The organism is Leptolyngbya sp. CCNP1308, from assembly GCF_034932455.1.
Lineage (GTDB): Bacteria > Cyanobacteriota > Cyanobacteriia > Phormidesmidales > Phormidesmidaceae > Nodosilinea.
This window is the reverse complement of sequence record NZ_JAYGIH010000076.1, coordinates 1-115343: the sequence shown is the minus strand read 5'-3', so window position 1 is coordinate 115343 and position 115343 is coordinate 1. Positions and strand designations below refer to the sequence as shown.

At 57.6% G+C, this 115343-nt stretch carries 106 protein-coding genes (1 of these 106 running past the window's edge); 50 read left to right on the top strand and 56 right to left on the bottom strand.

All coding sequences use genetic code 11. From position 1 onward, the window contains the following. The 5 genes from VB780_RS22335 to VB780_RS22315 all read right to left on the bottom strand — a co-directional run. On the bottom strand, positions 1-550 hold the 5' portion of the coding sequence (locus VB780_RS22335; protein ID WP_323353396.1) for a lysophospholipid acyltransferase family protein. It extends 203 nt beyond the left edge of the window; only the first 550 of its 753 coding nucleotides appear in the window; the start codon lies at positions 548-550; its stop codon lies off the left edge, out of view. Between the two features lie 142 nt (positions 551-692). After that, positions 693-1784 (bottom strand): 23S rRNA (adenine(2503)-C(2))-methyltransferase RlmN, encoded by a 1092-nt coding sequence (gene rlmN, locus VB780_RS22330; protein WP_323353395.1) that lies wholly within the window; start codon positions 1782-1784, stop codon positions 693-695. A 52-nt stretch (positions 1785-1836) separates the two neighbouring features. Continuing rightward, a complete protein-coding gene (locus VB780_RS22325) occupies positions 1837-2688 on the bottom strand; it encodes a stomatin-like protein (protein WP_323353394.1) in 852 nt (283 codons plus the stop codon). Positions 2689-2881: 193 nt separating this feature from the next. Then, entirely contained in the window at positions 2882-3787 is a 906-nt protein-coding gene (locus VB780_RS22320) for an ATP adenylyltransferase family protein (RefSeq protein WP_323353393.1), read from the bottom strand. 604 nt (positions 3788-4391) lie between these two features. Next, a complete protein-coding gene (locus tag VB780_RS22315) occupies positions 4392-5444 on the bottom strand; it encodes a hemolysin family protein (protein ID WP_323353392.1) in 1053 nt (350 codons plus the stop codon). A 169-nt stretch (positions 5445-5613) separates the two neighbouring features. Here VB780_RS22315 and VB780_RS22310 point away from each other — a divergent pair, with 169 nt between their 5' ends. Further along, positions 5614-7527, top strand: a complete 1914-nt coding sequence (locus VB780_RS22310) for an ABC transporter ATP-binding protein (RefSeq protein ID WP_323353391.1) — start codon at positions 5614-5616, stop codon at positions 7525-7527. Between the two features lie 22 nt (positions 7528-7549). On the opposite strand, the gene VB780_RS22305 is transcribed toward VB780_RS22310, so the two are convergent. The 3 genes from VB780_RS22305 to VB780_RS22295 all read right to left on the bottom strand — a co-directional run bounded on the left by VB780_RS22305 (position 7550) and on the right by VB780_RS22295 (position 9174). Then, positions 7550-7945, bottom strand: coding sequence for a type II toxin-antitoxin system VapC family toxin (locus VB780_RS22305; RefSeq protein WP_323353390.1), 396 nt, complete (start codon positions 7943-7945; stop codon positions 7550-7552). Next, positions 7942-8163, bottom strand: coding sequence for a hypothetical protein (locus VB780_RS22300; RefSeq protein ID WP_323353389.1), 222 nt, complete (start codon positions 8161-8163; stop codon positions 7942-7944). The genes VB780_RS22305 and VB780_RS22300 overlap by 4 nt, the downstream gene beginning before the upstream one ends. A gap of 84 nt (positions 8164-8247) precedes the next feature. Beyond that, positions 8248-9174: a cation diffusion facilitator family transporter gene (locus VB780_RS22295; protein ID WP_323353388.1), complete on the bottom strand. Its 927-nt coding sequence runs from the start codon at positions 9172-9174 to the stop codon at positions 8248-8250. A 255-nt stretch (positions 9175-9429) separates the two neighbouring features. Here VB780_RS22295 and VB780_RS22290 point away from each other — a divergent pair, with 255 nt between their 5' ends. Next, on the top strand, positions 9430-11664 hold the full coding sequence (locus VB780_RS22290; protein WP_323353387.1) for an NACHT domain-containing protein: 2235 nt from the start codon (positions 9430-9432) through the stop codon (positions 11662-11664). Between the two features lie 95 nt (positions 11665-11759). On the opposite strand, the gene VB780_RS22285 is transcribed toward VB780_RS22290, so the two are convergent. Beyond that, positions 11760-12434, bottom strand: a complete 675-nt coding sequence (locus VB780_RS22285; RefSeq protein ID WP_323353386.1) for a transposase — start codon at positions 12432-12434, stop codon at positions 11760-11762. A gap of 764 nt (positions 12435-13198) precedes the next feature. Here VB780_RS22285 and VB780_RS22280 point away from each other — a divergent pair. Both VB780_RS22280 and VB780_RS22275 read left to right on the top strand, forming a co-directional pair. Continuing rightward, positions 13199-14584 carry a hypothetical protein gene (locus tag VB780_RS22280; protein WP_323353385.1) on the top strand — a complete coding sequence of 462 codons (1386 nt, stop codon included), beginning with the start codon at positions 13199-13201 and terminating at the stop codon, positions 14582-14584. Positions 14585-14835: 251 nt separating this feature from the next. Then, entirely contained in the window at positions 14836-17022 is a 2187-nt protein-coding gene (locus VB780_RS22275) for an amylo-alpha-1,6-glucosidase (RefSeq protein WP_323353384.1), read from the top strand. 70 nt (positions 17023-17092) lie between these two features. On the opposite strand, the gene VB780_RS22270 is transcribed toward VB780_RS22275, so the two are convergent. Continuing rightward, entirely contained in the window at positions 17093-18208 is a 1116-nt protein-coding gene (locus tag VB780_RS22270; RefSeq protein WP_323353383.1) for a metal ABC transporter substrate-binding protein, read from the bottom strand. Positions 18209-18280: 72 nt separating this feature from the next. On the opposite strand from VB780_RS22270, the gene VB780_RS22265 reads away from it, so the two are divergent. Further along, positions 18281-19024 (top strand): ABC transporter ATP-binding protein, encoded by a 744-nt coding sequence (locus VB780_RS22265; protein WP_323353382.1) that lies wholly within the window; start codon positions 18281-18283, stop codon positions 19022-19024. 23 nt (positions 19025-19047) lie between these two features. On the opposite strand, the gene VB780_RS22260 is transcribed toward VB780_RS22265, so the two are convergent. Continuing rightward, positions 19048-20055, bottom strand: a complete 1008-nt coding sequence (locus VB780_RS22260) for an endonuclease/exonuclease/phosphatase family protein (protein ID WP_323353381.1) — start codon at positions 20053-20055, stop codon at positions 19048-19050. 230 nt (positions 20056-20285) lie between these two features. Here VB780_RS22260 and VB780_RS22255 point away from each other — a divergent pair, with 230 nt between their 5' ends. Next, on the top strand, positions 20286-20912 hold the full coding sequence (locus tag VB780_RS22255; RefSeq protein ID WP_323353380.1) for a glutathione S-transferase family protein: 627 nt from the start codon (positions 20286-20288) through the stop codon (positions 20910-20912). Positions 20913-20980: 68 nt separating this feature from the next. Here VB780_RS22255 and argB read toward each other — a convergent pair whose 3' ends face one another. The 6 genes from argB to phoU all read right to left on the bottom strand — a co-directional run bounded on the left by argB (position 20981) and on the right by phoU (position 28054). Then, entirely contained in the window at positions 20981-21886 is a 906-nt protein-coding gene (gene argB, locus VB780_RS22250; protein ID WP_323353379.1) for an acetylglutamate kinase, read from the bottom strand. 45 nt (positions 21887-21931) lie between these two features. Beyond that, positions 21932-22507 (bottom strand): shikimate kinase, encoded by a 576-nt coding sequence (locus VB780_RS22245; RefSeq protein ID WP_323353378.1) that lies wholly within the window; start codon positions 22505-22507, stop codon positions 21932-21934. A 19-nt stretch (positions 22508-22526) separates the two neighbouring features. Beyond that, positions 22527-23714: a hypothetical protein gene (locus VB780_RS22240; protein WP_323353377.1), complete on the bottom strand. Its 1188-nt coding sequence runs from the start codon at positions 23712-23714 to the stop codon at positions 22527-22529. A gap of 50 nt (positions 23715-23764) precedes the next feature. Next, positions 23765-24409: a flavin prenyltransferase UbiX gene (locus VB780_RS22235; RefSeq protein ID WP_323353376.1), complete on the bottom strand. Its 645-nt coding sequence runs from the start codon at positions 24407-24409 to the stop codon at positions 23765-23767. 139 nt (positions 24410-24548) lie between these two features. Then, positions 24549-26933: a ribonuclease R family protein gene (locus VB780_RS22230; protein ID WP_323353375.1), complete on the bottom strand. Its 2385-nt coding sequence runs from the start codon at positions 26931-26933 to the stop codon at positions 24549-24551. Between the two features lie 467 nt (positions 26934-27400). Continuing rightward, positions 27401-28054, bottom strand: a complete 654-nt coding sequence (phoU, locus tag VB780_RS22225; RefSeq protein ID WP_323353374.1) for a phosphate signaling complex protein PhoU — start codon at positions 28052-28054, stop codon at positions 27401-27403. A gap of 246 nt (positions 28055-28300) precedes the next feature. Between phoU and psaM the strand changes: the two genes are divergently transcribed. Then, positions 28301-28396, top strand: a complete 96-nt coding sequence (gene psaM / locus VB780_RS22220; RefSeq protein WP_275337355.1) for a photosystem I reaction center subunit XII — start codon at positions 28301-28303, stop codon at positions 28394-28396. Positions 28397-28528: 132 nt separating this feature from the next. Here the strand turns inward: psaM and pyk are convergent, their stop codons facing one another. Further along, complete coding sequence (gene pyk, locus VB780_RS22215) at positions 28529-30319, bottom strand: pyruvate kinase (protein WP_323353373.1); 1791 nt, start codon at positions 30317-30319, stop codon at positions 28529-28531. Between the two features lie 327 nt (positions 30320-30646). Here pyk and crtR point away from each other — a divergent pair, with 327 nt between their 5' ends. Further along, complete coding sequence (gene crtR / locus VB780_RS22210) at positions 30647-31534, top strand: beta-carotene hydroxylase (protein WP_323353372.1); 888 nt, start codon at positions 30647-30649, stop codon at positions 31532-31534. 124 nt (positions 31535-31658) lie between these two features. On the opposite strand, the gene aroH is transcribed toward crtR, so the two are convergent. Next, complete coding sequence (aroH, locus tag VB780_RS22205) at positions 31659-32024, bottom strand: chorismate mutase (RefSeq protein WP_323353371.1); 366 nt, start codon at positions 32022-32024, stop codon at positions 31659-31661. Between the two features lie 132 nt (positions 32025-32156). Then, positions 32157-33023, bottom strand: coding sequence for a signal peptide peptidase SppA (gene sppA / locus VB780_RS22200; protein ID WP_323353370.1), 867 nt, complete (start codon positions 33021-33023; stop codon positions 32157-32159). A 397-nt stretch (positions 33024-33420) separates the two neighbouring features. Between sppA and VB780_RS22195 the strand changes: the two genes are divergently transcribed. The 3 genes from VB780_RS22195 to VB780_RS22185 all read left to right on the top strand — a co-directional run bounded on the left by VB780_RS22195 (position 33421) and on the right by VB780_RS22185 (position 37172). Further along, complete coding sequence (locus tag VB780_RS22195) at positions 33421-34440, top strand: DMT family transporter (RefSeq protein WP_323353369.1); 1020 nt, start codon at positions 33421-33423, stop codon at positions 34438-34440. Positions 34441-34684: 244 nt separating this feature from the next. Continuing rightward, on the top strand, positions 34685-36028 hold the full coding sequence (locus VB780_RS22190; RefSeq protein ID WP_323353368.1) for a HEAT repeat domain-containing protein: 1344 nt from the start codon (positions 34685-34687) through the stop codon (positions 36026-36028). Positions 36029-36095: 67 nt separating this feature from the next. After that, positions 36096-37172 (top strand): glycosyltransferase family 4 protein, encoded by a 1077-nt coding sequence (locus VB780_RS22185; RefSeq protein ID WP_323353367.1) that lies wholly within the window; start codon positions 36096-36098, stop codon positions 37170-37172. Here the strand turns inward: VB780_RS22185 and VB780_RS22180 are convergent. The 3 genes from VB780_RS22180 to VB780_RS22170 all read right to left on the bottom strand — a co-directional run bounded on the left by VB780_RS22180 (position 37166) and on the right by VB780_RS22170 (position 39348). Then, complete coding sequence (locus tag VB780_RS22180) at positions 37166-37837, bottom strand: DnaJ domain-containing protein (protein ID WP_323353366.1); 672 nt, start codon at positions 37835-37837, stop codon at positions 37166-37168. The genes VB780_RS22185 and VB780_RS22180 overlap by 7 nt on opposite strands. Before the next feature lie 76 nt (positions 37838-37913). Further along, positions 37914-38549: an ATP-dependent Clp protease proteolytic subunit gene (locus tag VB780_RS22175; protein ID WP_323353365.1), complete on the bottom strand. Its 636-nt coding sequence runs from the start codon at positions 38547-38549 to the stop codon at positions 37914-37916. A gap of 115 nt (positions 38550-38664) precedes the next feature. Continuing rightward, on the bottom strand, positions 38665-39348 hold the full coding sequence (locus tag VB780_RS22170; RefSeq protein ID WP_323353364.1) for an ATP-dependent Clp protease proteolytic subunit: 684 nt from the start codon (positions 39346-39348) through the stop codon (positions 38665-38667). A 196-nt stretch (positions 39349-39544) separates the two neighbouring features. On the opposite strand from VB780_RS22170, the gene VB780_RS22165 reads away from it, so the two are divergent. The 5 genes from VB780_RS22165 to VB780_RS22145 all read left to right on the top strand — a co-directional run bounded on the left by VB780_RS22165 (position 39545) and on the right by VB780_RS22145 (position 46166). After that, positions 39545-39727, top strand: a complete 183-nt coding sequence (locus VB780_RS22165) for a CsbD family protein (RefSeq protein ID WP_323353363.1) — start codon at positions 39545-39547, stop codon at positions 39725-39727. A gap of 230 nt (positions 39728-39957) precedes the next feature. Continuing rightward, positions 39958-40887, top strand: a complete 930-nt coding sequence (locus VB780_RS22160) for a glycosyltransferase family 2 protein (RefSeq protein ID WP_323353362.1) — start codon at positions 39958-39960, stop codon at positions 40885-40887. A 72-nt stretch (positions 40888-40959) separates the two neighbouring features. Next, the gene (locus VB780_RS22155; protein ID WP_323353361.1) at positions 40960-42813 is read left to right on the top strand and encodes an ABC transporter ATP-binding protein; all 1854 of its coding nucleotides are present in this window, start codon (positions 40960-40962) and stop codon (positions 42811-42813) included. A gap of 122 nt (positions 42814-42935) precedes the next feature. Then, positions 42936-43481 (top strand): EF-hand domain-containing protein, encoded by a 546-nt coding sequence (locus VB780_RS22150; RefSeq protein ID WP_323353360.1) that lies wholly within the window; start codon positions 42936-42938, stop codon positions 43479-43481. Positions 43482-44042: 561 nt separating this feature from the next. Continuing rightward, positions 44043-46166 carry a pentapeptide repeat-containing protein gene (locus VB780_RS22145; RefSeq protein ID WP_323353359.1) on the top strand — a complete coding sequence of 708 codons (2124 nt, stop codon included), beginning with the start codon at positions 44043-44045 and terminating at the stop codon, positions 46164-46166. A gap of 17 nt (positions 46167-46183) precedes the next feature. On the opposite strand, the gene VB780_RS22140 is transcribed toward VB780_RS22145, so the two are convergent. From VB780_RS22140 to VB780_RS22125, 4 genes are all read right to left on the bottom strand, one after another. Then, positions 46184-46522 carry a DUF5615 family PIN-like protein gene (locus tag VB780_RS22140; protein WP_323353358.1) on the bottom strand — a complete coding sequence of 113 codons (339 nt, stop codon included), beginning with the start codon at positions 46520-46522 and terminating at the stop codon, positions 46184-46186. A 7-nt stretch (positions 46523-46529) separates the two neighbouring features. Further along, the gene (locus tag VB780_RS22135) at positions 46530-46859 is read right to left on the bottom strand and encodes a DUF433 domain-containing protein (protein ID WP_323353357.1); all 330 of its coding nucleotides are present in this window, start codon (positions 46857-46859) and stop codon (positions 46530-46532) included. 147 nt (positions 46860-47006) lie between these two features. Further along, positions 47007-48905, bottom strand: a complete 1899-nt coding sequence (locus VB780_RS22130) for an AAA family ATPase (protein WP_323353356.1) — start codon at positions 48903-48905, stop codon at positions 47007-47009. A gap of 145 nt (positions 48906-49050) precedes the next feature. Beyond that, on the bottom strand, positions 49051-49611 hold the full coding sequence (locus tag VB780_RS22125) for a type II CAAX prenyl endopeptidase Rce1 family protein (RefSeq protein ID WP_323353355.1): 561 nt from the start codon (positions 49609-49611) through the stop codon (positions 49051-49053). A 408-nt stretch (positions 49612-50019) separates the two neighbouring features. On the opposite strand from VB780_RS22125, the gene VB780_RS22120 reads away from it, so the two are divergent. From VB780_RS22120 to VB780_RS22090, 7 genes are all read left to right on the top strand, one after another. Beyond that, positions 50020-51888, top strand: a complete 1869-nt coding sequence (locus VB780_RS22120) for a diguanylate cyclase domain-containing protein (RefSeq protein WP_323353354.1) — start codon at positions 50020-50022, stop codon at positions 51886-51888. Between the two features lie 118 nt (positions 51889-52006). Next, on the top strand, positions 52007-53248 hold the full coding sequence (gene xseA, locus VB780_RS22115; RefSeq protein ID WP_323353353.1) for an exodeoxyribonuclease VII large subunit: 1242 nt from the start codon (positions 52007-52009) through the stop codon (positions 53246-53248). A 115-nt stretch (positions 53249-53363) separates the two neighbouring features. After that, a complete protein-coding gene (gene xseB / locus VB780_RS22110; RefSeq protein ID WP_323353352.1) occupies positions 53364-53582 on the top strand; it encodes an exodeoxyribonuclease VII small subunit in 219 nt (72 codons plus the stop codon). A 212-nt stretch (positions 53583-53794) separates the two neighbouring features. Then, entirely contained in the window at positions 53795-56344 is a 2550-nt protein-coding gene (locus VB780_RS22105) for an EAL domain-containing protein (protein WP_323353351.1), read from the top strand. Positions 56345-56558: 214 nt separating this feature from the next. After that, the gene (locus VB780_RS22100) at positions 56559-59282 is read left to right on the top strand and encodes an MGH1-like glycoside hydrolase domain-containing protein (protein ID WP_323353350.1); all 2724 of its coding nucleotides are present in this window, start codon (positions 56559-56561) and stop codon (positions 59280-59282) included. A 94-nt stretch (positions 59283-59376) separates the two neighbouring features. Next, a complete protein-coding gene (locus tag VB780_RS22095) occupies positions 59377-59664 on the top strand; it encodes a DUF433 domain-containing protein (protein ID WP_323353349.1) in 288 nt (95 codons plus the stop codon). Between the two features lie 2 nt (positions 59665-59666). Then, positions 59667-60011, top strand: a complete 345-nt coding sequence (locus VB780_RS22090) for a DUF5615 family PIN-like protein (RefSeq protein ID WP_323353348.1) — start codon at positions 59667-59669, stop codon at positions 60009-60011. A gap of 180 nt (positions 60012-60191) precedes the next feature. On the opposite strand, the gene VB780_RS22085 is transcribed toward VB780_RS22090, so the two are convergent. The 4 genes from VB780_RS22085 to VB780_RS22070 form a co-directional block, all read right to left on the bottom strand. After that, a complete protein-coding gene (locus tag VB780_RS22085) occupies positions 60192-60797 on the bottom strand; it encodes a hypothetical protein (RefSeq protein WP_323353347.1) in 606 nt (201 codons plus the stop codon). 193 nt (positions 60798-60990) lie between these two features. Beyond that, positions 60991-61623 carry an ABC transporter permease gene (locus VB780_RS22080; protein ID WP_323353346.1) on the bottom strand — a complete coding sequence of 211 codons (633 nt, stop codon included), beginning with the start codon at positions 61621-61623 and terminating at the stop codon, positions 60991-60993. Then, complete coding sequence (locus tag VB780_RS22075; protein ID WP_323353345.1) at positions 61620-62579, bottom strand: ABC transporter ATP-binding protein; 960 nt, start codon at positions 62577-62579, stop codon at positions 61620-61622. The genes VB780_RS22080 and VB780_RS22075 overlap by 4 nt, the downstream gene beginning before the upstream one ends. 32 nt (positions 62580-62611) lie before the next feature. Beyond that, a complete protein-coding gene (locus tag VB780_RS22070) occupies positions 62612-63517 on the bottom strand; it encodes a glycine betaine ABC transporter substrate-binding protein (RefSeq protein WP_323353344.1) in 906 nt (301 codons plus the stop codon). Positions 63518-63753: 236 nt separating this feature from the next. On the opposite strand from VB780_RS22070, the gene VB780_RS22065 reads away from it, so the two are divergent. From VB780_RS22065 to VB780_RS22055, 3 genes are all read left to right on the top strand, one after another. Next, positions 63754-64470, top strand: a complete 717-nt coding sequence (locus tag VB780_RS22065) for a hypothetical protein (protein WP_323353343.1) — start codon at positions 63754-63756, stop codon at positions 64468-64470. Positions 64471-64703: 233 nt separating this feature from the next. Further along, positions 64704-64919: a hypothetical protein gene (locus tag VB780_RS22060; protein WP_323353342.1), complete on the top strand. Its 216-nt coding sequence runs from the start codon at positions 64704-64706 to the stop codon at positions 64917-64919. A gap of 19 nt (positions 64920-64938) precedes the next feature. Beyond that, a complete protein-coding gene (locus tag VB780_RS22055; RefSeq protein WP_323353341.1) occupies positions 64939-65274 on the top strand; it encodes a cupin domain-containing protein in 336 nt (111 codons plus the stop codon). Between the two features lie 22 nt (positions 65275-65296). Here VB780_RS22055 and VB780_RS22050 read toward each other — a convergent pair whose 3' ends face one another. Then, positions 65297-66559 (bottom strand): S-layer homology domain-containing protein, encoded by a 1263-nt coding sequence (locus tag VB780_RS22050; protein WP_323353340.1) that lies wholly within the window; start codon positions 66557-66559, stop codon positions 65297-65299. A 709-nt stretch (positions 66560-67268) separates the two neighbouring features. On the opposite strand from VB780_RS22050, the gene VB780_RS22045 reads away from it, so the two are divergent. The 6 genes from VB780_RS22045 (at position 67269) to VB780_RS22020 (ending at position 71694) form a co-directional block, all read left to right on the top strand. Beyond that, positions 67269-67529 (top strand): hypothetical protein, encoded by a 261-nt coding sequence (locus tag VB780_RS22045; RefSeq protein WP_323353339.1) that lies wholly within the window; start codon positions 67269-67271, stop codon positions 67527-67529. Positions 67530-67725: 196 nt separating this feature from the next. Further along, positions 67726-68334: a thioredoxin family protein gene (locus tag VB780_RS22040; protein WP_323353338.1), complete on the top strand. Its 609-nt coding sequence runs from the start codon at positions 67726-67728 to the stop codon at positions 68332-68334. A gap of 5 nt (positions 68335-68339) precedes the next feature. Next, complete coding sequence (locus VB780_RS22035; RefSeq protein ID WP_323353337.1) at positions 68340-69032, top strand: cytochrome c biogenesis CcdA family protein; 693 nt, start codon at positions 68340-68342, stop codon at positions 69030-69032. A gap of 48 nt (positions 69033-69080) precedes the next feature. Beyond that, a complete protein-coding gene (locus VB780_RS22030; protein WP_323353336.1) occupies positions 69081-69680 on the top strand; it encodes a cytochrome b/b6 domain-containing protein in 600 nt (199 codons plus the stop codon). A 21-nt stretch (positions 69681-69701) separates the two neighbouring features. Next, positions 69702-70415 (top strand): molybdopterin-dependent oxidoreductase, encoded by a 714-nt coding sequence (locus VB780_RS22025; protein WP_323353335.1) that lies wholly within the window; start codon positions 69702-69704, stop codon positions 70413-70415. A 262-nt stretch (positions 70416-70677) separates the two neighbouring features. Further along, positions 70678-71694: a zinc-binding alcohol dehydrogenase family protein gene (locus VB780_RS22020; protein ID WP_323353334.1), complete on the top strand. Its 1017-nt coding sequence runs from the start codon at positions 70678-70680 to the stop codon at positions 71692-71694. A gap of 60 nt (positions 71695-71754) precedes the next feature. Here the strand turns inward: VB780_RS22020 and VB780_RS22015 are convergent, their stop codons facing one another. Next, positions 71755-72189 (bottom strand): hypothetical protein, encoded by a 435-nt coding sequence (locus tag VB780_RS22015; protein WP_323353333.1) that lies wholly within the window; start codon positions 72187-72189, stop codon positions 71755-71757. A gap of 413 nt (positions 72190-72602) precedes the next feature. Here VB780_RS22015 and VB780_RS22010 point away from each other — a divergent pair, with 413 nt between their 5' ends. The 4 genes from VB780_RS22010 to VB780_RS21995 all read left to right on the top strand — a co-directional run bounded on the left by VB780_RS22010 (position 72603) and on the right by VB780_RS21995 (position 75892). Further along, a complete protein-coding gene (locus tag VB780_RS22010; protein WP_323353332.1) occupies positions 72603-73811 on the top strand; it encodes a 4-hydroxy-3-methylbut-2-enyl diphosphate reductase in 1209 nt (402 codons plus the stop codon). A 123-nt stretch (positions 73812-73934) separates the two neighbouring features. After that, positions 73935-74138 carry a hypothetical protein gene (locus tag VB780_RS22005; RefSeq protein WP_323353331.1) on the top strand — a complete coding sequence of 68 codons (204 nt, stop codon included), beginning with the start codon at positions 73935-73937 and terminating at the stop codon, positions 74136-74138. Continuing rightward, the gene (locus VB780_RS22000; protein ID WP_323353330.1) at positions 74125-74520 is read left to right on the top strand and encodes a type II toxin-antitoxin system death-on-curing family toxin; all 396 of its coding nucleotides are present in this window, start codon (positions 74125-74127) and stop codon (positions 74518-74520) included. The genes VB780_RS22005 and VB780_RS22000 overlap by 14 nt, the downstream gene beginning before the upstream one ends. Positions 74521-74587: 67 nt before the next feature. Further along, entirely contained in the window at positions 74588-75892 is a 1305-nt protein-coding gene (locus tag VB780_RS21995) for an ATP-dependent DNA helicase (RefSeq protein ID WP_323353329.1), read from the top strand. 88 nt (positions 75893-75980) lie between these two features. Here VB780_RS21995 and VB780_RS21990 read toward each other — a convergent pair whose 3' ends face one another. Continuing rightward, positions 75981-76382 (bottom strand): DUF192 domain-containing protein, encoded by a 402-nt coding sequence (locus VB780_RS21990; RefSeq protein WP_323353328.1) that lies wholly within the window; start codon positions 76380-76382, stop codon positions 75981-75983. A 292-nt stretch (positions 76383-76674) separates the two neighbouring features. Further along, positions 76675-77370: a response regulator transcription factor NblR gene (nblR, locus tag VB780_RS21985; RefSeq protein ID WP_323353327.1), complete on the bottom strand. Its 696-nt coding sequence runs from the start codon at positions 77368-77370 to the stop codon at positions 76675-76677. 317 nt (positions 77371-77687) lie between these two features. On the opposite strand from nblR, the gene ctpC reads away from it, so the two are divergent. Next, entirely contained in the window at positions 77688-79001 is a 1314-nt protein-coding gene (gene ctpC / locus VB780_RS21980) for a carboxyl-terminal processing protease CtpC (RefSeq protein ID WP_323353326.1), read from the top strand. 49 nt (positions 79002-79050) lie between these two features. On the opposite strand, the gene VB780_RS21975 is transcribed toward ctpC, so the two are convergent. Beyond that, positions 79051-79296, bottom strand: coding sequence for a hypothetical protein (locus VB780_RS21975; RefSeq protein WP_323353325.1), 246 nt, complete (start codon positions 79294-79296; stop codon positions 79051-79053). Between the two features lie 92 nt (positions 79297-79388). On the opposite strand from VB780_RS21975, the gene rplI reads away from it, so the two are divergent. Beyond that, on the top strand, positions 79389-79847 hold the full coding sequence (gene rplI / locus VB780_RS21970) for a 50S ribosomal protein L9 (protein ID WP_323353324.1): 459 nt from the start codon (positions 79389-79391) through the stop codon (positions 79845-79847). Between the two features lie 154 nt (positions 79848-80001). Here the strand turns inward: rplI and VB780_RS21965 are convergent, their stop codons facing one another. Continuing rightward, complete coding sequence (locus VB780_RS21965; RefSeq protein WP_323353323.1) at positions 80002-81039, bottom strand: AI-2E family transporter; 1038 nt, start codon at positions 81037-81039, stop codon at positions 80002-80004. Positions 81040-81259: 220 nt separating this feature from the next. Between VB780_RS21965 and dnaG the strand changes: the two genes are divergently transcribed. The 3 genes from dnaG to VB780_RS21950 all read left to right on the top strand — a co-directional run bounded on the left by dnaG (position 81260) and on the right by VB780_RS21950 (position 84742). Continuing rightward, positions 81260-83203 (top strand): DNA primase, encoded by a 1944-nt coding sequence (gene dnaG / locus VB780_RS21960; protein ID WP_323353322.1) that lies wholly within the window; start codon positions 81260-81262, stop codon positions 83201-83203. 105 nt (positions 83204-83308) lie between these two features. Continuing rightward, positions 83309-83452, top strand: coding sequence for a hypothetical protein (locus VB780_RS21955; protein WP_323353321.1), 144 nt, complete (start codon positions 83309-83311; stop codon positions 83450-83452). An 84-nt stretch (positions 83453-83536) separates the two neighbouring features. Continuing rightward, complete coding sequence (locus VB780_RS21950; protein WP_323353320.1) at positions 83537-84742, top strand: FAD-dependent oxidoreductase; 1206 nt, start codon at positions 83537-83539, stop codon at positions 84740-84742. A gap of 123 nt (positions 84743-84865) precedes the next feature. Here the strand turns inward: VB780_RS21950 and VB780_RS21945 are convergent, their stop codons facing one another. The 6 genes from VB780_RS21945 to VB780_RS21920 form a co-directional block, all read right to left on the bottom strand. Next, positions 84866-86281: an Nramp family divalent metal transporter gene (locus VB780_RS21945; protein ID WP_323353319.1), complete on the bottom strand. Its 1416-nt coding sequence runs from the start codon at positions 86279-86281 to the stop codon at positions 84866-84868. A gap of 106 nt (positions 86282-86387) precedes the next feature. Beyond that, positions 86388-87317: a hypothetical protein gene (locus tag VB780_RS21940; protein WP_323353318.1), complete on the bottom strand. Its 930-nt coding sequence runs from the start codon at positions 87315-87317 to the stop codon at positions 86388-86390. A gap of 209 nt (positions 87318-87526) precedes the next feature. Then, positions 87527-88876 (bottom strand): DUF2254 domain-containing protein, encoded by a 1350-nt coding sequence (locus VB780_RS21935; protein ID WP_323353317.1) that lies wholly within the window; start codon positions 88874-88876, stop codon positions 87527-87529. 195 nt (positions 88877-89071) lie between these two features. Continuing rightward, positions 89072-90355, bottom strand: a complete 1284-nt coding sequence (locus VB780_RS21930; protein WP_323353316.1) for a DUF389 domain-containing protein — start codon at positions 90353-90355, stop codon at positions 89072-89074. Positions 90356-90906: 551 nt separating this feature from the next. Then, positions 90907-91422 carry an HPP family protein gene (locus VB780_RS21925; protein ID WP_323353315.1) on the bottom strand — a complete coding sequence of 172 codons (516 nt, stop codon included), beginning with the start codon at positions 91420-91422 and terminating at the stop codon, positions 90907-90909. Between the two features lie 59 nt (positions 91423-91481). Continuing rightward, the gene (locus VB780_RS21920; RefSeq protein WP_323353314.1) at positions 91482-92468 is read right to left on the bottom strand and encodes a GntR family transcriptional regulator; all 987 of its coding nucleotides are present in this window, start codon (positions 92466-92468) and stop codon (positions 91482-91484) included. A 208-nt stretch (positions 92469-92676) separates the two neighbouring features. Between VB780_RS21920 and VB780_RS21915 the strand changes: the two genes are divergently transcribed. Next, positions 92677-93426 (top strand): dienelactone hydrolase family protein, encoded by a 750-nt coding sequence (locus VB780_RS21915; RefSeq protein ID WP_323353313.1) that lies wholly within the window; start codon positions 92677-92679, stop codon positions 93424-93426. Between the two features lie 278 nt (positions 93427-93704). On the opposite strand, the gene VB780_RS21910 is transcribed toward VB780_RS21915, so the two are convergent. The 5 genes from VB780_RS21910 to carB all read right to left on the bottom strand — a co-directional run bounded on the left by VB780_RS21910 (position 93705) and on the right by carB (position 98875). Continuing rightward, on the bottom strand, positions 93705-94124 hold the full coding sequence (locus VB780_RS21910) for a putative toxin-antitoxin system toxin component, PIN family (RefSeq protein WP_323353312.1): 420 nt from the start codon (positions 94122-94124) through the stop codon (positions 93705-93707). Then, complete coding sequence (locus VB780_RS21905) at positions 94124-94363, bottom strand: hypothetical protein (RefSeq protein ID WP_323353311.1); 240 nt, start codon at positions 94361-94363, stop codon at positions 94124-94126. Before VB780_RS21905 ends, VB780_RS21910 begins: the two co-directional genes overlap by 1 nt. A 126-nt stretch (positions 94364-94489) precedes the next feature. Further along, complete coding sequence (locus VB780_RS21900; RefSeq protein WP_323353310.1) at positions 94490-94702, bottom strand: hypothetical protein; 213 nt, start codon at positions 94700-94702, stop codon at positions 94490-94492. A gap of 51 nt (positions 94703-94753) precedes the next feature. Beyond that, entirely contained in the window at positions 94754-95473 is a 720-nt protein-coding gene (locus VB780_RS21895) for a DUF4145 domain-containing protein (RefSeq protein ID WP_323353309.1), read from the bottom strand. Positions 95474-95605: 132 nt separating this feature from the next. After that, complete coding sequence (gene carB, locus VB780_RS21890; protein WP_323353308.1) at positions 95606-98875, bottom strand: carbamoyl-phosphate synthase large subunit; 3270 nt, start codon at positions 98873-98875, stop codon at positions 95606-95608. A gap of 256 nt (positions 98876-99131) precedes the next feature. On the opposite strand from carB, the gene VB780_RS21885 reads away from it, so the two are divergent. Beyond that, the gene (locus VB780_RS21885; RefSeq protein WP_323353307.1) at positions 99132-100595 is read left to right on the top strand and encodes a heme peroxidase family protein; all 1464 of its coding nucleotides are present in this window, start codon (positions 99132-99134) and stop codon (positions 100593-100595) included. 48 nt (positions 100596-100643) lie between these two features. On the opposite strand, the gene VB780_RS21880 is transcribed toward VB780_RS21885, so the two are convergent. Then, positions 100644-100979: a metalloregulator ArsR/SmtB family transcription factor gene (locus VB780_RS21880; protein WP_323353306.1), complete on the bottom strand. Its 336-nt coding sequence runs from the start codon at positions 100977-100979 to the stop codon at positions 100644-100646. Positions 100980-101466: 487 nt separating this feature from the next. Here VB780_RS21880 and VB780_RS21875 point away from each other — a divergent pair, with 487 nt between their 5' ends. The 3 genes from VB780_RS21875 to VB780_RS21865 all read left to right on the top strand — a co-directional run bounded on the left by VB780_RS21875 (position 101467) and on the right by VB780_RS21865 (position 104190). Continuing rightward, the gene (locus VB780_RS21875) at positions 101467-102465 is read left to right on the top strand and encodes a hypothetical protein (protein WP_323353305.1); all 999 of its coding nucleotides are present in this window, start codon (positions 101467-101469) and stop codon (positions 102463-102465) included. Between the two features lie 333 nt (positions 102466-102798). Beyond that, positions 102799-103941, top strand: a complete 1143-nt coding sequence (gene tgt, locus VB780_RS21870) for a tRNA guanosine(34) transglycosylase Tgt (protein ID WP_323353304.1) — start codon at positions 102799-102801, stop codon at positions 103939-103941. A 111-nt stretch (positions 103942-104052) separates the two neighbouring features. Continuing rightward, positions 104053-104190, top strand: coding sequence for a photosystem II reaction center protein K (locus VB780_RS21865; RefSeq protein ID WP_017299971.1), 138 nt, complete (start codon positions 104053-104055; stop codon positions 104188-104190). A gap of 64 nt (positions 104191-104254) precedes the next feature. Here VB780_RS21865 and VB780_RS21860 read toward each other — a convergent pair whose 3' ends face one another. Next, positions 104255-105184: a toll/interleukin-1 receptor domain-containing protein gene (locus tag VB780_RS21860; protein ID WP_323353303.1), complete on the bottom strand. Its 930-nt coding sequence runs from the start codon at positions 105182-105184 to the stop codon at positions 104255-104257. A gap of 134 nt (positions 105185-105318) precedes the next feature. Between VB780_RS21860 and VB780_RS21855 the strand changes: the two genes are divergently transcribed. The 3 genes from VB780_RS21855 to VB780_RS21845 are packed head-to-tail and all read left to right on the top strand — an operon-like array spanning position 105319 to position 108633. Further along, a complete protein-coding gene (locus VB780_RS21855; protein ID WP_323353302.1) occupies positions 105319-106413 on the top strand; it encodes a hypothetical protein in 1095 nt (364 codons plus the stop codon). 26 nt (positions 106414-106439) lie between these two features. Beyond that, a complete protein-coding gene (locus tag VB780_RS21850; RefSeq protein WP_323353301.1) occupies positions 106440-108005 on the top strand; it encodes a GUN4 domain-containing protein in 1566 nt (521 codons plus the stop codon). Next, positions 107995-108633: a GUN4 domain-containing protein gene (locus VB780_RS21845; RefSeq protein WP_323353300.1), complete on the top strand. Its 639-nt coding sequence runs from the start codon at positions 107995-107997 to the stop codon at positions 108631-108633. The genes VB780_RS21850 and VB780_RS21845 overlap by 11 nt, the downstream gene beginning before the upstream one ends. Before the next feature lie 141 nt (positions 108634-108774). Here VB780_RS21845 and VB780_RS21840 read toward each other — a convergent pair whose 3' ends face one another. The 4 genes from VB780_RS21840 to VB780_RS21825 form a co-directional block, all read right to left on the bottom strand. Continuing rightward, positions 108775-109848 carry a cation diffusion facilitator family transporter gene (locus tag VB780_RS21840; RefSeq protein ID WP_323353299.1) on the bottom strand — a complete coding sequence of 358 codons (1074 nt, stop codon included), beginning with the start codon at positions 109846-109848 and terminating at the stop codon, positions 108775-108777. Between the two features lie 180 nt (positions 109849-110028). Next, positions 110029-110559 (bottom strand): DNA starvation/stationary phase protection protein Dps, encoded by a 531-nt coding sequence (gene dps, locus VB780_RS21835; RefSeq protein WP_323353298.1) that lies wholly within the window; start codon positions 110557-110559, stop codon positions 110029-110031. Positions 110560-110888: 329 nt separating this feature from the next. After that, positions 110889-111059, bottom strand: coding sequence for a PCP reductase family protein (locus VB780_RS21830; protein WP_073608637.1), 171 nt, complete (start codon positions 111057-111059; stop codon positions 110889-110891). Positions 111060-111158: 99 nt separating this feature from the next. Beyond that, positions 111159-111320, bottom strand: coding sequence for a hypothetical protein (locus VB780_RS21825; RefSeq protein WP_323353297.1), 162 nt, complete (start codon positions 111318-111320; stop codon positions 111159-111161). A gap of 44 nt (positions 111321-111364) precedes the next feature. On the opposite strand from VB780_RS21825, the gene sigC reads away from it, so the two are divergent. Further along, positions 111365-112621 carry an RNA polymerase sigma factor SigC gene (sigC, locus tag VB780_RS21820; RefSeq protein WP_323353296.1) on the top strand — a complete coding sequence of 419 codons (1257 nt, stop codon included), beginning with the start codon at positions 111365-111367 and terminating at the stop codon, positions 112619-112621. Between the two features lie 81 nt (positions 112622-112702). Here the strand turns inward: sigC and VB780_RS21815 are convergent, their stop codons facing one another. Continuing rightward, the gene (locus VB780_RS21815) at positions 112703-113347 is read right to left on the bottom strand and encodes a Uma2 family endonuclease (protein ID WP_323353295.1); all 645 of its coding nucleotides are present in this window, start codon (positions 113345-113347) and stop codon (positions 112703-112705) included. A gap of 370 nt (positions 113348-113717) precedes the next feature. Beyond that, complete coding sequence (locus VB780_RS21810; protein WP_323353294.1) at positions 113718-114779, bottom strand: CHAT domain-containing protein; 1062 nt, start codon at positions 114777-114779, stop codon at positions 113718-113720. Between the last annotated feature and the right edge of the window lie 564 nt (positions 114780-115343).

The window sequence follows — 115343 nt, the reverse complement described above, 5'->3', positions numbered from 1 at the left end:
CGTCGAACAGACTGAGCAGCCGCAGGGGCACCACCGAGTTGCTGGTCTCGCGGCGGGCGGCGATCGCCACCGGCACAATCGCCAATTCATCCACCGGAGCCCGCAGGGCCAGATGGGCAAACCCGCGATGAAACGCATTGAGATTGTCTGGGGCAGTTTTGCTCACCATCGGAGCGGCCCCCTCCGGGAAGATGCCCACCGCTTCCCCGTCCCCCAGCGCCTTCCTGGCCCGGCGAAAGAAGGCAGTCTGCCCCTTGTCAGGCGCATCCAGCGGCAGACAGCCTAGGGCGTTGATGACATTGCGCAATCCGGGCACCTGGCTCATGTAGTGGTGGCAGGCAAACCGCACTGGGCGACCCACCGCACTCATCAGCAAAGGCGCATCCATAATGCTGCGGTGGTTGCTCACCACCACCATAGATTGGTGAGGCGGCAGGCGATCGCGCCCGTGCACAGACATCCGCACCCGCGACAGGGTCAGCAACCCGTTAGACATATCCAACGGATTAGCTCTCAGCGACGTTAGCGGCAATACAGGAGCGAGGGCCATTCAAACCTTCAAAGCTAAGGATGGCTGAGCCTCCCCTAGCCAGGGGCTGCAAAGCCTTGTGTTTCATAACTTAACAAAATACCAAGCTTTCAGAAACGTAGAAACCCACCGATTTAGACGAGATCTCCCCACCGGCATAGCTCTAGCGTTGGGAGGCCCGCAGCTGCCCGCAGGCGGCGTTTTCTTCTAGCCCGCGCGAATAGCGTACGGTAACGGCGATCCGGCGGTCTTCTAATTCGGCGACAAAGTTGCGAATGCTGGCTTCGCTGGGGCGCTGGTAATCGGCCTCGTCAATGGGGTTGTAGGGAATCAGGTTGACGTGGCTTTGAAAGCCGCGCAGGTGCTGGGCTAGCTCAGCGGCGTTGGCGGGCTGGTCGTTGAGCCCCGCCAGCAGAATGTACTCGAAAGTCACCCGGCGGCCCGTCAGCTGCACGTACTCGCGGCACTCGTCCAGCAGCACCTCCAGGGGATAGGCTCCGGCGCTGGGGATGAGCTGGAGCCGCTGGGCCTGGTTTGAGGCGTGCAGACTCACCGCTAGAGTTACCTGGAGCTGTTCTGCCGCCAGGGCGCGGATGCGGCCCGGCACCCCCACCGTAGAAAGGGTTATGGCCCGCTGGCCAATGCCCACATCGCCATTGAGGCAGCGGATGGCGGCCACGGTGTTGGCGACATTCAGCAGGGGTTCACCCATGCCCATGAACACAATATTGCTCACCCGCTGACCAAAGTCTTCCTGTACCGTCAGCACCTGGTCAACAATTTCGTGGGTGGCCAGGTTGCGCACAAAGCCGCCCTTGCCCGTGGCGCAAAAGTCGCAGGCCATGGGGCACCCCACCTGCGACGACACGCACACCGTCAGCCGCTTGGCCGAGGGAATGCCCACGGTTTCAATAATTTGGCCGTCGGCGAGCCTGAGTAAATACTTCACGGTGCCGTCGCTGGCTACCACCCGATGGTGCAGGGTGGAGCGTCCCAGATCCACGTGCTCCATGGCCTGCCGCCAGGCTTTGGGGAAGACGGTGATCTCTTGGAGCGATCGCGCCCCCTGCTGATAGATCCACTGGTAGAGCTGCTTGCCCCGATAGCTCGGCTGCCCCTGGGCCTGCACCCAATCGGTCAGCTCCTCCAGGGATTTTCCCAGCAAGGGCGCTGGCGCAATCCCCGCTGCCGGACTGTGCTCGACGACAATGTCTGCAAAAGGTGAGTCAGGGGAAGACAGGGGAGAAACAGCCATGGCCACAGGGAATGCACAATCCCCTATGGTAGCGATTTTTGACATTAGAGGGCTACCGACGGCGACTGGGGAAGTCGTCTGAGTCTGTCTTCTTGGGGGTGGCAGTGTCCGTATGCATCAGCTCGACTAGCCCCTCTGTCAGCATTTTAGGATCCATAAAGACCACTTTGGAGTTGTCGCTCTCCCCCAGCCTTTGGTTGGCTTCCACGTAGCGCTGGGCCAGCAAGTAGTTGAGAATTTCGGAGGTATCTCCCTGGTTTTGCAGCGCCTGGGAAAGCATTTGAATCGATCGCACCGTAGCTTCGGCCCGCTTAATGGCGGCCTCCTGTTCCCCCTGGGCTTCAAGCACCATGGCCCGGCTTTTCAGCTCCGCCGCCTGCTGCAACTGCATCGAGCGCCTCACCTCTTCAGGGGGAATAATTTCCTGTACCTCGACCCGCGTGACCTTTACCCCCCAGGGCTCAGTAGCTTCATCGAGCTGAGAGAGTAACGCCCGGTTGAGCTCATCGCGAGAGGAAAACGTCTTTTCAAACTCCATCTTGCCGATTTCCGATCGCAGGGTCGTTGTGACCAGTTCTTGAATGGCCTGCTCGACGTTTTCGATGGCATAAAAGGTCAGCTCTAGCTCCAGAATGCGCCAGTACACCACCGCGTCAACTTCCAGCGACACGTTGTCTCGGGTGATCGCCCCCTGTTTGGCCACATCGAGAATCTGCTCGCGCACGCTGTCGCGTAGCACAATGTAGTCGAGCACCGGCACAATAAAGTTTAGCCCCGGCTTAAGCTTGCGGTTGTAGCGCCCCAGCCGCTCTACCAGCGCCTCGGTACCCTGATTGATGATGCGCACCGAGCCAACGGTGTAGCCGATAATAATTAACGCCAGAATCCCAATGATTGACGGCACGGCCAGCTCCCGGAGCTAAAGAGTTGAGTAAGCCTGTTCTACTGACCAGTGTACCGATTTCTCGCTAAAGTGAGCGATTTCTGCCCCTAAGCCGCTGCACAACTCAGGGGTTAACATTCAACGCCTCAACCCACTCCTGCCCCTCTAAGAACAGGCGTTACCAACGCGCCCAGAATAGACCCAGTCGTCCCCATCAGTTTGGACAGGCCACCCGTTTGAGAACGGTCATCGGGCCAAGGGTTTTGAGCAAGTCAAACTGCTCTAGATTTTTAACCAGCAGCGACCCCGCGAACCCCAGGGAATTCACCGGAATCGACTGGTAGTGATCCTGCTGGCGGGCCACCATCATCATCCACTCGCGGGTGATTAACAGGTTGTAGGGAAACGCCTGGGGCGGCTCGCTGCCATCGATACCCAAGTGGGCCAACAGGGTTTGGTAGGCCTTCAATAGCGCTTTCCCCTGGGGAGACGGGGCGCTGCCTAGGGGCACAATGGCGTGGCGAAAGGGTAGCAGCGGAGAGGCCACCGGGTCAGGGGAATCGGGTTTGAGGTCTAGATCAGCAATTACGGTGGCCAGGGGCAGCGGGCGGCGATCGGGGCAGAGGGGCGGCGGCACGAGTTGGAGGTGCTTGTGGTGCTGGCTGGCCCCGGCCAGGCGACCGCCGTTGTAAAACGCCAGCCCGTCAATGTCAGCCATACAGCGGGCCAGGGCATCAAAGTCGCTCAGGGTCAGCCAGCTGTCTTGATCTTCATAGGCGCGGGTGACGATCAAGATGTGGTGATCGACCACGTTGTATTTATTGAGCAGGCACAGGTGGGTGGCCGAAAGGTTGGCCACAAACAGGTCTGGGTCGTAGGGCAAAAAGGGATTGGCGGGCTGGCCGGCCCGCTGCTGCCGCTGCTGAGCCAAGTCTGCCTTTTCTTTGCGGGTCAGGTTGGCCAAAATTCTGACTAAAAAGCGCATGCCCCCCTGCTCTAAAAATTCGTGACGGGTGTCGATGGGTTGCAGGGCACCACAGCCCTGGGCGTGACGCGTCTGCCGCTGAATTTTGCTCCAGAGAACACCAGGCGCTAGCTCAGCCTCGGGAAATTGCTCCATAGGGAAGGGAATGGGGAGAGGGTTGCCTTCCCGACTTTAGCAAACCGTCGCTGGTGACGGCACCACGGCCAGCATACAAACATGAACCGAAAAACTTCGAAAAATTAGTTTTATTTAAACCAACAACACCCAGACTTTTTACCAAAGAACTTCCTACATTTGATTGAGCCTACGTGGAGATAAGAAACAACATGCACGTTCTATTTGCGCTCTCGCGGAGAATGTAATGTTGTTCTTAAAAACTCCCATTTGCTACTTCAGGAAGGGTTGGCCTAAGTGCTGGGTGCTGCCGTTTAGACGAGACAGATGTATAGCTAACAGCGTTTTCACTCCTTTTTTATGTGGACTTTTGGCTGTTTTATCTGCCAGGGGAGCCTTATCAGCTCCACATTCAATATAGTCTCTGGGTCGGCTGATTTCCACCGATGAAACGATAGTTAACAGTGGGCTAATGGCGAGCTTTTTTAGCAAAAACCCCCTTGACAAAGACCGTTATTTGCTAAGGGGTTAAAACAGTCTTTTTGTCTCGCCAAAAAATATAGGTGCGACGTTCTGACGCCAATTGCGCTAGGGAAACAGCGGGTAGCCCTAGCGGGTAGTGGCTTTAGCTTTCGGTGGGGCGGTCGAAGCCACGGCTGCTGAGGATTTGTCGCCCGCGCTGACGGGCCAGTTTTTGCAGGTCAATGCTGCGATCGGTCTCATCGACGATTTCGCCGGTCAGTACCTCCAGCACGTCTTCGAGGGTGACTACCCCCGAGACGCCGCCGTACTCATCGACCACCACCGCCAGGTGCTCGCGGGCGGTTTGAAAGTCTTGCAGCAGCTTGTCGGCCCGTTCGGCCTCGGCCACGAAGCGCACCGGGCGGGCCACCTGGCTGAGCAGCTGGTGCCCTTGGCCGCGAATCAGGGCGGTGAGCAGCTCATTTTTGAGCACTAGCCCCATAATTCGATCAATGTCGTTGTCGCTGATTAGAATGCGGCTGTGCTGCGAGTTGAGAATTTGGGCTTCGGCTTCGGCGATGGTGAGGTCACCGGGCAGGTGGGTGACGGCGACCCGAGGGGTCATGATATTGACCGACTTCATATCGTTGAGGCGAAACACTCGCAGAATCATCTCGGCTTCGTCGGCCTCGATGATGCCTTCCTGGTGGCCGATGGTGGCCAAAAGTTTGATCTCGGCCTCGTTGGTGCTGGGGCGCTTGCCATCGCCGAGCAGGGGAGCGGTGGCTTTCTCTAGCAGCAGCACGACGGGAAGAAACAGCCAGGTTGTCCACCGCACAGGGGCGGCGACGGTCAGAGCGATGGGAATGGCGTAGCGTTCTCCCAAAATTTTGGGGAAAATTTCGCCAAACAAAATTACCAGCAGCGTGAGCACGCCGGTAAACACCCCCAGTAGGGCATCGTTAAAAATCGTGGCGGCGATTCCCCCGATTAAAACACTGCCCACAATATTGAACAGGTTGTTGAGGATCACGATGGTGGCAATGGGCCGATTGATTTTTTGGCGAATGGCCAAAAGCGTAATGGCGGCAGGTTTTTTAGACTCGGCTAGCTGCTGGGCCTTGAGCGTGGGCACCGACAGCAGTGCCGCTTCGCTACCCGAGCACAGGGCAGAGCCCAAAAGCATGATCAAAATCGCGATCGCAAGGGTGAGCATAGGAGGGTTGGGGACGAACGAAACCGGCAGAGGGGAGGCTGTTATGATTCATCTACTATGATCCATTAACGGGATTAATCAACCCCTCTCTTTCCCGGTATATTGGCCATCAAGGGCCGAGGGTGAGCGGGGGCTGTCTCACCCTGGTCGTTCGCCAGCAAGCAACCCAATGAGTGATACCATTCTCGACGTTCAGCACCTCACCGTTCACTTTGAGGTGGATGAGCAACTGATCCAGGCCGTGAACGACATTTCGTTTCAGGTGCAGCGGGGGCAGACCCTGGGCATTGTGGGCGAGTCGGGGTCGGGGAAGTCGGTGACGTCGCTGGCGGTGATGGGGCTGGTGCCCAATCCACCGGGCAAAGTGGTCAACGGCGAAATCTGGTTTAACCCCGGCACCGGCACCCCGGTAGATCTCGCTACGCTGAGCGAGACCCAGCTCCAGGGCTACCGGGGCGGGCAGGTGTCGATGATTTTTCAGGAGCCGATGAGCTCGCTGAATCCGGTGTACACCGTCGGGTTTCAAATGGTGGAGGCGATTCGCCAGCACCAAAATATTTCTAAGGAAGAGGCTCGTCAGCAGGCGATCGCCCGTCTGCAAGAGGTCAAACTGCTCCCCGCCGACGCGGCTTTAATGACCACCGTCAAAGCCGAAAAGCCCAGCCTTGACGACCAATCGCTCAAGGAAGAGGTTGATCGCCGTCAGCAGGCCATTCTCGATCGCTATCCCCACGAGCTGTCGGGGGGTCAGATTCAGCGGGTGATGATCGCCATGGCGATCTCCTGCAATCCCGACCTGCTGATTGCCGACGAACCCACCACGGCGCTGGATGTGACGGTGCAGGCGACGATTCTCGACCTGCTGCGCGAACTGCGCGATCGCCGCGGCATGTCGCTAATCTTCATCACCCACGACCTGGGCATCATCGCCGAGATTGCCGACCAGGTGGCGGTGATGTACCAGGGCAACATTGTCGAAGCTGGGCCGGTGTGGGATATTTTTGCTCAGCCCCAGCATCCCTACACCAAGGGGCTGCTGGCCTGCCGCCCCCAGCCCAACAAGCGGCTGCGCCTGCTGCCCACCGTGACCGACTTTATGTCTACTGACGCGATCGCTGGAGCCAGCTCGCCCAACGGTGGACAACCCGGTACCGCCCTGCGCGAGCAGACGCTCGATGCCGAGGCCCAGGCCCGCTTTGCGCCCCTAACAGACGAGGAGCTGACGACGCGGGCCGCAACGCTGGCCGCCAACGGCCCCCTGCTGGCGGTGGAGAATTTGCAGGTGGGCTACCCGGTGCGGGGCGTGTTTGGCAAAACCCGCAGCCACGTTATGGCCGTGCAGGATGTGTCGTTTCAAATTCAAAAGGGCGAGACCTTTGGCCTGGTGGGCGAGTCGGGCTGCGGCAAAACCACCCTGGGCCGCGCCCTGCTGCGGCTGGTGCCCGCCATGGGCGGCAAGGTTTGGTTTGAGGGGCGCGATGTGCTGAGCTTAGGCTCCTCACAGCTCAGGCAGCTGCGGCGAGATATGCAGATTGTCTTTCAAGACCCCTATAGTTCTTTAGATCCAAGGATGAGCATTGGGGCGGCGATCGCCGAACCGCTCAAAATCCACGGCGTGATTAAGAGCAGGCGCAACCAGCAGGAGCGCGTCGCCTACCTGCTCGATCGCGTCGGGCTGCCCACCACCTGCATGAACCGCTACCCCCACGAGTTTTCGGGCGGGCAGCGCCAGCGGGTCTGCATTGCCCGCGCCCTGGCCCTCAACCCCAAGTTCATCATCTGCGATGAGTCGGTGTCGGCGCTGGATGTGTCGGTGCAGGCCCAGGTGCTCAACCTGCTGAAAGAACTTCAGGCGGAGTTTGACCTCACCTATATCTTTATTTCCCACGATTTGGCGGTGGTGAAGTTTATGAGCGATCGCATTATGGTGATGAACCAGGGCCGAGTCGAAGAAATTGGCCCCGCCGAGCAGGTCTACCGCCAGCCCCAGAAGCCTTACACCCAGGCGCTAATCAACGCTATTCCCGTGGGCAGCCTCGATCGCATTCAGGAGTTGCAGCGCGATCGGGCCTCGGTAGCTTAGATCAATTGTCGGTGGGCTTTAGTTATGGCCTCATGAGATAGCCCTTAAGCTCTGGGTATTGAGGAAACAAACTGTCAATGCTCGCAAGCTGCCCCTCGAACAATAGCGCCGTCGCAATAATCATGCGATCAAAAGGATCTTTGTGCACAGGGGATAGACCAACGGCGCAGCAAGCTATTTCAGCCGTGAGAGGCAGCAGAGTAATACCTGATGGAGCTAATGCTTCTTCAAACCATTGATCTGCGGGACAAGGTAGTTCTAATCGTCCTCGCTGCTCTGCAAGCGCGATTTCATAGCAGGAGACAGGCGAAACACCCACCTGGGTAGAGGTTTCGATCTGAGTTCTCCAATGAGCCGGAAATCGCTCAAATTCTTGATTGATGAACCAAAACCAAATGTGCGTATCCAGCACAATCACTTCAGGCCTTCCCAGTCTTCTTCTGCAACGATGGGGCTAACGATGTCCCCTAGAGTTTTACCTTTGCCAGCGATCGCGCTGGAAGCCACACGCTGAGTCAGATCAGCCGTAGTGTCTTCTAGAATGGTGATAATAACTCGCGCAGAGCCGATCTGAGGCGGCTCTGAGAGCCACTGCAACTGTCCGTCTTTGTAGATGGCTTCATAGCTTCGTAGCATGGCATTTGTCTTTAGAGAAGCAATGCTACGAAGCTAGCACGATTTACGAGCTACCCTGCAAGACGTATGACTTACGGTGTTGTTTTAGTTAGCTTTATCAAGCGAGGCCGCTTCAATAAAGATGCGGTTCACGTCTTGATGGGTGGTGCGAATGCTCTGCTCAATTCGGCGTACCGCTGCTTCAATCTCGTCGGCAGAGAGATGATCGCGAAATTCGATATTCATCGCCAGCATGATATCCCTAGGGCCTAGGTGCAGGGTAATCGGTGGCCCCATTTTAGAGACAGCCTGGTCAGCCTTGACAAGGGTTTTGATGCTATCTCGCACTGCTAGAGAAGCGCTTTCCCCCATCAGTAAACTCTTAGTTTCGATCACTAACAAAATGGCGACTACGATGAGCAATAGCCCAATCAAGATGGAAGCAACGCCGTCATAGACAGCATTGTTAAACGTCTGGGTGAGCACAATCCCGGCAAAGGCAATGGAAAGGCCGACCAGCGCAGCGGCATCTTCCACAATGACAATAAATGAGCTGGGATCTTTACTGTCGCGAATGGCTTGCCACAAGCTAACCTCAGCTTTGCGGGGATAGTTTTTGTTAAACTCCCGAATAGACACGGCTAGGGCCAAGCTTTCAAACACGGCAGCGGCGGCCAGCACGATATAGCTAACTAAGGCATGGTCGCCGACCTCAGGGTGTTGAAAACTATGCCACCCCTCGTACATCGACACGCCACCCCCCAGGGCAAAAATCAGCACCGCGACCATCAGCGACCAAAAATACAGCTCTTGCCCATGACCCAGGGGAAATTGCTCGTCTGGCGGAGCCTCGCTTTGCTTGAGGCCATAGAGCAGCAGCAGCTCATTGACAGAATCGACTACGGAGTGGATGCCCTCTGACAACATGGCCGAGCTGCCGCTGATGGCAGCACCGACAAATTTGGCAATGCCAATGGCGATATTGGCCCCTAATGCGGCATAGATTGAAACTTTGGATTCACCACCAGCCATGGTCGTCTTCTCATATACTCTCGACCCATTGTAGGGGGCCTACCCAGCTCAGCCAGAGGCTGTGATGAATTTTGGTGGAGATGACCTTGACCAAAAAGCACTCGCTTTAGAACCGATAGCTACACTACTCGGTGGCAAAGACGAACTCTACAATGCTGCATCGGTAATGCTGCATCGGTTTTCGTTGGGGTAGGCCAAAATAAGAGGCAACTCGCCCCGTGCCTTCATTTACCAACCATGTAGCTGTGAGAGCCCATGCTAAAGCAGATTGGACAGAGCATTGTGCGCTGGTCGCCTTTAGGAGGTAGCGCCCTGGCTTTCGCATCGTTTTTGATTCAGCAAGACTGGCTAGTGGCAATAGTCTTGTTTCCGGCGACAGTAATCTCGGCGGTTTGGGCTAGCTACAGTAAAGGCTTCATTGAGCGCCTAACAGAAATCTACAGCGAAAGAGCTGGAAACCATGCCAACGTTGTTGCCCGATGGATAGATAGTTTGCTGGAAGCCTTGCGGTGGCAGTTTTCGGGTTTTGAGGGCAAATACTTAAAGCTTCAGGCTAAGCCCTGCCAAGAGTATGACACTGAGGGGTTTCAGCCCGATAAAACCGCTATCCCCATGCTGGAGGAGGTGTTTGTACCCCTAGAGCTAAGCGGTTACGGTGCAGAACGCACCTTGCTCGCTGATGGCGATCAGCCAGCATCGGAAGGGCTACACATTTGGAGTTTGATTCGCCGCTCGCGCCAAGACCGCACCTTTAAGCAGATGGTGATTCAGGCGCAGGGGGGCTTTGGCAAAACGACACTCATGCGGCACATTGCCCTCATGTATGGCGAAGGCAAACACAAGCGCTACAAAGCCCCAAAGCTAGTGCCGTTTTCGCTGTTTTTACGCGACTGGCGCGACCTGATAGATGAAAAGGCACTGCCCCCGCTGCCCGATTTAATTACTCAACACTATCTACCGACCTTATCGCAAAGCTCACCCCTACAGCCGTCGCCTAAGTGGGCGCAAAACCTGCTCAAGCGGGGAGAGGCACTGGTTATGCTTGACGGTTTTGATGAACTCGCTGAAGGGCAGCGCCCAGCCGTTAGCCACTGGATTAGTCAGCAAATGCGGGAGTATAGCGAGTCAACCTTCATCTTGACCTCTCGCCCTGCCGGGTTCAAAGATTACCAGGCCAAACCGCCAACAGCCCCGCTATTTGTCAAAAAGTTTAGCCCCAGCCAGCAACAACGCTTTGTAGAACGCTGGTACCTCTGCCAAGAGCGCTGCGCCCGCAGCGACAATCAACAGGCCCAAGCTAGAGCTGCCGCAGAGCGCAAATCGCATAACTTGTTAACTCAGATTGCTAATCCCAATCGGCCAGAACTGCAAGAGATGGCTCAAAACCCGCTGCTGCTGAACATGCTGGCCACTTATCACAGATTTGACCCAGGCACCGAGCTACCCCGTCGCCGTATTGAGCTGTACGAGGGCATCTGCAAACTACAGCTTGATGATCGCCCGAGAGCACGGGGAATATCTATGCTGTTGCCTTACACCAAAAGCCCAAAGGTGCTGCAAGACCTGGCTCTAGCTATGGTGAAAGAAAATCGTCCTACCCTAACCGAAACTCAGACTCTCAATTTCTTCAGCAAACACCCAATTTTGCACCAAGAGCAAATTGCCTCTGTTGACTTTCTCAAGCAGATGGTACAGGTCAGTGAACTGTTAGTAGAACGCGAAAAAGGACACTATGAGTTTCCTCACCTAAGTTTTCAAGGCTATTTTGCAGCGGGCAAGCTAGATACCGCAGGTGCGAAAGGACTAGACCTGTTGCTAGAGAACTGGTCAAATGCCTGGTGGCGAGAAACTATTTTGCTCTACACTGCCCAGCTTTCACCGGGGCAGTTAACTAAAGTCATTCGTCATGCCCGTGACCTTGGCAGAGATGCTGCCCAGCTCGCCTATGATTGCCTACGTGAATATCGCAACCTCGATAAGCTCGACCCTGCTCTAGAGAAAAACTTAAAGATACTTACTACCGACGTGCAAAACCTGCGCTACCAGCAGTTAGAGCAGTATTTGCAAAACGGCCAGTGGAGAGAATCAGACAACGAAACCTATCGCCTGATGATTACCGCCGTAGGCAAAGAGGAGGGACAGTATTTTGAGCCTGATGAGTTGTTAAACTTTCCCTGTGAGGAGCTTTTATCGATCGATGGGCTGTGGGTGCAGTACAGCCAGGGTAGGTTTGGCTTTAGCGTGCAAAAAGAGATCTACCTCTCAAAGGAGGTTGGTGGCATTGCCGATGGCAAGTACTATAAAGAGGCTTTCGAAAGATTTGGAGACCGTGTGGACTGGCGAGAAAACGGCGAATGGGAGTTCCGTATAAAATATGACACCTCTGCTCCAAAAGGGCACCTCCCGTGTTGTCTGTGGGGGGTCGGGTTTGGTTATCTCTCTGCTGTTGTGGGTATTCTCTTCTCTCGCATCGAGACTTGTAAACTGTAGCAGATAAGCGCTTCAGCCCGATCAAAAGAATTATTGTAGACCTCCTCTACACGGAGAATTGGGTGTTTCGGAGATCGCTTACCTGGCACCTATAGTCACGTCGAATCGGTAAATTGCACGGCGGCAATGTGGGGGTTTAGACAGTTCGCTAGCACAAATTTTTTTGCGGTTTTAACAATTTCATCCATTGGGGCGTTCCAGTTGTCCCACAGGCTCTTTTGGCCGGGGCTTACCTTCTTAGCTTTCATCTTCAGACGCAGCCCAGCCAGCTTTTTGCTGCCCCAGTGGTTGCGTTTTTCGGGTTTGGGCTTGGGTTTGTAGCGCTGGCAAAACCGCCGATACGCTTTCACACATAAATCTAGCGATGCCCCCAGGGCCAAAAATGCTGGATGCCATTGGGTCAGGCCGTCGTTGGTTAAGCGATCATAAGTGCCGTAGTTGCTGTAGTCATAGAAGAACCCCGACTGCATGTTCGCTGCTTTAGGATTGGCATGTATGTACCGCAGGGTATTCAGCGCCCGTCGATGGTCGGTATTGGCAAAGCTGGTGCTGTGGTAGCGTTTTTCCCAAAAGTGGCCGGTGCGGTTGAGCATCCGATTGAAACACATCGCTGTATACCAGTTCAGCCAGTGCATAATGCGAGGTAAATCTTCTGGCTGTGAGGGTTCTAACAAGTAGTGTATGTGGTTGCTCATTACGCATAGGCCATACAACTTAAAGCCAAACTTGGCTTTGCACTGGTCGATGGCATACAGCAATACCGGCGGCACTCTACTCGCGTAAGGCGAAACTCTCGGTTATTACACCGCACGGTAACGTGATGACAGCGGCCAGAGATTAATTCTCGAAGTTGACGCGGCATTGATGTATAAGGGCTACCTGCCCCACAGACTTCTTCTACTCTCGCGCTGGTTGACTGACCGAACTCGTTCCAAAGCAGAGCCACTGCAAGGGCATTTTCAGGTAGAACCTGGAAACGAGTACTGCTTACAAAGAGAGGAAATCGAGTTTCCCTCGAACGTTACTTGATTAGCAAGCCCCATTCATAAGTAACGCTATGACAAAATCAAGTTTCGCTTAGGCGTTACTTAACTATGAGACCCCATAGATAAGTAACGTTGCCAGAAAATCAAGTTTTCTTCGAGCGTCACTTATCTATCGCCTGTCGCAATCAAGTAACGCAGCTCGGTAATCAAGTTTTGTGCCGGGGTTATTCGATGCACCCCCTAATTTTGTCAATTCTCTAGGGCGCTAATCGCCTATCTATAACGTGAGGCCTTGAAATGTTAATGCATGGCTTCGCAATGCTAATGCAGCGGCTTGATATTTGATGCCGTCAATTGACAACGCCGTTGTCATGCAGCAATTCGTCGTGTTGCACGCTCTAACCATTTGATGCAGGGTTTAACCGGCTCAGCCAGTTGCAGCTGTTTGAATGCAGGGCAACTGACCATAAATTCTGGCACATCGATCGCACCATCAAAGCGTGCCCGTGGCTACCCTGGGGTAGCTTTGCACACCGAGAAAACCCACCATGAAACGCGCCCTTGCCGTCGCCCTGGTCCCGCTCTGCCTAGGACTTGCAACCACCCTGCCGCTGCCGGGGTTAGACGGCTGCTCAATGCTGGCCTGGGCCCAAGACACCCGCACCTACGGCAGTCAGGGCAGCAATGGCCGCACCGGGCGATCGGGGCGCGATGGCACTGCTGGGGCTAGCCAGACGACCGTGGCCGACGGTACCCCCGCCAGCTTTACCCTCACCGGCAGCGACGGCGAAGACGGTGAGAATGGCGAAAACGGCTACCGACCCCGCTGTGGTGGCCAACCCCGCAACGTGGCCTATCACCTGCGCGCCCCCGACGGCGGCTCGGGGGGCAGCGGCGGCAGCGGCGGCAACGGCGGCAGCGGCGGCGATTTGACGGTGTATTTTGGCGATCGCACCGCCCTGCAACGGCTCTCGGTCGATGCTCGCGGCGGGCGCTTTGGCCGGGGCGGGCGGGGCGGCAGCGGTGCCCTGGGCTGCCGCTGCGACTGGCGCGATTGGCAGATTCAAACCTGCACCGGCACCCCCGGCCAGGCCGACTATAGCTGCCAAAACAACCGCTACACCTGCCGCGATGGCCGCAGCGGCAGCAACGGTGCCTTTGGCCGCGACGGTGCCCCCGGGGCCGACGGTCAGCTACAAATTGTCAACCAGCTAGAGCCCTTGCAGCCCGAAACCCCGGCGATCGCGGTGGGGCTGCAAACTCTGGTCAACCAGCCCGTGCGCCTCTCGCGAAATTTGTGGGTTGAGAAATCTGGAGCCAATGCCCTGCTGGCACCAGGATCGCGGGTCAACGACATCTACCGCGAGTACACCGGGCGCGTGGAAGGCAACGTCAGCCTCGACTGGCAGGCCCCTCGGCCCTTGGGAGCCTTTGCCGGAGGCGATGTGCGCACCGAAATTCAGCCCGATGGGTCGCTGACCGCCACCTTCCCCGACAACCTCTGGGCCGACTACACCACCAGCCGCGAAGCTGACCAACTCACCATTACCGTCACCAATGCGGTGCGGGCTAGCGATGTCATCCGCCTGGCCTCGGGGGGTGTGCAGGGCAGCGACGCTGACCTCAAGGCCGTGGTGCTCGACCTGGCGGGCGAGTCGGCCTACCTCAATACCCAGTTTCGCCTGACGCTGAGAACCACTGACGGCGACCCCCGCGACAATCGCCGCCCGCGCTACGTCACCGCCTACGACGATGTAGTGCCAGCAGAACTGGTAAGCCTAGAGGGCAACCGCTTTGAGCTAGCCCTGGGCCGCTTGCCCATCGATCGCGGCCCCTTAACCCGTGGCAGGTACGCCCAGATTGAGATTACAGCGGTGCGATCGCTGGGCACCAACAGCGCTGAGCAGGCGATTTCGTGGCAGGGGCAGTTTTAGGAGATGGGGGAGTGGAGGAGATGGAAGAGTGGGGAAGATGAGGGAGGTGAGGAGGTGAGGAGGTGAGGAGGTGAGGAGGTGAGGAGGTGAGGAGGTGGGCGGATGAGTTCAGGGGATGGGAAGACATAATCTTTGTAAAGCTTGTCAGGACGGGACACGATCGCCCTTTAGGTAGCAGTGCAATCCGCCGCAGGTTGGTTATAGTAGCGGCGAGTGCACATCCTGGCGAGCAAAACACGGGTGAATAACGTATGACTATTTCCTTGGGGCGGCACCTGTGTGGCAATGCAGCGATCGCCACCCAGCAGGAATGGCTGGTCACCAACGGCATTGGCGGCTACGGCAGTGGCACAGTAGCGGGTGTGCTCACTCGCCACTATCATGGGCTGCTGCTGGCCGCGCTCAAGCCGCCGCTGGAGCGCACCCTGCTGGTGACTAAGGTTGACGAAACCGCGACCTATTTAGATCAGTCCCACGCGCTGTACTGCGATCGCTGGACCGATGACACGCTGCAACCCGAGGGCTATCTCTACCTAGAATCGTTTCGGCTGGAGGGCACCATCCCGATCTGGGTCTATGCGATCGCCGATGCCCGGCTCGAAAAGCGCGTCTGGATGGAACCCGGCGCCAACACCACCTACGTGCGCTACACCGTCAGCCGCGCCAGCGCCCCCGTGGAACTCACGCTGAAAGTGCTGGTCAACCACCGCCATCACCACCACAGCACCCAGGGCGAGGGTTGGCAAATGGCGATCGCCGACTGCCCCCAGGGTTTGCGCATTCAGGCTAAAGAAAACGTTCAGCCCTTCTACTTGCTCAGCGAAACCGCCCCAGCTATACCCGCTCACACCTGGTACAACGGCTACAGCCTCGCCGTAGAAACCTACCGGGGTATTCACCCCTACGACGACCATCTGCACGCGGCCACCTTTGCCCCCACCCTGGGTCAGGGTCAGTCGTTTACCCTAGTGGCCACCACCGAGGCCGAGGCCGATCGCTCAGGGCAGAGTGCCCTGCTCCGCCGCCTAGCCTACGAGCAGCACCTGACTACGATGGGTCAGGCAGCCCAACCCGACGAGTCACCACCCGCCTGGGTAAGCCAGCTAGTACTGGCCGCCGATCAGTTTGTCGTCAACCGTCCTATCACAGTCCTAGGAGCCAACGCCTCTCTCACCGCAGCGGATCTCGAAGGCACCCCAAATCCCTTAGCGCTGGGGAACGTCGAATCCTCAACCAATTCGCAAGATGGGGTGAGCCAGCGAACCTCTAACTCTGCTCAGATTGCCAACATTGGGGAGGCAGACTGGTCTGATCCAACGCCTCTTACCCCTACTAGCCTGGGCAAAACCGTGATTGCGGGCTACCCCTGGTTTGGCGACTGGGGCCGCGACACCATGATTGCCCTGCCGGGGCTCACCCTAGCCACCGGGCGTCCGGCCCTGGCCCGGCTGATTTTGCAGACCTTTGCCCGCTTTCTTGACCGGGGCATGTTGCCCAACGCCTTCCCTGAAAACGGCCAGGCACCTCACTACAACACCGTAGACGCAACCCTTTGGTACTTTGAGGCCCTGCGCGCCTACCACCAGGCCACCGCCAACACGGCATTAATCGAAGAGCTTTTTCCCCAGCTCCAGGAGGTGATTACCTGGCACTGCAAAGGGACTCGCCACGGCATTCAGGTCGATGCCACCGATGGGCTGCTCGCCGCTGGGGAGTCGGGGGTGCAGCTCACCTGGATGGATGCCAAGGTGGGCGACTGGGTGGTTACCCCCCGCATGGGCAAACCCGTTGAGGTCAACGCCCTGTGGTACAACGCCCTGCTGGTGATGGCCGATTTTGCCGGAATTTTGGGTCAGCCCGTCGGCCTGTTTCAGGAATTGGCCTCTCAAACTCGCCAGGGGTTTCAGCGGTTTTGGAACGACGATCTGGGCTACTGCTACGACCTGCTGGATGGCCCCAACGGTGCCGATGCAGCCCTGCGGCCTAACCAAATTTTTGCCGTCTCCCTACCCGATGCCGCCCTGGGGGAACCGTGCCTGAATGCCGAGCAGCAGCGGGCGGTGGTGGATGTGGTGGCCCAGCGGCTGCTGACTTCCCACGGCTTGCGATCGCTCGATCCCGCCCATCCCAAATACCAGGGCCACTACGGCGGCGACCTGGTGCAGCGCGACGGAGCCTACCACCAGGGCACTGTCTGGAGCTGGCTGATCGGGCCTTTTGTGCAGGCCCACTGGCGGGTCTACCAGGATGCCGACCTGGCCCACAGCTTTCTCGACCCGCTGATTCACCACCTGCACGGCGGGGGCTGCCTGGGCACCATCAGCGAAATCTTTGACGGCGACGCCCCCATGGAGCCGCGCGGAGCCTTTGCTCAAGCCTGGTCGGTAGCCGAGGTGCTGCGGGTGAGCGCTCTGCTCAGACCCCTAATGAAAGAGTAGGGGCGTAGGCGAAGCCAGGCCAAAGGCTTTACGGCGTTCGCCCTGCCCAACTGTGGGGAACTCGCAATCGTTAAAGCGGGGCACTGGCGCGATCGCAGCTGCCCCCCAGAGCCTCCACCACCACGCAGGTATTTCCTACCAGCACCTCCTGCATGGTTTCGGCACCACTACCGGGGCCGCCTGGCCCTTCCACAAAGAGGGGTTGCTCCGCTACGGTGACGTTCGCATCCTTGGCGACGGCTTCAATCAGCTGGGGGTTGGTAGTAGTTTCGGCAAAAATGGCGGGCACCTGGGCGGCCTTAACCTGCTCCACCAGTGCCGTGAGCGCACCGGGCGTCGGCTTTTCATCAGTGCTGAGGCCGCTGAGTGCCCCCTTGACTTCAAAGCCGTAGGCATCGGCAAAGTAGCCAAAGGAATCGTGGGTGGTGACGAGCTGGCGCTGGTCGGCGGGTACGGTAGCCACCTGGGTCTGAATCCAGCGATCGATTTCTTCAAACTGGGTCGCCAGGCGGCTGGCATTCTCGGCATAGAGGTCGGCTTGGTCGGGGTTGACCTCAGCCAGGCGATCGGCAATCACCGAGGCCATAGCGGCATTGTGGTTGGCGCTGTGCCAGATGTGCGGATCGGGCACTAAATCGGCATCGGCAGTGGCGCTGTGGTCGTGCCCATCGCCGTGATCGGCGTGATCATCACCGTGGTCGTGGTCATGCTCATCGGCCTCCGCATGAACCGCTTCATCGCCGTGGTCGTGGTCGTGGGCTTCGCCCATGAGCGGGTTTGGCACGGCCTGCTCATAAACAGCCACCCGCACGGCCCCCGTGGTGCTGCTTTCCACCAAACTGATCAAGCTGGGCGCAAAGCCGTAGCCATCGTAGAAAATCAGGTCGGCCTGCTCTAGGGCCTGGCGATCGGAGGGTTTGACCTGGTAGGTGTGAGGGTCGGTGCCGGGATCGAGCAAGCAGGTGATGGCGACGGTGGTTTCGGCAATCTGCTGGGTGAGGTCGCAGAGCACGCTGGTGGTGGCGACAACCACTGGACTCTCCGCCTCTGCTGGGGCGTCAGCCTCAGATTCTGCCACAGGGCTGCCGTTGCCGCTGCACCCGACTAGCCCGACTGCCAGGGCGATCGCAGCACCCCACCGCCCCGCCTTCAGAGGCGCTAGCGGGTTAACCCGGTGTAAAAACATGGCCTACCTTCTCCCAGAAACAGATAACTGCTTTAATATGATAGTGATAATGGTTATCATTTCATGGGTGCCATGCTAGAGGTTCAAAACCTGTCTGTCAACTACCGGGGTATGCCGGCCCTGGAGAATGTTTCTCTGTCCTTAGCGGCGGGGGAACTGGTCGGGCTAATTGGCCCCAACGGCGCAGGCAAAAGCACCCTAATTCAAGCGCTGCTGGGGTTGGTGCCCTGTCGGGGGCAGGTGCTCTTTCAGGGCGCACCGCTGCGGCGACAGCGGCGGTCGGTGGCCTACGTGCCCCAGCGATCGCGCATCGATTGGGACTACCCCATCACCGCCGGGCAGGTGGCGATGATGACCCAGTCGGCCCTGGCGGGGTGGTTTCGGCGGCCCAGCCAGCGGGCACGGCAGCGGGTCACGGTGGCTCTCGAACGGGTGGATATGCTGCATCTGTGCGATCGCCCCATCGGTCAGCTCTCGGGTGGTCAGCAGCAGCGCGTGTTCCTCGCCCGCGCCCTGGCCCAGAATGCCGACCTACTGCTGCTCGATGAACCCTTCACCGGCATCGACAAAAAGACCGAAGCTCTAATGCTGGCGATCTTTGCCGAACTCCAGGCCGAGGGCAAGACTCTAGTGGTGTGCAGCCACGAGTGGGGCGATGCCCTACACCGCTACGATCGCCTGCTGCTACTCAATCGGCAGCTGCTAGCCGATGACACCCCGCAAGCTGTGATGACCTTCGACAACATTCAGCGGGCCTACGGTCAGGGGCCAGAACCTAGCGGGGCGAGCGCCTCCTACGCCGATTTCTTTTGCTGATGGTGCGGCCTTGGGTGAATCGCTCAAGATGACTGCGGTCTTAGGGTGGCAATCACAGGGTAATGGTCAGACCCGCCACGATCGCCGACCTCGGCGCTCACCGATTGCAGGTCGGCGGTGTGCCATACGTAGTCAACCCGCTGAAGGGGCCAAGGGATGCTCCCCAACCGCAGGGTATGGCCTAGCCCCCACCCAGTCTGCTGAAAGCTGTCGGTCAGCACCGATTTCAGCTGGGCGTGGGTTTGAGAGGTGTCGGTCATGTTGCAGTCGCAGAGGATCACCGTGGGGCGATCGCGGGTCTGTACCACCTGCTTCAGCTGTTCTACCTCATTGGCCCGGCGGGTGTAGCGATCTTGGGTTTGCCCGACAAATTCGCACAGCGGAAACAGCGGCATATTGTTGGGGGCCAGATGGGCCACAATCACAGTCAGCGGCGTTCCATCCAGGTCAATAACAGTTTGCAGGCCGCGTTCAACTGGTGGATCGGGTAACTGCTCAGAGGCGACTATGGGAAACCGGCTCATCAGGCCGACGGTATGGTAGTTGTCCGACTGATGAAAGAGGGTGTACGGGTAGTCGGGCAAAGCCGCTGTTAACGCTTCGATATTCGGCGGGCGAACTTCTTGAAAACCGACAATATCGGGGGCAGCCGCTCGAATGGACTGAGCTATCTGGGCATAGTTCTCGTTGCTCCACAATAGGTTGAAGCTCATCACCTTGAAGTTCTGGGAGTCGGGCGCTGGCGCTGCCCAAGACGGCAAGAACAGGGGGCCAAATAGCCCAACAAAAATGGCGATCGGCAAAGCCAGTCCCAGCAGCAACCCGCGCAGCCGCAGCCAAATACTCAGAGGCAGTAGTAGAACAACAGGCACAAATAGATAGAACGCGATCGTATTCAGCAGCGCTAGCCACCAAAAACGGTCGAAGAATACAAGTCGCAGCCCAAACCAAAGGGCGATCGCACCGATATACAGCCAGCCTAAAAGCTGGGTTAAATACTGCAACTTAGCCCGAAACCGATGGCGAAACATACCGTTGTTTGGTCTGAGATTGAACTGCGACAGTCAGCAGGGAAAGGCTGGATTCAGGGCAGGGTCAGGTCACGCTGCATACCCATTCTGGTCAAGGGTTTTGCGCCTTGGCAATAGCCTCCAAATGATTCCAAGAGCGTAGGCAGCCTTGAGAAGGCCAACATAGGGCAGGGATCTCACGGTAGGTTGAAGAGGCCGCTTGTGGCACTGATACTTATTCGCTAACTCAAATGACGCAATATACGCTTTACGGGCCAACCCTCAGCACCTACGTCCGCACTGTCCGCATGGTTTTGGCGGAGACCAACACGCCCTACGATCTCAAAGCGGTCGATATCTTTAGCGATCGCGACCCCGCCTACCTGGCCAAGCATCCCTTCGGCAAGGTGCCTACCCTGGAGGTCGATGGGGAAGCCCTCTACGAAACCTGCGCCATTGTGGAATATCTCGATACGGTGGTGGGCAATCGCGCCTTTACCCCTGCCGACCCCATGGGCCAGGCCCGCATGCGTCAGATCATGGCGATCGTCGATAGCTACCTCTACGCTCCGGCCATCGGCACCATCACCATTCAGCGGCTGATTGTGCCGAGTAAAGGGGGTCAACCCGATGAGGATGCCGTGGCCGATGCGACCCCCAAGGCGAAGACCGCACTGGAGGCGATCGAGGCGATCGCCTCCTGTAGCCCCTATCTGCTCGGCCCCACCATTACCCTGGCCGACTTCTACCTCATGCCGGTGATGCTCTATCTGTCGAAGACACCAGAATTTGCCGCCGTCACCGACCAAATTCCCAAACTCAACGCCTGGTGGGCTGAGGTCAGCCATCGTCCCAGCTTCTTAGCGGTAATTTCCTAGGGCGGCATTCCTTTAGAACATACCTGTAGGGGCGCAGCATGCTGCGCCCCTACAAAAATTCGTTGGGCCTACCCCCGAAACTCGGAAGCTACAATCATCGAGCCAATGCCCAGATCGCTAAAGATCTCCAGCAGTAGGGCGTGGGGCACGCGGCCATCGAGAATGTGGGCGGCACCGACTCCTTGGGCGAGCGATCGCACGCAGCAGTTCACCTTTGGAATCATCCCCCCAGCTACCACGCCGGTCTCAATTAGCTGCCGCGCCTGCTGAATATCGAGCTTGGGCAGCAGGGTGGAGGGGTCTTTGTAGTCTTCTAAAATGCCCTTAGTATCGGTGAGCAAAATTAGCTTTTCAGCCCCCAGGGCGGCGGCAATTTCCCCTGCTACGGTGTCGGCGTTGATGTTGTAAGCCTGGCCCGTTTCGTCGCTGGCCACGCTCGACACAATGGGAATGTAGCCCGACTCCACCAGCGTTTTGATGATGCCTGAGTCAATGCCGCTCACCTCGCCCACAAAGCCCACGTCTGCCGCACCCTGGGGTCGAGCGGTGATCAGGTTACCGTCTTTGCCGCAGAGGCCCACCGCCTTACCCCCCTCCTGGTTAATTAGCGACACCAGTTCTTTGTTGACCCGGCCCACCAGCACCATTTCCACCACATCCATGGTGGGGGCATCGGTGACTCGCAGGCCGTCTTTGAACTGGGGCTCAATGCCCAGCTTGCCCAACCAAATATTGATTTCGGGGCCGCCGCCGTGCACCACCACCGGGCGAATGCCCACACAGGACATAAACACAATGTCACGGATGACGCCCGCCTTCAGGCTGCCGTCTTTCATCGCCGCGCCGCCGTACTTCACCACCACCGTGCGGCCCCGAAACTGCTGAATGTAGGGCAACGCCTCGCTGAGAATGCGAACTCGAGCGGCCTCGGCCTCGTTGACGCTGCCCGTTTGCGAAGAAGGAGACTGAACCATGGCGCTACCGATAGGGTTGGCAGAAATTAAGCTGCCAGTAGTGTATCAATTGAGCACGGCAGAATCGGTCTCAGAATTAGCCTCAGCACGAATTCTTTCGGCCACCAGGTCGAGGATGCGGGCGGCGATCGCCCCCACCGCGTCCCCCGCGCCCACCGTCACCCGCACATCGGCCTGGGCGTAGAGGGGCTGCCGCTGCTCTAAAACCGTCGTCAGCTTAGTTTCCCAGTCTGGCCCCTGCAAAAGCGGGCGGCCCGCCTCCCCCGCCAGTCGCCCTTGCAGCACCGCAGTTGGCACATCCAGCCACACCACAATGCCGTGGTGCAGGTAGCTCCAGTTTTGCTGCTGGGTGACAATGCCGCCGCCCGTTGCGATCACCAGGCGACGATAGGCCGAAAGCTCCGCCAGCACCTTGGTTTCAATCTGACGAAAGGCGGTTTCTCCCTGGCTGGCAAAGAGATCGGGAATGGACTGCCCCGCGGCGGCTTCTACCACGACATCGGTATCAAAGAACTGGTAGCCGAGCATTTGAGCTAGGGCCGCGCCCGTGCTGCTTTTGCCAGCGCCCATCATGCCGATGAGGTAGAGGTTAATGCCGTTGAGGCGATCGGTTAGGGTCATGGAGGGGAGAGGTGAGGGGTTAGGGGGTGAGGGCATCGTCGGCGTCGTCCCATTCATCGCCAGGGGGGCGGTCTGGGGTAGGTTCGCTGCGATTCCGGGACGGATCGCTTCGCGAATCGCTCCAGGTTTCAGCGGTAGCGGCGGCTTCGGCGGCGGCGGTGTAGGGGGGCACAATCACCCGATAGTCGGCATCGACGACACCATCTTCAGCAATTTCGGGTTCGCCTAGGTCGTCAGCTTCTGCCTCATCGCTACTGTAGGCGCTGTCATCAACGGCGTAGACCGAGCCTCTGGCGTAGGCAGTGTCAGCATACCTGGGGTCTGGGTCATTGCCGTAGATGACGTCATCAGGAGGCGCGTAGATGTTGTCAACTTGGCCACTCTGGGGTGCCGGGTCACTCTCATCGCGGTAGCTGTAGGAATATAGCGAACCGTCTCGGTACACCCGGCGCGGGGCCTGGGAGGATTCAAAGTCACGGTTGGGGTCGCTGGTTGACTCCCAGCCCTGGGTGATGTCATCCAGGTGATCTTCTACTGGGCTAACTCCAGGGGCGCGGTAGGGGCGATTTTCTAGCTCATCCCAGTCGGTGTCGAGTTCGCGCAGCGACTCATTGACCCGCTGCTGCTGCTTGGCCTGCTGCTTGCTGCTGCTAAACCAGGTGGTGACGCTATCGACTATCCCCGAAGCTGAAGAGGATGACGGGGTAGCTTCGGGTTTTGAGGCCTGGCTGAGAGATTCCCAATCGCTCCACTGGCTAGGTGATTTGAGGTTAGTCCAGGCTCGCCAACTGGGGTCGTCATCAGCGGGATTATCCCCACTGGTGCCAGGAGAGGCGGGCTGTCGTCCCGCCCTGCCACTCCTCGATCCTGGTGCGGTGTAGGGCGGTGGCGCGTTGCGCCCGGCCTGGCTAGCCGTCGAGGCTGTCCCAGAAGATGAACCAGTGGGTTCGTAGAAGGACTGAGGCCGATATTTGTAGGCCTTGGAGCGATCGCCGCCGCTAGAGCCAATCGATCCCAGTAGAGCAGTGAGGACCAGAGTTGTCAGCGCCCCCAATCCCACCGCCCCCGTCAGCCAAATACCAAGGGGCAAAGCCTGGGTGGTGCCACCAAAAAAGACCAGGGGTAGAGCCGGAGCCAAGTTTTGCACCCCCAGCAGCAGCACTGCCCCCAACACCAGCAAAACCACAATTAGACGTACGGTAGCCATGATTAGCCCTATAGCGTCGTCCTGCCCATCCTATCGTGACTCGTGGAGGGTTAGACGTTAGATAGGTGCCCCTGCCAGCGGTTGAGGGGCACACAGTCGAGGTCGAGCTGGTCGAGGGCGCGGGCCACCACAAAATCTACCAGGTCGTCGATGGTCTGGGGCTGGTGGTACCAGGCCGGAATCGCGGGCACAATTCTCGCGCCAGCTTCGGCCAGGGTGGTCAGGTTACGCAGGTGAATCAGGCTAAAGGGAGTTTCACGCGGCACCACCACCAGCTTTCGGCCTTCCTTGAGCTGCACATCGGCGGCTCGCTCTAGCAGATCGGAACTCAGCCCCGCCGCCAGTCGTCCTACGGTGCTCATGCTGCACGGTATTACAACCATGCCCGCTGCCCGGTAGGAACCACTGGCAATGGTTGCTCCCACATCCCCCCAGGGATGGCAGCGCAGCTTGCCTGCGGTGGGCACCCCCGCTTGATCGCGCCAAAACTGCTCCTGCTTCTCAGGGTCGAGGGGCATGTGAATACCCAATTCGGCCTGCCACACCATCTGCGACGCCTTAGAGGCCACCAGATCCACTACACCATCAGCGGTCAGTACGTGTTTGAGAGTACGCACGGCATAGATCAAGCCCGACGCTCCGGTGACACCCACGATCAGGGGACGGGCGGCGGCGAGGGTGTCGGATGGGAGCATGGGGATAGCTGGTGAGGGGATGAGGGGAAGTTCTTTGGCGATTTAGACGCTGACGCGCTCTTCCCTCATTATCCTAACGAGCCTCTGATCCCAAGGCCAATTTCGCCTCATCTCCTCACTTCCTCATCCCCTCATCTCTCTATTCGCTCTCATCCCGTCCGCCGTCATCGCCATTGATGGGATCGCCGTTGTCATCTTCGCTGTAGTTGTTGTCTTCGTCTTCGGGGGCCTGGCTGCCGCCGCCGACGGCGACGAGGTCGATCTGCTGGCGGTAGTAGTCAACGCTCTTGACCTGCACGTCAACTTTGTCGCCGAGGCGATACTGCTGGCGGTTTTTGCGGCCGACGAGTTTCTGCTGGCGGGCGCGGTATTCGTACCAGTCGTCTTTGAGGGAGCTGACGTGGACAAGCCCTTCAACCAGCAGCTCTTCGATTTCGACGAAAAAGCCGTAGGACTGCACGCCAGTAATCAGGCCGTGGAAGACCTCACCCGTGTGCGATCGCATAAACTCCGCTTTTTTGAGCCCCTCCAGGTCTGACTCGGCCTCCTGGGCCAGCCGCTCGCGTTCGGTCAGGTGGATGGCGATGCGGGGCAGGTCGTCCTCTAGCTCATGCTGAATTTCGGGGGGCAGCACGTTCCAGTTGACCTGGCCGTGGCAGGAGCTGTGGCGTAGGTTGGCCGGGTCTTTGGAGCGGGTGGAGCGGCGATCGCGGCCCGACTCAAATACCGCATGGAGAATGCGGTGCACCAGTAAGTCGGCGTAGCGGCGGGAGGGGGAGGTGAAGTGGGTATACCCCTCGGTGAGGGCCAGCCCAAAGTGCAGGTCGGCGTGGGTGCTGTAGAACGCGGGCTGAATCGTCTCTAGCAGCAGGTAGGTGAGAATTTTCTCGGCCCCCGAGGCGGCAAACTGTTCCACAAACCGCTGGTAGTCTTTAGGCTGGGGGGCCGCTTCGTCATTTAAGGTGAGCTGAATCTCCATGTTTTCGGCCAGCTTGACTAGCTCCTGCACGTCGCTAGCGTCGGGGGCGCGGTGCAGGCGATAGATAGCGGGTATCCCCAGGGCTATGAGCTGCTGGGCAATTAGCTGGTTGGCCAGCAGCATAGACTCGGTGACAATCTGCCGGGAGGGCAGGCTAGGGGCCGTTACCATCACCCCGAGCAGCCCCTCGTCGTCGTACTGAAACTTGGGCGATCGATAGTGGGCCAGGGGCTCACCCGCATCGGCAGGGAAGTCGTATTCGGGCAAATTTAGCTCAAAGGAACCTCGGTGAAGGCGCTGCCGTTTGATCGCCTGGCTCAGGTAGAGCAGGTTATCCATCAGGTCATAGACCGGCTCTAGAGCTTTGAGAACCTTGGGCTTAATGCCGAGGCTCTCAATCAGGTCTGAGTTATCGCGCTCCAGCACCGCCTGGGCTTCTTGGTAAGAAATTTGATGATCCACGGCGACCACCGTGGGCTGCACCTCGTATTCCTTGACGGCACCGGTGTCGTCGAGGGTGACCAGCACCGAGATCGCCAGCCGGTCTTTGCCCGCCAGCAGCGACCCCAGGGGGCCAGATAGCGGCGGCGGCAGCATGGGAATCACCTCATCGCCCAGATACACCGAGGTGCCGCGCTTACAGGCCTCCTGGTCAATGGGGGAATGGGCGGGCACATAGTGGGAGATATCGGCGATGTGGATGCCCAGCCGCCACTGGCCAGCGGCGGTGCGCTCCAGGCTGAGGGCATCGTCAATTACCTGGGCGTTGGGGCCGTCAATGGCCACGGTGAGGGCTTCGCGCAGGTCAAGGCGGTCTTTGATATCGGCCTTGAGCACGCGGGTGGGCAGATCTTGGGCGGCAGTCAGCACCGCGTCAGAAAACTTGCGGGGCAGGTCGTGCTTGCAGTAGACGATATCGATGTCGGCGGCGGCTTCGGCATCGCTGCCGAGAATTTGGGCGACCCGGCCCTGGGGCGGGTGCTGCCCCAGGGGGTAGCGCACAATTTCGACATGGGCCAGCTGATCGACGGCCTCGGCCAGATCGCCGCCATTGGCCACCAGGGCTAGCTCAAACAGCAGGCGATCGTCGAGGGGCACGGCGCGGTAGTCGTCGGCCTCTTGCTTGACCCGGGCCAGCACCGAGGCATTGGCCCGCTCTAAAATGAGCTGCACTTCGCCTTCGGGGCTGCGGCGACGGCTGCCCTCCTTGGTGACTTTGACCAGCACGCGATCGCCGTTCCAGGCCGTATTCAGCTGGCTCTCGCGCACGTAGATATCGTCGGCCCCCTCTTCGTCCTGAATGGCAAAGCAAAAGCCTTTGCTGGAGCAGCGCAGCTTGCCCTCGATCACGTCTTCGGCCAAATCGCGACGGTACTTGCCCCGCTCTTTGACCAGCACCCCAATCCGCTCTAGGGCGTCAACGGCAATTTGCAAGTCGCGCTGGCTGGCATCGTCGTTGCAGTGCAGTTTTTTCTCTAGGCCCTTGAGGGTGTGGGTTTTATCTTTGGCAAAACTTGCCAGTAAGGCCGCGATCGAGAGTTCCATGTAGCGACTGATTCCTAAAACTATTCATGACTGGGGTGCCTGGGCTACGACGGGTCGTCACTCCCGGTGAGCAACCGGGATGCGGTCTCAGTACGCTGCCTGTGGCAACGAGGCGACGCCGAAACCAGTGGGGTGGGGTGAAGCCGTAGCGACAACCAGCCTTGATTCGTCTTCCTCAAGGTTAAGGTTGCAGGCAAGAGCTCTGGCCTCCCTCCTCTAGCTATGACCGAGAGGACAACCGACAGACTGGGTTAGCCAACGCCCAAGTGTAACCGCTACCGCCGCAGATGAACCCGCGAGAGGAGTAACCCTCACCCCAGACTCAGCTCCCAAAGGAAACTAAACCCCTTGAACGATGGGGAGCCGGTTACCCACTACAGTTTCTCAGGAAATGGACCGCTGTCAAATCTTTTTGTCAATGGAAGGCAACGTTTTGTAAAGGAGGTGCGAGGCTCAAGGTCAGCCCATCATGTCCGTTCGCCCGTGACGATGTAGGCCACCCGCTTGCCAATATTGGTGGCGTGGTCGGCGATGCGCTCCATATAGCGAATGGCCAGCACCAGCAGTACCGTCGGCTCGACCGAGCCCACCAGGTTGTGCTGGTGGGCCAGCAGGGCGTACAGCTCGTCGTAGTCGGCGTCGATGGCGTCGTCTTTTTGCTTAATTTCTAGGCCGCTTTCGGCGTCGAGATCTGAGAGGGCCAGTAGGCACATGGCCACCATCGATCGGCAGCGATCGAGCATCGTCTGCACGCGCCCCATCAGCGGGTGTACGGGGTAAGGGAAGAGTTTGATCGCTACTTCGCCCAGGTCTTCGGCGTAGTCGCCGATGCGCTCCAGGTCGCGCACCAGCTGCATAAACGCTCCAATTCGCCGCAGGTCTTCGGCCTCTGGCTGCGCCTGGAGGGTGAAAAGGTGCATGCAATCTACCTCGATCTGACGGTAGAACTTGTCGATCTGCTTATCGTGGCGATGGAGTCGCTGGGCGGCATCGAGGTTGCGATCGCACAATGCCTCCCGAGCCAACACGCAGGAGTTCTCCACCAGCGCCCCCATGCGCAGCAGGTCGCGCTGCACCCGCAGCAATTGCCGATCGAAGTCACCGCGTACGGGTTGAGTCATATCCATATCAAGCATCACGAGGCACACCGAAGAAAAAGAGACCGCAGCGATTGTGGCTCTTCAGCCTAACAGCCCATCGGGGCTAATTCCACCTCAGGAACCCTAGCGCTGCCCGGTTGGGTTCCCGTTAAGCTCTGTAACAGTTAGGCTGGCCGACCTCGCGAAGACTCCCATCTTAGTTAACAATCGGTCTAGACCCAGCGTCTTTGTTTAAGCGTTATTCACTCAGCCTTGAGGAGTATTTTTATGCCCCTTTCAGACACTCAGATTTTCATTGCCCTAGCCCTAGCTCTATTGCCCGGTATTCTGGCATTTCGCCTATCCACTGAGCTTTATAAATAGGTTAAATCGGGGCCTTATTTTAACGTCCCCTAGGCATAGTTCACGATAACGAAAGACTCCGGCACCGTGGTGCCGGAGTCTTTCGTTATAAAAAGACAACAATTAGACCAAAACTAGAGCGATCGGTGGGCGCTACAGGCTCATGGCGGGCTCGTTCTTAACCGGCCCCAGGGCACCAGAGTAGATCAGCCCCCGGCGGGTATCGAGGGTGAGAATGCTGCCGTCACGGATGATCTCGGTGGCGTTTTTGACCCCAACAATCACCGGCACCCCCAGCCGCAGGCCAATCACCGCCGCGTGGCTGGTGAGGCTGTCGTCCTCGGTGACAATGCCCCCCGCCCGCCGAATGGCCTCTACAAAGTCGGCGCTGGTGTGGGGCACCACCAAAATCTCACCGTCGTTAAAGTCGTTAACGTCCAGACTGTTGTGAGCCACCCGCGCTCGCCCGCTCACCGAGGCCTCGCCCACGCCCACGCCGCGCCCCAGCACCGCCGTCACCACGTCTACCTTGATCAAATCGGTGGATCCTGACACCCCTTGCAGCGTACCTGCGGTTAGCACCACCAGGTCGCCGTCGTCGAGCAAGGCCTTTTCTTGGGCCACGCCCATGGCCGCCTGAAAGGTCTGGGTGCTAGAGGGCAGGTCGAGCACCAGCAGCGGCCGCACTCCCCACACCAGCTGTAGCTGCCGGGCCACATGGACGTGGGGTGTCACCGCCAAAATTGGCGTCTGAGGGCGATACTTCGACACGTTGCGGGCGGTGGCCCCCGACTTGGTCAGGGTCATGATCGCCGCCGCGTTGAGCTGTGTCGCAATACGCCCCACCGCCTGGCTGATGGCGTTTGGAATAGACCGTGCACCGCCGCTGTCTTTGCGATCGCCCAGGGTCAGCCCCTCCTGCTCGGTGCACACCGCCACCTTGGCCATAGTCGCCACCGCCTCCACCGGAAACTTGCCCACGGCGGTTTCGTTGGAGAGCATCACCGCATCGGTGCCGTCGAGAATCGCGTTGGCAATGTCAGACACCTCCGCTCGGGTGGGGCGGGGGTTCGACACCATGCTGTCGAGCATCTGGGTAGCGGTAATCACCGGAATACCCAGGGAGTTAGACATGGCGATCAGCCGCTTTTGCAGGATCGGCACCTCCTCGGCGGGCAGCTCGACCCCCAGATCGCCTCGGGCCACCATCACCCCGTCAGATAGCGACAAAATCGCCTCCATCTGCTCGATCGCCTCGTGCTTTTCGATCTTGACGATCACCGGCACATTCTTGCCAGCAGCATGGATGATTTCCTTGATCTCCAGCACATCCTGGGGGTTGCGCACAAAGCTCAGGGCCACCCAGTCCACCCCCTGATTGAGGCCAAACATCAGGTCTTCGCGGTCTTTGTCGGTGAGCGCCTTGACCGAGAGATACACCCCCGGAAAGTTGACCCCCTTATTGTTTGACAGCGTGCCGCCCACCACCACCCGACAGTGCAGCTCCTGGGCCTCGAGATCGACCGACTCCACCTGCATCTCGACCTTGCCGTCATCCAGCAAAATAGTGGAGCCTGACGGCACCTCCTGGGCCAGCTTGTCGTAGGTGACGCAGGCGCGCTCCTGGGTGCCCGGAATAATCTCGCTGGTGAGCACAAAGGGGTCGCCCTTGGCCAGCTGGATGGAGCCGTGCTCGAACTTGCCCAGGCGAATTTTAGGGCCTTGCAGATCTTGCAGAATGCCCACGGGCTGGTTGAGCTCGAAGGAGATTTGCCGAATCAGGCGAATGCTGCGCTGGTGGTCGTCGTGGCTGCCGTGGGAAAAGTTGAGCCGCAGGGTGGTGGCCCCGGCTTCAATTAGCTCCCGCAGCACGTCGGCGTTTTGGGTCGCAGGGCCGATGGTGGCCACAATTTTGGTGCGGCGAACAGAGTTGCGCAGGCGCATAAACGACCTCTACTGAGAGTAAAACGCTACCGCATCGGGCCGACAATCAGGCCCGTAGACTAGCAGCCATAAAGCACAGGGATAGTAGCACGAATGCCGATGGGCTTTACGCTTCACCCCAAAACCAGCAAGAATTTCAGCGTTTTTACGGACGATGGGCAGTAGACCCCAGGCGAGGACAGCTTGCTCTCGTCCAGCCCTCCCTAGGGCGCGCTATCGGAGGTCGGCGACCCAGGCCGGTCGTAGCGTTAGGCTATGTCACAAAACTTTATTAATACTGCGTCGTAACGTATACTACCGAAGGCACTGGTGTAGGAGCGATGCATCATGTCGGTGGCAGCTGAAGCCCTGACGGTTCGAAGAACGGTTCCCCCCGAATTACTCAAAACTGAGGGCGGGTTGAGCCTCAATTTTCTCATGTTTATGACTTCCGTGGGGCTAATTAGCCTGTCTACGGTGGGCTATTTTTGCTGGCACTGGGCCGGCTGGTGCGTGTTTTTGATGAACGTGCTGTCTCTGCACCTGTCAGGGACGGTGATTCACGATGCTAGCCACAACTCGGCCCACCGCAACCGGGTGGTCAATGCCCTGTTGGGCCACGGCAGCGCCCTGATCTTAGGGTTCTCGTTTCCAGTGTTTACGCGGGTGCATTTGCAGCACCACGCCCACGTCAACGACCCTGAAAATGACCCCGATCACTTTGTCTCTACAGGCGGCCCGCTGTGGCTGATTGCAGCGCGCTTTTTCTACCACGAGATCTACTTCTTCAAGCGCCGTCTCTGGCGCAACTGGGAGCTACTGGAGTGGTTCTTGGGCCGTTTTGCGGTGGGGCTGCTGGTGTTTGTTGCCTGGCGGTTCGACTTTTTGGGCTACATCTTTAACTACTGGTTTTCGCCCGCGCTGGTGGTGGGCATTGCCCTGGGGCTGTTCTTTGACTATCTGCCCCATCGGCCCTTTAAAGACCGCGATCGCTGGAAGAATGCCCGGGTCTACCCCAGCCCCATTCTCAACCTGCTGATCATGGGGCAAAACTACCATCTGGTGCACCACCTGTGGCCCTCAGTGCCCTGGTATAAGTACAAGCCCACCTACGAGGTGATGCAACCCCTGCTAGATGAAAAAGGGTCTCCCCAGTCCCTGGGGCTGCTGCAAATGAAAGACTTCTTTGGCTTTCTATACGACCTATTTCTGGGCATTCGGCTGAAGCGACATTAGCCACACAGTGCTGCAACAGACAGTGCTGCAGCAGAGACGGCTACGTAGAAACGACCCTAGATGATGGTTTTGTGTGCCCAAATCTGGGGTCGTTTTTACAGTCGAATCCGTCAATATTTGCCGTCTAGCCCGTAACCACCAGATCGGGACGCAGATTGCGGGCACCGCGCAGGTAAACGTGCTGAATTTTGCCGTGGCGAATGGGAAGCTGCACATGCAGCAGAACGCGGATGCAGTAGGGCAGGCTGCCCTCGACATGCATATGCTGCACGTCGAGCAGAGCGACGTTGTCCCACTGAGGACGCTGGCGGGCGATCGCCGCCGGAAACACCGCATCTAAGTCGCGGGTGACGGAGAAGGTGGCGCTAATGATGTAGGCAGGGTCGAGATGGTTGCACTCTTCGAGGGCATCCATCAGCTCTATGACGGCCTCCCGAATCGCCCCCTCGGTATTTTCCGGTACCGTCACCGCTCCCCGAATTGCCCACATTCGCCAGTCCACGCGTTAGCCTCCAAAGGTCATTCTTCAAAGCCCCCAAGGCACCCTTGACAACAGTGGGGACAGAGAATTGACTGCATCTTACTGTTTTAATCCTACCAGGGCACTGATCTGTGCCTGCCCCTAGGGACGGTAAAGCCACAGAGGCACACCGCTGGTAGAGCGTTCAAACTCCAGCCACTCCAGCGTTGCATTGAGGGCCGGTATCGCCAGCGCAGGGTAGGCCCAGCCTGGCGTAGAGCTGCTCGTGCTGGCGTTGCTACCGCCGGGCACCAGCCGCCGCAGGAGGGGCTTTTTCTCGTCGAAGGTGATGCACTCGGCCTTGTCGGGGTCGAGCCCGGCCAGTTCGGCGACCCAGCGGCGGGCGTCTTCTTCGCTGCCGAGGCGGTCTACGACGCCCAGCTGCAAGGCCTGTTCGCCGGTAAAGATGCGCCCGTCGGCAAAGCTGCGCACGGTCTCTTCGCTCAGGTGGCGGGCCTCGGCCACGGTTTTAACAAACTGGCCGTAGCTAACGTCGATGAGCTCTTGCAGGATGCCTTGTTCGGGATCGGTGAGTTCGCGATCGAAGGCGAGAATGTCTTTGTAGGGGCCAGATTTGATTACTTTGAACGAGACGCCCACCTTGTCGAGCAGGCGCTCTAGGTTGTTGCCCCGCAAAATTACGCCGATGCTGCCGGTGATCGTGCCGGGGTTAGCCACAATATGGTTGGCCCCCATGCCAATGTAGACCCCGCCCGAGGCGGAGATATTGCCAAAGCTGGCCACAATTTTGAGCTTGTCTTTGAGCCGTTTGAGGGCCGCGTAGATCTCCTGGGAGTCGCCCACGGTGCCACCGGGGCTATCGATGCGCAGCAGCAGCGCCGGAAAGCGCTTTTCCTCGATTTCTTTGAGGGCCTCCAGCATCCGCTTGCGGGTGGCGGCGGCGATCACGCCAGTCACCTCAATGCGGGCAATGGACTTGCGAAAACGGGGAGAAAACGGCCAGACCATAGGGGTATCAACAACTGTAGGCAAATAGGGATGAACGGTTTTCGGCCCTAGCACTAAGCGTGCTAAGGCCGAACTTTATTGTAGCCAAAACAACACTGTGGCGGGGCGTAACGCCGTGGCAGGTTAGGGGTTGAGCGATTCTGGGAAGAACAGCACCCGACCCCGAACTGCGTTAACATTCCTTAAAGAAAGCCTCAGCAACGCCTCTTAGAGTGTTCCAACTCAAGACTTATCTGGGATCTCACCGCGATCGCCCCAATGGGTGGAGTTCGCGTCCTTGAAAAGTATGTTTTTTTAGTTGGGATACTCTTAGGCCATTGCGACGGTCAAAGACCGGCCTCGAAGGGCCATTGCCCCCTAGGTCAGCCCTTACCCATCGCCCCTCGTTATCTACCCTATGGATTCAACCTCCACACCCCAGTCGGCTACCCGCAACCCCATTGTGCTGATTGCTCCCTTCTTTTTGTGGGGCACCGCCATGGTAGCGATGAAGGGAGCCATGCCCCACACCGCGCCGTTCTTTATGGCGGGTATGCGGCTGGTGCCCGCCGGGATAATTGTGCTGCTGGTGGGATTGGTTTTGGGCCGTCCCCAGGCCATTAGTCGCCAGGGCTGGCTCTGGATTGCGCTCTTCGCCCTGGTGGATGGTGCTCTCTTTCAAGGTTTTCTGGCGGCGGGCCTCCAGCGTACCGGGGCAGGCTTGGGCTCAGTCATGATCGACTCGCAACCCCTGGCGGTGGCGGTGATGGCGCGGGGGCTGTTTGGGGAGTACATTGGTGCCCTGGGCTGGCTTGGCCTGCTGTGGGGCATTGCGGGGATTAGCCTGCTGGGCCTGCCCGATGAGTGGATTTTTTCGCTCTTCCACGGCGACATGACTTGGCTGACGGGGGGCACCGCCCTGAACACGCTTTTGCAGGGCGGCGAATGGTTGATGCTGCTGGCGGCTCTGTCAATGGCTACGGGCACTATTTTGATTCGCTACGTCTGTCGCCACGTGGATCCGGTGGTGGCCACGGGCTGGCATATGGTGCTGGGGGGTCTGCCGCTGTTTGGGCTGTCGGCTCTGGGAGAAGTGCAGCCCTGGCAGGGGCTGACCGGGCTAGACTGGGGGGCGATCGCCTACTCGACCATCTTTGGCAGCGCCCTGGCCTACGGCATTTTCTTTTTCTTGGCAGCCCAGGGCAACCTCACCAGCCTCAGCGCCCTAACCTTTTTGACCCCGGTGTTTGCCCTGCTATTTGGCAACCTGTTTTTGGGCGAAACCCTAAGTTCGCTCCAGTGGGTCGGGGTCAGCTTTACCTTGGTCAGCATTTACCTGATTAACCAGCGCGATGCCCTGACCCAGAAGCTGCGCCAGCTAACCCTGGCCTACGAGACGGCAACTTCGGCAGAGAGTACCCCCGTGGAACCGGACTAATGGGCAGGTGAATCAGCGGGTAGGTGGGTAAGTGAAATAACCTGTCCACCTACCTACGCACCCACTCTAGATCGCGCCGCCCTCGGTAGGTTAAGTTACCTTAGGGGCATCTGCACTGGGGAACCGTTGCCGCCAGCTATGGGCCGATATGAGAGTTAGAAGGGCATCGCCAGGGAGAGGGTTAGGCTACCGCAGCGGTTCTGGGGTTAAGACTGCTGTCTTGGCTCTGGCTACGGGATTACTTGTGACTGGCCTACCTGGGTTAGAGTCTGCGATCGCTCCAGGAACCACAGCGCCAGCAGCGGCCCAGACAGCGGCTCCCGATCCTAACCCTGTGTTGCTGAAGCCAGGGGCTGAGGGCGACGAGGTCATGATGCTCCAGCGGCAGATGCGGCTGCTGGGCCTGTACCAAGGGCCGCTGGATGGCCGCTATGTAGGGCCGACCCAGGCGGCGATCGCGGCCTTTCAGGGCAGCGCTGGTCTGCCCGCCAACGGCATCCTAGACCAGACCACCTGGCAGCGCATGAGCACGCCCCAACTGGTCACAGAGAATGCGCCCCCCACGGCAGAAGCGCCGGTGCTGTTCCCCACCGCTGCGGTGCCAGAAATCCCTGATGTGGCAACGGCTGGCACTCCTTCCCCAGCCGCAGCCCCTACTCCAGCGCCTGTAGTCGAGACTGCTGCACCCGCCGAATCTTCAAATGCTGATGCTGAGCCTGCTGCATCGGCCACATCTCCTGAACCTGAAAATTTGGAATCGGCTGAATCCTCTGAGGCGGAAGTTCCCGATGCGGTTGAGGATACTTCCCCTGGGCGCCACTGGGGCTGGTGGGTGTTGAGCAGCTTGGCGCTGGTCGGCTGTCTGGGAGGATGGAGATTCTTGGGTCGAGGGCGATCGCGATCGGCGAAGCAATGGGAACCTGCCTCAGAACCATTGTCTGTTCCAGAATCCCAAGTTCATCACCTGGCCTCAGCGGATTCTCCAAGTGATTTTCCTGCCCCCAATAGCCCAGCAGCAACTACGACGAAGTCCTCAGCATACCCTGACTCGCTCCAGCCCCCACCCACCCCCGATACGGCTGACCTGCCCCTAGAAGCCACTACCCGCCTCAGCTCTGGAGATATTGTGGATTCGTTGGTCTATGAGCTGGCTAGCCGCGACGGTGCGGTACGCCGCCACGCCATTTGGGAGCTGGGTCAGCGGGGCCATTCTGACGCTATTCAGCCCCTAATTAACGGGCTCCTGGAAGCAGATTCTCAAGAGAAAAGCCTGATTCTTGCCGCCCTGTCCGAGATCAGCAGCCGCAGCCTCAAGCCTATGCATCGTGCCCTGGCCCTCGGCCTGCAAGACCCCAGCCCCGAGGTGCGCAAAAACGCCATTCGCGACCTCAGCCGGGTCTACGATACGGTGGTGCAGCTCAGCCACATGCTGGCCCACGCCACCCAAGACCCCGACCCTAGCGTGCAAGAAACCGCCCAGTGGGCTCTCAGCCAGCTAAACCGCATTCCCGCAGCGGCCTATCCAGCCCTGCCCCCCGATGCTAACTCTCCCTACGACAGCGATAGCCATCGCCTCCCCCCCAGCTAACTGACTTTTCCCCCACTCCCCCCCTCAATCCAAAACTCACCTACTCATCTACTCAAACCCCCTCCCCATGCCCCTCCCACGCCGCCTGCTGTTCGTCTCAACTCCCGTGGGGCCGCTGGGGTCTGGCCTTGGGGGCGGTGTCGAACTCACTCTGCTCAACCTGGCCCAGGGCCTGGGCGATCGCGGCCACCAGATCACCGTGCTGGCCCCCGAGGGGTCGAGCTTAGGGGATGCTGTCATGATGACGGTGCCAGGGCAGTTGCAGCCCACAGCCCACAGCCAGGGGCGCGGTGCGCCGGTCGTGATTCCGGCAGACAGTGCGCTGGGGGCAATGTGGCGCTATGCCCAGCAGCACCAGGGACAATTTGACCTGATCGTGAACCTAGCCTACGACTGGCTGCCCTTTTATTTGACCGAGTTTTTCGGTACCCCAGTGGCCCACTTTGTCACCATGGGCTCCCTAAACGACGCTATGGATGAGGCGATTGGCCAGGTGGCTCAGCAGTTTCCCGGTCGGCTGGGAGCCTACACCCGCACCCAGGCCGAGACCTTTGAGGTAGCCGATGCCTTTGAAATTCTCAGCAGCGCCATCGATCTAGCGCTTTACGACTTTTGCCCTAGCCCCGGCGAGGCCCTGGCCTGGATGGGGCGTATCTCTCCCGAGAAGGGGCTGGAGGATGCGCTAGAGGCCGCTGCGATCGCCCAAGCTCCTCTCAAGATTTTGGGCAAGCTGGAGGATGCGGACTACTGGGGAACGCTGTGCGATCGCTTCCCCCACGCCACCGACTGCTACTTGGGTTTCTTGCCTACCACCGAGCTTCAGCAGGTGCTGCGCCAGTGCCGTGCCTTACTCATGACCCCTCGCTGGGTCGAAGCCTTTGGCAATGTGGCCATTGAAGCCCTGGCCTGCGGCGTGCCAGTGATTGCCTACGCCCGTGGTGGCCCGGCTGAGATTGTGCAGGCGGGGAAGACTGGCTGGCTAGTGCCGCCAGATGATGTGCAGGGGTTGGTGGATGCGATCGCCAAAATCAATCAGCTCGATCGCCACGCCTGCCGCCATCAAGCCGAAACCGAGTATTCCCTAGATGCGCTGGCCGCCCGGTTTGAGCAATGGTTTGAAGCTATTATCGCCTCAGCTCACTGAGCCTGAGCCATCGGCCGCTGGCTCAGCTTCTCTAACCGCTGGAAGTCATGGTGCAGCGCCTGGCGCAGAGAGCGGTTTTGCGGGTCAACCCGATGGGCTTTCTTCAGGCAGGCTTCGGCTTTTTGGGGGTTGCCCTGGTTGAGCAGCTCATGGCCCCAGCGGTAGTAGGTAATCGCGTGCCACTGGCGAATCTCGGGGTCTTCTGGAAAACGCTGGGCCAAACCTTCCACCAGCGCCACCGCTCGGGGAAAGCGCTGCTCTTGAAAAAGCCCACGCAGCTGCTTAAAGCTGTTTACTTTCAGCTGTTGATCGGCCTCAGAGCCACCAGGAGTAGGGCTAACCGTAAGTTCCACATCTGCCGCCGCTGGGGTAGGGCAAGTTTGGGCAGGCGGTGCCTGGGTAGAGGCCGTTGGGATCGGTGTAGGAGGTTTTGCCACCCGCACTGGGGCAGTGGCCTTCTGAGCCTCGAGCACTCCTGGAGGCAATGAGTTGACCAAAGCCTGGTAAGCCTGGGTCACTTGAATAAATTTTTCCTTCGCCAGCTGGTCGCCGGGGTTGGTGTCGGGGTGGTAGAGCCGGGCCAAGTTGCGATAGGCCAGCTTGACATCGCCAAAGCCGGCCCCGGTTCTCAGCCCTAGTATGCGGTAGTAATGCGCCAGCGCCATGATTCGCAAACTCAGCAGAATGAGGTACGTGTGCTGGCCCTATTCTGCCAACTGTCGGCAAAAATGGCGCAGCCAATTACACCGTTGCGGGCACAGAAGAAGCCAACTCCTGGGTGCGCTCTTCGATCACCCGGTCGATCAGGCCGTAGGCGACCGCCTCTTCTGCCGACATAAAGTAGTCGCGATCGGTATCTTTTTGAATTTGCTCAATGGAGCGACCGGTGTGGCGGGCCATCATTTCGTTGAGTTCTTGGCGAACCCGCAGAATTTCTTTGGCCTCAATGGCGATGTCGCTGGCCTGAAGTCGCTGCCGCCCGGTGCCGCCCATGGGCTGGTGAATCATGATGCGCGAGTGGGGCAGGGCGACCCGCTTGCCCTGGCTGCCTGCGGCTAGCAAAAACGCCCCCATGGAGGCGGCTAGACCCAGACAAATAGTAACCACGTCAGACTTGATGTACTGCATGGTGTCGTAGATGGCCATCCCTGCCGTCACCGACCCGCCTGGGGAGTTGATGTAGAGGTAGATGGGCTTAGTGTTGTCGTCAGAGTCGAGGTACAGCATGGCGGCCACGATCGAATTGGCCAGGCTGTCGGTAACCTCTTGACCCAGGAAAATAATGCGCTCCTGGTTCAGTCGGGTATAGATATCGACCCACTGGGAGTACTGGCTGCCGGGCAAACGATAGGGGACCTTGGGAGTGCCGATGGGCATAGTGCTCTTTCAACCTAAAAACAAAACAACGGATGTGGGAGGTGAAAACCGGTTTTGAGGGGCGATTCCCCTCCGGGGAAGCTGCGCGATCGCCCTTCGAGTTTCAGGACGTGGCCTAAATTCCGGCACCGGCAGGCACCGGCAGCTCTTTGCGACTCGACAGCACCCGGTCGATGATGCCGTACTCCTTCGCTTCTTCGGGGTTCATGTAGAACATCCGGTCAGAGTCGTGCAGCACCTGCTCCAGGGTTTTGCCGGTGCTCTTGGCCAAAATGCTCATCATCGAGCGCTTGTTGTCGAGCACTTCTTTAGCCCGAATTTCGATGTCAGTGGCCTGGCCTTGGGCACCGCTGCGGGGCTGGTTGAGCACAATGCGGGCGTGGGGCAGGCTGGCCCGATAGCCCTTGGTGCCCGCCGCCAAAATCACCGCCGCCGACCCCATGGCCTGACCGATGCAGATGGTGTGCACCGGGGGCTTGATGTAGTTCATGGTGTCGCAGATGGCAAAGGCTTCGGTGTCGTAGCCGATCATGTTGCCGTCGTACCAGGAGGTGCCGGTGGAGTTGATGTAAAAGAAAATGGGCTTATCGGGGTCATCAAACTGCAAAAACAGCAGCTGGGCGATGATCAGCTCGGTGACATCAATGCCCACCTGCTGCTTAATGTCATCCCCTGAGAACAGGGGTAGGCCCAGATAGACAATCCGCTCCTTGAGCAGCAAGGAGGGCAAATCTGGGGGCGGCGTACGGTACGTCGCATCGCCATACGGTGCCTGCACGGCTTTAATCTCTAAACTCATAGACCGAAGACGCCCAAATACGCGTTTTTAACAGTGTAACGCGGGATAGAGCTGGGTTCTATGCCACCCCCAAGACGGATATCCCCACCTGGGTCTCTATCAAAATAAAGACCCAGATTTACGTCCTGCTGTAGATGCTGTGCCGTTGGGCTCAAGCCTAAGGTAGTGGAGGATTAGCGTTTAAGGAATTTACCGTATGTCTATTGAAGATCGCGTTAAGGCCACCGCTCAAAATATCGAAGGTAAAGTGCAGGCCGCTGCGGCTGAACTGACGGGCGACACCAGGGCTAAGGCCGAGGGTGAGACCAAGCAAGCTCAGGCCAAAGCTACCCACGCTAAAGAAGATGTCAAAGACGCGCTGAAAGACGCTATCGACTAAACGTCACAGCCTACCGTTTGAACCCTATTAGTGACCCGCCGGGGCAGCCACTGGTTGCCCCTTTTTGTTGGGCAGCTATCTAGGGCAGGCAACAGCAGTAATGGAGGCGTGAAGATGCTGGTGACCTGTGGTTAGAGGCAAAGTTGCCGGATAAATTTCAGTTTGGGAGCCAAAATGGGTTCTCTAAACCAGAGAGGATTCCCTATCTACTGTTGGGATACGCCGCGACTATGTTTTCAATTTTTATACTCACCCACAACGAAGAGCGAGATATTGCGGCCTGTATTGAGTCGGCCCTGCTGTCAGACGATGTGATTGTGGTGGACTCGTGCAGCAGCGATCGCACCCAAACCATTGCCACCCAGTACCCCATCCGCTTCATCGAGCACCCCTTTGCCAGCCACGGCCAGCAGCGTACCTGGATGCTGGAGCATGTGCCCTACCACCACGACTGGGCCTACATTCTCGAAGCCGACGAGCGCATGACGCCAGAGCTGTTTGCCGAATGTTTGGCGGTGATTTCCCAGGGAGATAGTGACACCATAGGCTACTACGCGGCCGAGCGGGTAATGTTCATGGGCCGCTGGATTCGCCGCAGCACCCAGTTTCCGCGCTACCAGCTGCGATTGCTACGTCGGGGCAAAGTCTGGTTCGACGACTACGGTCACACCGAGCGCGAGATCGTAGACGGCCCCACCGGATTCTTGAAGGAAACTTACCCCCACTACACCTGTAGCAAAGGGCTCAGCCGCTGGATTGAGAAGCACAACCGCTACTCTACCGATGAGGCCGCCGAAACCCTGCGCCAGCTACAGGAAGGCCGGGTTGACTGGCGGGCCATGGTTTGGGGCAAATCTGAAGTCGAGCGACGGCGGGCACTAAAAGATCTTTCGCTGCGACTGCCCCTGCGGCCTCTGACCCGGTGGTTCTACATGATGTTTATTCTCGGCGGCTGGCGCGATGGCCGAACCGGGCTAGCCTGGTGCACCCTCCAGGCATTTTATGAGTATTTAATTGTCCTTAAGGTGCGCGAACTCAACCACCCTGAATACCTAACTGGCGTGCAGCCTGAGGAAACAAACACTGCGTCAATAAATTCCCTATCTATAGAAGGACACGGCCCAGTTTCATCGAGTGTCGTCGCCCCACCAATGCAATAACTCCTTATCCTCCTCACCTCCCCCATCCCCCTAACCACTCACCCTGCCTAGCCGAGACGCTATCGTAGAAAAATGAGTGAATATCGGGTAAAACGAGTCTCGCCCCCCAAGAAGAAGGCTTCGTGGCGCAATTTGGGCGAATCGCTGGGGATGTATCGCTACGGGCAGCGAGCCATTCAGCTGGTGTGGCAGACCGACTGGCGACTGACGGTGGCGTTAGGGTTGCTGACATTGGTGGCAGGCTTGCTACCGGCGGCGATCGCCTACGTCGGCAAGCTAATCGTCGATGGTGTGGTCAAGGCGGCCCAGTCTGGGTTAGCGATCGATCGCCAGGCCGCACTGATGTACCTGGCTTTGGAGGCGGTACTGGTGGCAGGCCTGGCGGGGGCGCGGCAGGGTTTAACCCTGTGCCAGTCGCTGCTGCGAGTGCTGCTGGGGCAGCGGGTCAACGTGATGATTCTCGAAAAGGCCCAGACCCTGCCGCTGACCTACTTCGAAGATTCTGAGTTTTACGACAAAATGACCCAGGCCCGGCGCGAGGCCTCGGCGCGGCCCCTGAGCATGGTGAACCGCACCTTTGGCGTGGTGCAGGATGCGCTGTCGCTGCTCACCTTTGGCGGATTACTGCTGCAATTTTCGGGCTGGGCCGTGGCGTTGCTGGCTGTGGCAACTCTGCCTGCCTTCATTGCCGAAACCCAGTTTGCGGGGGAAGCCTTTCGGCTGTTTAAGTGGCGATCGCCCGAAACCCGCCAGCAAATTTACCTGGAGGCGCTGCTGGCGCGGGAGGATTTTGCCAAGGAGGTGAAGCTGTTTGGCCTAGGGCCGCTGCTGCTGGAGCGCTACCAGGATATTTTTCAGCGTCTATATAAAGAAGACCGCAGCCTGACGGTGCGCCGCAGTGGCTGGAGCTACGGCCTGGGCCTGCTGAGCACCGTATCGTTTTACCTGGCCTACTGCTGGATTGTGCTGGAGGCGATCGCAGGCCGCATTTCTTTGGGCGAGTTGACGATGTACCTGACGGTGTTTCGCCAGGGGCAGACCACCTTTGCCAGCTCCCTGACGGCGATCGGCGGCATGTACGAAGACGGGCTGTACCTGGCCAACCTCTACGAATTTCTCGAACAGCCGGTGCCTGAGGATATGGGAACCGCCGATCGCGGCATCGATCCGATGGACGGGCTGCGGTTTGAGGACGTGTCGTTTACCTATCCGGGCAGCGAGCGGCTGGCGTTAGAAGGAGTCTCCTTTCACCTGAAGCCGGGGGAAAAGATGGCGATCGTGGGCGAAAACGGCTCGGGCAAAACTACGCTGATCAAGCTGCTCACCCGGCTCTACACGCCTTCTCAAGGCCGCATTCTACTGGATGGTCGCGACCTGCAAGAGTGGGATGCCGAGGTGGTGCAGCAGCGCATCGGCGTGATTTTTCAAGACTTTGTGCGCTACCAGTTTAAGGTGGGCGAAAACATCGGCGTCGGCGATGTCACCGACTTTGAGGATGCTCAGCGATGGCAGGTCGCCGCCGCCAAGGGCACCGCTACCGAATTCATTGAGGACTTGCCGGAGGGCTTTAACACCCAGCTGGGGAAATGGTTCTTTGGTGGGCAGGAGCTGTCGGGTGGGCAGTGGCAGAAGATTGCCCTCTCCCGCGCCTTTATGCGTACCGATGCCGACATTCTGGTGCTCGACGAACCTACTTCGGCGATGGATGCCGAGGCCGAAACCCGCCTGTTTGAGCAGTTCCGCGAAGCCACCCAGGATCAGATGGCGATTTTGATTTCTCACCGCTTTTCGACCGTGCGGCGGGCCGACAACATTATTGTGCTGGCCAACGGCAAGCTAATCGAGCAGGGCAGCCACGAAGACCTGCTGCACCAGGATGGCCGCTATGCCCGCCTGTTCACCATGCAGGCGGCGGGATATCTGTAGATTGAGTACCCCGTAGAAGCGATCGCGAACAATCCCTATCGGCACGTAGCAGCAGGCAGCCCGAAAGTGCTATAGGCTAATGACTGTGATGACAACTGCCGGGGCAAAGGGACGTACAGGCCATGTTAACTGACTTGCAACAGCGCAAATTGACCAAGCTATTTAGCATGTACGACTCTGACTACACCGGGGTGTTGGTCAAAAAAGACTTCGAGCTGATGTTTAAGAAGTTGTCTACCCTGCGTAACTGGTCACTGCGATCGCCCCGCTGCCTGGTGCTGCAAGACAAGCTCATGCGCAAGTGGCAGGGGTTGGAGAAAAAAGCCGACACCGCCCACAATCACGAAGTTTGCCGAGCCGAATGGCTAGCCTACTACGACGACAGTCTATCTGATACTGAGCCTCACAACGACGATATTCTCAGCCTGATGGAAATCATCTTTGATGTCTTTGACCAGGATGAGGACGGTAAAGTCAACCAGGCCGAATGGGGGCAGCTGCTGGCGGCTTTTAATGAATCGCCGGTCTATGCGCCACTGGTGTTTCCAGCGCTAGATGCCGACCAGGATGGCTGGCTCACCAAGGCCGAGTTTTTGCAGCACTTTAGCGCGTTTTGCTGTAGCGACGAGGTCGATAACCCAGCTAATGGCATGTTTGGGCCTTACTAGACACGGCTGTGCCTCAATGTGGTGAACGTATCTGTGGCGATGACTGGCGTTGCAAATTGATGACATCGCAGAACAGGCTGGCGCATTGGTATTGCGGGCGATCGCACAACCATCACCGCCCTCTGCATTAACAAGTCACGCCCTCGCTGTGGCAAAACCACAACCCGATATTAATGATCGCGCTGTAGTTATGGCAGTGCCGCTGCCTGCATTGGCATCACCAGCGGTGGTTTTAAGATATTCATTGGGTGTATGGCAATGAGAAGGAGGGGAAGGTGCGATGCGCTCCTCACTCATCCATTGCGCCACACCGCACCACAACTCAACCATCAAGCATTTCCCCTGCCCCAGAGACCGGGTTTCTTCTGTGGGTAGACGAAAGGATAACGCTACCACTCCAGAAACCCGGTCTCTAAACCTAAATTTCGGCAATCTTTTGCCGAAGTTCTCGCTGAGCGCTTGTAGGGTTAGGTAACATCCTCTCAACGTTGCGTTGCGCAAAGCCTTACGCTGCCATCCCTGCAACTTCATCCCCCCATCCAAAATCTAAAACTGCCCCCTATGCAACGGCTCACCGCTAAAGAACTACAGCGCCGCTATCGCGCCGGAGAGCGCAACTTTGCCGGGGTAGACCTAAACGGCGAATCGCTGCGCGGCATAAACTTAAAGAGTGTTGACCTAGCCAACGCCGACCTTAGCTGCACCGACCTGCGCGGCACCAATTTTACCAAGGCAAACCTGGAAGGCACTCAATTTATAGGAGCTAAAGCAGGTACCCAACGCCGTTGGTTATTGCCTCAACTACTCATTACTGTTGCGCTGGCTACTACTGCAAGCTTGTTGGCCGATACGCTTTGGATTGTTTTTGCCTCAAGTTTTGTTAGTCCTTCCGGAGAAACCACTGGTTCTGTAACCGGAGACACTATATTTGGCGTTTTAGGAATTGTGCTTTTCCTAAGCTTTTGGGGTTTGATTTATACAAAAGGTGTTTTAGAAGCGTTAGGAGTAGCGCTAGGAGCTTTCGTTGTCACTTTCGTTACCGTTTTCGCTGGCTCTTTTGTCGGATCTGCAGACGTTGCTGGAGATTTTGCTGTCACTGTCACTGTCGATTTTGCTTTTGCTATCGCTAGTGCCATCGCCAGTGCTGTCGCTTTTGCTATTGAGGTCGTTTTTTCTGCCGTTTTTTCTGTTGCTGTTCTTGTTATCTTTGCTGTTGTGATCCGCGGCTATGAGTCCTCAGTCATCGCCATAGCATGTATTGGCAGCCTTGCAGGTATTATGGTGAGTTTTATAGTAGCTAGACGTGCTCTTCTAAGGGATCATAGAGATAGTTTTATTCGCAATATATCGATTTGGTTGAGATCCTGTGGCGGCACCAATTTTGTAGGGTCAAACTTAACTGATGCCTCCTTTCAAGAGGCCATTCTCAAGAGCACTCACCTGTATGAGGCCGATTTGACCAGAACTAATTTTCACCTTTCTAAAAAAGTCAATCTATCTCGTTTAGGTAAAACCATTCTGGCCAACTTTCCCGTGCAAAACCTGCTCGTCACGTTGCGCGGCAGTGGTCAGTCGTACGTTGGCCTCAACCTCAAAGGCGCATACTTAGTCAGAGCTGACCTTGCCGATGCCGACTTTACCGAAGCTGACCTCAGCCAGGCTACCTTAGAAGGCGCAACTCTAGAACGAGCAAACCTGACCAAGACCCAGGTCCTCGGCACCAACTTTCACCAAACCATTCTCACTGGGGTCACCCTAGAGGCGTGGAACATCGACAGCACCACGCAGCTTAAAGGAGCCACTGGCGACTACGTCTATCTACTCCGTAATCAGCAAGAGCGTCGCCCCAGCAGCGGCAGCTTTGCCCCTGGTGAGTTCAGTAAACTCTTTCAAGAAGTGCTCGACACCATCGACCTCATCTTTCAAAACGGTGTCGATTGGAAAGCCTTTGTACGCACCTTCAACAATGTTCAAGAACAGTATGACAACGCTGATTTAGGTGTGCAGGCGATCGAAAACAAAGGCGATGGCGTCGTTGTCGTCAAGCTCCACGCCGCACCAGATGCCGATAAACCCGCCATTCACCAATCGTTCACCGAAATCTATCAATTGGCGTTGCAAGAAGCCGAAGCCCGCTACAAAGCTCAGCTTGATACCAAAGACGACCAAATTGCCGACTATCGCCAGCAGAGCGCCAACATGCAAGAAGTGGTCAAGCTGCTGGCCCAGCGACCGATTAACGTAGATGTCAAAGCCACCGCAGAGAGCAAAGCCATGCAAGGAAACGACAACAGCCGCAACATCAGCATCGGCGGCAGCGCCACCGGCAACGTCTTCCAAACCGGGGATGGCAACATCGCAGCCATCGAGTTTCAGCAAGTCACCCTACCCCCGCCCGATCGCGTCAACATCCAAGCCGAGCTAGCCGCTCTGCAAGCCATTCTCGCGGGCCTCAACGACCCCGTCACCACCGGCATCGCTGCCAAACTCGACGCCGAAGCCGCCAAGCCCGCACCCGACAAAAGCATCGTCGCCACCACCCTCGAAACCGGGCTCACCTACGCCCGCAACCTGCAAGGCTTTGCCGAGGCAATCGACAAGCTGCGCCCCCACGTGCAAAACGCCGCAGGCTGGCTCGGCGAGCACGGCACCAAACTGCTGCCCCTGGTGGGTCTGGTGCTTTAACTGACCATTAGGCTACGTCAGGACGGTCTACTGACCCGCACCAACCGACCATAGAGAGACACTTCTGCAACTAAAGCCTGATGAATCCGCTCCGCCATCTGTGCTCTGTCGGGGTCATTGGAGCACACAACAATGCCGCAGTGCTGAGCCAATGAGCGATGTAACCGGGCAAAATCGTTGCGGTTGAGGGTTAAAACCGCCCGGCCATCGTCAACGGCAAATCGCAAAACCGCCTCATCGGGAATGCCCAGATTGGCGTTGCTCGCTTCCTGCACCGTTAAAACATCGTGCCCCAGCGATCGCAACCGTTCGCTCACGGCCCGAGGAAATTGCTCATCAGCGTACAGACGCGCCATACATCAGTTAGGCAATGGCTTGGTTGGCGGCAATGTCAGCCGCTATTTCAGCTGGGTAAGCCGCCGCGTAGGCCCAGGCATTGACCAAATCCACCGCTGTCAGGTGGCCATAGTCTTCTAAAAGTTGGGCCTCACTGATGCCCAGTTGTTTGGCCTCTACCAGCAACCAAACCGCAATGCGCGTCCCCGTTATACAAGCAACTCCACCGCAAACGCCCGGCGTTTTGGCAATGCCTCGACCGCTCAAACTCAGCGACTGGGTCAGACGTTGAATAACCTCAGCCTGATCGGCTAACGAGAGGGTGAGGAGCTGAGATTCAAAATCTTGATTCGTCATGGGGAAAGCCGTTAGGTAATACTCATTCTAGAAGCTCCATAACCCCATTAATCTGCTTAGCGCTGCCGATGGGCTGCTGTACCAGGCCAAATAACAGGAACGCGATCGCGCCCTTAACAGACAAGGCTAACCACAGTCTTTCTCCCCTTAGCCCCGGTTGGCCACCGAGCTGCGCTGGCTGAGCATGGCCTGGTGGGCCTGCTCCCAGTGGTGGGCCGCAATGCGAATTTGGCTGGGGTCGGCCAGGCCCTGGGCACGGTATTCGCGCACAGCTTCGAGGGCCGCCTGGTTGCTGAGCAGGGCCAGGTCGGCACCGTTCCAGCCGTCGGTGCGGGTGGCCCAGTCATTGAGATCGACGGATTCGAGGGGTCGATCGCCGTTGTGCACCTGTAAAATCGCCAGTCTGCCTGCCGCATCGGGCAGGCCAATTTCGAGCTGAAGGTCGATGCGGCCCGCCCGCAGAATGGCAGGATCGAGGGCGCTGGGGCGGTTGGTCGCGCCAATCAGCAGCACGTTGGGGCAGCCCTGGAGACCGTCTAGCTCAGTGAGTAGCTGACCGACGACGCGATCGCTCACCCCAGAATCTCCCTGGTACTGTCCCCGGGCGGGCACCAGGGTGTCAATTTCGTCGATAAACACCACGCAGGGCGCGGCCTGACGGGCCTTGGCAAAGAGTTCGCGCACCGCCTGCTCGGCGGCCCCCACCCAGCGGCTCAGCAGCTCGGGGCCGTTGACGGCGATAAAGTTAGCCCTGGCCTGGGCAGCCACAGCCTTAGCCAGCAGGGTTTTGCCGGTGCCGGGAGGCCCCCACAGCAGCAGCCCCCGAGGCGCTTTGGCCCCCGTTTGGGCGTAGAGGTCGGGGTAGAGCAGCGCCCCCTCGACGGATTCTTGCAGGGTTTGCTTGACGGAGTCTAAGCCGCCGATGTCCTCCCAGGCGATCGCGGGCGACTCCACCTCCACCGATCGCAGCACCGAGGGCTTGATCTCTTTGATGGCCTGAAGAAAGTCGTCCTGCATCAGGGTCATGGCATCGGGCACCGGGCCAGACAAATCCGGCACCTGGCGGCGCAGGGCAAAGTAGGCCGCCTTTTGGCAGAGAGCCTTGAGGTCGGCCCCCACCATGCCGACCGACAGATCGGCGATCGCCTCTAAATCCACGCCATCTAGCGGCATGGTGCGGGTTTGAATGCGCAGAATCTCGCACCGACCCTGGCGATCGGGCACCCGAAACTGCACTTCGCGATCAAAGCGACCGGGGCGGCGCAGGGCGGGGTCGATGTGGTCGGGCCGGTTGGTGGCGGCGAGCACAATCACACCCTTGGTCTGGGCAAAGCCATCCATCAGGCCCAACAGGGTGGCCACCAGACGCTTTTCGACTTCGCCCTCAACCTTGCTGCGATCGGGGGCGAGGCTGTCGATTTCGTCGATAAACACCAGGCAGGGGGCAGCTTTTTTGGCCTTTTCAAAAATGGCCCGCAGGCGCTGCTCAGCCTCACCGTAGTACTTGCCCATCACCTCGGGGCCGACGATGGCAATGTAGTTGACGCCCAGGTCTTCGGCCAGAGAGCGGGCCGTCAGGGTTTTGCCCGTGCCGGGGGGGCCGACCAGCAGCACGCCGCGCGTGGGCTCTAGCCCCAGCTTGGCCAGCACGTCGGGGCGCTTGAGCGGCATTTCCACCAGTTCGCGCAGCTCTTGCAGGGTGGCGGAGAGACCGCCGACATCGCCCATGGTGGGGTGGTGCGGGGGAGAGGGTGGAGTAGGTGAGGCGGGTGAGGTAGATGGGGAGGGTGGGGAAGCATCGCCGCGGGTGGGAGGTGGGGTGATGATGACTTCTTCGACGGCGGGGTCGGGGATGGGTGCGCTATCCCCAGGGGGGCGGTTCATGCGGCTGACGCCGATGTCAGGGATATTGCCCTGGCGAGGAATGCTGCCCATGCCCCGGGCGTTGATCTGCACGTTGGTTTTTAGCTCACCGCTTTCGGCTTTTTCCTCTAGCGTTTTAGCCAGTTCGAGCAGTTGTTCAAAGCCTTTAAAGAAGTCATTCATGGGCGTTAGTAATAACAGCTTGGGGCTGACCGCGAGGGAATGGGTACTTTTTAGCGTTCCCAGACCTAGGGTTCACTACCGGTCGGTAAAATCGCTTTACCCCGCCCCAGTCGTTATAAAAGTTGAAGAATGCTGCCGACCGGCCCTAGAGACTCAGGGCGCTGTAGCCGCCTAAAAACACCAGCCACACCATCACCACCAGCCAGTGCATGGCCGCTACCACCCACCACGAGCCCGACTTCCAGTAGACGATGGTGCAGATCAGGCCCAGCAGGGCGGCCGACAGCAAAAACACCGGGTTGCTAAAGGTGGCAAAGGCCACGGGGTAAAGGGTCATGGCGTTGAGGGGATGCATGACGACAAACAACCCCAGCATGGGCAGGCCCAACCGCCAGCGGCGGCGATCGCTCATAATCTCCGTCGGGTGGGGCAGCAGCAGCACTCGCCAAAATCCCTCTTCGAGCAGGGCGGGCACCAGCAGCACCCGCGCCGCCAGCCGCAGCCCGTCGCCCCAGGTAATATCGGCCAGGGTCGGGGCCAAAAAATGGCTGCTCAACCCCAGAGGAACGGTAACTAAGCCAAGGGCTACCGTCAGCCCGGCCGCTAGCGCCCAGTCTTGGGCCGGGGGCCAGGTGGTGGCCGCCTGCCGCAACCGATGCCGGGTGAGCCGAAAGGCAATATAGGCGTGAAGGCGAAGGTATTGCAACGGAACAATGCAGTAGCGGCAGCAAACGGTCGCGGCTCTTAGTCAATCCTAGCCAAGTCAGCAACCTGAGCAGGGTGTAGGCCTTGGGCAAAATCTAACAGGGTTAGAGCGGCCCTAGCAGCACCTGACTCCATAGTAAACAGATTGCTGGGGGGGCGATGTTGTGGAAGCTGCTATCTGTGAACCCTAAATCAGTGACCTCTGGCTTAGACTGCACTAGAAAAGTCGAAAAACTCGTCTACATTTAGCATTTAGCAAAGATTTGAGCGGAGCTAGATTTAAGCATCATCCACGATTGGGGCATGCTAACAGAGACAGTCTCCTGTTTGACTGTGGATGGTTTGACGGGTACGGCCTGATGCCCCTGGCGGGGTCTGACATTTTTAAGCTGAAGTTGCTAGCCGCGTAATGCCCTTACCCGCTGAGTCAAAGACCACCGCTAAGTTAGACGCATCCCCGCCAAGATCTGGCGGGGATGCGTCTAACATGGGCGCGGCAGGGGCTAGTTCACTGCCGGACTCGGCTCAGCTCTGGCAAAACCTGTTTGAGGCTACCCTCGATGCCATGCTGGTTGTCGATGATGCTGGATATTACCTGGCGGCCAACCCAGCGGCCTGCGCACTGCTAGAACTGCCCCAGCAGGCCCTAATCGGTCGGCGATTGGCCGATTTTTTGCCCTTGCCAACGGAGTTTGAGGCCGTTTGGCAGGAGTTTTTGGCGGCGGGGCAGCGGCGGGGAGAGCATGAGCTAAGGCTCGACAACGGCACGGTTAAAACCGTGGAATTTGCGGCGACGGCCAACGTTCACCCCAATCATCACCTGTGGAGTTTGCGGGATATTAGCGCCCGGGTAAAGCTTGAGGCTGAACGCCAGCAGGCCGAAACCGAGCGCAACACCCTGTCTCGCCAGCTAGAGCAGTGGGTGATTAGCAGCTCTGAAAAACTGGAGATTACCCAGGCCAAGCTGCGATCGCAGCAGCAGCGCATCGACAGTATTCTCAACTCGCTGGAGTGCGTGGTGTGGTCAGTTAACCCCACAACCCTAGAAACTATCTACGTCAACGCCGCCGCCACCGACCTCTACGGCCATCCCCCCGAGGCTTTTTTAGCCGATGCCAGCCTCTGGTTTAACTGCATTCACCCTGACGACTACCCCCTGCTAATGGCGGATATTGAGGCGCTGCACCACCAGGGCAAAATCGACCGAGAGTACCGGATCTTTCGCGCCGATGGCAGCCTGCGCTGGGTACGCGGGCAGGCCCGCCTGGTGCGCGATGGCGCGGGCAACCCCCTGCGCTTTGACGGCACCACCCTAGACATCAGCGATCGCAAACGGGCCGAGTTTGCTCTCCAAGACCACCAGGCCACCCAGCAGGCCATTCTCGAAGCCATCCCCGATTTGATGATGCGCATTGACGAAACCGGGGATATTCTCAACCTGATTTCGGGGGGTGAGATTCAGCTCTACGGCCCCATTGCCCCCGATCGCCGACAGTCGGTTTACGCCAGCTTTCCCAAGCAGCTGGCCGACCAGCGTATGCGCTACGTGCGGCTGGCCCTGGCCACAAACACCCAGCAGCGCTACGAGCACACCCTTGAGATCGACGGCCAGCTGCGCCATGAAGAGTCGCGGGTGGTGCCCATTAGCCAAACCGAAGTGCTGGTGATTGTGCGCGATATTACCGAGCGCAAGCAGGCTGAAGTTACCCAGGCTGAACTCAACCAAAAGCTCAAGGTGCTCAATGCCGAACTCAACCGCCTGGCCACCGTCGATGGCCTCACCGAAATTGCCAACCGCCGCAGTTTTGACCAGGCCCTCGATCTAGAGTGGCAGCGAGCCCGCCGACAGCAAAAGTTTCTCTCGCTGGTTCTCTGCGACATCGACTACTTCAAGCCCTACAACGACAACTATGGCCACCTGGCCGGCGACGATTGCCTGCGCCAGGTGGCCCAGGTGCTGAGCAACGTTGTCAATCGGCCAGGCGACCTGGTGGCTCGCTACGGCGGCGAAGAATTTGTGCTGCTGCTGCCCGACACCGCCCGCGACGGGGCCATCGAGGTGGTCGAAAAGATTCAGGCGGCGATCGCCCAGTGCCCGCTGCCCCACGATTACTCAGAGGTAAGCTCAAACTTAACCCTGAGCTTTGGCCTGGTGTGCCACTGCCCGTCGGTCAAAGAGCATTCTCCCCGAGAGCTGATTCACCAGGCCGATCTGGCCCTTTATGCCGCCAAAGCCCAGGGCCGCAACCGATACGTGGTGGGCGAAAGCTTTCCCTAGCCGTCGGCCAAGCCGTAGGGATGGGGTATGGGTGAGCATCATCCACCCACCCAGCACAACGGGTTGATGTTCATCGCTATCTGGCCCACACTGGAGTTTGGCGTAGAACAACTCGTGCATGACTAACCCTGAGTTAAATGTGGCTACAGCCCCGGCGGCGCTGAGCGTCGGCGGTTTGGTTGACTACATCAAGGCCGTTTTAGAAGACGACCCCACCCTGCGCCAGGTCTGGGTGGTGGGCGAAGTGTCTAGCGCCAACCCCCACGCCAAGGGGCTGTTTTTTACCCTCACCGACCCGGATACCGGGGCCGCCATTAACGCCGTGGCCTGGCGCAGCCAGCAGGCGCGGCTCACCACCCTGCCCACCGTTGGCGAGCAGGTGATCGCCCTGGGCACGGTGAAGGTCTACCCCCAGCGCAGCAGCTACCAGCTGACGGTGTGGCAGGTGCTGCCCAGCGGCGACGGGCTCAAGGCTCTGCGCTACCGCCAGCTGCGCCAGCGCCTCGCCGCCGAGGGCCTGTTTGACCCCGAGTTTAAGCGCCCGCTGCCCGCTCTACCCCAGACTATAGCCGTGGTGTCGTCGCCCCAGGCGGCGGCCTGGGGCGACATTCAGCGATCGCTGCGCCACCACCACCCCGGCCTGCACGTGCTCTTTTCGCCCGCCACGGTACAGGGCGACACCGCCCCCGCCTCAATTGTGGCCGCCATGGAGCGCGTTGCCGCCGATGGCCGCGCCGAGGTGCTGATTTTGGCTCGCGGCGGCGGGGCCAGCGAAGACCTGGAGTGCTTCGACGACGAGCGCGTGGTGCGGGCGATCGCCAACTGTCCCATCCCGGTGGTGACGGGCATTGGCCACCAGCGCGACGAATCGCTGGCGGATCTAGCGGCGGATCTATGTGCCCATACGCCCACTGCCGCCGCGATCGCCGCCGTCCCCGCCCTAGCCGACCTGATCGACGCCCACCACCAGCGAGTTGGCCTGCTCAAAGCCCTGACCGCTGAGCACCTGCTCAATGCCCAAAGCGATGTACACCGCCTGGGCCAGCGATTGCTGCGCACCCGCCTCGACCAGCGGGTGGCCCAGCAGCAGCTTCACCTCAAACAGCTCAAGCGTCGCCTGGTGCAGGGGGTACAGGTGGAGCTGCGCCAGGCGGGCGATCGCACCGCCGCCCTGCGCAGCCACCTCATGACCCTTGACCCTGACGCCGTGGTTAGGCGAGGCTATGCCCTGGTGCGGGACGAAGCCGATCAGCTCGTCACCCAGACTGAGGCGGTTACCGTGGGCCAAACCCTCCAGGTACAACTCGCCCAGGGGCACCTCACCGTCCGGGTCGCAGCGGTGCATCCCCCGCCAGCATGACTATGGTCAATTCCTCCTGAAACACGACCTACAATGCCGCGCTTCAGGCCCAGGCTGCCGGGCAGACAACCAGGGCTGCCCCTACCGATTTACCCCTCACCCATCCACCTGCCCTATGCCCAAAAAAGCCGCTCCCGCCGATACCTGGAACTACGAGGCCACCGTCGCCACTGTAGAAGGCATCATCGCCGACCTCGAATCGGGCAGTTTGCCCCTGGCGGCGGTGCTGAGCCAGTTTGAGCAAGCTGTGCAAGCGCTCCAGCAGTGCGAAACCTACCTGCACGAAAAGCAGCAGCAGGTCGATTTGCTGATCGAGACCCTGGCCAAAGACTAAAGGATGCCCCCAGACGGCGCTGTCTCAAAGGCGCTGGGGAGGGTTCCTCAAAAGAACTTGCCCAAGCAATGGGCAGGCAGCTTTACCGTTCTAGCCTGGCTCTAGGCCATATGGCCATATTTAAACCTGCCGAGGGTGGTTAGAAGACCACCGGGAATATTGAGCTTGGGGCTTAAACCCTATAGTTTAGTTTTGAACCAACGATAGTTTCCTTGCACCTAGACGCGGCCATTGCCCCAACCCCAATCGTGGTTTCCCCTGAGACGACGGTGCTAGCGGCGATCGCGGCCATGCAGCCGGTCGCTCGCCCATCGCGCTCGGGCGATCGCCAGCCATCGTGGGAGTCTAGCGCCAACTGCGTGATAGTGGTGGATGGGGGGCGGGTGGTGGGCATTTTGACCGCCAGCGATGTGGTGCGGCTGACCGTGGCCCAACGGCCCCTGGAGGCGATCGCGATCGCTGAGGTGATGAGTCAGCCTGCGGTGACGATGGCAAAGACCCCAACGGCGACGGTAGCCGCGGCGATCGCTCTTCTGCGGCGGCACAGCATTCGGCATTTGCCCATGGTCAATCCCCAGGGAAACCTGATGGGGTTGGTCACCCAAGACAGCCTTTTTGCCCTGCTGGAGACCGGCTCAGCCCCTGGGGAAGCAACCCAGGCCGAGATCGCCTCTGCACCCTTTGCTTGGGAGATGGAGCTGCAAACATCCCAGCACTACTTGACTGATATTCTCAACAACACGAAGGCCTGTATCTGTAGCTTTCGCCTATACCCTGACTACAGCTACGAGTATGACTACTATTCCCAGGGCAGTGAGCTGATCTATGGCTATGCGCCCCGGGTGATCAAGACCCAGGTCGAGCTGTGGCGATCGCGGGTCTTGCCCGAAGACCTAGATGCCGTGATCATGCCCGCCGTGCAGGCCATTCTGGAGGGGCAAACTCACATTGACCTAGAATTTCGATTTCGCCATCGCGATGGATCGCTGCGGTGGATTGGGGAAAGCTGCACCGCCCGCTGGGATCAGGCCCAGCGCTGCTGGATTACCACCAGTGTCGCTGTGGATATCAGCGATCGCAAAGGGGCCGAACTGGCCCTGCGACAGAGTGAGGCTAAGAGTCGGGCGATTCTAGCGGTAATGCCCGACCTGATGTTTCGTCTCGGGGCCGACGGCTGCTATCGGGAGGTGATCAACCCTCGCCCAGACCTAGAACTGTTCTTCAAGGGCCGTGACCCGGTTGGGCGGCGACTGTCAGATTTTGCCCCGCCAGACCTCGCCACTCGCAAACTGAGCATCATGCAGCAAGCCCTAGCCACTAGAAAACTGCAAAACTACGAGCAGCAGATCGAAACCCCCGCTGGCTGGCGCTATGAAGAGGTGCGGGTGGTGAAAAGCGGCGACGATGAAGTGCTGTTTATGATTCGCGACATCACCGAGAGCAAGCGGGCCCAGGTCCAGATCATTCACAATTCTCTGCACGACCCGCTGACGGGGCTGCCCAACCGCACCCTGCTGAGCGATCGCATTAACGCCGCCATTCACCGGGCCCAGCGCCATCTGCACTATCAGTATGCAGTGCTGTTTCTCGACCTCGATCGGTTCAAGGGCATTAACGATAGCCTGGGCCACAGCGTCGGCGACCAGCTGCTGATGGCGATCGCCCAAAAGCTGCGCAACCACATTCGCGCCGCCGATGTCGCCGCCCGGCTGGGGGGCGACGAATTTGTGCTGTTGTTAGAAGATATCGACGGCCCAGATAAGGCGGTGGCGGTGGTCGAGCGCATCTTGGCCGATTGCCAAACGCCCCTGAGGCTTGAGGGCCATGAGGTGTTGATCGGGGTTAGCGTTGGCATCGCCATCGGCAATGCCCGGTATCACGAAGCGGCCGATCTCATCCGCGATGCCGATATTGCTATGTATCGAGCCAAGCACCGGCAGCGGGGCACCTATCAGTTTTTTGACCCGGCTATGCATACCCAGGTGCTCGCCCAGCACACGCTGGAGTTAGAGCTATACCGGGCGATCGAACAGAGCGAACTGGCCGTGTACTACCAGCCCGTGATCGATTTAGACCAGGCTCGCCCGATGGGCTTTGAGGCTCTGGTGCGCTGGCCCCACCCCACCCAGGGGCTGCTCACCCCCGATGTATTTTTACCCTGCGCTGAGGCCACGGGGTTAATTGTGCCGCTAGACCACTGGGTGCTGCGCCAAACCTGTCAGCAACTCGGTATTTGGCAGCGGCAGTTCCCCCACCATACGCCCCTAGGCGTGAGCGTGAATCTCTCGGCCCAAAATTTTGCCACCGCCTCTCTGCTAGAGGATATTGACGCCGTTTTAGCGGAGACGGGTGTGGCTGGGAACTGCCTCAACCTAGAAATCACTGAAAATATGATGATTCAGGATATGGAAAAGGCCACCTATCTGCTCACCCAGCTGGCCGAACGCGGCATTCGCATTAGCATTGATGACTTTGGCGTGGGCCATTCTTCGCTGCAATATCTGCACCGCTTTCCCCTCAGCCATCTCAAAATTGATCGCAGCTTTGTACAACACCTCACCAGCGACAATCGCGACTACGCCATGGTGCAGATGATTTTGGGCCTCAGTCAGCAGCTGGGGCTATCGGCGATCGCCGAGGGCATCGAAACCCCGCAGCAACTGCATCTGATCAAAGAAATGGGCTGCCAGTTTGCCCAGGGCTACCTGTTCTCAAAGCCCCTGCCCGCCGATGCGATCGAGGCCTATTTAGATCAACCCTAACCCCAGGCCAAACCGGCGATCTCACCCTCGATCCCACTGAAGCCTCGCAGATGAGCAGATGAATGGTGGGCTAGAAGGTTGGTGGGTTAGAAGGTTGGCATCTCCTCACCCTTCAAGCCTCCTAACTTTCTAACCTTTTAACATCCGATTAAATTTCAAGCCGTTCTCAGAAATAAAGCTCATCCTAAAGAAGACCAATCTCTCTTCTAGCCCCATGAATCCAGAGCACCAGCGCCTAAAAGCGACCCACGCATCGCAAACACCATGGCAAAAATGGGGGCCTTACCTGAGCGATCGCCAGTGGGGCACCGTGCGCGAAGACTACAGCGCGACCGGCGCAGCGTGGGACTATTTTTCCCATCAACAATCCCACGCCCGCGCCTACCGCTGGGGGGAAGATGGCCTGGGCGGCATCTGCGACGACCAGCAGCAGCTCTGCTTTGCGCTGGCGTTGTGGAATGGAAACGATCCCGTGCTCAAAGAGCGTCTGTTTGGGTTGACGGGCAGCCAGGGCAACCACGGCGAAGATGTGAAGGAACAGTACTTCTACCTCGACAGCACCCCCACCCACAGCTATCTGAAGTTTCTCTACAAGTACCCCCAGGCCGAGTACCCCTACGCCGATTTGGTGGCCGAGAACCAGCGGCGGGGGCGCGACCAGCCCGAGTACGAACTGCTCGATACCGGCGTGTTTGACGACAACCGCTACTTTGATGTGTTTGTGGAATACGCCAAGGCCGACCCCGAGGACATGTTGATCCACATTGAGGTCGTCAACCGGGGGCCAGAGGCCGCGACGCTGCACCTGCTGCCGACCCTGTGGTTTCGCAACACCTGGGATTGGGGCGAAGGCTGCGAAAAGCCCAGGTTGTGTAGGGGCAAGCGTCCATTTGCCCCTAACGAGGGAGCCGTCGTGGAAACATCCCACCCCACCCTGGGGAACTACTGGCTCCACTGCGGGGGTAGCTCGACTGACGATGAAAACCTACCCCTCTACTTCACCGAAAACGAGACTAACTACACAGCGGTGTTTGGGGGCAAAAATTCTTCCCCCTACGTCAAAGACGGCATTCATAACGCAGTGATTCATGGGCAAACCGATGCGGTGAACCCTGACTTGGTGGGCACCAAAGTCTCGCCCCACTATCACCTTTCCCTGGAGCCAGGGGAGCGGCAGACCATGCGCCTGCGGCTGACCAATCAGCCCACCGGGGAACAGCCCCTTGGCCCCGACTTTGACCAAATCTTGAAGACTCGACGCCAGGAGGCCGATGATTTCTACGCCGCCCTCACCCCCTTTGAGCTGAGTGACGATCAGCGGCAGATTCAGCGGCAGGCGATCGCAGGCCTGCTCTGGAGCAAGCAGGTCTACCGCTACTCGGTGGAGCAGTGGCTCAGGGGCGATGCCACCATGCCAGAGCCGCCGGAGGGGCGCGATCGCAACCGCCACTGGCGACACCTCGACACCGCCGACATCATCTCCATGCCCGACAAGTGGGAATACCCCTGGTTTGCCGCCTGGGATCTGGCCTTTCACTGCATTCCCCTGGCTATGGTTGACCCCGAGTTTGCCAAGCACCAGCTCGATATGATGACGCGGGAGTGGTACATGCACCCCAACGGCCAGCTGCCCGCCTACGAGTGGGCCTTTGGCGATGTCAACCCGCCCGTCCACGCCTGGGCCACCTGGCGGGTGTACAAAATTGCCCAAAAGATGACCGGACCAAGCGTAGACCATCGCCCTTTTCTAGAGCGGGTGTTTCAAAAGCTGCTGCTCAACTTTACCTGGTGGGTCAACCGCAAAGACGCTGAGGGCAAAAACGTGTTTGAGGGCGGGTTTTTGGGCCTCGACAACATCGGTGTGTTTGACCGCAGCGCCCCGCTGCCCACGGGTGGCACCCTAGAGCAGTCTGACGGCACCAGCTGGATGGCGATGTACTGCCTCAATATGCTGGAAATGGCGCTGGAACTGGCCCTTGAGAACCCGGTCTACGAAGACATGGCCACCAAATTCTTCGAGCACTTTATCTACATTGCCGACGCCATGAACCACATCGGCGACGACCAAACCCGCCTGTGGAACGAGGAAGACGGCTTTTTCTACGATGTGCTGCACCTGCCCCACGGCGAACGGGTGCAGATGACGCTGCGATCGCTGGTCGGCTTGATTCCCCTCTGCGCGGTGATGACGCTGGAGCCCGATACCCTGGCAAAACTGCCCAACTTTACCGAACGGCTAGAGTGGTTCATTCAAAATCGCCCCAACCTCAAGCGCAATGTGGCCTGCATGGAGACCAAGGGCACCGAGGCGCGCCGCATGCTGGCCCTGTGCTACGCCACCCTGGGGCATGTGGAACCGCGCGATCGCCTGCGCCGCCTGCTCGAAAAACTGCTGGACGAGTCAGAATTCCTCAGCCCCTACGGCATTCGCGCCCTGTCGAAGTACCATGCCGAGCACCCCTACAGTTTCCACGTCGATGGCCAGGAGTACCGGGTGGACTACGAACCGGCAGAGTCGAGCAGCGGGCTATTTGGCGGCAACTCCAACTGGCGAGGGCCGATCTGGTTTCCGGTCAACTATTTGCTCATTGAGTCGCTGCAAAAGTTTCACCACTACCTGGGCGACGACTACAAAGTCGAATGCCCCACCGGCTCTGGACGCTGGATGAACCTATGGGAGGTCGCCAGCGAGCTATCGCAGCGGCTGATCGCCATTTTTGAGTCAGATTCGCAGCAAAACCGCCCGGTCAACGGCGACATTGCCCCTTTGCAGCACGACCCCCATTGGTGCGATTACGTGCTGTTTTACGAATATTTCCACGGCGACAATGGGGCGGGGCTAGGGGCGAGTCATCAAACCGGCTGGACTGGCCTGGTGGCCAAGCTGATTCAGCAGCAGGCCGAATATAGCCGCGATCGCTCTGACTCCCAGAGCTAATTGAGGCTACATTTAACCCTTCTGCTCAATTTTGAGCGGTGCTATCCATGAGGCTAAACTTGAGTATGGCTACGATCCTAGCGGTAAAAATATAATGACTATTCAAACAACATCCCGATATGTCACCCGCAACCCAGATATTTTGCAGGGAGAACCTATCATCGCGGGTACCCGTACAACTATTCGTGCAATTGTTAGCCTGTGGCGGTTAGGCACTGCTCCAGAAGAAATTCCTACCCATTTACCGCATCTGACCTTAGCTCAGATATTTGACGCTCTCAGCTTTTATCTTGACAACCAGGCCGAGATCAATGACTACATCGAACGTAACCACATTCCTGACGAAAAAGTTCATCCCTCGGTGAAAGCGGTTATCGGCTAGCTATGAGGATTTTTGCTGCCCTGTACATTGATGAAGATATGTCGGCGCTTGTTGCTACCCTTCTGCAATCCAGGGGTTTGGATATCGAAACGACTCAAGCAGCTGGTTGTATGGGGCGGTCTGATGTTGAACAATTAGCCTATGCAATTTCTGTGGGACGCTGTTTGCTTACGCACAACCGAGTTGATTTTGAACAGATTCACCTGCAAATGATTGAGCGTGGCGAACGTCACTTTGGAATTATTATTGTTCCTCAGAAAAATGCTTATGAAATTGCTCGACGGGTAGGACTTCTCCTAGATTCTCAAACAGCAGATGAGATTGCTAGACAATTGTTGTACGTGTAGACATCGTAGGTTGGGTTGAGACACGAAACCCAACTGATAGATGACTTTAGAGACTGCCACATTCAATGGAGAATTAAGCTGTAGAACGTTCCGACTGAGCGGCTGAAAGTAACCTTTGCAACACTACCCAAAAACCCTGATAGTCCGCTCCAATCGGGTTGTTATGTGGCTCTCACTGCTCTACTCTTTCAGAAACCTTAACTGCTGCTTTTGAAACTCATCCCAGAATACAGAAGCATTCTCATCTGTAGCAATCCTAAGCATCATTTGCATACAAAGCATCGTTCCGGATTGAATCTCGTCATCAGCGACTTCTTGATCATCAAAATCCGGATTTGTTGGAATCTCTACTTCTTTAATCCACCAGCGATCTATTTTCGTTAGTAATTCATAGATAGACCCCAAAAGATTGATGTTTATTTCAGCATCGGCAGTCGAAATAAATTTGGGCAAGTTATGCGCTAACTCATTGCGATGTTTGCGCATCTCGTCAACTAGCTCAATATCAGTATCATCTATAGCAGACATCTCTTTCAACCACAGCAGCGATGCTCGGAGAAGACTCTTATCTAGTGATAAAACCTTACACTTATAGTCTTCGCTGATGACTCCTCTATGTTCGTTGAATTCATAAGTAAAAAAATTACGAATACGATCAATAATTGAAGTCCGAAGCAGTTCATACGCAGTCAAGAAAATTGAAGCGGCAATTAAATTACCTCTCAAAGATTCAGGATTTAAAAACTTAGCCAAACTACGGTATGCCTGGTCTTTTGGTGTGTTCATATTCAATAACCTTACTCGTTTGCTCACCACCCTTTTGGCAACTTCAATCTTACCTGGCTTCTAAGCAGAGGACTTGAACCAACTGTCCCATCCGAAGCCACAGCAGCATAACGACTTATTATGCTGACAGTTTCCGTATAACTGCCCTTCCAGAGTGGATTATATGGATAGTAGCTAAGCCATAACTGCTGTTTTAATCATGTTTTAGCCGTCGTTGGGGTTGAGCGTAGTGCTCTAGGGCCAGCAGCAGCCCATTGATTACCAGGGCTAAGGTGGCCACAGCGATCGCACCAGCCACAATCTTGTCGTAGCGATTGGTCTGAATGCCGTCGAACAGCAGCTTGCCCAAGCCCCCTGCATTAAACTTGGCTCCGATGGTGGCGATCGCAATGGCCACGATCGCCGCAATTCTCACCCCCGCCAAAAACACCGGCAGCACCAAGGGCACCTGCACCCGCCACCAGCGCTGGCTCACGCTCATGCCCATGCCCCGCGCCGCCTCTAGCACGGCAGGGCTAATACCCGCCAGGCCCACCGTCAGGTTTCGCACCAAGATCACCTGGGTGTAGAGCACCATCGCCACAATCACCGAGGTGGCGTTGAGGCCAAACAGCGGCACCAAAAAGATAATCAGCGCCAGGCTAGGGATGGTGTAGAGCACCCCCAGCCCGCCGAGCACGGGCACCGCCAGCCAGCGTAGGCGCGAGACCAGTAGAGCGAGGGGAACGGAGAGGGCGATCGCAATCCCCAAAGAAATTCCCGTCATCCGCAGGTGTTGCAGCAGCAGGGTCAGCACATCGCCGGGGTTGCTCAGCAGGTAGCTCATCGTCCGTTCACCGCCGACTCGCGAATGTGGTCGAGGGTAAGCAGCCCCACCGGGTTGCCCTCCTCTAGCACCGTTAGGGCCGGTGCCCCGGTCTTGAGAATTAGCGATAGCGCATCCCGCAGGCTGTCTAAATGGGAGAGCGTGGGGTTATGGCCGTTGCTGTAGTTGGGGGGCAGCGCCATCATGGCACCCCCCACCCGCAGCAGCCCCAGCTGGCGCACCATGTCGTCGGCCCCCAGCAGAGTGTGCACAAACTCATCGGCGGGCTTGGTCAGCAGGTTAAAGGGGGTGTCAAACTGCACCACTTCCCCCAGCCGCATAATCAGAATGCGATCGGCCAGGCGCAGGGCCTCTTCTACATCGTGGGAAACAAACAGAATCGTCTTTTTGAGCTGGCCCTGGAGGCGTAGAATTTCGTCTTGCAGGGCCGTGCGCGTGATCGCGTCGATCGCCCCAAAAGGTTCATCCATCAGCATGATGGCGGGGTTGCCCGCCAGCGCCCGAGCAATGCCCACTCGCTGCTGCTGCCCGCCCGAGAGCTGGGCGGGGTAGCGATCGCGAAATTCCCCCGGTGACAGCTTCACCAGCTCCAGCAGTTCATCGGTGCGGGCCTGAATTTGGGGTTTGGGCCAGCCCAGCAGCCTGGGCACCACCGCCACATTGTCGGCCACTGTCATGTGGGGAAACAGCCCCGACTGCTGAATCACGTAGCCAATCTGCTGGCGCAGCTTCGTCGCCGACCGATTGCGAATATTCACCCCATCCAAAAAGATGTTGCCCCCCGTGGGTTCGTAGAGGCGGTTGACCATCTTTAGCAGCGTGGTTTTGCCGCAGCCCGATGGCCCCAAAATCACCACAATTTCGCCCGAGTTGACCTGGCAGGTCACCCGGTTTACCGCCGGGCGAGCACCCCCAGCAAACCGCAGCGAAACATCGTCAAACTGGAGGTTACTCATGGCTTTTCGTTAGGGGGCTACTCGGCAAGAGGCTATTCTGCAACCAGGCCCGCATCGACCAAAAATTCTCGCGCTACGTCTGCCGGTTCGCGCTGGTTGCCGCTGACCTCATAGTTGAGCTGGCGCATGACCTCGTCGTTGAGCAGGGGTGAAACCTGGTTGAGCGCCTCGGCGATCGCAGGGTTGGCATCCAGCGCCGCCTGGCTGACAATGGGGGCCACCTGGTAGGGCGGAAACAGCCCCTCGTCGTCTTCGAGCACCACTAGGTTGAAGGCGCTGATTTCGCCGTCGGTGCCAAAGGCCACCGCCACATCGGCCTCGCCATCCACCAGACCCCGGTAGCGCAGGCCCGCATCCACAGCCTTGTATTCTCCGACAGAAAAATTGCCGTAGGCCGCTTGCAGACCGGGCAACCCGTCTTCACGCACCTCAAACTCTGGCGGGCCAATCAGGGTCAGATCACTAGCCTGGGCGGCAAAGTCAGAGATGGTGCGAATGCCCAGGGCATCGGCCCGCTCCTCGGTCATGGCCAGAGCCTGGGTGTTGTTCATGGGCGAGGGGTCGAGCCACACCAGGTTGAACTGCTCCTGGTACTGCTGCTTGACGGTGTCGAAAACGGCCTGCTGGTCGCTGCTGACCGGCAGCTTGAGCACCGTCAGCAGCGCGGTGCCGGTGTACTCGGGGTAGAGGTCAATTTCGCCGCTCTCGATCGCCGCCTGGGCCACTGGAGTACCCCCCAAATTGAGCTTGCGCTCAACGGTCAGACCGTTCTCTTCAAGCACCAGGGCGTACATTTCGCCGATGATCAGCTGCTCGGTAAAGTCTTTCGAGCCAACGCTGACCACGTCATCGCCACCGCCACCGCCGCAGGCTGCGGCCACCAGCGCCGTCGCTACCCCCAGGCAGGCCTGGCCAAACCACCGTCGAGTTAACGTCATAGGGTTAAAAGGGCTGAAAACTAGAGATTTTTGGCATCGCGCCACCGTTCTCTGAGAATATCACAGGACTTTTAGGCACGACTTTTTGCGGGGTAACTCTCCCCCAGCAGGCAGAGATAAATGGCTTTACAGCCTCCCCCTGCTCAGGACAGCGCCTGGAGCCAGGGTTACAAACGCCGATGACAATGGTGCCTGAGTTGGGCCACCCTGGGGTAGCGTTCTAGCCATCTGCCCCCATGTCTAGCCACAACACGCCCGCGAGCAAACCTGCGGCCCAAACTCTGGATCAGCGATTCACCCGTCGCCCCAGGCGGAGTCTACTGCTGGGTTGGGCCATGCTGGCTGGGTTGGGATGGCTGGGGTATTTGCCCTTTGTCTGGGGGGCTGTACCTGGGGTGCATGGGCTGGCTTGGGTTTACAGCAAACTGTTTGCGATCGCGCTGCTGACCCTGCTGGCGGTAATTGTCTTGGGGATCGTAGGCAGCTTGGCCCTCTGTCTACTGCTGCTCCTGAGCTTTAACCTAAACTGGCGACAGAGTGCCCGACAGGGCGTAGCAAAAGTGGTCTGGCTGCTGATCACAGGCATCTTTTTGCTGGTGACTTTGCTGCCCGCTCTAATTGTCGGCTATGCCCCTCAGGCTAACCAGCCAATTGCGTCCTGGGGCATTACCTATCGCACGGTATATGTGGCCTTTCCCCTAGATGACAACTACGGCGAGCTGATGCTGCTTCGCTGCCGATCGCTGGGGCTCTGCCGTCAGGTCTATCGCAGCTCCACCGATATTATTTCGGCAGGGGAAGCGACTTTGGCGTTTGATGCTGACACCAATCAGATGGGGCTGAAGTTGGAAGGCCAGTGGGTCTATGTGCGATCGCCCGACGCAGAGCTTTGCAGCCAGCCGCCGCAACTGACCAACGGCAACGACTCCTGTAGCTTTGTGCCCAACGAGTAAGGCGTAAAACAAAAGAACGAAGAACGAAAAGTGGAAAAAACTGCCCGATAGGCTTGAATTTCGACATTTTAGGCTGTCCTAACCGGGATTTCTCCGACTACAGGTGAATTTGTAGCAACTCTGTAGGGGCAAATTTAGGAAATTCACCGCTATATGTAGAGCCGTGAAGCAAGAAGTTTTGAGATTTCCCGTCACTCTACAATTGAACCCATGACCATTACTGGATTAAACCTATGCCTGTAGAAACCGTTGGCAGCCCACCCCCCGAGGCCGATCAGGTGCGCTCTGTGCTACAGGAGCAGCTGCCAGAAATTATTGCCAGCTTTAACCAGGTGCTGCGAGAGCAGTACGGGGTGGAGGGCGTGAGTGTGGGCGGCTTTACCGTGGTGCCCGAGAGTGCGGTGGCGTCTAAGGTCACCTGCGATCAAGACAGCTGTACGATCAGCTAGGTCTTGCCTATCCGCCCCTATGCCCCCCGCGCCAAAATCCGGCAACCTGTTTGAGCTGCCCGACCCGCTGCCGGGGGCGGAAGTGTTTACCGCGCTGTTTGAAACGCCCCACCTGCGAGTCGAGCGCATTCTCTCGACCGGGCAAGCTACCCCTCCCGGCGAATGGTACGACCAGCCCCAGGATGAGTGGGTTGTGCTCTTACAAGGCAGCGCCACCCTCACCTATGAGGATGGCGCTGCCTTGGCGTTGGGGCCAGGGGACTATGTACTAATACCGGCCCACAGGCGTCATCGGGTCGATTTCACCAGCTGCGAACCGCCCTGCGTTTGGCTGGCGATTCACAGCTTTGGTTGAGCGGCCCGATTTTGAAGCCGCCCTAGTTGTTGGCGATCGCATCGACTGTGAAGTCAGAGCGCAGGGTGAGGTCGAGGTCGCTGGGGCGAATCACCACCACCGCATTGGTTGAAGTGGGCTGGTTTTCGCCGTTAATAATCGCGCCGACCACGGAACCCAGGCCGCTGTTGCCGGTAATCGAGGCCAAGATCGACTCAGCCGCGCCGGTGATCAACGCCCCTTGCAGGGTGCCGCTGTTGACGCTGTCGGTGGCTGCGATCGCACTCGACTCAGCGTTGATGTTGTAGGTGCGCCCGTTAACGGTGAGGGTGTCGGCCACAAACTTAGCCGCCGTCACCGAAGACCCACGAATCTCGACCGGCACAATCCGCCCCTGCACCGTGCTGCCCACGGGAATCAGCACCTGGCCCTGGCCGTTGAGAATGGCCTGGGTAGTTTGCAGGTTAGTGGCGACGGCCTGGCCGGGGGCCACCACAATATCCACATCGGCATTGGGGTAGCGCACGTCAAGCTGAGTGCCGTTGGGCACCAGGCGCGGCGAGCTGGTGCTAGTGCCGTTGCCAGTGCCAGTGCCGGTACCGGGGGTGTAGCCCACGATGTAGTTGCTGGCACTGAGTCCGGATTGCAGGGCAGGCATGCGGCCCTGGGCCACCAGAGCCTGGTAGATAAAGGCAGCCACATCGGCGCGGGTAGCGGTGCGCTGAGGCCCTAACACATCGACATTGGGGTAGTTGACCACCAGCTCGTTTTGGGTGGCGGCGGCGACAGGGCCCCGGCCATAGTCAGGAATTTGGCTCGCATCGCGGTAGGTACCGAGAACTTCATTCACTGAGCCACTCGTGCTGTAGTCGAGGCCGTTGGCTAGAGCTACCAGCACCTGTACCCGAGGAATCTGGGTTTCGGGCTGAAAAGCTCCGTTGGGGTAGCCGGAGAGAAAGCCCTGGCCGTAGGCATCGTCGATCGCGGCGCTGGCCCAGTAGTTGCTCGGCACATCGCTAAAGCGGGGAGCGGTGCGGTCTAGGGGCTGCTGAAAGGCATTACGCACAATGGCGGCAAACTGGGCGCGGGTTACCGGCTGGTCGGGCCGAAACGTGCCATCGGGGAACCCAGCGATAATCTCTTCTTCAGCTAGATTTTCAATAAAGGGGCGGGCCCAATAATTGGTGCCAACATCGTCGAATTCGGCGGTTTGGGCGGTGGCGGGCAGCGCTAGCCCGGCGATCGCCACAGAACCCAGCGCCACTAAGGCAGTGGTTTTGGCAGACAGGTTCGATACGGTGCTCATACTCGGTGAAATCCTAAGAATCGGGTGTTAACGAAAAAAATTAGTGGAGGGGGCCATTAGCCACAGCAAGACCGTCTCAGAACAAGCCAAAGCAAGTCAGAGATGACGGTACAAAGACCAGTCGTATTACCAGAGCATGCTTGACAAAACCGACAAAATTGGGGCAAATTCAGCGGCTAAACCCTGGGAGCGGGGTTTGGTGTCTAGCCAATCTAGGTGGTAAATGCACGGGAACCTATGGAAAAAATGCTGTGCTTTTGGTTACGTGACCATCAGCACTTAGTTATTGTTCCCTTTTTTCGGCACTCTTGGCTGAAAAGCAGAGCAAATCAGCCCTAAGAGAGACTGCGATCGCCCTTAGCTACATATTTAGTCATCCCTACGATGGAGGGATAAAGCGGCACTTTCTAGACCGATCACTGTTTAGGGCAAGCCCTCGGGGCAACACGGCGCACTGCACGCTCTGACACGCTCTGATCAGACACCGCCTTGAGGTCGCCACGCCAAAACTCTTCAGGGTAAATGAGGCTCGGTCTCAGGAAAATTTCAGGTTTACCTGGCATCGTCAACTCAGCATCTTGAATCAACTCGCTACAGCAGAGTTCCCTCAGGTGTTCCCCAGGCTGCTTTTGGCTGTGACAAAACGTCGGGACTCGGCAGGTCTTGGGACAGGTATCCACCAAAATTAATCCGAGGATAGATAACGTCAATGAAATGGAAACTTTTAGTTCTAGCGGCCAGCTTGACCCTAACCACCACCCTAACGGCCTGTGGTGGCTCTACCGGAACCACTGAGACCGCCCCGACCGGCGACGCCATGGAACAAGAAGGCAGCGCTATGGAAGGCGATGCCATGAAGGAAGAAGGCAGCGCTATGGAGGGTGATGCCATGGAGGAAGAAGGCAGCGCCATGGAAGGTGATGCCATGAAAGAAGAGGGTGGTGCCATGGAACAAGAGGGTTCCAACTAGCTCACCGTCCGGATTGGGTATATTGACCGACCCGGTTGAACCACCCAATCCTGTAGGGGCAAACGGTTGTTTGCCCCACTGATCATCTGAATCCAAATCAGCTTTTTTGACAAATGGCTTGGCTATTACTGCCAGTCACCGACCCCAAAAACAAGTTTTAAGGCAACAACCGACTTAGCACGGGGACGAAATGCCCATGGATAGACCGCTATGGCAAAGGCGTCAGCTGCTTTACGCTGGGCTGGCCGGGGCCTCAGCCGCGATCGCCTACAGGCTGGGTTCTCCGCGATCGCCCGTCACCACCAGCGCTGAGGCTGGCACTGAGTCGGCTGTGGACAGCGATCGCCCAGCCGCCGCATCCCTAGAACCCAGCGGCGACCCCATGCCGGAGCTGCGCGGCATTAGCCAGTGGCTCAACTCAGAGCCGCTGACGATCGCCAGTCTCAAGGGCAGCGTAGTCTTGCTTCAGTTTTGGACCTTTGGCTGCATCAACTGTCAGCGCACCCTGCCCTCACTGGTGGGCTGGCATCGGCGCTATGCTGATCGGGGGTTGAAAATTATTGGTGTCCACACCCCTGAGTTTGCCTACGAGCGCGATGTCAACAACATTCGGCGGGCGCTATCGCAGCACGACATCACCTACCCGGTGCCGCTGGACAACGACTTTCAAACCTGGCGGGCCTACAGCAATCGGTACTGGCCCCACCTGTTTTTGGCCGATCGCGACGGGTTCCTACGCTATGACCACATTGGCGAAGGGGCCTACGACACCACCGAGCAAACCATTCGTGCGCTGCTGGGGTAGAGGTCATGGCCACGACTAGTGCATCTTTGGGGTTGGCGTGGCTGGGCGGGGTGCTGACCGTGCTGTCGCCCTGCATTCTGCCGGTATTGCCGATTGTGGTGGGGCGATCGCTGCAATCGCACCGCTATGGCCCGGTGGCGCTGGTAGCAGGTCTGGTGGGGGGCTTTGCCGCTGCGGGGAGTCTGCTGGGCATGACCGCTGGCTGGTTTACGGGCCTAGCCAACGGGCTGCGCTATGGCGCGATCGCCCTTCTCCTCGGCCTGGGCCTGGCCGCTCTGTTTCCCCAGGTGAGCTACCGCCTGGCAAGCTACCTACCTCTGGGCCAAAGGCTTAAGGAACCCGTCCGATTGGGACTCCAAGGCGAGTTTTGGTTGGGCACCCAGCTCGGCCTGCTCTGGACGCCCTGCGCCGGGCCGGTCTTAGGCAGTATTTTGGTGCTGGCGGCGGTAGACCGTCAGGTAGCGGGTGCCTTTGGGCTGCTGGTGGCCTACGGCTTGGGGGCGGCCCTGCCCCTGCTGGCGATCGCCTACGGCGGCAGACGGGTGAGCCAGCGGCTGCTGAGGCTGCGCCGCTACAGCACTAAACTACAGCGGATCGGCGGCGGGCTGATTGTGAGTACTGCGATCGCCATTCTGTTGGGGTGGGATATCCGCGTTCAGCTCTGGCTAGCACCGCTGTTTCCCCGCCTGCCCCTGTAAGTGCTCCTTGACGTGCCCCTTGAAGTGAGATTCATTCTGAGTACACCTATGACCGCATCTGTGGCAAAACGCAAACCCAAGCTCCCTAGCCAGGCCCTGCTGGCCAAAACCTTTCACTGGATGAATATCATCGCCCTGCTGTTGATGATGGCCAGCGGCTTGCAGATCTACAACGCCAACCCCGTGTTTGGGGGGCGGGCCGGATGGGATTTTCCCGATGCGGTGCTGCTGGGCGGCTGGCTGGGCGGGGGGCGCGCCTGGCACTTCGCCATCATGTGGATATACTCGCTCAACCTGCTGGCCTATGGGGTTTATATTGCCATTACCCGCCGCTGGCAGCACCGCTTTGCCAGCAGTGGCGACCTCAAAGCCCTGCGGGCCAGCCAAAACGAAAAGCGCAAAAACTTCGCCAAGCACCGGCTGATCTACACCGCCATCGTGCCGGTGCTGCTGCTGGCGATCGCTAGCGGCCTGGCCATGTACAAACCCGCCCAGCTCCACTGGCTGGCCGCCCTCTTTGGCGATTGGCAGACCCTGCGCACCGTCCACTTTATGACCGTCCCCCTGGTGCTGGCGTTTTCTCTGGTGCACTCTCTGCTGGCCCTCAAGGTGGGACAGCTGCGCCTGGTCAAGTCGATGTTCTTTTAGCCGTTACCCCAACCTAATCCTATGGGTCTCATTCTTCCTCGCCCCGTTACCCGCCGCCAGCTGCTGATTGGGGCCGGGCTCTCGGGAGCCGGTTTACTGCTCAACGGCTGCGGCACCAGCCTGGGGGTTCGCCAAGTCAGGCAGGCGACTGAACCGCTTAACCAGGCGATCGAGACGCTGCTGCTGTCGCAAAGCCCGGTGCCTGAGTTTCCGATTAGCGCGATCGAACCCGACAAACTGCTGATCAACTCCTTCGACACCACGCCCCAGCTCGACCCCGAGCAGTTTCGCCTGGTGGTCGGGGGCGAAGTCAATCAACCTATGCAGCTCTCCCTGGCCGATATTCAGGCATTGCCGCTGACGGAGATGGTGATTCGCCATGTTTGCGTGGAGGGCTGGGCGGCGATCGTGCAGTGGGGCGGGGTGCAGCTCCAGACCCTGGCCAAGTTGGTGCAGCCCAAGCCAGGGGCGCGCTACGTCTACTTCACCTCCGCCGACGGCTACTACGAAAGTTGGGATCTGGCCTCGTCCCTGCATCCCCAAACCCTGATGGTCTACCAAAAGAATGGCCAGCCCCTCTCGGTGGAGAACGGTGCCCCCCTGCGGCTGGCCTCCCCCATTAAGCTGGGCTACAAGCAGAGCAAGTGGGTCACGCAAATCAGCTTTGAGAATGACCTGAGGCCCGAGCAAGGCTACTGGGTCGATCGAGGTTATGAGTGGTTTGCCGGGCTTTAGAGTACCCCAACTAAAAAACCATCCTTTCACTGCAATGGAGCATCTTGCCATGGGTGAGCGGTGGGTTACGGCGGAGCGCCAGGTTCACGGCTGGCGGCAGAAGAGCTTGGCCACCTAACCCACCCTACAAATGCTCCGGTTGCTTGGGGTGAAGGCACTGTGGCAGAGAGTATGGAGGAGAGGACGCGCTAGCTCCTAGGATTGATACTCCCGCTGCGTCCTCTAGCAAGGCACACTGAGGATGTTGATCTGCCATTGGTGTATGAAAGCTGTTGCCCTGACCCACTACTTGCCCATCAGCGACCCAGAATCCCTCTTCGACGCTCGCCTGCCCAAGCCCAGCCCTGCGGGGCGGGATATTCTGGTGCGGGTAGAAGCGGTCTCGGTCAACCCGGTTGACACCAAGGTGCGCGCTCCCAAGGACAAAGTCGAAGACATTCCCAAGGTGCTGGGCTACGATGCCGCTGGGGTGGTCGAGAGTGTCGGCGATGCAGTGACGCGCTTCAAGCCCGGCGATGCGGTCTACTACGCAGGCGACATCACCCGCCCTGGCTCCAACGCCGAGTTTCAGCTAGTGGATGAGCGTATTGTGGGCCACAGGCCCCAAACCCTCTCATTTGCGGAGGCCGCCGCCCTGCCCCTGACCACCATCACTGCATGGGAAGCTCTGTTTACCCGCCTGGGCATTGATCGAGACGGGGGCCACCGAGGCCAGTCGATTTTGCTCATTGGCGGAGCCGGGGGTGTGGGGTCGATCGCCATTCAGCTAGCCAAGCTGGCCGGGTTGGTGGTGATCGCTACCGCGTCGCGGCCCCAATCCCAAGCTTGGGTACGAGAACTGGGAGCTGACCACACTGTAGACTACAGCAACGCCCTGATCGAAGAAATGACCCAGCTGGGCCACCGCGAAGTCGATTTTATTGCCAACTTCAACAACACCGATGATTACTGGGGCGTGATGGCCGAGTTGATTCGGCCCCAGGGCAAAATTGTCGGCATTGTCGAAAACACTGACCCGCTCGACCTAAATCTGCTCAAGAGCAAAAGCGTCACCTTTGCCTGGGAGTTTATGTTCACCCGCTCGATGTACCAAACCGCCGATATGGCCGACCAGGGCCACCTGCTCGACGAGGTGGCGGCGTTGATCGATGCCAAGACCATCCGTACTTCCCTGGGGCAAACGCTGTCGCCGATCAATGCCGCCAACCTGCGCCAGGCCCATGCGCAGATTGAGTCGGGGAGGACGATTGGGAAGCTGGTGTTGGCGGGTTGGGGGTAGAAGAGTAGGTGGGTGGGTGAGTAGGTGGGTGGGCTGGCACGGCCCACTGAATCCATCCTGCTATTTCACCGAGACGCGGCCATCGGGTTCGATGGTGATGCTGCGATCGCTCGGTTCACTGAGCGAGTTGTAGATTTCTACCCGCAGGGTATTGGGGCTAGGGCGACCGAGGCGAGCCCGCACGGGCAGCCGCTCTTGCGACCAAAAGAAGAAGGATGGCTTGGGCTGCCCGGCCCAGTTGAGCTGGGTTTCGAAGCTGTTGCCGGTGTAGAGCAGACGGGGGCCGAGCAGGGGCGGCTGCTCTAGGCTGAGGGGGCGGCTGCCCACGTTGACGACTTGCACGGTGATGCGATCGCCCGGCGTAAACTGAATCTGCCCTGAGCGACAGTTGACGGTACAGGGGTCGGCTACCGCCGCGGGCACGCTCCACAGCCAGGCCGCCAGGCCAAGCAAACATCCCCCAATTAAAAAACCAGACGGCAAACGCTTCTTCACAGCAACGATCCTCACAGGAACACGGATCTTTTGTTGTAATTGCTACCGGGGTGCCTTGGAACCCTGTCTACACATCTCGTAGGAATTGGGCTGCCTTCAACGACCACTGGCCTTACGTGCCCCACCAGCATCTTGAGGTGCAGCTAGAGTGGGTACAACGAGTGGCTGAATGAGAACCTAATTATCGACTTAGATAACGAGGCCCGTCCGGTGGGTATTACTCTGGATCACTACAGTCAGACCGTAACTACCCCTGCCATAGAAATGAGCCTGCCAGGGGAATTGCTACCGACATCGGCAGTTAACTAGACCGTCGCTATGGGCAACGATTGAAATTTACTGGGCGATCGCACCCCAAACCCCCACCCACAACCCGCTATCCTAGATAACGTGCTGCACCCGGTGAAGATTCGATGGATACCAAGGCCTTTAAGCGCTCCCTCAACCACTCCGACAAGTACTTCCGCCAGGGGTTTGGCCACGGGGAAGAGGTCGCCGGGCAAATGCAGACCGAGTACAACAGCGGGCTGATTCAGGAAATCCGCGATCATAGCTATACCCTCACACGCGGCAGCGTCACCATCAAGCTGGCCGAGTCCTTTGGCTTTTGCTGGGGGGTCGAGCGAGCCGTGGCCATGGCCTACGAAACCCGCCAGCACTTCCCCACCGAGCGCATCTGGATTACCAACGAAATCATCCACAATCCCAGCGTCAACCAGCGCCTCAAAGACATGGCGGTGGAGTTCATTGAAGTGGTAGACGGCGAAAAAGATTTCTCGATTGTGGGTCAGGGCGACGTGGTAATTCTGCCCGCCTTTGGGGCCAGCGTGCAGGAAATGCAGCTGCTCAACGACAAGGGCTGCACCATTGTCGATACCACCTGTCCCTGGGTCTCCAAGGTGTGGAACACGGTCGAAAAGCATAAGAAACGCGACCACACCTCTATCATTCACGGCAAGTACAACCACGAAGAAACCGTGGCCACCAGCTCCTTTGCGGGCAAGTACCTGGTGGTGCTGAATCTAGACCAGGCCAACTATGTGGCCGACTACATTCTCAACGGCGGTGACCGGGCCGAGTTTATGGCGAAATTTGCCAACGCCTGCTCCGCCGGGTTCGACCCCGACACCGACCTCGATCGCATCGGTGTCGCCAACCAAACCACCATGCTCAAGGGCGAAACCGAGCAGATCGGCAAACTCTTCGAGCACACCATCCTCAAAAAGTACGGCCCCCAGGCCCTCAACGACCACTTCCTCAGTTTCAATACCATCTGCGACGCCACCCAAGAACGCCAAGACGCCATGTTTGAGCTAGTCGATGAAAAACTCGATCTGATGGTGGTAATCGGCGGCTACAACTCATCAAACACTACCCACCTGCAAGAGATTGCGATCGATCGCAGCATCCCCTCGTACCACATTGACAGCGCCAGCCGCATTGGCCCCGGCAACCGCATCGAGCACAAGCTGCTCCACGGCGATATGACAGTGACTGAGAACTGGCTGCCCGATGGCCCTATTACCGTGGGCGTCACCTCCGGCGCGTCGACCCCCGATCGCTCGGTAGAAGACACCATCGAGCACATCTTTGCCATCAAGGCTGGTATGGCGGTGGTTTAACTGGTACTGCCCTCTGCGGCGGGTGCGGGTCGCTGCTGCCGGGCGATGGCCCTTCTGGGCTGGTCTTTGACCATCGCGGCCAGACTACAATAAAAATGCGCCGCTATAGGTGAGGCCAGAGCCATGACCACCACCGCTACCACCCTCAGAGACCAAATTTTAGAAGCGATCGACCATCTGCCCGTAGAGACACTGGCTGAAATTTTGGCCTACGTGCAAGGACTGAGAACCGACTCAAATGTGGCCTCTCAAGACGAGGTGTGGCAAGCCTATCTAGAATCTGAGAAAGAACGCGAACAGGTGTATCGTCGCCTTGCTGACTCCTAGGTTTTTAGATGTAGAAGCAGTTTTGAGACTCCACGCCAGACAGATCGAACGGTTTGGGGGTACCGCTGGTGTGCGAGATGCCGGACTGCTAGATTCAGCTCTGGCTCAGCCCCAGGCTACCTTTGGCGGCGAGCTACTACATCCGACCCTGGCGGAGCAGGCGGCAGCTTATCTATATCATTTGTCGAAAAATCATCCTTTTGTAGACGGCAACAAGCGCACCGCGTTTGCGGTAATGGATACCTTTCTGCGAGTCAATAGAAAGCGTCTGCTGCTGACAAATGACGAGGCCTACGATCTGGTGATGCAGACCGCCCAGGGGCAGATCGACAAACCGGCGTTGGCCAGCATCATTGCCGCTGCCATCCAAAGCTTGCCCTAGGATAGAGTCTCCCCTGTCTGAACCTGTGAATCAGGCTAATCTGGGATAGAACATCTGTTCCGCATCCATGGCTGCATCCCCATCTAAATCTGTTAAAGCCGACCTGGCGCTCACCGCCGAGCAAGAGGCGGCCCTGGATGCGCTGGACGCCTTTGTGCAGGGCACCGAAAAGCTGTATCTGCTGACCGGCTATGCGGGCACGGGCAAAACCACGCTGCTGCAAGTGTTTGTCAATGGGCTGCGCGATCGCGGTGACGATCGCCCCATTGTGCTCAGCGCCTTTAGCAACAAAGCCACCAAGGTGCTGGCGGCGATGGCGGCCCAGTGGCGGCTCGATATTGACGCTATGACCTGCTGCAAGCTGCTGGGCCTGCGCCCAGTCATCGACGAAGAGAACGGCAAGCAGGTATTTGCGATCGATCGCCAGCAGGCCAGCCAGATCGATCGCTACCGCCTGGTGATCATTGATGAATGCTCGATGATCAACCAGGAGCTGTGGGAGCTGCTGGTGAATGCCGTGTCGAATCTGTACCGGGGCACCCAGATTTTGTTTGTGGGCGACCCGGCTCAGCTACCGCCGGTTAACGAGCCCGAGTCGGCCTGCTTTCGGCAAATTATTCACAAGTCACAGCTCACCGAGGTGGTGCGCTACGGCGGGGCGATCGGCGTGATTGCCGAAGACATTCGCCGCAACCTGGAGCGCGATGCCCTGCCCCAGTTCGCCAACGACACCAATGCCGACAACACCGAGGGCTGCTTTGTGCTGCCCCGCAAACCCTGGCACGACCTGCTAATTCGCGCCTTTACCAGCCCCGCCTACCAAAAAAATCCTGACCAGGTGCGCGCATTGGCCTACACCAACCGGAGGGTGGCCCAGCTTAACCAGACTATTCGTGCCGCCATCTACGGCCCCAACGCCAAGCGGTTTGTGCCCGGTGAACGGCTGATTGCCATCAACCCCTGTTTAGAAGAAGAGGCGATCGTGTTGCCCACCTCCGCTGAGTGCGAGGTGCTCAACATGGCTCGAGGTCGCGAGGGCGAGTGGCCCCTGTGGCTGCTTGAAGTCGAGACCGAAACCGGCGACTACAAAACCCTGCGGGTGCTGCACGAGTCGGGCCAGGCCGAGTTTAAAACCAGGCTCGACTTTTTGGCTAAAGAAAAGCGCTGGATGGAATTTTGGGATTTGCAGCAGCGCTTCCACACCGTGGACTATGCCTACAGCCTCACCATTCACAAAAGTCAGGGGTCAACCTTTCAAGATGTGTTTGTGGATGTGCCGTCGATGGTGGCGAACCGCAATGCGATCGAGCGCAACCAGCTCTGCTATGTCGCCTTTACCCGCGCCGCCAAACGGCTGTTTTTGTATCAATAATCCCAACGTAGAGGTTCCTCAACGGTGCGTTACAGCCCGGAGTAGGGAATTCGTTGTCACCTGAAGCAATCTGTGGCCCAACGGCACCCTACTCCCCTAACTCTCTAATCACCACCTCATCCCCCTCAGCCAAGCCCAGTTCAGCGGCGCGCCCGGCCCGCAGCTCAATTACCTGATCCACTAGCTGGCTGCCGGGGCCGTAGGTGGGGCAGGGGTCGGCGGTGCAAGGGGGAGCCTCGGCGAGGCCCACGATCTGCCCCTGGTAGATAAACACCATATCCAGCGCCACGGGCACATTCTTCATCCAAAAGCTCACCGGGCGGGGCCGCCCCATCGGGAATAGCATGCCGCGATCGCTCGGTAGCGCATCCCGATACATCAGCCCCAGGGCCTGCTGCTGGGGGGTAGCCGCCACCTCTAGAAAGATCTCTTCGCCGCCCAGGGTCGTTACCGCCGTAACGGCAAGCTGTTGGCCGCGAGGGTCAGCCATAGGGGTTTCGGTGGTAGTCGGCGTCGATGCAGCACTGTCTGTTGGGGGCGATGGCGCAGTGGTCGAGGGTGTTGGTGCACACCCAGCCCCCAACACCAGAGCGCTGAGCATCAGACTCAAGACAAGACTCTGCCTCAGCCGTTGAGATGCCAAACCAGCAAAACAATAGGACATGAACAAACCAGGGAAAGTAACTACGGCTGCCCAACCAGGGCGCTAATATTCTAGTCGTTCCCCCACTGGATGTTGCCCCTCACCCATCCACTTCCTTACCTGCCCACTCACCCACTAATTAACTCTCCCGCAGTACGTACCCCACGCCCCGCACGGTCTGAATCAGGCGCTTGTCGTCTTCGCCGTCGATTTTGAGGCGCAGGTAGCGGACATAGACCTCGATTACGTTCGACTCGCCAACGAAGTCGTAGCCCCAGACATTCTCTAAAATTTGCTCGCGGGGCAGCACCTCGCGGGGGTGCTCCATCATGTATTTGAGCAGCTCAAACTCTTTCATGGTGAGGTCGATGACGCGATCGCCCCGCAGCGCGTGGCGATTCTCCAAATCTAGCGTCAGGTCGCCAAAGCGCAGGTGCTCAACCTCCCCCGGCGTCGATTGCAGATAGAGCTGCACAATTTTTAAGAAGGTGTCAGCCCGGAAGGGTTTGAGAAAATAGTCGTCGGCCCCGCACTCCAGACAGGCGACTCGATCTTCCAGGCTGTCTTTGGCCATCAGCAGCACAATCGGTGACTTAACGCCCTGGCCACGCAGGGTTTGGCACAGCGCCAGTCCCGACTCGCCTCCCAGCAGGCGATCGACCACAATCAGCGCCGGATTGCCCTCAATCGCCAGAGCCAGGCCTGCTTTAGCACTGCTGGCCACCACGGGATGGTATCCGGCCTCCTGTAGGTCAAACTCCATCTGACGAGTTTGGCCCTCGTTGGTACCCACAAGCAGAATGTGGGTGCCCTGGTCGGCGGTGGATATGCCCATAGGATTTAAACCGTCTCAACGCCTGGGGCTTGAAATTAGCGGATGATCGAGTTGGCGTTTTACAGACAATGCCTGCAAGGGGTCGCGCTTGATTATAGCGCGGCACCCTGGGGGGCAAGGCAGTCGGTTTACAATCGCCGCTGCCGGCAAAAAACTGTATTGATTATTTATTCTTGCCGAGACTTAGCGAAATCGATCTTGCTAAGTGTCTATTGTTACCGTTAGTAACGAGGGCAAAATCCCTCACAAAATCTTCCCCTTGCTTCTCAATTTCCTGTGTTAGATTGGGCGTAATTTGCTGCTAGAAGCTATATCACATGACACTTGCAAAGCGCGGACTGATCCTAGGTGCCACCGCCGTCGCTGTGGCTGCGGTAACCGTAACCGGCGCCGGGATTCACCTGTCCCAAAGCAAAGCTTTCTTTGAAGAAAGCCCCAAGGAATTGATTGATCAAGTTTGGCAGCTAATTGACCGCAATTTTGTGGATGCCACCTTCAACCAGGTCGATTGGGATGCGGTGCGTACGGAGTACCTAGGTCGAAATTACACCGACCAGGAAGAGGCCTACGGGGCCATCCGCGAGATGCTGGAGAAGCTAGAGGATCCCTACACTCGCTTCATGGATCCTGAAGAGTTCCAAAGCATGCAGATTGATACCTCCGGCGAACTCACCGGGGTCGGCATTCAGATTTCTCAGGATGAAGAGAGCAAAGAAATTGTCGTCGTGGCTCCCATTGAAGACACGCCGGCCTTTGAGGCGGGTATTCGCCCCCAGGACGTGATTTTGGCCATCGACGGCGAATCGACCGAAGCCATGGAGCTCAACGATGCCGTGAGCAAAATTCGCGGCACCGTTGGTTCTGAGGTCACCCTCACCATTCGCCGGGATGAGGAAGAACTGGACGTGTCTATGGTGCGCGCGCGCATCGAGATCCACCCAGTGCGCTACAACGTGCAGTCCGGCCCTGACGGACAGGTGGGCTACATTCGCCTCAACCAATTCAGCGCCAACGCCGCCGAAGAGATGGGCGCCGCCATTGAAGATCTCGAAGGTCAGGGGGTAACGGGCTACATTCTCGACCTGCGATCGAACCCCGGTGGGCTGCTGTACTCCAGCATTGACATTGCCCGCATGTGGATTGACAGCGGCATTATTGTGTCAACGGTGAACCGCCAGGGGGTGGTGGATGAAGAAGCCGCCAACAGCCGCGCCCTCACCGATAAGCCCCTCGTGGTGCTGGTTGACGGCGGCTCGGCCAGCGCCAGCGAAATTTTGTCGGGGGCACTGAAGGACAACGAGCGGGCGCTGCTGGTGGGTACGCGCACCTTTGGCAAGGGCTTGGTGCAGTCGGTGCGCAGTCTGGGCGATGGCTCTGGGGTGGCGATTACGGTGGCCAAGTACCTCACCCCCAGCGGCACCGACATCAACAAGCACGGCATTGACCCCGATATTGCAGTCGAGCTGACGGAAGAGCAGCAGGAAGCCCTTAGCACCAATCGCGAGGCCATTGGCACCGAGGCCGATCCTCAGTATGCTCAGGCCTTGGAAGCGTTGCGCACCGAAATTAGGGAAGCTCGTGCTGGCGATAATGTCACCACAGCACCGGGAACAACGACCCCAGGCAACTAGCCAGGCCATCGATCGGTAGATTGATAGATATCAAAAACAAAGGTCTGGGCTAAGGCTCGGGCCTTTGTTTTGGGCGACGGGTTGCCCCCAGCGGGTTGCCCCCCAACACCAGCAGCACTAGGGCGGCTGCCAGCATGCCGGCAGCCACGCAAAAGGCCAGCAGCACCCCAAAGGGTATGGCGATCGATTGCAGGGTCAGCAGCTGAATGGAAACCGGGGTGGCGTTTTGCACGGCGATAATCGCGATCGCAACCACCCAAATGGCGGGCACCAGGGCAAACACAAGTCTAATCATGGGCCGGGGTTAAATTAGGGGCGAGGGCGGAAGGGTTGCCAAGAGACAACCCCTTTGGGTAGTATAGTCAACTGGGCTATACGAGAAAAATCATGGCAAAACGGGTACAGGTAGTTCTTACAGAAGATGTTCGCAAGCTGGGCTATAACGGCGACCTGGTAGAGGTAGCCCCTGGCTATGCACGTAATTATCTTATCCCCAACGGGAAAGCGGTGCGCACTACCTCCGGCGTGCTAAAGCAGGTAGAGCGTCGGCGCGAGGCGCAAAAGCAGCGGCTGCTAGAGATTAAGCAGGAAGCCGAAGCCACCAAGACGGCGCTGACCACCATCGGCATGTTCACCATTCAAAAGCCCGTAGGCGAGAACGAGGCCATTTTTGGTACCGTCACCTCGGGCGATGTGGCCGATGTGATTAAGTCGCTGGCGAACAAAGAGGTAGATCGCCGTGATATTTCGGTACCCGATATCAATAAGCTGGGCGAATACCAGGCCGAAGTGAAGCTGCACCCCGAAGTCACGGCGGTTGTTAACCTGCGGGTGACTGCCGAGTAACGGTCTATCAGCCCTGAATCACGGCCCAGAGCAGCAGATAAAAACCTAGACGATACAAGGTTATAGCATTGAGCAACCTGCCTCAGTAATCCCTGCCCAGGGGTTTTTAAGGCGGGTTGTTTGTTCGGGCATTTTACTAGCTGTTCTACTGGGGCTAACGTTCTAGAACGTCGTGGATATAGAGTTCCTGCACCAGGATCATGATGACTAGGGCCAGGGGGGTGGCGACGAGCACCCCCAGCGGGCCAAATAGCAACCCCATGGCTACCACGGCGGTCAGCGTCAGTACTGGCGGCAAGTCGGCGGTTTTCATCTGCACGATCGGGGTCAGCACATTGCCCTCTACCTGCTGCACAACCAGGTAAAACGCCGCCACATAGAGCGCTACCATTGGCCCCACCGTGAACCCCATGAGAATGGCGGGCACCGCCGACAGTAGCGCCCCTACCACCGGAATAAACTCAAATAGCCCGGTCAGAACCCCTAGAGCCAGGGCCAGGGGCAGCCCCATCAGGTGCAGGCCCACGCCGATGACTAGGGCGATTAGCACCATTGACACGACTCGCCCCACCAGCCACATCTTGAGACCGTCAATCACCTGGTCGATGACTTGGCGGGCGCGGGGACGGCCTTTAGGAGGCACTAGCTGCACCAGGCTAGAGCGGTAACGCTGGGCATCGACGGCTAAAAACAGGGCGGTGAAAAGAATAAACAACAGGTTGGCCAAGATGCCAAAGCCTCTGCCGAAGGCTCCGGTCAGTCTATTTAGGGTGTTTTGTATGCTGGGCAGGTTGGTAGTGTCGTTTAGGTCGTCAATTACATCGGGGGGCAGGTGATCGCTCCAAGGCCCCGAGGTGAGAAAGTCTTGCAGCAAAACGATGGCCGTTTCGACCTGCTCGACTAGATCGCCAAACTGCCCAATTACCGCCGGTACTAGCAGCACCAGGCTGAGTACCAGCACCACCAAGGCGATCGCCAGCACCACTCCCAGCGACCAGGGATGGGGAATGGGGGTAAAGCGCTGTACTTGGCCCGCTGCAAACCGCAGGGCGATCGCTAGCAGCACCCCCAAAAACAGCATGAATAGCACGTCGATCAAGGCCCACATCAGCAGGCCCAGTACCCCCAGTAGAGTCAGGGCGGCTGCGATCAGCACTATCCGTTGCAGATCGGTGCTGCTGTTTTTAGCCATGGTGCCCCTGAAATGGTTGGTGGTTTCGAGGCGCAGTTAATTTCCCCTTTGTTCATAGAAGACTGTTGCGATCGCCCTGCCAACCCTCCTGGGAGAGAGGTGAGAACCCATAGATGCCGTTGCTGATTGGTGAAGAACTCCTCTACAATCAAGCCATTCCTCTATATCTGGTGGTTTGCCCCCCGCCTGCCCCCTAGCCCCGCCCCCCTCGTCCAACCCTATGGATACGCCCCGACTCCACCCCGACACCATTGAAGCGGTGCGCGATCGCGCCGACATTGTCGATGTGGTCTCCCAGCATGTGGTGCTGAAAAAGCAGGGCAAAGATTTCGTCGGCCTCTGCCCCTTCCACGAAGACAAGTCGCCCAGCTTTAGCGTCAGCCCCGGCAAGCAGTTTTACTATTGCTTTTCCTGCGGGGCGGGGGGCAACGCCTTTAAGTTTTTGATGGAGCTGAACAAACGCTCCTTCGCCGACGTGGTGCTCGATTTGGCCCAGCGCTACCAGGTGCCGGTGACGACGCTGGAACCCGCCAAACGCCAGGAACTCCAGCGACAGCTCACCCTGCGGGAGCAGCTCTACGAAATTTTGGCGCTGACGGCAAAATTTTATGAGCACGCCCTGCAGCAGATCGACGGGGCCACGGCCCTGGCCTACCTCTACGAGCGGGGTCTAAGCGACGCCACCATTCAGCAGTTTCAGCTCGGGTTTGCGCCGGGGGGCTGGCAGACCCTCTACGGCTACCTGGTCGAGCAAAAGCACTACCCGGTCAGTTTAGTCGAGCAAGCAGGGCTAATTGTGCCCCGACAAAAGGGCGACGGCTTTTACGATCGATTTCGCGATCGCCTAATGATCCCAATCCGCGACGGCCAGAGCCGGGTGATTGGCTTTGGTGGCCGCGCCCTGGGCGACGAAAAACCCAAGTACCTCAATTCGCCCGACACCGAGCTGTTTGACAAGGGCAAGACCCTGTATGGGCTCGATCTGGCGCGGGCGGCGATCGCCAAAGACGACCGCGCGATCGTCGTCGAGGGCTACTTCGATGTGATCGCCCTCCACGCCGCCGGACTCGAAAACTCCGTTGCGGCCCTGGGCACTGCCCTCAACGCCGCCCAGGTGCGCCAGCTCCTCCGCTACACCGAATCCAAACAAATCTTGCTCAACTTCGATGCCGATGCCGCCGGGGTGAAGGCGGCCCAACGGGCGATCGGCGAAGTCGAAGAGATGGCCTACCGGGGCGACGTGCAGCTGCGGGTGCTGAACATTCCCGACGGCAAAGACCCCGACGAGTTTTTGCAACACCACAGCGCCGCCGACTACCGCGCCCTGATCGAGGCCGCCCCCCTCTGGATTGACTGGCAAATCCACAACCTGATCGAGGGCAAAGACCTGCGCCAGGCCGACCAGTTTCAGCAGACCAGCCAGGCGGTGGTCAAGCTGCTCAGCGACATCGCCAACGCCGACACCCGCACCCACTACGTGCGCTACTGCGCCGAAATCTTTAGCAACGGCGACAGCCGCCTGGTGCCCCTCCTCGCCGAAAACCTCGTCACCCAGGTGCGCCGTCAGCGCCGCACCACCTCCGACGCAGCGCCCACCCGTTCCGCCCCTGCCACCACCCCCAGCGCCAGCTCCCTAGAGCAGGCCGAAGCCGCCCTGCTGCGTATCTTTCTCCACGATGCCGCCCACCGCGACGAGATTCGCCAGGTACTCGAAGACCGCGACCTGCAGTTTAGCTACTCCCACCACCGCGCCCTGTGGCGGCAGATGCAGCGCCTGCTCACCGAAACCAACGACCCCAGAGTTGATCTGGTCAACCTCCTGCGCAACCAGCTCGCCGACACCGGCCTGGCCACTACCCCCCTGCAAGCCCTGCTGCACCTCAGCGAAAAGACCAAACGCGACGTCATCCGCGCCCCCCTGATCATTCGCGCCGCCGCCGCCTGCATGGAAAAAAACCTCTGCGAAAAGCGCTACCGTCACTTTCTCGCCCTGTGGGAAAAGACCGATTGCACCGCCGCCCCTGAGCAGTTCGCCGAATACCAGCGCCAAATCTACGCCGAAAAACGCCGCATCGAAGTCCTAGAGAAGGATCGCCAGGTCAGCTTCGAGGATCTAGCCACCATGCCCTGGGTTGGGGAGCAATACGATTCTCTTGATCGCTAGCCCGAGGTTAATGGTGGGCAATGCCCACCCTACGGTGCGGTGCTTCAAAGAACGCCAGGGTTTGTGTTGCCCTCAGTCCCATTGGCAAAGTAGAGGTTTAAACCGATGATCGATCACTCCTTTCCGTGGGGTGAAGGGCGGCGGAACGCCTTTCTCGATGGGGTCTGGGGCCAGCGAAATGGCCCCGGCGGTAGATCTGGCTTTGAACCCAATTGTGCGCCGCTTCTACTGCGCGATCGCCCAAGTTAGTGGTGGGCATTGCCAACCCTACGCCTACGCTTACTCACCGCCAAACGGCTATCCTAAACGGAGTTTCTAATAGGCAGCAGACCCATGCCCAAAGTGGTCATTGTTGGCGCCGGCCCTACCGGGGCAACCCTGGCCCTATTGCTGGCCCGTCGCGGTATCTCCGTCACCCTAATCGAAGCCGCCCGCGACTTTCAGCGCCAGTTTCGCGGCGAGGGGCTGATGCCCAGCGGTCTCGATGCCCTAGCCCAAATGGGTCTAGACTCACTGCTCCAGACCGTCCCCCACCGCCCCCTCAGCGCCTGGGAATTCTGGCTCAACGATCGCCGCCTATTCCGCGCCGACGAGCCCTTGGGTTCAGCCCGCCCCTGTACCCTAGTTTCCCAACCACCGCTGCTAGAAGCCTTAGTGCAGGCCGCCCAGTCCAAACCGGGGTTCGAATGGATGGCGGGTACGGCGGTGAAGGATCTGCTGTGGAACGCCGAGCGAGTCGTGGGGGTACACCTGGCCAACGGTCGCACTGTGGAAGCCGACCTAGTAATCGGGGCCGACGGTCGCGCTTCAGTAATTCGCCAGCGGGCAGAGCTAGATCTGAAAACTCAGCCTAAAAGTATTGATGTGCTGTGGTTTAAGCTGCCTGCTCCAGAGGGGTATGAAGCCGATAATCGTTTTTGCACGGTGGTCAAAGGCGGACGAGTGTTTAGTCTGTTCCACGGGGCCGAGGAGGGCAAAATGCACCTGGCTTGGGCCATTTCACCCGACGAACCCACCGAGCAGAAAGACTGGGCAGCTACCTTCGCCACCCTGGTGCCCCCCGAGTTTGTGGCTCACTTTCGGGCGGCGGGAGACGCTATTGCCCCCCCAATACGCCTCTCGGTGCTAGTTGGGCGCTGTCCCCGCTGGCACCGCCCCGGCCTGCTATTGATAGGCGATGCCGCCCACCCCATGTCGCCCGTGCGCGCCCAGGGTATAAACCTGGCTTTAAGGGATGCGATCGCCGCCGCCAACCACCTGATACCGATCCTCAAAACCGCCAACCCATCGGCCCTAGACCCCACTGCCCTCGATCGCGCCCTAGTCCGCATTCAGGCCGAGCGCGAACCTGAGATCATCCAGGCTCAAAAACTCCAGGCCCACGAAGCCAGTCGAGGAGAGATGCTGCGCCGCTTTGGCAATTTGCGCCAGGGACTGAGCGCGTTTTCGCCCGTCGTTGGCCCTTTAGTGAAGCGGGTATGGATTCAACAACAACAGCCCCTGCGCGAAGGAATCACCCTAGCGCAGCTAGAGGTTTAGCAGGGAAAGCCCCGCCCTAGCACACTGTGGCAGAAATGACCTTACTGTTCAGAATGCTTGAAATACGCCTATTCTAAAGACTTTTAACTTTGAATTTTGCATTTTGAACCCCGCGTAGCGGTACTAAGCACCGCCGCTGCTAATCACACCGACCAGCTGAAGCAGGTAGATTGCGGCAAAGACCGCAAAGAAGACGCCCGCCAGCACCGTTGCCCAAAAGGTGAATCCAGAGGGTTTTAGGCCCTGGGGCAGCATGCGGTGGTTGAGATACAGCGTGAGCCCCGTCACGATGGGAATGTGGGCAGCTTCAATGCCTCCCGCCGTTTTGAGCAAAGCGACAGGTTCGCCAAACCACAGGTATACAGCAATGGGGAGACCGGCCAGCAGCGTGACAATATAGAACTTGCGGAGAAAGGTTTCGTTAGTCCACCGGCCGCCGCCGCCAAACCCCTGCACCAAAATTTGGGTGCCGTCGGCAAACATGCGGCCAAAGCCGTCTTGCACCGACATGGCTGTGCTGCAAAACGTAACAAAGACGATCGCCACCATAAACCAAAAGCCAAACGGTCCCCACAGGTCGCCCAGGAGGCTACCTAGAGTTTCGGCAACCTGGTTCTCTTGAGGCACTAGTCCCTGGGGCTGCAACAGCTCGGCTCCTAAAATTAAGAAGGCCAGCGCCGCCAGCAAAGCCCCAATCACAGCCAGCGTATTGGAGAACGTCATGAGCTTGAGCCAGCCCCGCAGCCGCTGTTTTTGGTCATCATTGATTTGGTCAAAGTCAACCGGGGTTTCTCGTCGGGCGGTTGCTGCGCCATAGCCCCTGGCCCCTACCCAGTAGGAATACCACATTAACCCGGCGGCCCCCGCCAGCATGAACCCCAGCCAGGGCAAGACTTCTTGGTACTCCACCCCGCTGGGAATCTGCGGCACTAGCCCGCTACTGAGGCTGCCCAGGTTGGGGAAGACAAAAATTGCGGCAGCGACAACGGCCAGCGTGCGGCCAATGCCAATATAGGAGGACACGGTTTCGACGCCGTCATACTGCCCTAAAAATACAATGGCAGCCGTGACCAGAATAATAATCACAGTCCATAGCTGAACGGTACCGCCGGTTCCTAAAATTAGAGCTGTGGCCGCTGCGCCCGCCATGCCCGCTACGGTTGAAATGGCCACTACAAACTGGGGCACCAAAATTAGCCAGATCGCCCAGTTTTTTGGGCCGGGCAGCCGTTTAAAGCCTTCTAAAATAGTGATGCCGGTGCAAACGGTGAAACGCCCAACTTCGCGGTTGATAAACCACTTGAGCACGACCGCCGCCACCAGTGCCCACAGCAAGGCATAGCCGTAGAGGGCCGCAATTCGTGGGGTAAAGAGTAGCTCTCCTGAACCCGCTGCCGACAGCATCCAGATGAAACTGGGGCCAAGCCATTTCAGCCAGTCTTTGCCTTCCGGCGGTTGGGGTATCTGCTGGGAGTAATCGGCGCTGGTTGGGTTGGCACTGGCTTGGTCACGCGATCGCAAAGGCTGAGAACCACTCATGGTGCATGTTGCTCTTGAAGAACCGAGGATGGCAGGGCAACACTAACGCGATGATCTGAGCCTGGGTGATAGCCCAAGACCATCGCGTTAGCGTTGCGGGCTGATACTAGTCGTCGGGAATGGCTGAGGGGTAGATACCCGTCGCCACTAGAACTGGCTGGTTGCTGTATTCGGCCTCTAGCTGTTGCTGTAGCTCTAGATCCCAACCGAGGTCGTAGTCGCGCTCAAAATCGGCGACCACAAAGGGACGCAGGGTGCCGGTGACAGCAACCTCTTCACCGTCGGCGATCGCAGGCAGTTGGGCCGAGGGCTGGGGCTGCTGGACGCCATCTTTGGGCGAGGCATAGATGACCAGCAAGTCTTCTGAACCCAACAGTTGGTCTTCATCCAAAGTGAAGGCGGCCCCACTTCGAATATCTTCCACTTCGCCAGTTACGGCTAGGGTTTCGCCATAGTACTGCTCAGGATTGCTGGTAATTTCGCCCGGTTCTGGAGACAGCGCAATAGACTGAGCAATAATGGCCGGTTGATCCTCATACTCTTCGTAAGTGGTTGGATCAAGGGCTAAATCGAACTCTTGGTCGATCTCCGAAATAAGAAAGTTACGAACTTCCCCGGTTACCTGCACTTCCACATCGCCTTCTGGCAGCAGTAGAGGTTCACCGGAAGCATTGATGACCAGAATAGGTTCGTTGCTAAAAAACCGCTGATCACTCACCGTGAACGAATTATCCCCCACCTTGTCTATGGGTTCGCTTCTAATGGTGACGGTTTGACCAATGTAGCCTTCAGTATTTTCAGCAACGTCTTCAGTTTGCACGTTGGCCGAACCCTCTGGGGCCGGAGTCTGAGGCGTATTTTCGGCACAAGCTCCCATCAGTCCAGCGATCAGACCGATGGCAAGGGTGCTCTGGAAAAATTTTCTTTGCCCTTTAGAAATGCCGTTATTCGTTTGCGTTTTGACTTGAAAATGCGTTTGGTTATCGTTCACTCTAGCCATAATATTGTCTAGCTCCAAATTCTTCAGTGCGGCCATCTTGCGGAACTGCTGCATAAAAGCATTTTGTCAATGCCTCAGAAAACAATAGTTTTCTAGCAGGAGCAATATTCAGAAGATAGTCATTAGTCTCAGAGAGGTTTATCTGTTTTGTATTCACAATCGTTTTAATTGCTTTTTGGGATTGCAGCCATCTGTAAAACGGTAGTAAACAATGTCTGCCTATGGGGGGAAATCAATTTGTTTTACTAGAGAATAGTTTTGATGGAGGGTTGCGGTAGCTGTAGAGCAGCTAGGGCCGCGTGATACTGTTTTTCTACAGTCTCTAAGTCTTGCTTGTGATGGATTTGCTGCTGGCTGCTAGACCAGATGGCCTCAAGGTGCTGTTGCAGGATATAGCGCTGTTTGAAGTGGCGGGTAAAGGGGGCAATGGCGGCGATCGCGGCCAGCAGCCGACCGATCACCACCGTGTCGCCGCTGCCGTACTGGCGAATTTGGCTAAAGGCCGTATCGGCTAGGATTTCGAACTTGACTGGGGCAGCAATTACCCGCAGGGTATGGGACGGGTCGTAGCGGTAGGAAGACGGCAGCTCACGACCGGCAATGCGCGCCAGCCCATCGGCCAGTCGATCAATACAGCGAATGGCCGTAAACGGGTCGTTGATGGCAGGAGACAGCGCCCGCAGCGCAATTTCGACCAGTTGCTCAATGGGAAACTCCACGTTCTGCTGCTTAGTGAGCTCGCGGCCCATGACAAAGGCTTGATTGATGCGATCGCCGATCGCTTGGGTAACGCAACTGGCGGGGTAGGCCATCACCAGGGGGCTACCCTCAATAATGAAAGCCCCCGGATAGGCTTTGACCTGAAGCAAAAGGTTTTCATCGCAGGCCACCTCCATGAGGGCGTCGTCTTCAATCCCTTGCAGGTAGCCCGTTCTTTTAGAGCGCACGGGCTGGGCGGCGACTTCAAAATCGGTCGGCATGTCTCTGGCACCCGCGTCCTGGGAGTCGATCTCACGGCCTAAGTCTTCTGGGAAAAGGCGATTGGTGACTTGCTCTAGGTCGTGGCTGACATCAGCAATCACGTGGGAGACCTGAATGATGGTGGAGGCGTGGTGAATAAAGTAGATCAGCACCCCAATGCTGGCCATGGCCAGCAAAACCCCCACCGTCACCGATAGCTGGGGCACAAACAGCTGGTAGTCTTCGCCCCGAATGGTGCGCAGCACCAGCAAACAGTAGATAAAGGTGGCAATAAAGGTGCCCAGCACGATCTGATTGCCCTGATCCTGCATAAAGTTGCGCAGCAGGCGCGGCCCAAAATGGGACGACGCCAGCTGTAGAGCGACGATAGTAATGGAAAACGCGGTGGCCGCTACGGTCACCATCGATCCCGCAATTACCGAGAGCACCGCCCGTGCCCCATCGGCCCCGCCCTGATAGATCCAGCTCAGGGCGCTGATATCGGTGACATTTGACTGATCGAGGGCCAGCAGGGTAAATGCCAGTGCGATCGCCCCGGCGGCCATCAGCGTCGGCAAAAACCAGTAGCTCGATCGCAGGCTATCCCAAAATTTGCTGAGCTTAAGATGTTTCATCGGACGGCTGCGATCGAGAAAGGGTTGAGCACGGTCGAAATCGGGTTGGCCACGGCCCAACTGGCTGATCGATGGTTGCCGGTAAGGTCTAAACAGCCCTGGGCCATCGCGTTTATTTCTTCCTTAGAAACTGGATGAGTAGCCTCTCTTTCAGCTTAAAGAGAGATGACGGGCCTAGCCTCTACCCACAGCGGGTTAATCAGCTGCGTTGGGAGCTTCTAGCACATTGATACTGACCAACGGCGTAATGTTAAACCCCTGGTCGAGCAGGTGAGTTTGAATCGCCTGGGTCAATTCAGCCTGAATCGCTGCATCGGCAGCGTCACTGCCGGGCTGGCGCTGCACATAGATCTCCGACAGCAGGGTGGTTTGGCCCGCAATGTCAGATCGCGTAAACCGCGCCGTTGACTCCACCAGCTTGACCTGGGGGAACTGTTCAATCACGGTTTGCACTTCGGCATTGGCCCGCTGGGCACGACTGGAGCGCTGGAGACTGGGCGGGTTGGTCAGCTGCCAGGTAAGCAGGGCGGCGATCGCGATCGCGCTGGCCCCCAACGACACCGGAAACACCCCTCGCTTACCGCGCCGGTAGCGCGCCCCTTTAGTTGATAGCCCAAAGGTGCGGAACAAAATTGCCGCCGACAGGTTAATACTGCTGAGCTGTAGCAGCAGCAAAAACACCCCGTTGACGACCATATCCCAGCGGCCAATGGCCATAGACATGCCGATAATACCCGCCGGGGGAGACAGCGAGGCCGCCACCAGCATGCCGGTGGCCGTGCCCGAAACCAGACTGCTGCGCTCCGACTGCACCAGGTTGATGGCCCCCGCCGCCCCCGCCGCCAGGGGCAGCAGCACCGCCACCGCTGAAATTTGGCTGTTGTCGAGCATCAGCGGCGTGGCAATCTGCTGCTGAAACACCAGGCTGAGCAGGGCCGCCACCGCAATGGTGACCAGCAGAGCACTGAAGTAGCGCAGCACGCTGCGACCAATCAGGTGGCGATCGCCCCGGGCGGAGGCGATCGCCGTATTCATGGCTGGCCCAGCAAAGGGGGCAATCAGCATCGCCGCCACCAGCAGGTAGTTGGTGTTTGTATAAAGCCCAATCCAGACAATGATGCCTGCGATCGCGGCGTAGCTCAAAAATCCCTTCCAGGAGCCGACGCTTTGCAGCCCGGCCAGAAAAATCTCGATTGGGCTGCGTTCCTCCACCTGGGTGACCTGCTCTGCCGCCTGGTCGGCGGGAGGGTGCAGGGCCATTACCCCCGTTGGCACCAGGGTAACGTTTAGCTCCGGCAGATCTTGAAGCGCCTCTAGCAGCGACTCCACCCGCTGATTGGAGACATGCACCAGCACTATGTCCTGGGGAGGGTCGTCCATGGTTTGCCACTGGGCCAGGTTGGTGCCCTGGCAGGCTTGGGCCTTTTGCAGCACGGTCTTGCCGCAGCCGCTGGGCACTTGAATCAACAGTTGGCGCATGGCAAATCCACGGATAGAAATCGTTCAATCACGCTCTCTATCCTGGGGATGATTGGCGTTCCTAGCATCGCCTGAAGGGCTAGTCGTCTGCTGAACCAAAGGGGATAGGTTGATAGGGTGCAGGGATTTGGGTGTACGGCCCGCCTTGAACCGCATACCTGAAACTCTGAACCTCGGGCCGCTAGAGCCTGTCGCAATCGGCTGATACCAAATCCAAATCACACAACCCCGATTTCCAGCAGGCAAAACCTTAGAGGGCGTTTGAAAAGTGATTTGCTGTAGTTTTAGTCACCTGCTGATCCCCCCTGCCCCCCTTAAAAAGGGGGGCAGGGGGGATCTCCACTTTTGCTACAAGAAATAGGACTTTTCAAACATCCTCTTAGGGGCAAATGGCATTTGCCCAGAGGAATTGGGGGTAGTCAAGTAGGATTTAGTCTGAGATCAGAGACTGACCCTTGGCCCGACTAATAACGGCCAGCGTTTGCCGGAGTCAACCCTATTTCTTCAACTAGAGGAAGACGGGGTTTACCGCAGGCAGAGCCTTAGCCGATTTAATGACTGTGGCGGGCCAGCACCCACAGCGACAGCTTTTCGAGCATGACCAGCGTAGCGGTAATGCCCACCGCCAGCCCAAATAGAAGCAGGTTACTTTCGTTGCCACTTCGCAGCGCAAAGCTCAGCGAAGTGGCAACCGCAGGCGGCTGAACCACATCCAGCACAATCATCAGCACGATGGTGATCACCATGGCTAGTCCGCCCGACAGGTAGCCCGACCCGACCACTGTGTAGGTGATAAAGCCCAGTCCCGCCGCCATCAGCTGCGAGATCAGCAGCGTGCGCACCGAGTTGGTGCCGTGCTGGGGGTCGAGGTAGATCAAAAAAGCGCTGGAGGCCAAAGAAGCAAACAGCAGTCGCTGCTGGCTGAGTGCTTCGACCAGGGCCAAGACCGCTAAAACCACTGCCGTTGGGGCGATCGCCAGGGCGAGTTCTCCCCGCAAATTTAGCCGACGACGCAGGGCACGGTTGGCACCCTTAATGGGCTTTAGGCTTTTGCGGTCTTGGCTCATGAACGGCTCCAGGCTGGGGACGGCAGAGAGCCATACGTCGATGGGTCAATGTACCGATCTTAGTCTAGCCCCAGCTCGCGCTTGAGCAGGTTGATCGACTTTTCGCCGATGTAGTTGTCGCAGACCACCAGCTTGGGCGGGCGAATCAAGTCTTCACGGGCTTCGGCGATCGCCTCCTTCACCGTGGGCAAGCTGGCCTCGTCAAATACCACAATGGTCTGGGCGCTGTGGATCACAGCGTTGAGCTTGTAGGGGTCATCGGTTTGGGCCGCCATCAGCAAAATCTCGTCGCCCCGCAGGCTGTAGCTAATCACTTCCGCCGCCCGCAAAATGCCGGTGCTGACGCTGACCATGCCCAGACAGGTGCCCTTGGGCAGATCCTTCAGCAGGCCCAGCTCTTTTTTGTAGTCGTAGATATCGACCGGAATCACCCGCACCGACTTGGGCGCGGCGATCGCCTCAGCTTCACTAATAAAATAGCGGCTGGTGACCACCGTGCCCGAGCGGGTCTGGGCCAAAACGGTGTCGAGTTCTTCGAGGGGCACCAGCTGCACCGGAATGTGCAGAGCACTCTCTAGCTCGCGCACCATCAGCTGCCCAGCCCCAATGTCTTGACCGGGGGCAGTGACTAACACCCGAGCACTACAGCGCAGCCGCCAGTCGATCTCCGCTAAAAATAGCTCTCTAGCCTGGTTGAGGGAGCAGCCCTGGCGCAGCAGCTCATCGAGCCCCGTCTCAACTACGTCGCGGGCCTGGGGAAACTCAGCCCACAGCACCGTTTGGGGGCGAGCGCTGTCAGTGCTGTTTTGCTCGCGCACGTAGATGCCAGAACCGGGCATAGCCTCGACCACCCCGGCGTCTTCGAGCTGGCGGTAGACCTTGCTGATGGTGTTGCGGTGTAAGCCCGTCTGCATGGCTAGCTGCCGGGTGCTGGGCAGCCGATAGCCGGGCGGATATTGCCGGGATGCGATCGCAAACCAAATCTGGTCATAGAGCTGGGTCGACGCCGGAATCTCGCTATCGGGCTGAATGTGAAACTGCACCACCAAACCACCTCCAGGTTGTCTACAGACAACACAATTTCAACAAACTCAGATTAGATACACCGGCCATACTGCTAATTTAGGACGAATCTTAGAAAAGTCGCCGGGTTCTGGTCGGCCACCCCGCCCCCCGCAATGATTTTTGACAATTGTAGATCCCCTGACTCAGGCCCAGCGCTAAGGTAGGAGTGTTCAGTATAAACAACTCGCGATGACATCCCTCGTGCGAACCGAAACCATCCCTATCTCCAGCGGCGACGCCGAGATTTTGGCCTACCTGGCCGAGCCTTCTCGACCGGGGCGATTTGCAGCCGTGGTGGTGATTCAGGAAGTGTTTGGCGTCAACAGCCACATCCGCGAGGTGGCGGAGAGGCTGGCGGGGGCGGGCTACGTGGCGATCGCCCCCCACATTTACCACCGCCAGGCCCCCGGCTTTGAGGTGGGCTACACCGCCGAAGATCTGGAGCTGGGCCGTACCTACAAGCAGGGCACCAAGGCCACAGAATTATTGGCGGATGTACAGGGGGCGATCGCCTATCTCTACAGCAAAGACAATGTCATTCCCGAAGGTGTCGGCTGCATCGGCTTTTGCTTTGGCGGCCATGTTGCCTATCTAGCCGCCACCCTGCCCGAGGTCAACGCCACCGCATCGTTCTATGGGGCGGGCATTGCCACTCTGACACCCGGCGGCGGTGCCCCCACCCTCAGCCGCACCCCAGAGATTAAAGGCAGCCTCTACGGCTTCTTCGGCGAAAAGGATACCCTGATCTCATCTGAGGAAGTGGACCAAATCAAAGCGGCGCTGGCAGAACACGGCGTACCCCACCAAATCTTTCGCTATCCCGATGCCGAGCACGGCTTTTTCTGCGATCAGCGCTACAGCTATAACCCTGAGGCCGCCCGCGATGCCTGGGATCAGGTGCTGCAACTGTTTAAGACCACGCTACCCGGTGCACCATAGAGGCACCGCTAAAAACGGCTTGTGGCAGGGCTTTAGCTCATCAGCTAGGATGCCCAGCGACAGTTTATCAGGGAGGAGTTGCACCTCCTTACTGCTTATAGTCCGCCTCTTGTTTATCTAGCGTGAGAAACAGTGCTTCCGCACTCAAGGCTAGATCGTCGTCAGTCAAGGATGGAAAGTCCCAATTGACTAGCCGCTTTAAGATTGCCTGGGCAATTTCGATTTGCTCAGTGCCTACTTAAACCTTAGCACAGGCGCTGTGCAGGCTTATTGGCTGGTTAGCCCCCATCCGTTGATACCAATGCCAAAAAATCTATGGCTTTTACAATTTCAATATCTTGGTAGTTAATTAACGACAAAAGATGTTTGTCTCCTGTAACAATATGAGTAGCGCCACTGAGTAAGGCACACTCCACAACCATGTCGTCATCTGGGTCATTGGGTACGACTCTGAGTGTCTTTGAAATCTCCACCACACGAGAAAAGCTTCTTACTTCACTCGCAGCCACTTGAGCCATTGCTTCGGAAAACTTGAATTTATTTACCAGCTTTCCCAAAAACTCATCCAGAATGTCTTGACAGGTTACCGATTCAACCTGTCCTATTTTTGCCGCTGCCAGGCATCGAAAGGGAGTGCCAGTGCTGGATAGCAAGGCAGAAATCAAAATATTGGTGTCAAAGACCGCAACGTACTGCATTACTCTTCATGCACTAAGTCATCTATAAAAGCTTCGCGCTCTTCTTCCGTCATGGCATCCCAATTAAGGCCATGCTCTTGAGCGACTATTTTGACTCTCTCAGCTCCGTAGCTAGAGAGCGAGTCCCACGTACTCCATTGCTGGAGGATTAGGTATTTGAACAATTCTGCCTGCTGCTGTTGAGGAAGTTGCTTGAAAAGTTCAATAACTTGCTCGTTGCTGAGGGTTAGGGTTGCCATTTTGTTCAGCCTACTTTGCATAGATATTGTGGTGAATTATCTGCCATACGCGGCGCAAGGTTACTATAATCTTGCCCAGTCTGCCGCTGAAGAATGCTGAGATATCAGTATCGAAAAGGTATTTCATTACTCTTCGTCTGATTCCAGCACAGACTCATCGCCCGCACGAATAGTTCTTCCATAAGCGAGAATTTTGTCAAAGGTAGGATCGTCTTTGAAGGAACCAGTAATTTGTTCAAGCCAATTAGCTGGCTCAGGAATTGCAACTTGCCTCTGCAATTCGCTAATTGCCTCCTCCACAGCTGATATACGTTCTTCTAAAGAGATATTGGTTGTCATTGGAATTTCCTTATTTCAGGAGAAAAATGTGAGAGTTTGTAAATATGTTTGTTAAGCATCTAAAGGCAATATCTTCTCTTTAAGCTTATTCAATCTTTCTACAGCCTCTTCTTGCCTACACTTGTCAACATAAAGTCGCTCAGCAACATAATGAATAAGATCTAATAAGTTTTCTGCATCTTGAGATTTTACTGTTCTGGAGAATGTGCAATGAGCTGAATGAGCCCCCTCATTCCCAAGCTCTCTAATTCCTTGGATGACAGCAAATAGGTCATCCGACATCTTTTCTTTTTTAAATAATTGAGAAAGTCTGTCTTGAAGATTTATGAAATGTTCTCTGCCTTTGCTATTTACAGACTTTTCTGGAATTCCGAAATCATTACATATTTCTTCTAGCGCTGCTCTACATAAAATAAAGCTTGCACGCGGAGATTTAAATAAAACAGCCTGAGCTTGGTTAACTACATCGGCTATAGCCTGTGGTATTGCTGGATGAAGTCGTTTAAAGGGGGCATGCAGAACAGAGCGTTTGTAGCCACGATAAAGCTTCCACTCCGGAGTGTCTTGATAATCTTCGTCTAGGTTTTCATTGCCGGGAGAATAGTAGCAAATTAGTGTTATTTCATGACACGCAGGACACTTGTATAGATTAAAAATCTCAAGGCAATATTCACCTGATTCACCATAGTCAACACGATGCTTGAAATCGGTCTCACATATCATGAGACTTCCGCAATTACAAAATTCTCTTCCAATTTCATGTTCAAACATATAGCGCTGATGCCCATTGCTGGGTATGGGCAGATAACTATATCTTAGCCTGGCTACTTGTACGTGCTGGGCTAAGCGATTGAGCCTAGTGCTGAGAATTCGCAAGCACCTCACAGTGAAGTGGTAGCAGCATTACATCCCCACGTACTCCTGGAGGGACTTCACTTGGAGGGGGTGCTGTTGCAAGGAGCCGATCGCAGCCGTAGTCGCCTTTGCCCCAGCGATGGTAGTAATAATCGGCACCTTGTACGCCAGGGCCGTGCGGCGAATCGAGCGATCGTCCTCGATCGCAGTGCTGCCAGCAGGAGTGTTGATAATTAACTGAATTTCGTTGTTTTTGATCGCGTCTTCGATGTTGGGGCGGCCCTCGTGCACCTTGAGAATCAGTCCAACGGTGAGCCCCTCGTCCATCAGGGCGGCGCGGGTGCCGGAGGTGGCGATCAGCTTCAGGCCCATGTCGGCCAGTTCCTTGGCGACGGGGATGACCGCAGCCTTGTCGCGATCGTTCATGGAGATAAACACAGTGCCCGTGAGGGGGATTTTTTGGTTGGCCCCCAGGGCGGCTTTGGCGAAGGCCTTGCCAAAGTCGGCGTCGATGCCCATGACCTCGCCAGTGGAGCGCATTTCGGGGCCGAGCAGGGCGTCGGTACCGGCAAACTTGTCAAAGGGCAGCACGGCTTCTTTAACTGAGACGTGGTGGGGAATGACTTCTTCGGTGAAGCCTAGCTCGGCCAGGGTTTTGCCCGACATCACCCGCACGGCGATCTTGGCGAGGGGATGGCCGATCGCCTTCGAGACAAAGGGCACCGTGCGCGAGGCGCGGGGGTTGGCCTCGATGATATAGACCTGGTCGCCCTTGACGGCGAACTGAATGTTCATCAGGCCGATCACCTTGAGGCGCTTGGCCAGCTTGGTTGTCCAGTCGCGGATGGTGGCGAGGGCGGCGGGGGGCAGGGTCATGGTGGGCAGCGAGCAGGCCGAGTCGCCGGAGTGAATGCCCGCCTGCTCGATGTGCTCCATAATGCCGCCGATGACGACCTGGCCGGTGTGGTCGGCGATCGCATCCACATCCACCTCGATCGCATTCTCCAAAAACTTGTCGATCAAAATTGGATGGTCGGGCTCCACATGCACCGCGTAGGTCATGTAGCGCTCTAGATCGGTGTCGGAGTAGACGATTTCCATGGCGCGGCCACCGAGCACGTAGCTGGGGCGCACCACCACGGGATAGTCGATCTGCTGGGCCACCTTGAGGGCGTCGTTGTAGCTGCGGGCCATGCCGTTGGGGGGCTGCTTGATATCTAGCTCGCGCAGAATGGCCTCAAAGCGCTCGCGGTCTTCGGCGGTGTCGATGGAGTCGGGCGAAGTACCCCAGATTTTGGTCGGCGGGTGGATGGGTGGGTGGGCGGCGGGGTCGGCGGCGGGCAGGGAGGAGAGGTACTGCTGGAGGGGAACGGCCAGCTTCAGGGGGGTTTGGCCGCCAAACTGGATGATGATACCGACCGGGTTTTCGGCTTCGATGATGTTGAGCACGTCTTCTTTGGTCAGGGGCTCAAAGTAGAGGCGATCGCTGGTGTCATAATCCGTAGACACCGTCTCGGGGTTGGAATTGACCATGATCGTCTCGTAGCCGTCGTCGCGCAGGGCGAACGAGGCGTGGCAGCAGCAGTAGTCAAACTCAATGCCCTGCCCAATGCGGTTGGGGCCGCCGCCGAGGATCATCACCTTGGGGCGATCGCTGGGCAGCACCTCGGTTTCGTCTTCGTAGGTGGAGTAGTAGTAGGGGGTAAAGGCCTCAAACTCAGCAGCGCAGGTGTCTACGGTTTTGTACACCGGAATCACGCCCAGCTCTTTGCGGTACTGGCGCACGGTGTCTTCGTGGGTGCCGGTGGCGTAGGCGATCTGGCGATCGCTAAAGCCCTGGCGCTTCACCGCCCGCATGTGGTCGTAGGTGAGTTCGGTCAGCTTGGTGCGCTTGAGAAATTTCTCGGTCTTGAGCAGGCCGCAGAGCTGGTTGAGAAACCAGGGGTCGATAGCGGTGAGGTCGTAGATATCGTTGACCGACAGGCCCAGCTGCATGGCGTGGCGCAGGTCAAAGATGCGCTCGGGGTTGGGGGTGCGCAGCTTGGGGCGAATTTCGTTAAGGCTGGGCAGCTTTTCGGCGCGATCGCAGCCCCAACCCGCTCGGCCAGTCTCCAGCGATCGCAGTGCCTTTTGAAACGACTCCTGGAAGGTGCGGCCAATCGCCATCGCCTCACCCACCGACTTCATCTGGGTGGTCAACGTGGTGGAAGTGCCGGGGAATTTCTCAAAGGCAAACCGGGGAATTTTGGTCACCACGTAGTCGATGGTGGGCTCAAAGCTAGCCGGGGTTTTTTTGGTAATGTCGTTGGAAATTTCGTTGAGGGTGTAGCCCACCGCCAGCTTGGCGGCAAATTTTGCGATCGGAAAGCCCGTCGCCTTCGACGCCAGCGCCGAGCTGCGCGACACCCGGGGGTTCATCTCGATGACGATAAACTCGCCATTGTCGGGGTTGACCGCAAACTGAATGTTGGAGCCGCCCGTCTCTACCCCAATCTCGCGGATGATCTTGACCGAGGCATCGCGCAGGCGCTGGTACTCTTTGTCAGTCAGGGTTTGGGCCGGGGCCACGGTGATCGAGTCGCCCGTGTGCACGCCCATGGGGTCGAGGTTTTCAATCGAGCAGATGATCACCACGTTGTCGGCCAGGTCGCGCATCACCTCCAGCTCGTACTCCTTCCAGCCCAGCAGCGACTGCTCGACTAGAATCTGCGACACCGGGCTGGCGTCGAGGCCCGAGCGGGCAATCATCTCAAATTCTTCTTGGTTGTAGGCGATGCCGCCGCCCGTACCGCCCATGGTGTAGGCCGGGCGAATGATCAGCGGAAAAGTGCCAATCTGCTGGGCGATCTCCTTGGCCTCATCCATGGTTTCCGCTAACCCCGAGGGGCACACGGGCACCTCAATGCGGGCCATGGCTTCTTTAAATAACTTGCGATCTTCCGCCATTTCAATGGCTTCGAGCTTGGCCCCAATCAGCTCAACCCCGTAGCGCTCTAGCACGCCGGTTTTGGCCAGAGTCACCGCCAGATTCAGCGCCGTTTGGCCGCCCATGGTGGGCAGACAGACATCGGGACGCTCCCGCTCGATCACTCGCTCTACGATCTCGGGGGTGAGCGGTTCTATATAGGTGCGGTCAGCGGTCTCCGGGTCGGTCATGATGGTGGCCGGGTTGGAGTTGATCAGCACCACCTCGTAGCCCTCTTCCCGCAGGGCTTTGCACGCCTGGGTACCCGAGTAGTCGAACTCGCAGGCCTGACCAATGACAATCGGGCCAGAGCCGATCAGCAGAATCTTTTTGATGTCATTACGGCGGGGCATAAGCTGCACGGGTGCGTAGGAAAAATCCAAATCATTCTAAGGGCTAATTGCCAGATTCGTTTGCTTAGCTTGCAGCATTCCGGCGGGATTCGTGAGGGCTGCGGGCCAATGTCAGCGTTTAGTGAATTTAAGCAAAACTTCCGCACGATTACTGAGGGATTTTGGGGGCAAAAAGTACCCGCACGGGTAATGCGATCGCCCCTACCCCCTTGCCATCATGGGGCCATCCACTGAGTTGAACTACACGAGGTAGGCCATGACACGCCACGGTCAAATGTATCTCAGAGACGCTGCTGCCCCCCGCTTTCGGGTTCCGGCTCGGGGCCGCTTCGGCAGAATGTTTCGCTGCACGCGCCCCTTTGCCCAAGACACCCCCGCTATTCGCAATGCCCTAATGGAGCTGGGCAAAGCCGAGGGAATTATGGATCCTGGCCCCGCCAGCAACCCCGATAACCCCGCGATTCCAGCCGGGTTTACCTTCTTGGGCCAGTTCATCGACCACGACCTCACCTTCGACCCCACCTCCAGCCTAGAGCGCCAGTCTGACCCCGAGGCGATCGAAAACTTCCGCACGCCGTCATTTGAGCTCGATAGCGTCTACGGCGCTGGCCCCACCGCTAGCCCCTTTCTCTACGACAGCAGCCCCGAAAACCGAGGCAAGCTGCTGATCGACGGCGATCGCCCCCACGACCTGCCCCGCAACAGCCAGGGCACCGCACTGCTGGGCGACCCCCGCAACGACGAAAACCTGATTGTGTCGCAGCTGCACCTGGCCTTCGTCAAGTTCCACAACGCCATGATCGACAAGCTCAAGGCCGAGGGCGTTAACCCCAGCCAGCTATTCGACGAGGCCCAAAAGCTGGTGCGCTGGCACTACCAGTGGATTGTGCTGCACGAGTTTCTGCCACTGCTGGTGGGGCAAACTACCGTAGATACGGTGCTGAACCGGGGCCGTCGCTTCTACAGTACCCGCTGGCGGCGCGAGCCCTACATTCCGGTGGAGTTCTCGGTGGCGGCCTACCGCTTTGGCCACAGCCAGGTGCGCGGCGGCTACCGCATCAACCAAAACTTCGCGGCGGCCATCTTTGCGGCCCCCGGCTCGGGCGGCAACGACCTGTCGAGCGGCAAACCGCTGCCCCCTGAGCGGGTGATGGACTGGCGCAACTTCTTCAAGCTGAATGACACCGACACCCCCCAGCTCAGCCAGCGCATCGATGCCACCATCTCGCGCCCCCTGTTTCAGCTGCCGTTTATTCCACCCAATATGGCGTCGAACCCGGCCTCGCTGGCCCAGCGCAACCTGCTGCGCCACCTGACCTTTGGGCTACCCTCGGGTCAAACCGTCGCCCGCCGCATGGGCATTGCGCCCCTGACCGGAGCTGACCTGGCGGATGTGGCGGCAGTTAGCACCGAGCTGGCCAACAGTACCCCCCTGTGGTTCTACGTACTGCGGGAGGCCGACAAGCGCGCCGATGGCCAATCGCTCGGCCCTGTGGGCGGTCGCATTGTGGCGGAGGTGTTTATCGGTCTGCTGCAATCTGACGAGCTGTCGTTCCTATGTCAGGAGCCCAACTGGACGCCCAGACTGGGAACCGGCGGCGACTTCAAGATGGCCGATCTGCTGAAGTTTGCCGGGGTCGGGGAAGCGCCTGAGCTGCCTCCTCAGCCAGCTGATGCTCCGGTTCCCATCCCTCAACCCGCTGAGGTGAGCGCTAGCTAAAGCCCGATAATCGGTGTCTGGCCTGTAGGGGCGCAGCATGCTGCGCCCCTACAGGCGTTCTGGGGGGCAGGGGCTGGCCGATCGCTGGGGGCTGAGCCGACGCAAAGTACTGAGGTAGTCTTCGAGTTCGCCAAACTCGGTTGGGTTGAGGCTGTAGTAAATCCAGCGGCCATCCTGGCGGGCGGAGATTAGCCTGGCTTCCCGCAGGGTTTTGAGGTGAAAGGAGAGTTTTGACTGGGCGATATCCATGCGATCGCGCAGGTCGCACACGCACATCTCCTGCGATCGCAGCAGCTCAATCACCTCCAGCCGCAGCGGGTCAGACAGCGCCTTAAACTTGGCCAGGGTAGCGGTAGACGAAGCGGTTTGCAGAGCTGGCGACATGGTTGTGGGCTTTACAAGGATTGGCTTCTAGCGTAGCAGAGCTGATAGAACTGTTATGGGATAGGCGCACGGCTCTGCAGTCACCAATGGCAACCAGGCGCACTAGCTTTTGGCTGCGACGGGCAGGATAAATTCGTAAGTCATAGGAGTTCACCTTCGGCAAAAAAACGGGAACTCGCCTAGCATCCCGTAGGGTGCTGAACCGAAGGCTAGAACTACAATAAGTCTAGCCATTGCGGCTTAAATAGCTTAAGTCGGGATGATAGGAGACTTGAGGAGCACTACCACCTCTTTTCCCCGCCTAGAACCATTCCTTGCAAGTTGCAACGTACTAGAGTTGTCCCCAAAATTCAATCAATATGGTTGAACTTGTAAAATGAAGCTGATCAATTACGTTATCCACACGGGCAGGCATTAACGATCACAAAATATTTCCTTCATCGACCGAATCTCATTTCTTCTCACATGAAACTAAATTTGAATTCATATGGAATTAGAGTTGATTGACTTTCATGTTCCTTCAGGCATGGTTCCCGAAAAGATAGTTCATATCAAGGGGCAGTCTATCTTCTTGTTTCCTTCAAAAAAGAAAACACTTCTACTTGGTGAACAGATCTCTGCAACCTCTCTGGGGATAATTATTTATGGCCCCAAGGATTCTTTGTCTTCAGATTTAATAGGTCAAAAGCTAAACGACATTGCGGCAATACTGGGAATTTGTTCAGGCAGCGCTGAGCTTTACTTGTGGCTTCAAAATAATTGGCTTGACAAAAGCCGATCAAGGCAAAGGCTCTTCCATACAGACAATATAAGTAAATTCATGAAAGAGTATGACGATGTAGATATTCAAATTGACACTTCGGAATCACCTTTTCCTATTTTTGCTAGCTTTAGAAATGCACGCGTGCCTCAACCTTTTCATGTGGATGTTGTTGTTGACGTATGCAAATCTTTGTCTTCTTTTATGAGGCTCAAAGAACAAGATCCATTGAAATCTCAAATCAAGCTCTTCTCCTTTGCGTTATGCTCTACTCAATTGCTTAGTCAGATATATAACAATGACAATCTCAGACTAAGTCTTATCTGGGCCGTTCTTGAGACTCAAATGGCTCCTGCAACAACCAAGATCAAGGGGAAAAAGTGCAAGAACTGCGGAAATATTGAAGATATTGAGGTATCAAGCGATTCTAAGCGAATTGAAAAATTTCTTAATGAATTTGATTTGCCGCCGGATCTCTATCAGCTTATGCAAGAGTTTTTGAAGGGTTTGCGCAAAAGCATCAGAAACTCCTTTTTTCATGGTGGAAAATGGACCAGCAAGATGGATGCCGTCAATAAAATGATCGCGGCAAATGGCAGTACCTCTTTTAACCTTGAGGCCGATGTAAGACATGGTGAGGGACGTTTTATAGCTATCTTTTTATTGGAGTTTTTGCTAAGAATAAATTTCTTCAAGAAGTTGAAGAGCCTTAAAAAAGTGGGTTAGTTCTTGAGGGTTTTGTAAGTTCGTGGAGCACGTTGTTCGATTACTTCAGTTTATGGGGCGCTTTTTGTCAGCCATCAACACTTTTCTGCCATATAGTCTTATGTCCTATCTATAAAATGCTGACTTACCTAAGCTGAACGCTTTGTCATTGTGTTAAGCAGTGCCTCTGAGGTGGTGGCAGCGAGACAATCTATTACAACAGCAATGACGCATATTGCCACTGTGAATTTCTGCATAAGATGCGATTCATCATGCCGTGTGCATCTTAAATGCCTACCTGAGAAAGCTGGATGATATGATAAAACCCGCTTTCTTACCCCCCGGTTCGTTCCATTGACCCAGGCTTTTTCCTTTAGCTGCGACGCTCGCTGTAGCCACACCCAGGCGCGGGCGGGCACTTTTACCACCCCCCACGGCTCCGTGCACACGCCTCGGTTTATGCCCGTTGGCACCCTGGCCAACGTCAAAACCGTCACCCCCGCCCAGCTGGCCACCACTGGGGCGCAGATGGTGCTCTCCAACACCTACCACCTGCACCTGCAACCGGGCGAAGACATTGTGGCCGAGGCGGGCGGCTTGCACCGTTTCATGGGCTGGGACGGCCCCATGCTGACCGATTCCGGCGGCTTTCAAGTGTTTAGCCTCAGCCAGATGCGCACGATTACTGAAGACGGCGTCACCTTCAAATCCCCCAAGGATGGCCGTATTATCAATATCCGCCCCGAAACCTCGATTCAGATCCAGAACGATCTGGGGGCCGATGTGATTATGGCCTTTGACGAGTGCCCGCCCTACCCGTGCAGCCGCGAGACGATCAAAGCCTCCACCGATCGCACCTGGCGCTGGCTCCAGCGCTGCGTCGAGGCCCATAAACGGCCCGACCAGGCGCTGTTTGGCATTGTGCAGGGGGGCGTCTACCCCGACTTGCGCACCGAGGCCGCGCAGCAGTTGGCGACATTGGATCTGCCGGGCTATGCGATCGGCGGGGTCAGCGTGGGCGAACCGCCGGAGCTGATCGAAACTATTGTGAAGGCCACCGCCCCCTGCCTGCCCGAGCACAAGCCCCGCTACCTGATGGGGGTGGGCACCTATCGGGAAATGGCCCAGGCGATCGCCGCTGGGGTAGACCTGTTCGACTGTGTCATACCCACCCGGCTGGCCCGCCACGGGGCGGCGCTGGTGGCGGGCGACCGCTGGAACCTCAAAAACCAGCGCTTTCGCCGCGACTACACCCCCATCGACGACACCTGCCCCTGCTACACCTGCCAAAACTTTAGCCGCGCCTACCTTTGCCACCTGATCCACGCCAAGGAGATGCTGGCCTTCACCCTGATCTCAATCCACAACATTACCGAGCTGGTGCGCTTTACCCAGCGGATCCGGGAGGCGATTTTGGGCGATCGCTTCACCACAGAATTTGCCCACTGGTTAGCGCCAAACGCGATCGCAGCCAACCTAGACGCCCCCCCGCCATGATAAAATGCGAAGAAAATTTACCAATTCTCAGATTTCAGCCAGGGCGCTCAGGGTAAGGCTCGGCCAAGATCAGAGGTTGGTTTCGGCTGTGTAACGAGAGGATAATCATTAATGGAAGTCGCAATGCTGCTGGCCAAACTGCCCGAGGCCTACTCCCTGTTCGACCCCCTGGTAGACGTGCTGCCCATCATCCCCGTATTTTTCCTGCTACTGGCCTTCGTGTGGCAGGCTTCCGTCGGCTTTAAGTAAAAATTCATATTCAGCTCAAACAGAAACCTCGGCACCTCTCAAAGTGTCGGGGTTTCTGTTTGCCCTAGCCCTCAGCTCCTAGCACCGGCTTAGAAGAATATCGATGGCGATCTTCCCACTCTTTCTCAATCTGATGCCTGATCCTAAGGGCCTTCCACTGCGGTAGAGCCAGATTATGGTGGAGCCGATCCAAATGGTTAAGCGCTCGCCTATCCAGCACAACCGTAGAAAAAGCCTCCGCAGCCTCTGCTCCGCTGGTCATCTTAGTCTGATGAGCAAATAACTGCCTGACCGCCGCTGTATATCGGCTATAGGGTTGCTGGGCAGCGTCTTGTATGCGCTTAGTGCTCTCCCGAGTCAGTTGCAAATGCTGCCTCAAAGCATCAAGGTAGATTTGGCTAATTTCATCGAGTTGTCCATCATTACTCTCAAGGCAATAGCGCACCTCATGTCGATAGTATGCTTGTCGCGATGCCTCATCATCTGACTGGCTCAACAACTTTTCTGGCAAAGCCAAAACAGTCCCATCAATCATCCGATTCAATTCACGAATCAGTCTTGGCATGTCCTCATTAAATGCCTCAGAGCTAAAGTGAAATCCATTACGATAGGTCAGCGCCTTTAGCCCATCTGGCAGTAGATCTGCCCGAGGCATGTCGATCCCGTCAATTAGCAATGGCACAACCTTAGTAAGGTTATTGGCCAATGCCTCTTCCAACTCCATTCTCACCCAGTCATTAGGCTGTTCCCAGCTATCAGGCCCAAAACCAAATGAGGTAATTCTGCTGAGCCAGCCTGAGGCAATTACAGGCAGCACAACCGCGCACTGACTGAGCATGTCCCTAATATAATCTCGAATATCTGCCCCCTTAGGGATACTTTTCTCATCCAAGAAAATAGTATCGCTACCATAGGCTTCAGCCAGGCTGTTGTGAATATTACGGGTAATGGGTGTGCTATCGAAACGGCGGTAAGAAAGAAAGATTAGCGGCATAGCTCATTCCTGATCTGACTAAGCTACCCTTATTAAATATCAGCTTCGTGGCGATGGAACCCTAAATTCAAGCAGCGCTGATATACTTAGCCAGCGCTCCCTTACAATCAGCCGAAATGGCCAAAAATCTCACCTTGGATAACGGTTTTCGGCTCTCGGTTAAATCCCTGGAGCACAATGCAGAACCCAAGATTATCCACGCAGCAATTCAAGAGCTTTGCAGCAGTATCACCCGGCTCAGTGGCCTGGAGCATACAGCCTTTGTTTTTTTCCCACAGCCGAAACGCCAGCCCCCCGGTGCAGGCAAACCACCTACCAATACCCCTGAGCCAGAGCTTTATGGCGCTCTCCGGTTTGAAGCTCCCCTCAGCAAATTTAGAGTGGTGCTACGGCGGGTAGGCGACTGGCTAGACCGCACTAAGCAAACCAGCCTGTTTGCTATTGAAATGCCGCCCGCTCACACCATGACCTTGCAAACCAACCAGGCCAAAGCACTGGCTCAGCTGCTTACCCTGGGGGAAGCGCTGCTGCCTCCCCAAACCCTCTATCTCACCCAGGCCGAAAGCTACGTTTATACCTTTGGCGAAATCACTCCAGCGGCCCGCGCCAATCTATTGCTAGTGCGCCACCAGGTAGGCATTTCTGACGACCAAGCCAATGACCTTAACGCTAGAGCCATGGGACCCTTTAAAACCCTGAGCGAAAAATACCAGCACTTTCGCAAAGAGCTGCTGGCCTGCAAAGAAGAAATCACCCTAGACGAAGACTTTTGGCAGGTCATGCAAGACAAGGCCATCACCATGAGCCTGCCCAAAGCCGATGCCGAATTTCTCAAGGACGAGCGGCTGCGCACCCTGCGCACGGAGATCGAGCGAACTCGTCAGCAGGCCGAGGCAGATGCTGAGACTGAGCGCCAGCACCAGCGTCGGCAGCAGCAGCGCCTACTTGACTACCGCCAAACCTTCGAAGCCCTGGTGCTAGATACACTAAACCCCGACAGCCTGGGGCAAGATGCCGACAGCTTCCGTCAGCAGGTGTTAACCCAGCTCTCGGCCTCCGAGTTTAATCGAGGTCGCCTCATCCATGGGCGAGAGTTTTATCAACTCAGCCAGCAGGAGGCCGACGCCCTGGAGAAAACCGTTTTAGATGAGCTGTATTCCCTATCTGGCTTACTATTGAGCTTTATTTCGTACCTTACTTACTATAAGGTGTCTGCGGCTAGGACTTAATTTAGGGGCGGCTGTGAGGTGCAGGCTTGGCGCAAACTATTACATTTTTAATCAAGATCGTCGAGACAGATCTCAAAAGTGACGAGGTGGTCACCGAGGTTCGCTATCTCATTGACGACCTGCTTGACCTAGATGGCATGGGCCAAACGCGGTTTGAGAAGGTTCCAGAGGTTAGAGATGTCGCTGAAATTAGCGTTGGAGTGCAGTTTGATGCTGAGTCAGACCTGCTCGGCTCAATTTTGCGGCGGCTGCGCGATCGCCTCTATTACAATCCCATCGAAACCTATATTCGACTAAGGCTGGCCGATATCAACTTACAAGTTCAAACTCATCAAGCCGACGATCTCACCGGCCTGATGGCCGTTGCCCAGAGCGGCGTGCTGTTTTCTCCAGAGTGTGACTACCTGATCGAGGCTGAAACTTACAGTCGCAGCCAGGGCGAGCTGTCGCCCACCGAACTCGACAATCTCAACCTGCTGCGTCAGCGCCTGGGACTCTCGGTGGAACTGGCTGAAGTGCTCAACGCCAGAGCCGCTGGCCCCTACCGCACCCGTGCCGAAAAATGCCGCCACTTTGAAGAGATCACCTCGGCAGAGTTTAGTCGCTTGCGTACTTTGGGGGAAGGGCCACCCTTTGCCCCTAAAGCTCTCTGGCCAGTGTTGCAAGAGTTAGCTGAAAACTTGGGTCTGCCAACCCCCGAGGCCGAGGCCATTTACCAAAAGCACCAGCAGAGCTACGACGATGACATCAAGCTCAAAACCAATCAGAATGCCGCCAAGACTGCCGAAGATGCTCGCCTAGCCGCCGAGGCAAAGGCCGAAGGCGACCGCCAAAAGCAGGCCCAGCAGGCCCGAGAGCACCTAGAGCAGTACCTAGCGCTCTGTCGCCAGACCATGGCCAGCAGCCTGTACCCCTCCGAGTTTGACCAGGGACGTCTAGACCAGGCCCGCCGCCTGCGAGATATCTCCACCAATGAAGCGCTCGCCCTGGAGGCGACCGTGCGCAATGAGCTGTATGGCAGCATTGAGTCTGCCGCCGGAGTTGACTACAGCCGCCTGCGCGACCTGCTGCACCAGCAGGCCTGGCAAGAGGCCGACATGGAAACTGAAGCCGTCCTCCTCAAGGCCCTCGACCGCGACATGCAACCCATCACCGCCACCACCGTACAGCGGATACCTGCCGTCGATCTAGCCACCATCGATGCCCTCTGGAGCCGCTACAGCAATAAGCGCTTTGGGTTTAAGGCGCAGCAGCAGGTGCACCGAGCCCAGCAGCAAGTGCAGCAGGACGATCGCCAGCAGTGGCTGGCCTTTCAGCAAGCCCTCGGCTGGCGCGAGCCGCCCTCGCTGTTTTACCAGGGCTACCGGCCCTACCATGACCTCAATTTCAACCTCGAAGCGCCCCTGGGCCACCTGCCGACCTGGCGCTGGTGCTGCCCGAGTCTGAGCGATCGCTACCGCCTAAGCCTAGATGTCATGGCGGCGGTGATCCACCATCTGAACGAATGCATGCCTTTAACTGCGGCGGCAACTCCAGCCGTTGACCCCGCCGCCCCAACTGTGATCGCCGGAGGGCCAACCCGTGCTGTCTAACCGCTCTAACAACCGTGCCTCTAACAGCTCCGCCTTTCACAGCAGTTTAGACGAGAGCCTGGGCGAACTCAGCCTGCTGCTCGACGAACAAGACTGGGAAGAGGCCGATCGGCTGACGGCAGATTTGCTACTCGACGCCGTAGTGCAGGGCCAAAGCGGTGAACCAGCCCTGCTGCAGGAAACTGCACCAAGCCACCTGACCACCGAAGCCCTGGCCGCTTTGCCCTGCCAACTGCTGCACGCCCTTGACGATCGCTGGCAGAGAGCCAGCGGCGGGCACTTTGGCTTTTCGGCCCAGCTTCAGATCTATGCCGCCACCCTAGAAACCATCGACTTTGACCCCGCCCTGCGCAACTGGTCTACCCCTCATCCTTTTTTTGAAGAAGTGGGGTGGCTGATGCTGTTTCCCCTGCGGCCCATCGGGTTTTTGCGGTTTTACACCTGGCTAGACTTTGACCTTGAAGCCCCCAGAGGGCACCTCCCCGCCCTGTGGTACTGGCGGGTGCCGCGCATCGCCTCGCTGCAAATGGGCGGCTTGTTGACCGGCCAGGGAGGGGCTTTTGGCGATCTGGCCCGACTCGATGCCATGATGCTGCGGCTGTCGCGCTGCCACCAGCTCGGCGGCTAAAAGCGATTTCTAGAAAAGAAGATCCCTGCTTTATCGAGCGACTGTAGCCACCGTAGGGTGGGCACTACCCACCATTAGGGAGAAAGTTTTCCAGAAGTCGCCCAAAGTCAGAAGAACCGTGGACAGACTCAAGTGATGTCGTTAGTCCAAGGCAGTAGGCTGTTGGGGCTGCACCTGAATGGTGACCTCAGCCAGGTAGGGCAGTTGCTGGTGCAGGTGAGTCCTGAGATGGGATGCGATCGCATCCCCCGCCGCCACCGACAAATCGGGCTCCACCCCCAGACTCACCTCGCCATACAGCCGATGGCCCAGCCATCGCGCTTTCACCTGAGTCACCGTAGCGGCAGCATCCTCAACGCCATGCTCCACTTCATGGCGCAGGCGATCGCCCGTCGCGGGCTCTACCCCGTCGAGCAAGCGGGTAAACACCGTCTGGGTCGATTGCCACACCACCCGCAACAGCACTAGGGTAATCACCAGGCCCATCACCGGGTCGGCCCAGGGATAGCCCAGCCCCACACCCAGGGCACTCACCAGCACCGCCAGGCTCACCAGGCCATCAGCCCGCGCGTGCAGCCCATCGGCCACCAGGGCGGCGCTGTTAATTGCCCGTCCCACCCGCAGCCGAAACAGGGCCACAACTTCATTGCCAATGAAACCGATGACCGCCGCCACCGCCAGTGCCCCCAGATGATCCAGCGGTTGGGGATGCTGTAGCCGCTCAATCGACTCATAGCCGGTGATTAGGGCGCTCAAGAAAATCACCGCCACGATCGCCACCCCGGCCAAATCCTCCGCTCGTCCATAGCCGTAGGCAAAGCGGGGCGAGGGTTTGGCCCGCGCCAGCAAAAACGCCACCCCCAGCGGCACCGAGGTCATGGCATCGCCCACGTTGTGAATTAGATCGGCCATCAAGGCAACGCTGCCGGAGAGGGCAAAGACAACCGCTTGGGCGATCGCCGTAATCACCAGCCCCACAAACGACCATTTCACCGCCCAGAGCCCCCGCTCCGAGGCCGCAATTTCAGGATCCACAGCGCCGTGGGTGTGGCTGTGCCCATGCCCATGATGGTGATCATGGCCGTGGGAATGCTTGTGGCCGTGGGGATGCTCGGGTTCGACCGTGGTTGCCAGGGCGATTTCCCCAGGAATCGCTTCGCGAAGCGCGCCCTCGACCGCATCAGAATTGGGAACTTGAGAAGCCGGGTTAGGCATAGTGAGCAACAGCGCTACTGAAGCGTTATGGTACCTGCTTAAAACCGAGTCTTGCTACCGCAAGGCCGCAGCCTTAAGCCTAGTCCGTCGGCAAAAATTCTGCTTTAAAACGACAAAGCCAGGGAGGCATGGGTTGCCTCCCCGACTTTTAGCTAGCCCTGAACTAGAGGACTGCGACGATTAACCGCGATCGGACTTCTTCACCAGGTGGGCTTCTAGGAACCACAGACGCATGTCAATGGTGCGAGAGATTTCGGTGTAGAGGTCGGCGGTGTCGGCATCGCCCAGCTCATCGGTGGTGTCGATGGCTTCGCGCACGTGCTTGCCGTAGGCAGCAAAACGCTCAGCCAGGGCGTTGACGTGCTCAGCGCCTTCCACAGCATCAATCGGATACTCGGGCAAAATCGACTCGCTGGCGGCGATGCGGGCGGTGCCCATGGCAGTACCACCCAGGGCGGTAACGCGCTCGGCCACCATATCGACGTAGCCTTCTAGCTCACCGGCCAGCTCGTCAAACAGCTCGTGCAGCTGGTAGAAGTCCATGCCCTTGACATTCCAGTGGGCTTGCTTGGTCTGGGTTTTGAGGTCGAGGGTGGCGGCCAGGGTTTGGTTTAGCACGTCACAAACCTGCGATCGCACCTCAGCCGTCATATCAATGCGAGTGGGATAAAACCCGCGTTTGGTCTTATTTTTCTCAGCGGTTGCAACCATATGGCCTCTCTTTGTTTCTGTCAATCGAATGGATAACCAACAAACCTGTGCTTTTGCCGTCGGGCCTAATCTTGAAATCGTACCACTAGGGCCTAGGCTTCTCTAAATCATACTCGTTATGACTTCGACTTGCAATCTTTTAGCTATGGTTTATGGTTTGCAAGGGCTTCAGCCGGGTTCAGGCCCTGGGGCTGCCCATTGCTAAGGCCTGCCGGGCATTTGTAGCCATCAGAACACAGCCTAACTGTATCGCTGCGATCGCGCCGCAGCCTGTACCCCAGGGCAGAGTCGGCGGTTCATTCATAAGCGGTTAGGAAAGCATGACAGGACTACTGGCCAAACTCCAGCCGCACCTGTTCGACCAAATCTGCCGTCACGGCTTCGGCCTCGGTTTCGCGAGCCACATCTTCAATGCGCTTGCGGGCCTGGGCGCGCACAAAAAACGGAATATTTTTGAGCTTGGCCTGGGCATCAGCCGTCCAGGGAAGACCGTTAACCATTAGCGAAATCTGCTCCCAATTGCAACGAATGCCCTAATCCTATAGGTCACTTCGGGTTCAATGTAAGGTTTTTGCCAAGGTGTAACGTTCCGTCAGGAATTACCCCGCCAATCGGCGTAGATTACGGTGTCGGTTAGCGATCGCCTCCCTCAGCCCCACCCCATAGACTCGGGCCGCCCTCAAAGCGCCGCCCAGCCCCCGGAACTCCAGCCATTGTTCTAAAGTCTTGGCGGTGTGGGAATACTGAAACCAGGTTGGCAAATGGCCTATCGGCACAAGTTTAGTACACGTTACTAGAGCACGTCATGGTAGCAACACCCCACTACAGCAAAAACGAAGCCTCCGCCCGGCCCGATCGAGAGTTCAGTCTCCCCCTTGGGGATGAGGATGAGGGGGCATCCCTGTCTCTCAAAGGTTTCTCCGCTGCCGACGACGAGGGCGACTTTGAAGCCGATGCCGCCGAGGTATTAAAGGGCCGTCGCACCACTGACCTAGTGCGCCTCTACCTGCAAGAAATTGGCCGAGTGCGCCTGCTAGAGCGCCACGAAGAGGTCTCTGAGGCCCAGTGCGTTCAGGGCTACATGCAGCTTTTGGTCGATCTCAACCAGGCGGCAGAGAAAACCGGCGGCATTTTGGCCACCTACAGCAAACTGCTGCAAACCCGCGATCGCCTGTCTTCCCAACTGGGCTATCGCCCTTCCCTAGAGCGCTGGGCCGCCGAGGCCGAAGTGCCCATTGCTGAACTCAAGCCCACCCTGGCCGAAGGTAAGCGCGCCTGGGCCGCCCTCACTGCCATCACCGTGCCCGAGCTAGAGAAAGCGATCTCCGAAGGCATTCGTGCCAAAGAGCACATGATCAAGGCCAACCTGCGCCTGGTGGTGTCGGTGGCTAAAAAGTACCAAAACCGGGGCCTAGAACTGCTCGACCTCATCCAAGAAGGCACCCTGGGCCTAGAGCGGGCCGTCGAAAAGTTTGACCCCACAAAGGGCTACCGCTTTAGCACCTACGCCTACTGGTGGATTCGCCAAGGCATTACCCGCGCGATCGCCACCCAGAGCCGTACCATTCGCCTGCCTGTCCACATCACCGAAAAGCTCAACAAAATCAAAAAGGCCCAGCGCAAGCTCTCCCAGGAGAAAGGCCGCACCCCCTCAATTGAAGACATCGCCCGCGAGCTTGACATGACCGCCGCCCAGGTGCGCGAAGTGCTGCTGCGCGTTCCCCGCGCCGTTTCGCTCGAAACCAAGGTGGGCAAAGACCGCGACACCGAGCTGGGCGACCTGCTCGAAACCGACTGCATGTCGCCCGAAGACATGCTGATTCGTGAGTCGCTGCGCCGCGACCTGCAACAGCTGATGGCCGACCTCACCACCCGTGAGCAAGACGTGATCAACATGCGCTTTGGCCTGGGCGATGGCACCCCCTACTCCCTAGCTGAGATTGGCCGCGCCCTAGAGCTTTCCCGCGAGCGAGTGCGCCAGATTGAGTCTAAAGCGCTACAAAAGCTGCGCCAGCCCAAACGCCGCAATCGCGTCCGCGACTACCTTGAAGCGCTGAACTAGAGACCCTGCATAGCTACCTCAATCCCCTTGTTTTTTAGAAAGCAGGGGGCTTTTTCTTGGGTATTGCCGTGCCTAACTTACTTAAGCCAATGTCTGGAGATATTGCTCAAACTCTCGCAGGGCGACGCTAGACCCTGCTGCCCAGGCTCGCTCAACATACTGGGGCAGCAGAGCTTTCACATCTACGGTGGGGAATGTAAGGCTGGTGGGGCGATCGCCGTAGCCCGATTCGGTTAAGACATAGAGATTTAGCTGTCCCTGGCGATAGATCCAGACCTCTGGCACCGCCAGCAGTTGATACACCTCTAGCTCAGTCGAAGAGGTGAGATCGACTTCGATCGCTAAGTCTGGTGGAGGGTCGATCGATAAGTCAATGCGCTCTTTACCTAAAACCGCCTGCCAGTTTTGGATGTAGAAGCAGGCGTCGGGTTCGGCTCCGGCTTGCCGCAGGCGTTTGAGGGTAACGGGGTCGAAGCCATGCCAATCTCGATTTTGATGTCGTAAGAGCGCCGTTACCAGGTCAGCTAGGGTGCGGCTGCGATTGCCGTGGCCTGCCATGGGAGCCATAAGCGAAATCTGTTGGGTGTGGGCGTTGAAGCGAATTTTGATGGCGGCATCGTCGCGGCGGCTGGCTAGCAGGGTCTCGTAGTCGTCCCAGGTTTGGTAGTGCAGGGTAACGGTGCTGCCGGGGGGTAGCTGAATGCGCTCTGGGCTGACGGTGAGCATGGTGCTTTGGGTTGGTTGGGCGGGGGATGGTGCGATCGTAGTTCAAGATTAAAGCGCTTGCTCCATTAAAGACGCCAAGCGCTTTAATCTTGCCTACTAACAACAAGGAAAGAAACCGGGTTTTGGGAACTGTAAATCAGTTTGTGTTAGAGGGCAAAATAAGTTTTAGAGTTGAGGCAATCGCGCTTAAAAATGACCCAGATAATTTGTTTTTGTCGTTGTTGAAATTATTTAGCCCTAAACAATTAATCAAAATTCTAATAATTTTCTGAGGTCTATTGGGCCTATCTTTAGCTAGTCTAAAAACTGCTTAACAGTATAGCAAGCCAGGAGTAAAGTGAAATCTTAGGTGTCCTCGTGAAGCCAATTTTCAGGCTTCTAGTGGTTGTACCAGTACAATATCATATTCATTTAGATCACTAGATACAAAAAGTTGCGGTGTATTCTCTTCAGGGATGTTATGAAGCATCAAAGCGACCTTAGCTTGTCCAAATGCTTCACCAACGCTCTTACCAAAACCAATTGCAGAATACAACTGTGCGGCAAATACTCTTGCTGCTTCATCTCCTATAGAGTTTCCCATACCTATGGCAGCAGATATATGATCGGTTACATCATTGGCTTGATTTTCCGAAAAGCATGTATTGAAGACAATAAGCTGTATATTGCTTGAAACGACTTTAAACAGTTCTACCAAAGTTTCTTTGCTGACAATCTGAGAATTGCCTACATCGTCCTGCAAAACTAATTCATCGTGGTTTGAACCATGTCCGCTGAAATGCACAATTGTTGGCTTGTATTCGTTAATAGCCTGCAACAAATCAGTGGGTCTGGTTGCCCAAATAGATTCCAAATTGATTGATTCTCTGTAATCAGACTCTCTAATTTTCTTCTGAATTTCTCGAATTTCTTCATCCAATCTCAACTGCGTCTGATCATTAGGGTTTGACGCTATGAATAGGACAGTAATTTTCTCTGGAAGATCCTCAAACTTTATTATGATTGGTGAAGCAGACATGCGGCTATGAAGATGAGACTGCCGTTCAATCTCCCTCGTCACCTCGCGAGATTGCCGGAGCATGACATCTCTCCTGCGTTTCTCATCTTGATCCTTTTTCCGTTGAGATTGAGCCTCTGCTTTATCAAGCTCATTTAGCTTTCGTAATATTTCAGTATCTTTGCTTGCCATCTTACTTGCGAGGTTGGCAGCTTTCTTTTGATATTCTGATAATTGCCTTTCCTTAGTCTCAATTTGACGCTGTTTTGATTGCAGCATTGATGGGGAAGTATTGCGAGTAATTGATCTTGTGATTTGGTTGATCTCTGCCTGCTTCTTTCGTACATTATTTTGCTCACAGGTCAAAGAGGCTCCCAATCGAGCTTTTTCTTTCTGAAGCTGAGATACTTGATTTCTAAGCGACTCGACTGACACTTATTTTCCTCCTATTGAACCTAACTCTTCATTAGAGAGAAGCTTTCTGTCTGCTATCCCCGCATGGCGAATTGAGTGGAAATCTGATTGCCTAATACCCCTGTAGTGATGATTGGGTGGAAATCTATCAGTTTAATATCCACATACAGCATATTAAACAAGGGAATTTGGTATAACCACCCCTCTGTTGTAGGCTGCAATTTTTCAACTTCCTTTACTAGTCGGTTCTCCTCCACGGTTGACGGGGAGCGTCTGTACCAGTACTCTTTTACGTTAAGCCGTTCAACCCGACCGGCGACCACACAGAACTCGAAAACTTTGGCGCTGCCTGCCGGTGGTGGAACACCGACAGACAGTTGCCTAAGCGAAGGGGTTACCCCCTCCGCTCGGCTTCAAAACCGTGCGTGAGACTTTCACCTCACACGGCTCCTCAACAAGTGAGTCGTTGTCATTCGTACGGAACGAGCGGTGACGACCTGCCCCATGTGCCTGGTCGTGGCAGTGACGGTGCAGCACTTGGAGATTATCCAGACGGTCGTCTTGATGACACCCGTTAATGTGGTG

Excerpts from the sequence above, each read along its gene's own strand:
- rlmN (WP_323353395.1), bottom strand. The coding sequence starts at position 1,784 with ATGGCTGTTTCTCCCCTGTCTTCCCCTGACTCACCTTTTGCAGACATT.
- VB780_RS22320 (WP_323353393.1), bottom strand. The coding sequence starts at position 3,787 with ATGGAGCAATTTCCCGAGGCTGAGCTAGCGCCTGGTGTTCTCTGGAGC.
- VB780_RS22315 (WP_323353392.1), bottom strand. The coding sequence starts at position 5,444 with ATGCTCACCCTTGCGATCGCGATTTTGATCATGCTTTTGGGCTCTGCC.
- VB780_RS22310 (WP_323353391.1), top strand. The coding sequence starts at position 5,614 with ATGAGTGATACCATTCTCGACGTTCAGCACCTCACCGTTCACTTTGAG.
- VB780_RS22300 (WP_323353389.1), bottom strand. The coding sequence starts at position 8,163 with ATGCTACGAAGCTATGAAGCCATCTACAAAGACGGACAGTTGCAGTGG.
- VB780_RS22295 (WP_323353388.1), bottom strand. The coding sequence starts at position 9,174 with ATGGCTGGTGGTGAATCCAAAGTTTCAATCTATGCCGCATTAGGGGCC.
- VB780_RS22290 (WP_323353387.1), top strand. The coding sequence starts at position 9,430 with ATGCTAAAGCAGATTGGACAGAGCATTGTGCGCTGGTCGCCTTTAGGA.
- VB780_RS22280 (WP_323353385.1), top strand. The coding sequence starts at position 13,199 with ATGAAACGCGCCCTTGCCGTCGCCCTGGTCCCGCTCTGCCTAGGACTT.
- VB780_RS22275 (WP_323353384.1), top strand. The coding sequence starts at position 14,836 with ATGACTATTTCCTTGGGGCGGCACCTGTGTGGCAATGCAGCGATCGCC.
- VB780_RS22270 (WP_323353383.1), bottom strand. The coding sequence starts at position 18,208 with ATGTTTTTACACCGGGTTAACCCGCTAGCGCCTCTGAAGGCGGGGCGG.
- VB780_RS22265 (WP_323353382.1), top strand. The coding sequence starts at position 18,281 with ATGCTAGAGGTTCAAAACCTGTCTGTCAACTACCGGGGTATGCCGGCC.
- VB780_RS22260 (WP_323353381.1), bottom strand. The coding sequence starts at position 20,055 with ATGTTTCGCCATCGGTTTCGGGCTAAGTTGCAGTATTTAACCCAGCTT.
- VB780_RS22255 (WP_323353380.1), top strand. The coding sequence starts at position 20,286 with ATGACGCAATATACGCTTTACGGGCCAACCCTCAGCACCTACGTCCGC.
- argB (WP_323353379.1), bottom strand. The coding sequence starts at position 21,886 with ATGGTTCAGTCTCCTTCTTCGCAAACGGGCAGCGTCAACGAGGCCGAG.
- VB780_RS22245 (WP_323353378.1), bottom strand. The coding sequence starts at position 22,507 with ATGACCCTAACCGATCGCCTCAACGGCATTAACCTCTACCTCATCGGC.
- VB780_RS22240 (WP_323353377.1), bottom strand. The coding sequence starts at position 23,714 with ATGGCTACCGTACGTCTAATTGTGGTTTTGCTGGTGTTGGGGGCAGTG.
- VB780_RS22235 (WP_323353376.1), bottom strand. The coding sequence starts at position 24,409 with ATGCTCCCATCCGACACCCTCGCCGCCGCCCGTCCCCTGATCGTGGGT.
- VB780_RS22230 (WP_323353375.1), bottom strand. The coding sequence starts at position 26,933 with ATGGAACTCTCGATCGCGGCCTTACTGGCAAGTTTTGCCAAAGATAAA.
- phoU (WP_323353374.1), bottom strand. The coding sequence starts at position 28,054 with ATGACTCAACCCGTACGCGGTGACTTCGATCGGCAATTGCTGCGGGTG.
- psaM (WP_275337355.1), top strand. The coding sequence starts at position 28,301 with ATGCCCCTTTCAGACACTCAGATTTTCATTGCCCTAGCCCTAGCTCTA.
- pyk (WP_323353373.1), bottom strand. The coding sequence starts at position 30,319 with ATGCGCCTGCGCAACTCTGTTCGCCGCACCAAAATTGTGGCCACCATC.
- crtR (WP_323353372.1), top strand. The coding sequence starts at position 30,647 with ATGTCGGTGGCAGCTGAAGCCCTGACGGTTCGAAGAACGGTTCCCCCC.
- aroH (WP_323353371.1), bottom strand. The coding sequence starts at position 32,024 with ATGTGGGCAATTCGGGGAGCGGTGACGGTACCGGAAAATACCGAGGGG.
- sppA (WP_323353370.1), bottom strand. The coding sequence starts at position 33,023 with ATGGTCTGGCCGTTTTCTCCCCGTTTTCGCAAGTCCATTGCCCGCATT.
- VB780_RS22195 (WP_323353369.1), top strand. The coding sequence starts at position 33,421 with ATGGATTCAACCTCCACACCCCAGTCGGCTACCCGCAACCCCATTGTG.
- VB780_RS22185 (WP_323353367.1), top strand. The coding sequence starts at position 36,096 with ATGCCCCTCCCACGCCGCCTGCTGTTCGTCTCAACTCCCGTGGGGCCG.
- VB780_RS22180 (WP_323353366.1), bottom strand. The coding sequence starts at position 37,837 with ATGGCGCTGGCGCATTACTACCGCATACTAGGGCTGAGAACCGGGGCC.
- VB780_RS22175 (WP_323353365.1), bottom strand. The coding sequence starts at position 38,549 with ATGCCCATCGGCACTCCCAAGGTCCCCTATCGTTTGCCCGGCAGCCAG.
- VB780_RS22170 (WP_323353364.1), bottom strand. The coding sequence starts at position 39,348 with ATGAGTTTAGAGATTAAAGCCGTGCAGGCACCGTATGGCGATGCGACG.
- VB780_RS22165 (WP_323353363.1), top strand. The coding sequence starts at position 39,545 with ATGTCTATTGAAGATCGCGTTAAGGCCACCGCTCAAAATATCGAAGGT.
- VB780_RS22160 (WP_323353362.1), top strand. The coding sequence starts at position 39,958 with ATGTTTTCAATTTTTATACTCACCCACAACGAAGAGCGAGATATTGCG.
- VB780_RS22155 (WP_323353361.1), top strand. The coding sequence starts at position 40,960 with ATGAGTGAATATCGGGTAAAACGAGTCTCGCCCCCCAAGAAGAAGGCT.
- VB780_RS22150 (WP_323353360.1), top strand. The coding sequence starts at position 42,936 with ATGTTAACTGACTTGCAACAGCGCAAATTGACCAAGCTATTTAGCATG.
- VB780_RS22145 (WP_323353359.1), top strand. The coding sequence starts at position 44,043 with ATGCAACGGCTCACCGCTAAAGAACTACAGCGCCGCTATCGCGCCGGA.
- VB780_RS22140 (WP_323353358.1), bottom strand. The coding sequence starts at position 46,522 with ATGGCGCGTCTGTACGCTGATGAGCAATTTCCTCGGGCCGTGAGCGAA.
- VB780_RS22135 (WP_323353357.1), bottom strand. The coding sequence starts at position 46,859 with ATGACGAATCAAGATTTTGAATCTCAGCTCCTCACCCTCTCGTTAGCC.
- VB780_RS22130 (WP_323353356.1), bottom strand. The coding sequence starts at position 48,905 with ATGAATGACTTCTTTAAAGGCTTTGAACAACTGCTCGAACTGGCTAAA.
- VB780_RS22120 (WP_323353354.1), top strand. The coding sequence starts at position 50,020 with ATGCCCTTACCCGCTGAGTCAAAGACCACCGCTAAGTTAGACGCATCC.
- xseA (WP_323353353.1), top strand. The coding sequence starts at position 52,007 with ATGACTAACCCTGAGTTAAATGTGGCTACAGCCCCGGCGGCGCTGAGC.
- xseB (WP_323353352.1), top strand. The coding sequence starts at position 53,364 with ATGCCCAAAAAAGCCGCTCCCGCCGATACCTGGAACTACGAGGCCACC.
- VB780_RS22100 (WP_323353350.1), top strand. The coding sequence starts at position 56,559 with ATGAATCCAGAGCACCAGCGCCTAAAAGCGACCCACGCATCGCAAACA.
- VB780_RS22095 (WP_323353349.1), top strand. The coding sequence starts at position 59,377 with ATGACTATTCAAACAACATCCCGATATGTCACCCGCAACCCAGATATT.
- VB780_RS22090 (WP_323353348.1), top strand. The coding sequence starts at position 59,667 with ATGAGGATTTTTGCTGCCCTGTACATTGATGAAGATATGTCGGCGCTT.
- VB780_RS22085 (WP_323353347.1), bottom strand. The coding sequence starts at position 60,797 with ATGAACACACCAAAAGACCAGGCATACCGTAGTTTGGCTAAGTTTTTA.
- VB780_RS22080 (WP_323353346.1), bottom strand. The coding sequence starts at position 61,623 with ATGAGCTACCTGCTGAGCAACCCCGGCGATGTGCTGACCCTGCTGCTG.
- VB780_RS22075 (WP_323353345.1), bottom strand. The coding sequence starts at position 62,579 with ATGAGTAACCTCCAGTTTGACGATGTTTCGCTGCGGTTTGCTGGGGGT.
- VB780_RS22070 (WP_323353344.1), bottom strand. The coding sequence starts at position 63,517 with ATGACGTTAACTCGACGGTGGTTTGGCCAGGCCTGCCTGGGGGTAGCG.
- VB780_RS22065 (WP_323353343.1), top strand. The coding sequence starts at position 63,754 with ATGTCTAGCCACAACACGCCCGCGAGCAAACCTGCGGCCCAAACTCTG.
- VB780_RS22060 (WP_323353342.1), top strand. The coding sequence starts at position 64,704 with ATGCCTGTAGAAACCGTTGGCAGCCCACCCCCCGAGGCCGATCAGGTG.
- VB780_RS22055 (WP_323353341.1), top strand. The coding sequence starts at position 64,939 with ATGCCCCCCGCGCCAAAATCCGGCAACCTGTTTGAGCTGCCCGACCCG.
- VB780_RS22050 (WP_323353340.1), bottom strand. The coding sequence starts at position 66,559 with ATGAGCACCGTATCGAACCTGTCTGCCAAAACCACTGCCTTAGTGGCG.
- VB780_RS22045 (WP_323353339.1), top strand. The coding sequence starts at position 67,269 with ATGAAATGGAAACTTTTAGTTCTAGCGGCCAGCTTGACCCTAACCACC.
- VB780_RS22040 (WP_323353338.1), top strand. The coding sequence starts at position 67,726 with ATGGATAGACCGCTATGGCAAAGGCGTCAGCTGCTTTACGCTGGGCTG.
- VB780_RS22035 (WP_323353337.1), top strand. The coding sequence starts at position 68,340 with ATGGCCACGACTAGTGCATCTTTGGGGTTGGCGTGGCTGGGCGGGGTG.
- VB780_RS22030 (WP_323353336.1), top strand. The coding sequence starts at position 69,081 with ATGACCGCATCTGTGGCAAAACGCAAACCCAAGCTCCCTAGCCAGGCC.
- VB780_RS22025 (WP_323353335.1), top strand. The coding sequence starts at position 69,702 with ATGGGTCTCATTCTTCCTCGCCCCGTTACCCGCCGCCAGCTGCTGATT.
- VB780_RS22020 (WP_323353334.1), top strand. The coding sequence starts at position 70,678 with ATGAAAGCTGTTGCCCTGACCCACTACTTGCCCATCAGCGACCCAGAA.
- VB780_RS22010 (WP_323353332.1), top strand. The coding sequence starts at position 72,603 with ATGGATACCAAGGCCTTTAAGCGCTCCCTCAACCACTCCGACAAGTAC.
- VB780_RS22005 (WP_323353331.1), top strand. The coding sequence starts at position 73,935 with ATGACCACCACCGCTACCACCCTCAGAGACCAAATTTTAGAAGCGATC.
- VB780_RS21995 (WP_323353329.1), top strand. The coding sequence starts at position 74,588 with ATGGCTGCATCCCCATCTAAATCTGTTAAAGCCGACCTGGCGCTCACC.
- VB780_RS21990 (WP_323353328.1), bottom strand. The coding sequence starts at position 76,382 with ATGGCTGACCCTCGCGGCCAACAGCTTGCCGTTACGGCGGTAACGACC.
- nblR (WP_323353327.1), bottom strand. The coding sequence starts at position 77,370 with ATGGGCATATCCACCGCCGACCAGGGCACCCACATTCTGCTTGTGGGT.
- ctpC (WP_323353326.1), top strand. The coding sequence starts at position 77,688 with ATGACACTTGCAAAGCGCGGACTGATCCTAGGTGCCACCGCCGTCGCT.
- VB780_RS21975 (WP_323353325.1), bottom strand. The coding sequence starts at position 79,296 with ATGATTAGACTTGTGTTTGCCCTGGTGCCCGCCATTTGGGTGGTTGCG.
- rplI (WP_323353324.1), top strand. The coding sequence starts at position 79,389 with ATGGCAAAACGGGTACAGGTAGTTCTTACAGAAGATGTTCGCAAGCTG.
- VB780_RS21965 (WP_323353323.1), bottom strand. The coding sequence starts at position 81,039 with ATGGCTAAAAACAGCAGCACCGATCTGCAACGGATAGTGCTGATCGCA.
- dnaG (WP_323353322.1), top strand. The coding sequence starts at position 81,260 with ATGGATACGCCCCGACTCCACCCCGACACCATTGAAGCGGTGCGCGAT.
- VB780_RS21955 (WP_323353321.1), top strand. The coding sequence starts at position 83,309 with ATGATCGATCACTCCTTTCCGTGGGGTGAAGGGCGGCGGAACGCCTTT.
- VB780_RS21950 (WP_323353320.1), top strand. The coding sequence starts at position 83,537 with ATGCCCAAAGTGGTCATTGTTGGCGCCGGCCCTACCGGGGCAACCCTG.
- VB780_RS21945 (WP_323353319.1), bottom strand. The coding sequence starts at position 86,281 with ATGAGTGGTTCTCAGCCTTTGCGATCGCGTGACCAAGCCAGTGCCAAC.
- VB780_RS21940 (WP_323353318.1), bottom strand. The coding sequence starts at position 87,317 with ATGGCCGCACTGAAGAATTTGGAGCTAGACAATATTATGGCTAGAGTG.
- VB780_RS21935 (WP_323353317.1), bottom strand. The coding sequence starts at position 88,876 with ATGAAACATCTTAAGCTCAGCAAATTTTGGGATAGCCTGCGATCGAGC.
- VB780_RS21930 (WP_323353316.1), bottom strand. The coding sequence starts at position 90,355 with ATGCGCCAACTGTTGATTCAAGTGCCCAGCGGCTGCGGCAAGACCGTG.
- VB780_RS21925 (WP_323353315.1), bottom strand. The coding sequence starts at position 91,422 with ATGAGCCAAGACCGCAAAAGCCTAAAGCCCATTAAGGGTGCCAACCGT.
- VB780_RS21915 (WP_323353313.1), top strand. The coding sequence starts at position 92,677 with ATGACATCCCTCGTGCGAACCGAAACCATCCCTATCTCCAGCGGCGAC.
- VB780_RS21910 (WP_323353312.1), bottom strand. The coding sequence starts at position 94,124 with ATGCAGTACGTTGCGGTCTTTGACACCAATATTTTGATTTCTGCCTTG.
- VB780_RS21905 (WP_323353311.1), bottom strand. The coding sequence starts at position 94,363 with ATGGCAACCCTAACCCTCAGCAACGAGCAAGTTATTGAACTTTTCAAG.
- VB780_RS21900 (WP_323353310.1), bottom strand. The coding sequence starts at position 94,702 with ATGACAACCAATATCTCTTTAGAAGAACGTATATCAGCTGTGGAGGAG.
- VB780_RS21895 (WP_323353309.1), bottom strand. The coding sequence starts at position 95,473 with ATGTTTGAACATGAAATTGGAAGAGAATTTTGTAATTGCGGAAGTCTC.
- carB (WP_323353308.1), bottom strand. The coding sequence starts at position 98,875 with ATGCCCCGCCGTAATGACATCAAAAAGATTCTGCTGATCGGCTCTGGC.
- VB780_RS21885 (WP_323353307.1), top strand. The coding sequence starts at position 99,132 with ATGACACGCCACGGTCAAATGTATCTCAGAGACGCTGCTGCCCCCCGC.
- VB780_RS21880 (WP_323353306.1), bottom strand. The coding sequence starts at position 100,979 with ATGTCGCCAGCTCTGCAAACCGCTTCGTCTACCGCTACCCTGGCCAAG.
- VB780_RS21875 (WP_323353305.1), top strand. The coding sequence starts at position 101,467 with ATGGAATTAGAGTTGATTGACTTTCATGTTCCTTCAGGCATGGTTCCC.
- VB780_RS21865 (WP_017299971.1), top strand. The coding sequence starts at position 104,053 with ATGGAAGTCGCAATGCTGCTGGCCAAACTGCCCGAGGCCTACTCCCTG.
- VB780_RS21860 (WP_323353303.1), bottom strand. The coding sequence starts at position 105,184 with ATGCCGCTAATCTTTCTTTCTTACCGCCGTTTCGATAGCACACCCATT.
- VB780_RS21840 (WP_323353299.1), bottom strand. The coding sequence starts at position 109,848 with ATGCCTAACCCGGCTTCTCAAGTTCCCAATTCTGATGCGGTCGAGGGC.
- dps (WP_323353298.1), bottom strand. The coding sequence starts at position 110,559 with ATGGTTGCAACCGCTGAGAAAAATAAGACCAAACGCGGGTTTTATCCC.
- VB780_RS21830 (WP_073608637.1), bottom strand. The coding sequence starts at position 111,059 with ATGGTTAACGGTCTTCCCTGGACGGCTGATGCCCAGGCCAAGCTCAAA.
- sigC (WP_323353296.1), top strand. The coding sequence starts at position 111,365 with ATGGTAGCAACACCCCACTACAGCAAAAACGAAGCCTCCGCCCGGCCC.
- VB780_RS21815 (WP_323353295.1), bottom strand. The coding sequence starts at position 113,347 with ATGCTCACCGTCAGCCCAGAGCGCATTCAGCTACCCCCCGGCAGCACC.